General features: G+C 45.8%; 86 protein-coding genes and 4 pseudogenes (2 of these 90 cut by a window edge). 38 read left to right on the top strand and 52 right to left on the bottom strand.

Annotation, left to right across the window (positions count from 1 at the left end; translation table 11 throughout):
- The 4 genes in view from AC1EK4_RS00680 to hflX are tightly spaced (at most 27 nt apart) and all read right to left on the bottom strand, a layout consistent with a single transcriptional unit that may run on beyond the window.
- On the bottom strand, positions 1 to 1639 hold the 5' portion of the coding sequence (locus AC1EK4_RS00680; protein ID WP_036899299.1) for a fumarate hydratase. It extends 17 nt beyond the left edge of the window; the window shows 1639 of its 1656 coding nt (coding positions 1-1639); its start codon is at positions 1637 to 1639; its stop codon lies off the left edge, out of view.
- Between the two features lie 27 nt (positions 1640 to 1666).
- On the bottom strand, positions 1667 to 4579 hold the full coding sequence (locus AC1EK4_RS00675; RefSeq protein WP_480356702.1) for a M16 family metallopeptidase: 2913 nt from the start codon (positions 4577 to 4579) through the stop codon (positions 1667 to 1669).
- A gap of 10 nt (positions 4580 to 4589) precedes the next feature.
- Positions 4590 to 6452, bottom strand: coding sequence for a DUF4954 family protein (locus AC1EK4_RS00670; protein WP_480356619.1), 1863 nt, complete (start codon positions 6450 to 6452; stop codon positions 4590 to 4592).
- A gap of 11 nt (positions 6453 to 6463) precedes the next feature.
- Positions 6464 to 7714, bottom strand: a complete 1251-nt coding sequence (gene hflX / locus AC1EK4_RS00665) for a GTPase HflX (RefSeq protein ID WP_480356618.1) — start codon at positions 7712 to 7714, stop codon at positions 6464 to 6466.
- 226 nt (positions 7715 to 7940) lie between these two features.
- On the opposite strand from hflX, the gene nagB reads away from it, so the two are divergent.
- From nagB to AC1EK4_RS00645, 4 genes are all read left to right on the top strand, one after another.
- Positions 7941 to 8726 (top strand): glucosamine-6-phosphate deaminase, encoded by a 786-nt coding sequence (gene nagB, locus AC1EK4_RS00660; RefSeq protein WP_036899292.1) that lies wholly within the window; start codon positions 7941 to 7943, stop codon positions 8724 to 8726.
- Positions 8727 to 8755: 29 nt separating this feature from the next.
- On the top strand, positions 8756 to 10747 hold the full coding sequence (locus AC1EK4_RS00655) for a glucosamine-6-phosphate deaminase (RefSeq protein ID WP_036899290.1): 1992 nt from the start codon (positions 8756 to 8758) through the stop codon (positions 10745 to 10747).
- A 210-nt stretch (positions 10748 to 10957) separates the two neighbouring features.
- Positions 10958 to 11548 (top strand): hypothetical protein, encoded by a 591-nt coding sequence (locus tag AC1EK4_RS00650; protein ID WP_480356617.1) that lies wholly within the window; start codon positions 10958 to 10960, stop codon positions 11546 to 11548.
- Positions 11549 to 11755: 207 nt separating this feature from the next.
- Entirely contained in the window at positions 11756 to 14215 is a 2460-nt protein-coding gene (locus AC1EK4_RS00645; RefSeq protein WP_480356616.1) for a S9 family peptidase, read from the top strand.
- A 91-nt stretch (positions 14216 to 14306) separates the two neighbouring features.
- Here the strand turns inward: AC1EK4_RS00645 and AC1EK4_RS00640 are convergent, their stop codons facing one another.
- From AC1EK4_RS00640 to AC1EK4_RS00625, 4 genes are all read right to left on the bottom strand, one after another.
- Complete coding sequence (locus tag AC1EK4_RS00640; RefSeq protein WP_480356614.1) at positions 14307 to 15635, bottom strand: retropepsin-like aspartic protease; 1329 nt, start codon at positions 15633 to 15635, stop codon at positions 14307 to 14309.
- The gene (locus AC1EK4_RS00635; protein WP_036899282.1) at positions 15632 to 15961 is read right to left on the bottom strand and encodes a hypothetical protein; all 330 of its coding nucleotides are present in this window, start codon (positions 15959 to 15961) and stop codon (positions 15632 to 15634) included. Before AC1EK4_RS00635 ends, AC1EK4_RS00640 begins: the two co-directional genes overlap by 4 nt.
- A 44-nt stretch (positions 15962 to 16005) precedes the next feature.
- Positions 16006 to 16413, bottom strand: coding sequence for a DUF2442 domain-containing protein (locus tag AC1EK4_RS00630; protein ID WP_036899329.1), 408 nt, complete (start codon positions 16411 to 16413; stop codon positions 16006 to 16008).
- A 112-nt stretch (positions 16414 to 16525) separates the two neighbouring features.
- Positions 16526 to 16660: a DUF4160 domain-containing protein gene (locus tag AC1EK4_RS00625; RefSeq protein ID WP_231725656.1), complete on the bottom strand. Its 135-nt coding sequence runs from the start codon at positions 16658 to 16660 to the stop codon at positions 16526 to 16528.
- Positions 16661 to 16780: 120 nt separating this feature from the next.
- Here AC1EK4_RS00625 and AC1EK4_RS00620 point away from each other — a divergent pair, with 120 nt between their 5' ends.
- Positions 16781 to 19591, top strand: coding sequence for a 3'-5' exonuclease (locus tag AC1EK4_RS00620; RefSeq protein ID WP_480356611.1), 2811 nt, complete (start codon positions 16781 to 16783; stop codon positions 19589 to 19591).
- Here the strand turns inward: AC1EK4_RS00620 and AC1EK4_RS00615 are convergent.
- From AC1EK4_RS00615 to AC1EK4_RS00595, 5 genes are all read right to left on the bottom strand, one after another.
- A complete protein-coding gene (locus AC1EK4_RS00615) occupies positions 19578 to 21572 on the bottom strand; it encodes an OPT family oligopeptide transporter (protein WP_036899280.1) in 1995 nt (664 codons plus the stop codon). The two genes, AC1EK4_RS00620 and AC1EK4_RS00615, sit on opposite strands and share 14 nt — an antisense overlap.
- A gap of 333 nt (positions 21573 to 21905) precedes the next feature.
- Positions 21906 to 24494, bottom strand: a complete 2589-nt coding sequence (clpB, locus tag AC1EK4_RS00610; RefSeq protein ID WP_480356609.1) for an ATP-dependent chaperone ClpB — start codon at positions 24492 to 24494, stop codon at positions 21906 to 21908.
- Between the two features lie 131 nt (positions 24495 to 24625).
- A complete protein-coding gene (locus AC1EK4_RS00605; RefSeq protein ID WP_480356607.1) occupies positions 24626 to 25729 on the bottom strand; it encodes a cation diffusion facilitator family transporter in 1104 nt (367 codons plus the stop codon).
- A 23-nt stretch (positions 25730 to 25752) separates the two neighbouring features.
- Positions 25753 to 26958 carry a nicotinate phosphoribosyltransferase gene (gene pncB, locus AC1EK4_RS00600; RefSeq protein WP_036899323.1) on the bottom strand — a complete coding sequence of 402 codons (1206 nt, stop codon included), beginning with the start codon at positions 26956 to 26958 and terminating at the stop codon, positions 25753 to 25755.
- Between the two features lie 34 nt (positions 26959 to 26992).
- Entirely contained in the window at positions 26993 to 27373 is a 381-nt protein-coding gene (locus tag AC1EK4_RS00595; protein WP_036899276.1) for an L-rhamnose mutarotase, read from the bottom strand.
- Positions 27374 to 27952: 579 nt separating this feature from the next.
- On the opposite strand from AC1EK4_RS00595, the pseudogene AC1EK4_RS00590 reads away from it, so the two are divergent.
- Positions 27953 to 29716, top strand: a pseudogene (locus tag AC1EK4_RS00590) (LTA synthase family protein).
- A 2-nt stretch (positions 29717 to 29718) separates the two neighbouring features.
- Positions 29719 to 30414, top strand: a complete 696-nt coding sequence (locus AC1EK4_RS00585; protein ID WP_480356605.1) for a phosphatase PAP2 family protein — start codon at positions 29719 to 29721, stop codon at positions 30412 to 30414.
- A gap of 61 nt (positions 30415 to 30475) precedes the next feature.
- Here AC1EK4_RS00585 and msrA read toward each other — a convergent pair whose 3' ends face one another.
- The 5 genes from msrA to AC1EK4_RS00560 are packed head-to-tail and all read right to left on the bottom strand — an operon-like array spanning position 30476 to position 38890.
- Entirely contained in the window at positions 30476 to 30994 is a 519-nt protein-coding gene (gene msrA, locus AC1EK4_RS00580) for a peptide-methionine (S)-S-oxide reductase MsrA (RefSeq protein ID WP_036897394.1), read from the bottom strand.
- A 16-nt stretch (positions 30995 to 31010) separates the two neighbouring features.
- The gene (locus AC1EK4_RS00575) at positions 31011 to 33191 is read right to left on the bottom strand and encodes a HEAT repeat domain-containing protein (RefSeq protein ID WP_480356603.1); all 2181 of its coding nucleotides are present in this window, start codon (positions 33189 to 33191) and stop codon (positions 31011 to 31013) included.
- A 29-nt stretch (positions 33192 to 33220) separates the two neighbouring features.
- On the bottom strand, positions 33221 to 34861 hold the full coding sequence (locus AC1EK4_RS00570; protein WP_480356601.1) for a DUF6850 family outer membrane beta-barrel protein: 1641 nt from the start codon (positions 34859 to 34861) through the stop codon (positions 33221 to 33223).
- Positions 34861 to 36036, bottom strand: a complete 1176-nt coding sequence (locus AC1EK4_RS00565; RefSeq protein WP_480356600.1) for a DUF4876 domain-containing protein — start codon at positions 36034 to 36036, stop codon at positions 34861 to 34863. Before AC1EK4_RS00565 ends, AC1EK4_RS00570 begins: the two co-directional genes overlap by 1 nt.
- 19 nt (positions 36037 to 36055) lie before the next feature.
- Positions 36056 to 38890, bottom strand: coding sequence for a TonB-dependent receptor (locus AC1EK4_RS00560; protein ID WP_480356598.1), 2835 nt, complete (start codon positions 38888 to 38890; stop codon positions 36056 to 36058).
- 779 nt (positions 38891 to 39669) lie between these two features.
- Between AC1EK4_RS00560 and AC1EK4_RS00555 the strand changes: the two genes are divergently transcribed.
- Positions 39670 to 42111 (top strand): glycoside hydrolase family 94 protein, encoded by a 2442-nt coding sequence (locus AC1EK4_RS00555; protein ID WP_480356596.1) that lies wholly within the window; start codon positions 39670 to 39672, stop codon positions 42109 to 42111.
- Positions 42112 to 42126: 15 nt separating this feature from the next.
- Here AC1EK4_RS00555 and AC1EK4_RS00550 read toward each other — a convergent pair whose 3' ends face one another.
- Positions 42127 to 43026: a diaminopimelate dehydrogenase gene (locus tag AC1EK4_RS00550; protein ID WP_036897408.1), complete on the bottom strand. Its 900-nt coding sequence runs from the start codon at positions 43024 to 43026 to the stop codon at positions 42127 to 42129.
- A gap of 289 nt (positions 43027 to 43315) precedes the next feature.
- Here AC1EK4_RS00550 and ruvA point away from each other — a divergent pair, with 289 nt between their 5' ends.
- Both ruvA and sov read left to right on the top strand, forming a co-directional pair.
- On the top strand, positions 43316 to 43933 hold the full coding sequence (ruvA, locus tag AC1EK4_RS00545) for a Holliday junction branch migration protein RuvA (protein WP_480356595.1): 618 nt from the start codon (positions 43316 to 43318) through the stop codon (positions 43931 to 43933).
- A gap of 34 nt (positions 43934 to 43967) precedes the next feature.
- Entirely contained in the window at positions 43968 to 51500 is a 7533-nt protein-coding gene (gene sov, locus AC1EK4_RS00540; RefSeq protein ID WP_480356701.1) for a T9SS outer membrane translocon Sov/SprA, read from the top strand.
- A 317-nt stretch (positions 51501 to 51817) separates the two neighbouring features.
- On the opposite strand, the gene AC1EK4_RS00535 is transcribed toward sov, so the two are convergent.
- Positions 51818 to 53227 carry a C1 family peptidase gene (locus tag AC1EK4_RS00535; RefSeq protein WP_062435524.1) on the bottom strand — a complete coding sequence of 470 codons (1410 nt, stop codon included), beginning with the start codon at positions 53225 to 53227 and terminating at the stop codon, positions 51818 to 51820.
- Between the two features lie 139 nt (positions 53228 to 53366).
- On the opposite strand from AC1EK4_RS00535, the gene dxs reads away from it, so the two are divergent.
- From dxs to AC1EK4_RS00515, 4 genes are read left to right on the top strand one after another with little or no spacing between them, the layout of a single operon-like run.
- Positions 53367 to 55289, top strand: a complete 1923-nt coding sequence (gene dxs / locus AC1EK4_RS00530; protein WP_480356594.1) for a 1-deoxy-D-xylulose-5-phosphate synthase — start codon at positions 53367 to 53369, stop codon at positions 55287 to 55289.
- A gap of 4 nt (positions 55290 to 55293) precedes the next feature.
- Positions 55294 to 56637 (top strand): Trk system potassium transporter TrkA, encoded by a 1344-nt coding sequence (trkA, locus tag AC1EK4_RS00525; protein WP_480356593.1) that lies wholly within the window; start codon positions 55294 to 55296, stop codon positions 56635 to 56637.
- Positions 56637 to 58094, top strand: a complete 1458-nt coding sequence (locus AC1EK4_RS00520; RefSeq protein WP_036897430.1) for a TrkH family potassium uptake protein — start codon at positions 56637 to 56639, stop codon at positions 58092 to 58094. Before trkA ends, AC1EK4_RS00520 begins: the two co-directional genes overlap by 1 nt.
- 36 nt (positions 58095 to 58130) lie before the next feature.
- A complete protein-coding gene (locus AC1EK4_RS00515; RefSeq protein WP_036897434.1) occupies positions 58131 to 59096 on the top strand; it encodes a type I phosphomannose isomerase catalytic subunit in 966 nt (321 codons plus the stop codon).
- 117 nt (positions 59097 to 59213) lie between these two features.
- Here the strand turns inward: AC1EK4_RS00515 and AC1EK4_RS00510 are convergent, their stop codons facing one another.
- Complete coding sequence (locus AC1EK4_RS00510) at positions 59214 to 60311, bottom strand: phosphotransferase enzyme family protein (RefSeq protein WP_036897437.1); 1098 nt, start codon at positions 60309 to 60311, stop codon at positions 59214 to 59216.
- Positions 60312 to 60473: 162 nt separating this feature from the next.
- Here AC1EK4_RS00510 and AC1EK4_RS00505 point away from each other — a divergent pair, with 162 nt between their 5' ends.
- A complete protein-coding gene (locus AC1EK4_RS00505; protein WP_036897440.1) occupies positions 60474 to 60878 on the top strand; it encodes a hypothetical protein in 405 nt (134 codons plus the stop codon).
- A gap of 20 nt (positions 60879 to 60898) precedes the next feature.
- Here the strand turns inward: AC1EK4_RS00505 and AC1EK4_RS00500 are convergent, their stop codons facing one another.
- The 5 genes from AC1EK4_RS00500 to porQ all read right to left on the bottom strand — a co-directional run bounded on the left by AC1EK4_RS00500 (position 60899) and on the right by porQ (position 65745).
- Positions 60899 to 62068: a mechanosensitive ion channel family protein gene (locus AC1EK4_RS00500; protein WP_036897443.1), complete on the bottom strand. Its 1170-nt coding sequence runs from the start codon at positions 62066 to 62068 to the stop codon at positions 60899 to 60901.
- 15 nt (positions 62069 to 62083) lie between these two features.
- Complete coding sequence (gene dacB / locus AC1EK4_RS00495) at positions 62084 to 63367, bottom strand: D-alanyl-D-alanine carboxypeptidase/D-alanyl-D-alanine endopeptidase (RefSeq protein ID WP_480356590.1); 1284 nt, start codon at positions 63365 to 63367, stop codon at positions 62084 to 62086.
- Positions 63351 to 63758: a PH domain-containing protein gene (locus AC1EK4_RS00490; protein ID WP_036897449.1), complete on the bottom strand. Its 408-nt coding sequence runs from the start codon at positions 63756 to 63758 to the stop codon at positions 63351 to 63353. Before AC1EK4_RS00490 ends, dacB begins: the two co-directional genes overlap by 17 nt.
- A 305-nt stretch (positions 63759 to 64063) precedes the next feature.
- Positions 64064 to 64750 carry a (d)CMP kinase gene (gene cmk / locus AC1EK4_RS00485; protein ID WP_480356589.1) on the bottom strand — a complete coding sequence of 229 codons (687 nt, stop codon included), beginning with the start codon at positions 64748 to 64750 and terminating at the stop codon, positions 64064 to 64066.
- A 47-nt stretch (positions 64751 to 64797) separates the two neighbouring features.
- Positions 64798 to 65745, bottom strand: coding sequence for a type IX secretion system protein PorQ (gene porQ, locus AC1EK4_RS00480; protein ID WP_036897455.1), 948 nt, complete (start codon positions 65743 to 65745; stop codon positions 64798 to 64800).
- A 189-nt stretch (positions 65746 to 65934) separates the two neighbouring features.
- Here porQ and AC1EK4_RS00475 point away from each other — a divergent pair, with 189 nt between their 5' ends.
- From AC1EK4_RS00475 to nhaD, 5 genes are all read left to right on the top strand, one after another.
- Positions 65935 to 66657: an energy transducer TonB gene (locus AC1EK4_RS00475; RefSeq protein ID WP_480356587.1), complete on the top strand. Its 723-nt coding sequence runs from the start codon at positions 65935 to 65937 to the stop codon at positions 66655 to 66657.
- Positions 66658 to 66702: 45 nt separating this feature from the next.
- Positions 66703 to 67677, top strand: coding sequence for a polyprenyl synthetase family protein (locus AC1EK4_RS00470; RefSeq protein ID WP_197421768.1), 975 nt, complete (start codon positions 66703 to 66705; stop codon positions 67675 to 67677).
- A gap of 15 nt (positions 67678 to 67692) precedes the next feature.
- Positions 67693 to 68391: a hypothetical protein gene (locus tag AC1EK4_RS00465; RefSeq protein WP_036897460.1), complete on the top strand. Its 699-nt coding sequence runs from the start codon at positions 67693 to 67695 to the stop codon at positions 68389 to 68391.
- Between the two features lie 3 nt (positions 68392 to 68394).
- A complete protein-coding gene (locus AC1EK4_RS00460) occupies positions 68395 to 69180 on the top strand; it encodes a TatD family hydrolase (protein WP_036897462.1) in 786 nt (261 codons plus the stop codon).
- A gap of 91 nt (positions 69181 to 69271) precedes the next feature.
- Positions 69272 to 70624, top strand: coding sequence for a sodium:proton antiporter NhaD (gene nhaD / locus AC1EK4_RS00455; RefSeq protein ID WP_480356584.1), 1353 nt, complete (start codon positions 69272 to 69274; stop codon positions 70622 to 70624).
- A 16-nt stretch (positions 70625 to 70640) separates the two neighbouring features.
- Here nhaD and AC1EK4_RS00450 read toward each other — a convergent pair whose 3' ends face one another.
- From AC1EK4_RS00450 to AC1EK4_RS00405, 10 genes and pseudogenes are all read right to left on the bottom strand, one after another.
- Positions 70641 to 71225: a GNAT family N-acetyltransferase gene (locus tag AC1EK4_RS00450; RefSeq protein ID WP_062435560.1), complete on the bottom strand. Its 585-nt coding sequence runs from the start codon at positions 71223 to 71225 to the stop codon at positions 70641 to 70643.
- 117 nt (positions 71226 to 71342) lie between these two features.
- Entirely contained in the window at positions 71343 to 72290 is a 948-nt protein-coding gene (cysK, locus tag AC1EK4_RS00445; protein ID WP_036897471.1) for a cysteine synthase A, read from the bottom strand.
- Positions 72291 to 72408: 118 nt separating this feature from the next.
- Complete coding sequence (locus AC1EK4_RS00440) at positions 72409 to 73704, bottom strand: O-acetylhomoserine aminocarboxypropyltransferase/cysteine synthase family protein (protein WP_062435562.1); 1296 nt, start codon at positions 73702 to 73704, stop codon at positions 72409 to 72411.
- A 121-nt stretch (positions 73705 to 73825) separates the two neighbouring features.
- A complete protein-coding gene (locus AC1EK4_RS00435) occupies positions 73826 to 74758 on the bottom strand; it encodes a PorV/PorQ family protein (protein WP_156431122.1) in 933 nt (310 codons plus the stop codon).
- Between the two features lie 4 nt (positions 74759 to 74762).
- Positions 74763 to 77627, bottom strand: a complete 2865-nt coding sequence (locus tag AC1EK4_RS00430; RefSeq protein ID WP_480356581.1) for a S8 family serine peptidase — start codon at positions 77625 to 77627, stop codon at positions 74763 to 74765.
- Between the two features lie 16 nt (positions 77628 to 77643).
- The gene (locus AC1EK4_RS00425) at positions 77644 to 79260 is read right to left on the bottom strand and encodes a DUF6850 family outer membrane beta-barrel protein (RefSeq protein WP_062435569.1); all 1617 of its coding nucleotides are present in this window, start codon (positions 79258 to 79260) and stop codon (positions 77644 to 77646) included.
- Positions 79261 to 79265: 5 nt separating this feature from the next.
- Positions 79266 to 81965 carry a TonB-dependent receptor domain-containing protein gene (locus AC1EK4_RS00420; protein ID WP_480356579.1) on the bottom strand — a complete coding sequence of 900 codons (2700 nt, stop codon included), beginning with the start codon at positions 81963 to 81965 and terminating at the stop codon, positions 79266 to 79268.
- A gap of 133 nt (positions 81966 to 82098) precedes the next feature.
- Positions 82099 to 83286 (bottom strand): DUF4876 domain-containing protein, encoded by a 1188-nt coding sequence (locus AC1EK4_RS00415; RefSeq protein ID WP_062435572.1) that lies wholly within the window; start codon positions 83284 to 83286, stop codon positions 82099 to 82101.
- A gap of 189 nt (positions 83287 to 83475) precedes the next feature.
- Positions 83476 to 83868, bottom strand: a pseudogene (locus AC1EK4_RS00410) (transposase); the annotation flags it as partial.
- 15 nt (positions 83869 to 83883) lie between these two features.
- On the bottom strand, positions 83884 to 84804 hold the full coding sequence (locus AC1EK4_RS00405) for a DMT family transporter (protein WP_036897489.1): 921 nt from the start codon (positions 84802 to 84804) through the stop codon (positions 83884 to 83886).
- A 111-nt stretch (positions 84805 to 84915) separates the two neighbouring features.
- On the opposite strand from AC1EK4_RS00405, the gene AC1EK4_RS00400 reads away from it, so the two are divergent.
- Positions 84916 to 85731 (top strand): AAA family ATPase, encoded by an 816-nt coding sequence (locus AC1EK4_RS00400; protein WP_062435576.1) that lies wholly within the window; start codon positions 84916 to 84918, stop codon positions 85729 to 85731.
- A 4-nt stretch (positions 85732 to 85735) separates the two neighbouring features.
- Positions 85736 to 86743: a DUF4435 domain-containing protein gene (locus AC1EK4_RS00395; RefSeq protein ID WP_480356576.1), complete on the top strand. Its 1008-nt coding sequence runs from the start codon at positions 85736 to 85738 to the stop codon at positions 86741 to 86743.
- Between the two features lie 110 nt (positions 86744 to 86853).
- Here AC1EK4_RS00395 and AC1EK4_RS00390 read toward each other — a convergent pair whose 3' ends face one another.
- Positions 86854 to 88437 carry a sulfatase family protein gene (locus AC1EK4_RS00390; RefSeq protein ID WP_062435578.1) on the bottom strand — a complete coding sequence of 528 codons (1584 nt, stop codon included), beginning with the start codon at positions 88435 to 88437 and terminating at the stop codon, positions 86854 to 86856.
- A gap of 156 nt (positions 88438 to 88593) precedes the next feature.
- On the opposite strand from AC1EK4_RS00390, the gene AC1EK4_RS00385 reads away from it, so the two are divergent.
- On the top strand, positions 88594 to 89343 hold the full coding sequence (locus tag AC1EK4_RS00385) for a sigma-70 family RNA polymerase sigma factor (RefSeq protein WP_036897498.1): 750 nt from the start codon (positions 88594 to 88596) through the stop codon (positions 89341 to 89343).
- Here AC1EK4_RS00385 and AC1EK4_RS00380 read toward each other — a convergent pair.
- The 5 genes and pseudogenes from AC1EK4_RS00380 to AC1EK4_RS00360 all read right to left on the bottom strand — a co-directional run bounded on the left by AC1EK4_RS00380 (position 89331) and on the right by AC1EK4_RS00360 (position 93188).
- Complete coding sequence (locus tag AC1EK4_RS00380; protein ID WP_062435582.1) at positions 89331 to 89831, bottom strand: GNAT family acetyltransferase; 501 nt, start codon at positions 89829 to 89831, stop codon at positions 89331 to 89333. The two genes, AC1EK4_RS00385 and AC1EK4_RS00380, sit on opposite strands and share 13 nt — an antisense overlap.
- Positions 89828 to 90676, bottom strand: coding sequence for a patatin-like phospholipase family protein (locus tag AC1EK4_RS00375; protein WP_062435584.1), 849 nt, complete (start codon positions 90674 to 90676; stop codon positions 89828 to 89830). The genes AC1EK4_RS00380 and AC1EK4_RS00375 overlap by 4 nt, the downstream gene beginning before the upstream one ends.
- A 115-nt stretch (positions 90677 to 90791) precedes the next feature.
- Positions 90792 to 91337, bottom strand: coding sequence for a glutathione peroxidase (locus tag AC1EK4_RS00370; RefSeq protein WP_036897506.1), 546 nt, complete (start codon positions 91335 to 91337; stop codon positions 90792 to 90794).
- Between the two features lie 169 nt (positions 91338 to 91506).
- Positions 91507 to 92109 (bottom strand): annotated as a pseudogene (locus AC1EK4_RS00365) (nitroreductase family protein).
- A gap of 143 nt (positions 92110 to 92252) precedes the next feature.
- Positions 92253 to 93188, bottom strand: coding sequence for a DMT family transporter (locus tag AC1EK4_RS00360; RefSeq protein WP_036897520.1), 936 nt, complete (start codon positions 93186 to 93188; stop codon positions 92253 to 92255).
- 287 nt (positions 93189 to 93475) lie between these two features.
- On the opposite strand from AC1EK4_RS00360, the pseudogene AC1EK4_RS00355 reads away from it, so the two are divergent.
- From AC1EK4_RS00355 to AC1EK4_RS00340, 4 genes and pseudogenes are all read left to right on the top strand, one after another.
- Positions 93476 to 93592, top strand: a pseudogene (locus AC1EK4_RS00355) (DUF5009 domain-containing protein); the annotation flags it as partial.
- A 2-nt stretch (positions 93593 to 93594) separates the two neighbouring features.
- On the top strand, positions 93595 to 93837 hold the full coding sequence (locus AC1EK4_RS00350; RefSeq protein WP_062435588.1) for a hypothetical protein: 243 nt from the start codon (positions 93595 to 93597) through the stop codon (positions 93835 to 93837).
- Positions 93838 to 94233: 396 nt separating this feature from the next.
- Positions 94234 to 94551, top strand: a complete 318-nt coding sequence (locus tag AC1EK4_RS00345; RefSeq protein WP_036896895.1) for a type II toxin-antitoxin system RelE/ParE family toxin — start codon at positions 94234 to 94236, stop codon at positions 94549 to 94551.
- Positions 94552 to 94558: 7 nt separating this feature from the next.
- A complete protein-coding gene (locus AC1EK4_RS00340; RefSeq protein ID WP_036896897.1) occupies positions 94559 to 94903 on the top strand; it encodes a HigA family addiction module antitoxin in 345 nt (114 codons plus the stop codon).
- Between the two features lie 19 nt (positions 94904 to 94922).
- Here the strand turns inward: AC1EK4_RS00340 and aroB are convergent, their stop codons facing one another.
- Positions 94923 to 95987, bottom strand: a complete 1065-nt coding sequence (gene aroB, locus AC1EK4_RS00335; protein WP_062435591.1) for a 3-dehydroquinate synthase — start codon at positions 95985 to 95987, stop codon at positions 94923 to 94925.
- Between the two features lie 162 nt (positions 95988 to 96149).
- On the opposite strand from aroB, the gene AC1EK4_RS00330 reads away from it, so the two are divergent.
- Positions 96150 to 99119: a TonB-dependent receptor gene (locus AC1EK4_RS00330; RefSeq protein WP_062435594.1), complete on the top strand. Its 2970-nt coding sequence runs from the start codon at positions 96150 to 96152 to the stop codon at positions 99117 to 99119.
- Between the two features lie 54 nt (positions 99120 to 99173).
- Here the strand turns inward: AC1EK4_RS00330 and purN are convergent, their stop codons facing one another.
- The 4 genes from purN to AC1EK4_RS00310 are packed head-to-tail and all read right to left on the bottom strand — an operon-like array spanning position 99174 to position 101407.
- Complete coding sequence (purN, locus tag AC1EK4_RS00325) at positions 99174 to 99752, bottom strand: phosphoribosylglycinamide formyltransferase (protein WP_036896904.1); 579 nt, start codon at positions 99750 to 99752, stop codon at positions 99174 to 99176.
- 36 nt (positions 99753 to 99788) lie between these two features.
- Positions 99789 to 100211, bottom strand: coding sequence for an RNA-binding S4 domain-containing protein (locus AC1EK4_RS00320; RefSeq protein WP_036896906.1), 423 nt, complete (start codon positions 100209 to 100211; stop codon positions 99789 to 99791).
- A gap of 2 nt (positions 100212 to 100213) precedes the next feature.
- The gene (gene pth / locus AC1EK4_RS00315) at positions 100214 to 100786 is read right to left on the bottom strand and encodes an aminoacyl-tRNA hydrolase (RefSeq protein ID WP_036896909.1); all 573 of its coding nucleotides are present in this window, start codon (positions 100784 to 100786) and stop codon (positions 100214 to 100216) included.
- A gap of 3 nt (positions 100787 to 100789) precedes the next feature.
- On the bottom strand, positions 100790 to 101407 hold the full coding sequence (locus AC1EK4_RS00310; protein ID WP_036896912.1) for a 50S ribosomal protein L25/general stress protein Ctc: 618 nt from the start codon (positions 101405 to 101407) through the stop codon (positions 100790 to 100792).
- A 229-nt stretch (positions 101408 to 101636) separates the two neighbouring features.
- On the opposite strand from AC1EK4_RS00310, the gene nusB reads away from it, so the two are divergent.
- From nusB to AC1EK4_RS00280, 6 genes are all read left to right on the top strand, one after another.
- Positions 101637 to 102656, top strand: a complete 1020-nt coding sequence (nusB, locus tag AC1EK4_RS00305) for a transcription antitermination factor NusB (protein ID WP_480356571.1) — start codon at positions 101637 to 101639, stop codon at positions 102654 to 102656.
- A gap of 29 nt (positions 102657 to 102685) precedes the next feature.
- Positions 102686 to 103006 carry a preprotein translocase subunit YajC gene (gene yajC / locus AC1EK4_RS00300; RefSeq protein ID WP_036896917.1) on the top strand — a complete coding sequence of 107 codons (321 nt, stop codon included), beginning with the start codon at positions 102686 to 102688 and terminating at the stop codon, positions 103004 to 103006.
- 134 nt (positions 103007 to 103140) lie between these two features.
- Positions 103141 to 103998: a YbbR-like domain-containing protein gene (locus AC1EK4_RS00295; protein ID WP_480356569.1), complete on the top strand. Its 858-nt coding sequence runs from the start codon at positions 103141 to 103143 to the stop codon at positions 103996 to 103998.
- 10 nt (positions 103999 to 104008) lie between these two features.
- Positions 104009 to 104578, top strand: coding sequence for a dephospho-CoA kinase (coaE, locus tag AC1EK4_RS00290; RefSeq protein WP_480356567.1), 570 nt, complete (start codon positions 104009 to 104011; stop codon positions 104576 to 104578).
- Positions 104579 to 104590: 12 nt separating this feature from the next.
- Positions 104591 to 105043 carry a DUF5606 family protein gene (locus AC1EK4_RS00285; RefSeq protein WP_036896926.1) on the top strand — a complete coding sequence of 151 codons (453 nt, stop codon included), beginning with the start codon at positions 104591 to 104593 and terminating at the stop codon, positions 105041 to 105043.
- Positions 105044 to 105164: 121 nt separating this feature from the next.
- Entirely contained in the window at positions 105165 to 106037 is an 873-nt protein-coding gene (locus AC1EK4_RS00280) for a DMT family transporter (RefSeq protein ID WP_480356566.1), read from the top strand.
- 213 nt (positions 106038 to 106250) lie between these two features.
- On the opposite strand, the gene AC1EK4_RS00275 is transcribed toward AC1EK4_RS00280, so the two are convergent.
- Positions 106251 to 107465, bottom strand: a complete 1215-nt coding sequence (locus AC1EK4_RS00275) for a BaiN/RdsA family NAD(P)/FAD-dependent oxidoreductase (RefSeq protein ID WP_480356564.1) — start codon at positions 107463 to 107465, stop codon at positions 106251 to 106253.
- A 122-nt stretch (positions 107466 to 107587) separates the two neighbouring features.
- On the opposite strand from AC1EK4_RS00275, the gene serB reads away from it, so the two are divergent.
- The 4 genes from serB to pdxT all read left to right on the top strand — a co-directional run bounded on the left by serB (position 107588) and on the right by pdxT (position 111485).
- The gene (serB, locus tag AC1EK4_RS00270) at positions 107588 to 108826 is read left to right on the top strand and encodes a phosphoserine phosphatase SerB (RefSeq protein WP_036896935.1); all 1239 of its coding nucleotides are present in this window, start codon (positions 107588 to 107590) and stop codon (positions 108824 to 108826) included.
- A 170-nt stretch (positions 108827 to 108996) separates the two neighbouring features.
- The gene (locus AC1EK4_RS00265) at positions 108997 to 110004 is read left to right on the top strand and encodes a bifunctional hydroxymethylpyrimidine kinase/phosphomethylpyrimidine kinase (protein ID WP_480356562.1); all 1008 of its coding nucleotides are present in this window, start codon (positions 108997 to 108999) and stop codon (positions 110002 to 110004) included.
- Between the two features lie 36 nt (positions 110005 to 110040).
- On the top strand, positions 110041 to 110913 hold the full coding sequence (gene pdxS / locus AC1EK4_RS00260; protein WP_480356560.1) for a pyridoxal 5'-phosphate synthase lyase subunit PdxS: 873 nt from the start codon (positions 110041 to 110043) through the stop codon (positions 110911 to 110913).
- The gene (pdxT, locus tag AC1EK4_RS00255; protein ID WP_036896944.1) at positions 110913 to 111485 is read left to right on the top strand and encodes a pyridoxal 5'-phosphate synthase glutaminase subunit PdxT; all 573 of its coding nucleotides are present in this window, start codon (positions 110913 to 110915) and stop codon (positions 111483 to 111485) included. The genes pdxS and pdxT overlap by 1 nt, the downstream gene beginning before the upstream one ends.
- Here the strand turns inward: pdxT and AC1EK4_RS00250 are convergent.
- The 4 genes from AC1EK4_RS00250 to AC1EK4_RS00235 form a co-directional block, all read right to left on the bottom strand.
- Positions 111469 to 112542: an ankyrin repeat domain-containing protein gene (locus AC1EK4_RS00250; protein WP_480356558.1), complete on the bottom strand. Its 1074-nt coding sequence runs from the start codon at positions 112540 to 112542 to the stop codon at positions 111469 to 111471. The genes pdxT and AC1EK4_RS00250 overlap by 17 nt on opposite strands.
- 103 nt (positions 112543 to 112645) lie before the next feature.
- On the bottom strand, positions 112646 to 113359 hold the full coding sequence (locus AC1EK4_RS00245) for an inorganic diphosphatase (protein WP_036896948.1): 714 nt from the start codon (positions 113357 to 113359) through the stop codon (positions 112646 to 112648).
- Between the two features lie 69 nt (positions 113360 to 113428).
- A complete protein-coding gene (locus AC1EK4_RS00240) occupies positions 113429 to 114784 on the bottom strand; it encodes a glucose-6-phosphate isomerase (protein ID WP_036896949.1) in 1356 nt (451 codons plus the stop codon).
- 28 nt (positions 114785 to 114812) lie between these two features.
- Positions 114813 to 115343, bottom strand: the 3' portion of a protein-coding gene (locus tag AC1EK4_RS00235; RefSeq protein WP_036896951.1) for an NAD(P)H-dependent glycerol-3-phosphate dehydrogenase. It continues 465 nt past the right edge of the window; the window shows 531 of its 996 coding nt (coding positions 466-996); the start codon falls outside the window, past its right edge; its stop codon occupies positions 114813 to 114815.

Raw genomic sequence — 115343 nt, 5'->3', positions numbered from 1 at the left:
TGGGGCTCCAAGGCTTCAGTTGTTTGAAGAAATCATTGCCCTTATCGTCTACCAAGATGAAAGCAGGGAAGTCTTCTACATCAATCTTCCAAATGGCTTCCATGCCGAGTTCGGGATATTCCACACACTCGATGCTCTTGATTGAACTCTGTGAGAGGACTGCGGCTACGCCTCCGATGGTCCCCAAATAGAAGCCACCATGCTTTTGGCATGCATCGGTAACAGCTTGTGTACGATTGCCTTTGGCTATCATCACGAGACTGGCACCATGGTCTTGGAATTCATCTACGTATGGATCCATGCGGTTGGCAGTGGTTGGCCCCATCGAACCACAGGCATATCCCTCCGGAGTCTTGGCCGGTCCAGCATAGAGGATAGGATAGTCTTTGAAGTATTGTGGCATATCTTCGCCAGCATCCAAGCGAGCTTTGAGCTTAGCATGGGCTATGTCGCGAGCCACGATGATGGTACCTTTGAGGTTCACACGAGTAGATACAGGGTATTTAGTGAGTTCTGCACGTACAGCATCGATACCCTTATCAAGGTCGATGGTAATACCCTGTGCGCCCTCTCCGGGTTTACGATACTCTTCAGGAATCAGTTCTGAGGGGTTGTCGTCCATTTTTTCCAACCAGATACCATCGGCGTTGATTTTAGCTTTGATATTTCGGTCGGCTGAACAACTTACACCCATACCGATAGGACAGCTTGCTCCGTGGCGTGGAAGGCGGATAATGCGGATGTCATGAGCCAAAGCCTTACCGCCAAACTGTGCACCCAAGCCAATCTTGTGGGCTTCTTCAAGCAACTTGTTCTCCAAGTCGATGTCGCGGAAAGCACGTCCGGTCTCGTCGCCTGTGGTGGGTAAGTTGTCGTAATACTTGATAGATGCGAGCTTTACGGTAAGCAAGTTCTTCTCGGCCGAGGTACCACCGATGACGAATGCGATGTGGTATGGAGGGCAAGCTGCCGTTCCGAGACTCTTCATCTTTTCAACGAGGAAAGGCAACAATGTGCTTTCGTTTTGGATGGTAGCTTTGGTCATGGGGTAGAAATAGGTCTTGTTAGCCGAACCACCACCTTTGGCTACCATTATAAAGCGATACTCTGCACCCTCAACGGCTTCGATGTCTATCTGAGCGGGAAGGTTACAACGTGTATTAACCTCGTCGTACATGTTGAGCGGAGCATTCTGTGAGTAGCGCAGATTGTCTTGTGTGAAGGTGTTGTATACACCACGAGAGAGTGCTTCCTCGTCTTCGAAGCCTGTCCAAATCTGCTGTCCCTTTTCGCCATGGATAATAGCTGTCCCCGTATCTTGGCAGAATGGGAGCACGCCTTTAACTGCTGTCTCAGCATTGCGTAGGAATTGGAGAGCCACATACTTATCGTTTTCCGATGTTTCGGGGTCGGTAAGGATGGCTGCCACCTGCTTGTTGTGTGCCCGACGGAGCATAAATTCGCAGTCGTGGAAAGCTTGCTGACTCAACAAGGTCAAAGCTTCCTTGCTCACTTTTACAATTTGTTTGCCTTCAAATTCGGCAGTGCTGACTCCCTCTTTGGTCAAAAGACGGTACTCGGTATCGTCTTTTCCCACTTGGAACATGGGAGCATACTTGAAATCTGGTGCTTTTGCCATAATGTTTTTTAATCTATAATAGGTTGTTTAATATCCGAAAATAGTCTCTGTAGATACGCGCTTCACAGGGCCAATCTTTTCCAATTCCTTCATGTTCAGGTTCTTCTCGTCGCCTAAGATGATGTAGCGGTAAGGCTTGCGAGCCATGTGTTGCTGCTCGAAGTCGACGATATCTTTGAGTTGGATGCTTGGCAATGTCTCATAAATCTTCTTGTTCAAGTCGTAATCCAAGCCACGGTTTTTGGCATTGATGTACGCATTGAAGAACCCACCGCGCATCGTACGAACGCTCGCATAGAATTTGGTGAGGCTTTGTTTTGCCAATTGGAAGGCTGATTCGCTTTGTGGAATGGTGTCAAGAATCTCGTTAAAGACGCGTATACAGTCCGACATCTTGTCGTTCTGAGATATGATATAGGTCTGTACCCATTCCGGATGATTCTTCAAACGAGGCGTCATGTATCGGGCAGATGCGCTATATGCCAGTCCGCGAGCTTCGCGTAGTTCTTGGAATACAACACCGTTCATACCGCTACCGAAGTACTCGTTGAAGACAGCTTCGATGGTCGCGCGTTCCGGAGTCCACTGTGTATTCTCGTTATGATACATCATCATATAGATGTTTTTGGCATCATAAGGAGCCAACAGCACCTCGTTCTGTGTTGTGGTTTGCTCTTGATACTCTTTCTTTGTGGGTATGTTGATCAATTTCTTGCCCATACGGTGTTGCTTGTCTACCAATTTAGTGACGGCAGCGAGGCTCGACGGACCACAATAATATAAGGTGTGCTCATAGTTGCTCAGGTTTTTGATGAGGTCGACGAGCGTCTGTGGATTGGTCTGCTTGAGTTGTGAAGCCGACAATTGGTTCAGTTGAGGATTGTATTCGCCATAGATTCCATAGCTGGAAAGGGCACTGAAGTTGGCCGATTGAGACTTTTTGTTGTCGGCACGACCCTTTAGAATCAGACCCACATATTGATTGTAAGCCTCTGTGTCAACCTTCATGTTCTTCAAAACATTTTCGGCCAATGCCACAGCGGCAGGCATGTTTTCGTTCAATCCGGACAGGCTGACGGTGATAGCATTATCAGATACGTTGATACCGAAGTCGCAAGCTAATTTATAGAATTGCTGTTTCACTTGGTCGGCAGATAATTTGTCTGTTCCCAATAAGTCTACATAGCCGGCTGCATAGTCGTATCTTACGTCGCTTTGTTTGCCAAATTCGTAGCGATACATCATAGTGAAGAGCTTGTCGTTGGCCTCTTGTCGATATACTACTGGCAGTTTCTTGCCAGTTTTGGCGAATGTTAAGTCGCGTTTAAAGTCTACAAAATGAGGTTGTATAGGCTCCGGCTTGCTGGCAGCTATCTTACGTAAGAACTCACTACTCTTATCTCTGTTGGTCGGAATAGCCGTGATAGCCGGCTTTTCTATTTTCTTGATGGTCTTATCCTCGCCTGTCTTCTTGTATACACAAACGAAGTTTTGACCGAAATATTTGCGAGCAAACTCTACAATCTGTTGTTTTGTCATCTTCGAGATACGGTCCATACGATTCACAACCTGCTCCCATTCGATACCATTGATGAACGCATCGACGTACTGGCTAGCGCGAGAATTGTTGTTCAATAGCGATGCATAGTAAGCTCGCTTCATGTTGTTGACAATCGAGGGAAGCAAATCGTCGGAGAATTCTCCATTTTTCAGCTTTTGAATCTCGGCCAAGATGAGGGCGCGAACTTGTTCCAATGTTTGGCCTTCTTTAGGATACCCCACAGCTATAAATTCGCTATAATCGGTCAAAGCATTGACTCCTGTGCCTGCTCCTTGTACTTTCATGGCTTGATTCAAGTTCAAATCGAAGAGACCGGCACGGCCGTTTGACAACAGCGAACTGATGACTTCGAGCGTATCATTCTGCAAAGAAGAAGCCTTGTCAAACTTCCATCCCATCATCATGTTTTCTGCTTCGATACCTATAACCGTCGTATCAACAACAGCAGTGAGATTGGGTTGAACAGGGAATTCTGGGCGTGAGAGGTTCTCACTTTTCTTCCATCCACCGAAATATTTGTCGATTAAGGCTACGGTCTCGTCGGGATTCAAATCACCGGCCATACAGATAGCTACATTATTGGGTACATAGTACTTCTTGAAGTAGTTTTTGATATTGACGATAGAAGGATTTTTCAAGTGGTCGCCCACACCGATAGTAGTCTGTGTTCCGTAGGGATGAGTAGGGAAGAGCTTTTTATTGAGAGCATCCCAAACTTTCCGGGCGTCCTTGGCCAAGCCGATGTTGTACTCTTCGTACACAGCTTCAAGTTCGGTATGGAAGCCACGAATCACCATATTTTGGAAACGATCGCTCTGTACTTTGGCCCAGTTTTCAATCTCGTTGGCCGGGATATTTTCCTGATAGCAGGTCACATCGTTGCTCGTATAGGCATTGGTACCCTCTGCTCCGATGCTAGCCATCATCTTATCGTATTCGTTTGGGATATTATACTTGGCTGCCAACTGCGACAAGCTGTCTATGCTGTGATACCAAGCTTTGCGCTTTGTCGGGTCTTTGATGGTGCGATAGACCTCGTAACGATTCTGAATAGAGTCGAGTAGGGGTTGCTCGGCTGCCATATTACTGGTACCGAAGTGATTTGTTCCTTTAAACATCAAGTGCTCCAAGTAGTGAGCCAAGCCTGTCGTTTCAGCTGGGTCGTTGCGCGAACCGGTTCGTACGGCAATGTAGGTTTGGATGCGTGGTGCATCTTTATTGACGCTTAGATAAATCTTCAGACCGTTGTCAAGCGTATAAATACGCGTCTGCATGGGGTCGCCTTTGACTGTCGTGTAGTGATAATCCTTAGCTTGCATACCCATGACGGAGCATGCTAATATCATGACAGTGGCAATGATTCTCTTTGTTTTAATCATTTTCATGAATTTATAATGTTATACTGTTCTCTTCGTTTTGTTCTGTTTCGCGACTTAGCATATTGATGAAATCGCTCAATACACTCTTTTCCACATCGCTTGATGTTAATTCTTGCTCAGCATTTTTGCGAATTTGGTCTGCCCACATGTGTCGAGCTGCGATACCATCTTGCATGATTTGCTCCGTGGCATCATCGGTTAGCTCGGTCAGATGGTAATAATTGAGTATCAATCGGTACGTCCAAGCCCACTCATATTCCCGGTACGACTCGTGGATGTCAACCAATCGGTCGATGATGTCTTGCACCGTCTCGATGTCACCATGCTTGATGTCGTTGATTAGCATACGTTCCTCACTCTTCGGTAAGAGCATACCGGCAAGGTCACTCCATTGTCCACAGCCCGTTTGAGTGTAGGGTTGTTCGGCTTCATTCTGCTCTATACGCTGCTTCAATACCGCTCCCATGTAGATGTGCAAGGCCATATCGTAGTTTTGGATGCCCTGTTTTAAGTCGGCGGCAGATATTGCGTGCTCATGATAATAATAGGTGGGAGCGTGTTCTCCCGATGCTTCGCGCAGACGTTCGAGTATCTCTTTACCCTCGACGATACTTCCTATGGTGACAGGATTCAACCAGTCGAAGTCGACAATGCTTCTCTGATTGGCATGAACGCGCACATCGCGCTTCACCCACTTGTGTATGTCTCGATACAATCCGGCAGTGCAGAGTGTGTAGCCTGGCTTCAGATATACGGTGTCACCTACTGCTTTGAGCTGTGAGAAAGGCATTGACAGGGTATCAGGATGATGCGTTAAAACACCGGAACATGTAGAGAATGCGCCGATATGCACCGGCATGACCAGTTGACAACCGCTCTCTGTAGTGCATCCGCGCTCTAAAATACCATGATGGATAGCCCCCAGTTTACCGCAATCGTTGCTGAAATTAGTGGCGCTACCGGCATTGTAAAACGAGAACATGCCGCTCAATAGCAGGCTGTTTTGATGATGATTGGTACTGAAAGGACCGCAAAAAGCTGAGCAGACTTCCCCCTTACTCATGTTGGAATTGGCAAAGAAGACACTGCTAGTTGCTGTAAAACCATTGTTCAACTGACACGCTTCACCTACAAAACAATCTTGTATCTTTACACCGTTGGTGATGGATGAACCGTCGCAGATAATGGAATTTTCACAGATGACGGCCGTTCCAATAAATACACTGGCATTGGGTGAACTGATAATTGTGCAGTCGCAGAGTCGTTCGGCACCACTAATTTCACAGTCGTCGTGGATGATGGTGTTGGTAATCTCTTTGGTATTGACAATCTTCACGTTGTTACCGATGATGCCACGGTCGGGCATACGGCGCTCAATATCCTCATGAATGAGACGTCGGAGGGCGTCGCGCAACAGTTTGTCTTCGGCATGTAGCACCATGAGGGCGGCCAATTGACTGCTGAGATTGTGGAAGAGTAGCAGATTGCCTTCGCCCGATTCGTTGAGCACGGAGACCGGATTACCCTCTCCATAAGTCGCTCCTTCGGCTGTTTCCATCATTGCCACGTTGCCGATATAGCAGTCGTCGCCTATCGTATAGTTGTTGATATAGGTGCCGATATTCTCTATGAGACAGTTGTCGCCGATAGAAACGTTGCGCAGGGTGGCGTTGTTGATACCACTATGTTTCATGAATCCGCGGCTTACCTCGACATTTTTGGTAAATTCGCCCAACTCTATGTCACCGTAAAACATGACCCGATGCAAATAATTAGGCATGAAATCCTCGGCTACCTGTATCGCAGTCCAGTCTTCGGCCCAACAATTATTCTCTTCAAGTGTGATGATTTCTTTGTCTGTCAACTGTCTCATGTCTATCTGATTTAGTCTTCCATCTGTGGATAGAGGAAGTCGTTGTACGGATATTTTTGCACATGTAGCTCGCGCACCTTCTTATATAGTACGCTACGGAACTCATCGATGTTCTCTCGTTGCTTTGCCGATATGAATAGACAGTTCTCATTTAGTCGTGCCATCCAAGTGCGTTTGAGCTCTTCAAGTGTGATATTCTCTTTACGAATCGGTGTTAAATCGTCTTCTTCCTTTTCTATCCACGTGTAGTTATCAATTTTGTTGAAGACTATCATACATGGTTTCTCGGCACAACCCAGTTCGCTGAGTGTCTTTTCTACCACTTGTATTTGTTCTTCGAAATCGGGATGTGAGATGTCGACCACGTGTAGTAGCAGGTCGGCTTCGCGCACTTCGTCGAGTGTAGATTTAAAAGAATCGACCAAATCAGTAGGTAGTTTACGAATAAAACCGACAGTGTCGGCCAATAGGAAAGGCAGGTTGTCGACCACAACTTTGCGCACAGTGGTGTCGAGTGTGGCGAAAAGTTTGTTCTCGGCAAATACTTCGCTCTTGGCCATGAGGTTCATCAGTGTCGATTTACCTACGTTGGTGTAGCCTACAAGCGCCACACGAATCATGCGGCCACGGTTCTTGCGTTGTGTGGTTTTCTGTTTGTCGATTTCCAATAATCGCTGTTTCAGCAGCGTGATGCGCTGTAAGATGATACGACGGTCCATCTCTAACTGCGTTTCACCGGGGCCACGGAGTCCTACGGAACCCTTTCCGCCACCCGAACCCGAACCACCTCCTTGGCGTTCCAAGTGAGTCCAAAGGCGTTGGAGTCGCGGCAACATGTAGCGATATTGCGCTAATTCCACTTGAGTCTTGGCGTTAGCTGTCTGCGCTCGCATGGCAAATATGTCGAGAATCAGCGATGTTCGGTCTAGAATCTTCACGCCAAGTTCGCCTTCTATGTTGCGTATCTGCTTAGCCGACAGTTCATCGTCGAAGATGACCATACCCACCGGACGTTCGTTTTCTTCCTCGTCTTTGATGTATTGTTTTATCTCTTCCAGCTTACCTTTGCCCACATAGGTTACCTGACTAGGCCCGGCTACCTTTTGGGTGAATCGCTTGACGGTGACGGCTCCGGCCGTGTCGGCAAGGAATTCCAGTTCGTCGAGGTATTCCTTGGTCTTTGCTTCGTCTTGGTTTTGCGTGATAAGTCCCACGAGTACGGCTGTTTCGGCCTTTACTTCTGAGATGACAAATTCCTTCATGTATATTGTATTATAATCCATGCAAAGTTAAGAAATAAAGTCATAAATATGGCATTTCATCCTAAGTTTTATATACTCTAAGATTAGTATTTGCCAAGCGGGCTTGTCAATGGTGCGTTATAAAATATTAACTTTAAGAAAAATTGCTGTTTTGTTCGACTTTCTGATGTTTTTATGTTATCTTTGCTAATTCAAAAAAATAAGTAAACTAACTTAATTAGCAACCATGAGAGTAATCATTGAAAAAGATTATGAGAAGCTGTCTCAGTGGGCAGCGGAGCATGTTATCAATCGTATCAATCAGTTTAATCCTACACCAGACCATAAGTTTGTACTTGGTTTGCCTACAGGTTCTTCGCCTATTGGCATGTACAAGGCACTGGCAGAAGCTTGCAAGGCAGGTAGAGTGTCGTTTAAGAATGTGTTGACTTTTAACATGGATGAGTATGTGGGTCTTCCCGAATCACATCCTGAGAGCTACCATTCGTTTATGGCTCGCAATCTCTTCGACCATATCGACTGCCCAAAAGAGAATATCCATATTCTGAATGGTAATGCAGAAGACTTGGAAGCAGAGTGCGCTCACTATGAGGAAATGATTCAAGAGGCCGGTGGCATCGACTTGTTTATCGGTGGCGTGGGTGTTGATGGCCACGTAGCTTTCAACGAACCGGGTTCGTCATTGACTTCTCGTACTCGCCAGAAGACATTGACCACGGATACACGTATCGTCAATTCACGTTTCTTCGACAACGATATGAACAAAGTTCCTGCTTACGCATTGACCGTAGGTGTGGGCACAGTGATGGACGCTCGTGAGGTAATGGTACTTATCAACGGCCACTCTAAGGCTCGCGCTTTGCAGGCAGTGGTAGAAGGACCGGTAACTCAGATGTTCACAATCAGCGCTCTTCAGTTGCACAAGCATGGTATTATTGTATGCGACGAGGCTGCTACCGATGAACTCAAAGTGGGTACATACCGTTACTTCAAGGATATTGAACATAAGTAAAACGAACTTAATTATACAGGAGGTAAATAATGAGATTACATCTAAGTTCACAAATTGTACTGAATAAAGTACCTGAAGAGTTCTACCGTCCACGCACGGCTGTGGAGCGTTCTGAAATCACTCGTTGTGAGAAAGTACCTACAGAGATTTTCGCAAAGGTAGAAGAAGGTGCCGTAAATATAGCAGATGAAATCTGCAAACTCATCAATGAGCGCAGCAACGAAGGCCGCAATTGCGTGTTGGGTTTGGGTACCGGTAAGTCGTTGGTGCCTGTTTACGACGAGTTGATAGCTCGTTATGAGAAGAAAGAGTTGAGTTTTAAGAATGTAGTTGTATTCAACGCATACGAATATTTCCCCTTGAATGCCGACAGTCAGCATAGTGCTATGGCTCAATTGCATGCTATGTTCTTAGACAAAGTAGACATTAATCCACAGAATGTATATGGTCCTGACGGTACCGTAAAGCAGGATGATGTACAGCAACAATGTCGCGCTTACGAGCAGAAAATAGCTGAATGTGGCGGTTTGGACATTATTCTTTTGGGTATAGGACGTAGCGGTAATATCGCAACCAACGAACCCGGATCAGGGCTTACCACTACTTCTCGTTTGATGTTGCTTGATGCTACATCACGCGAAGAGATGACAATGAGCTTCAGTTCACAAGAACCTGTGCCTCCATGTTCCATCACTATGGGCATCGCTACAATCCTTGCGGCTCGTAAGGTGTTCATCACTGCATGGGGAGATGAAAAGGCTGAGGTGATTCAGAAGATGGTCGAGGGACAGATTACAGACGCTCTTCCTGCTTCATTCTTGCAGACTCACAACGACGCTCACGTGGTTATAGATCTCGCTGCAGCCAGCCAATTGACACGTATCGTTCATCCTTGGTTGGTAACTTCTTGCAAGTGGACCGATAAGTTGGTTCGTTCTGCACTCGTATGGCTTTGCTTGAAGACTGGCAAACCTATCTTAAAACTTACCAATAAAGATTATAACGAGAACGGATTATCAGAACTTTTGGCGCTGTATGGTTCTGCTTACAATGCCAATATCAAGATTTTCAACGACCTACAGCATACGATTACCGGTTGGCCGGGAGGTAAACCTGACGCTGACGATACCAATCGTCCGGAGCGTGCAAAGCCATTCCCCAAGCGCGTTATTGTATTCTCGCCACACCCCGACGATGATGTTATCTCCATGGGTGGTACTTTACGTCGCCTCGTTCAGCAGGGACACGAGATGCATGTAGCCTATGAGACCAGTGGAAACATTGCTGTTGGCGATGAAGAAGTAACTCGTTTCATGCACTTCATCAATGGTTTCAATCAGATTTTCGGCGACGAAAAAGATGAAGTTATCAAGAGCAAGTACAAAGAAATCAAAAAGTTCTTGGCCGAAAAGAAAGAAGGCGACATGGATACACGCGACATTTTGACCATCAAGGGATTGATTCGTCGTGGTGAAGCTCGCACAGCTTGTACTTACAATGGTGTACCATTGGAGCGCGTTCACTTCCTCGATTTACCATTCTATGAGTCTGGTAAGATCGAGAAATTGCCTATGGGTGAAGCTGATGTGGAAGTGGTTTTGGAGCTTTTGCGCAAAGTTAAACCTCATCAAATCTATGTTGCAGGTGACTTAGCCGACCCTCATGGAACTCATCGCAAGTGTACCGACGCTGTTATGGCGGCTATTGACGTAGAGAAGGAAGCCGGTGCTGAGTGGTTGAAAGACTGCCGTATTTGGATGTATCGTGGTGCTTGGGCTGAATGGGAAATCGAAAACATCGAGATGTGTGTACCGATGAGTCCCGAAGAGTTGCGTGCTAAGCGTAACAGTATCTTGAAGCATTCAAGCCAAATGGAGAGTGCTCCGTTCTTAGGAAACGACGAACGTCTGTTCTGGCAGCGTTCTGAAGACCGTAACCGTGGCACAGCTAAGTTGTACGATGATTTAGGATTGGCATGCTATGAGGCTATGGAGGCATTCGTAGAGTACAAACCTCTATAATTTACGGAATTAATATAAACCTTTATAAGGGCGGAGATGTGTAAACATCTTCGCCTTTTTTAGTGTGCAAAAAATAGGGGATAGATACTGTAAACATCTCTTTGACCTACCTAATTGTAGGTAATTTACTTGTTGGATGCTCCTTTTCTTTCTATTACCTCACAGGTTTTCAGTAGCTTTGTTAATAATTAATCATTCAAAAACTATAATATGAAACATTTATTGCTATTGGTATGCCTGTTGTCCTGTGTGTGGTCTTCTGTCCGAGCTGGTGATCATGACACCTTTCCATCACAACATTTGGAGATGGAACATGGACCTCGCACATTTGTAGGTGGCTCTCTTACCTATTGGAATAATCAGAAAGAGCATAGTCATACGTTCAATTTCTATCCAGAAATCGGACGTTTGTTCAATCAAACATGGGGAGTGGGCGTCATGTTAGGTTTCGGACATGAGAAAGAAAGCAACGGAATGAAGACCACAAGTTATAAAGTGGCTCCCTTTGCCCGTTATTATTATGTACATAAAGGGCCTTTCAACCTATTTATGGATGGCGGTGTGGGTTATAGTTATCGCAAGACTTCGGAGGCAACGGGTAAGAAAAACGGTTATGAAATAGGCGTGCGTCCGGGCGCATGTGTCGACCTTACCGAGGGGCTTTGCCTTTGTCTGCGCATGGGTTTTGTTGGTTATCGCAATCATTATACTGGTGGCGAAGAGGCCGAAATTGGCAATTCGGGATGGGGTATACGTTTTGCCCCGGAAGAATTAATGATAGGTTTGGAGCTAGAGTTTTAATATCTGCCATTTTAGGACAAAAGAACATCAACCTGATTCGTATCTTTCTACGTGGGTTGATGTTCTTTTGTCCTTTTTAGTATCCCTTCTCTTCTTTTTCAGTATTGCTGCTTTCGGTGTGACAAATGTTGTATGATATTCTATGGTCTTTTGCATTAAAAAGCCTATTTTTGCAGTAATATACTTCTAATTTTAAATGAAATTACGATGAAAAAGTCATACTTATTTCTTCTTGCATGCTTGTTTTTGGGGCTCGATACAAACGTCTATGCCATTGATGTCAACACCTTTCGCTACCAAGGGCCGTATGCTGTGTATCGTCCTTTGATGCTCGACAGCATTGATATCAATGCCGAGAAATTCTCGGATGAATCGCTTTTGAAGACGAGTCTTATGGTTCAAGCCAATGATGAAAGCAAGATATACACTGGTAAACAAGTACCTACGAGCACGGATGCATACGCTTTGCACCTGTTAAAGTTCAATTTTAGATCGCGAGGATATGTGAAAGGACAGATCTCTGTCACTGGTTTGAAATCGTATGAAGTGACTATTGACGGACAGTCTGCCCAAGGCGAGCAGACGTTTTTGCCCGGAACGCACCTCGTAACCATTAAATATATGTCGCGTAAAGGGCGTCGCGAAGTGTTGAAGGTGAGTGTCAAGGCCGATAAAGAGTCGCTCCTGTCGGTTGATGCCGATGCCGAGCGCAGTTATTCTTTGGGCGATGTGCTTGATGGTAAACGGTTTTCTGGTGTCTCACTGTCGCATGATGGACGTTATCAGATTACCTCTTACCGCATTACAGAGCCTGAAGAAGAGAGCTATTTCGTATGGCGCCTCACAGAGGTTGCTACTGGTAAGTTGATTATTGAGTCGCTCTCTACCCTCAAATGGGTGCCGGAACGCAATGCCTATTATGTGGAAGAGAGCTTAAAAGATGGAGTTCGCCTAACCATGACGGATATAGAGACGGGTCAACAACGTGTGCTTGCCACCCGATTACCCATCGGAGCTTCGTTCATGATTTCTCCTACGCTGAAAGATATTATCGTGTCGAACGTGCAACAGGGGCCTGCCGGGCATAAAGATATTTACCAAATCGTGGAACCCGACGATCGTCAACCGGGGTGGCGCGACCGTAAAAGCCTCGGTACATATAAGGTGGAGACCGGTATCTTACAGCCTTTGACCTTTGGTTTTCACAATGTTGTGGTACAAGATATATCGACTGACGGTCGTTATCTGCTCATCATGACCAGTCGAAGTAGGCTGACGAAGCGTCCGACAACGCTCTATTCGCTCATACGTATAGACCTTCAGGAGATGAAATCCGAGACATTGGTGGCCGATGATGGCTTTATAGCCGATGCAAAATTCTCGCCCGATGGCCGTAGTCTCGTCGTGAAGGGCTCGCCCGAAAGCTTTGGTGGAGTGGGGAAGAACGTACCCGAAGGACGTATTCCCAGTATGTACGACTATCAACTCTATACGCTTGACATAGCCACACGCCACGTAATGCCACTCACACGTTCCTTTAATCCGTCTATTGCACAGTATGAGTGGAGCCGCGCCGATGGTCAAATCTATTTCTCGGCATTGGATAAAGACTATTGCCGGTTGTTCCGTTTGTCGCCTGCTGATGGTAAGATCGTGCGTATAGATGTACCAGAAGACATGGTGACCGAGTTTTCTTTGGCTAATCAAAGCGATCGGATGGCATGGTGTGGAATGAGTGCTTCTAATTCTGACAGACTCTATCTGCTCAATACGAAAAGCGGACAATCGGAGTTGGTGGAAGATTTGAGCCGCGATATACTCAAAGGGGTGAAGCTAGGAAAGTGCGAGGCTTGGGACTTCGTTAACAGTCGTGGCGACACCATCAGCGGTCGTTTCTATCTGCCGGCTGACTTCAATCCGGCCAAGAAATATCCGCTTATTGTGAACTACTATGGCGGTTGTTCGCCTACTAGCCGCAATTTTGAGTCGCGTTATCCGCAACACTTGTATGCAGCTATGGGCTATGTGGTTTACGTGATCAATCCGAGTGGTGCCGCAGGGTTTGGACAGGAGTTCGCCTCTAGACACGTAGCCACAGCCGGACAGGGCGTGGCCGAAGACATCATTGAGGGTACACGAAAGTTTTGTGAGGTTCATCCTTACATCAATACGCAGAAGATTGGCTGCATCGGAGCGTCGTATGGCGGTTTCATGACACAGTATCTCCAGACCCGTACAGACTTATTTGCCGCTGCCATCTCGCATGCAGGTATCAGCGACCACACCAGTTATTGGGGCGAAGGCTATTGGGGATACAGCTATAGCGAGGTGTCTATGGGCGACCGTTATCCATGGTCCGACCGTAAACTCTATGTCAATCAGTCGCCATTATTCAATGCCGATAAGATTCATACGCCCTTGCTCTTCTTGCATGGCAGCGCAGACCATAACGTGCCTTTGGGAGAAAGTATTCAGATGTTCAACGCCCTGAAGTTATTGGGACGTCCCACGGCTTTTGTCGTAGTGGATGGACAAGACCATCATATACTTGATTATAAGAAACGAGTGAAATGGCAGAACACCATCTTCGCATGGTTTGCGAAGTATTTACAAGACGATTCCGCATGGTGGGACAGCCTATATCCGAAGGTGGCGATAGACGAATGAGTTTATTGCAAAGGCTCGGCAACATCGTTGCCGAGCCTTTGCTGTTTTACTGCCGGGACTTTTCAGCAATGCTGGCGAGCCCTTGCAGCGATTAAGGAGTGACACTTATGAACATCGAGCGTAGATTGATGGTGGTCTTACGGAAGCGATGTACGAGATCCATTCCCATTCTTCCGTCTACAGTAGAGACCCATCCGTTGGGCTTCGGGTCTACGTATACCTGTTCGATATTGACCGGTGTACGGCCCAAATGAAAGTTGAACCGGGGCAACATATAGACTTCGCGAATATAGACACGGCCATATTCTACCTGCGCAATGGAGTCTTTTTCGGCCGATTGAAGTATTTCTGAGCGGTGTTTGTCGAAGTATGGATAGTAGAGTGAGCCTGTGGTGTCGCCCGTATCAAATACCATTGTGAGATGTTCGTTGCCTTGGTTGACGCGCATGTAAGGCACGTTTTGGAGGTAAAGATTGCGCCCAGAGGCTGGTAGGGGTGTCTGTTTGCGCGGAAAGAGTAACCGTTGTTGGTCGAAAAGTATCTGGGTTTCGCCCACAGCCGAGATGAAGTCGAGCCCCAATACGGCGTCGATGGTGGTGCCGATAAGCTCGTTGAGCGACGAGATACCTACATAGACGATGAGGTTATGGTAGGTGATTTCGCCCACACGCAGACTATCTACGAAGGCTCGCCGGGCTTGTTGATAGCCATTGAGGGTGATGGTGTCGGGCAGGAAGTGCAGTCCCAGTCGCTTGGCAGTGGCCTCGGAGAGGAATGTTTTCGATGCTCCTGTGTCGAAAACCATTTGTAGTGGATGGCCGTTCATGTGCGCCCCAACGGTCAATAGATAGCCTTTGAAGTCTTTCTTTGCTTTCTGTACCCATGCATCTTGATTTTTTGCCTGCATGCTTCGCAATGTAAACGGTATAGAAACATCTTTGTTTGGAAGTTGAAGAGCCGGTCCGGGAAGATGGTCCAACGATTTGTTTTGTGCTTGGAAAGCCTCCAATGGTTTCCAATCTTGTTCATGGGCGCCCTCGGCCTTGCGTAGTCGAGTCATTTCTCCCAGTAAGATGGTGGCTTCACAATAACGGCCTATGGTGTTGAGCATGCGGCATTTGAGCATGGAAAGACGGTAGTAGGGCTCGCGATTCTTACGATAAAACTGTCGAGTGAGCAATGTGTCGAGATACGCAATGGACTTGCGTGGATTGTTTTGTAGATAGGATAGCATTGCATCGGCGGTGAGACGGACGCCCGTATCTTTGATATGTGGGCGTAATGAGACATATTCTGTATCCAACGTAAACCAGTCTTCTTGTTCAATGAGGTTGCTTACGCGCTGGTCAGTAGGTTCTGTAGCCGCGTTACACGACAGCATACAGATGGCCGATAAAGCTATGAAGAATTGTCTAATCATCGATGTTCCTTTCTTAAATATTTCCACCAAGCGTAGTGGCGACGGTGTAATAGATAGTTAGGGTCGTGCATGTGGGCGTAGGCTTCGCGCTCCATAGAAATGTGGGTGTATGCTCTGCCGTGCATGAAGAGGCGAATGAGCCACTCAACCATGTACCACAGATAGAACCCAACGCCCCCCATCTCTACCATTTGAGCCGTATGTATGCGCTCGTGCTGAATGAGTTCGAGCGTGATACCGGTTCCCTTACGGCAGAAAAGCAGTCCGAAGAGGTTGATGGCATCGTACTGTTTGAAAGGTATAAACCTGTTGTGGATAATTCGCATGATACAATTGGAAGGTTTTAGTGGGTAAACCTTACCATTCCATATTAAAAGGTTGCGGCAGTATATTCCTTGCCAATACTGTGTACGGCTTCTAGAATCTCACGCTCACGTTCTTTCGATGGACGTTTGAATCCGTTGATATAGTTTCTCAAAAGGGTTGCATTGAACCCCGTGCGACGTGCAAACTCAGCGATATTAATCTCTTTATGCGTAAGGAAAAAGCGTTGAAGTAAGGTCGGTTCTGCATCTTCGTATTCGAAACTTTCATAACTGATGTCGGTGTCAAGATGTCTCCAATGGATTCCATCGGAGCCTAGTGTGTAATTTATTCGTTGCTCTTCGGTAGCCTCTTTTAGTGCAGGATACCATAACAACGATTGACGATAAGTTTGCCCATTGGCTCCCATTGCATATATATATTCCTTATCAAACCATATTCTTTTTATCTCCATATTACTCTCCTCCATTGAAATATCTGTTCCAAGCCTTAATGATAATATTTTTATTTTCTTCTATTACCATCTCTATCTTTTTGAAGTCGTTTGCCTTGATGCCGTGTTTCTCTTATAAAGAGAAATGGTCTCCGTCCCAATTAAATTTAGCATGACCTCTATTTCCTTCTACATGTACGTGCAGAGGTTCATGCTCTTGACTATAAAAGAAGAATGAATAACCGAAGAATCTAAATATCTCTGGCATATCGTTGAATCTTATATGGCAAATATAGGTGTTATTTTTGATAACTCAAAATATAGATAGTGAAACATTGCTATTGTAATCAAGATATTTTTTTAGTATATTTGTGGAAACGTAAATAGCATGAATGCAAAGATAAGTAAGGATGAAAGAGTGGGAGATGGTACGCCTTTGGAAAGTTCAAAGGGGCGCGGTTTCACCCTCGATTCAAGCCAACAAGAGGTTGTAGAAGCCCAAGAAGGCTATCATTTGGTGCTGGCTCCGCCCGGATGTGGTAAGACACAGATACTCACCGAGCGCATTCGCGTGGCGCATTCTTTGGGAGTTGACTATGCCGGTATGCTTTGTTTGACCTTCACCAATCGTGCTGCCCGCGGCATGATGGAGCGTATTCATGGGCAAATAGCAGATGAGGGAGTAGACGAAGTCTTTGTGGGAAACGTGCATCGGTTTTGTTCCAAATATCTCTTTGAGCATGCTTTGATACCGGCCGAGGCTTCGATTATCGACGAAGAAGATACCATCAGTATTTTGGCTAACATCTTAAACGAGGACGAATATGAGGTAGCTGCTGCACCACGGCGCCATCGTGCTTACATGGAAGTGATGCAGTTGTCGCATTTCATGTACCAGTTGACACATGAACATCCGCGTACTTTGCGTCTTCATCCTGAATGTTTATCGCCCGATGATGTCGAGGCAATGCGGATAATATGCCGACATCAGCATTTGGAACTGAGTGCTCGGACAGTTGAAGACTTTTATATGAATGCCGATTTCTATTTGGATGAGGCTCGAAGTGAGGCTTACGACATGGGCGAGCAGCAAATAGTGAACCACTTATTGATAAAGATGCGTACGGCAAGACTGTTCGATGTGTACCGTACGGAGAATAAGTTGGTGGACTTTGAAGACTTGTTGTTGCTCACATACGAGCATCTGCGACATGCCAAGGAAGATGAAAGAAGGGTGTATCGGTGGATTCAAGTGGACGAAGTACAGGACTTGAATGCACTCCAATTAGCCATTATTGATGCTTTGACAGCGCCTTGTAATCCCACGGTAGTGTACCTCGGAGACGAACAACAGGCCATTTTCTCGTTCATGGGAGCTAAGATGTCGACCCTTGAAGTGCTGAAAAAGCGGTGTAAAGACCATCTACATCGCTTGCAGATGAACCATCGTTCGCCCCGTTACTTGCTTGATGTATTCAATATTTACGCCGAAGAAGTGTTGAAGATTGACCCTGCTTTACTGCCGACAACAGATTATGAACCGGCCAGACTGGGCAATGAACTGCAGTTATTTCAATCGGAAAACATCGAATCAGAGTGTTTGGATGCTGCTCAGATAGCCGAGCAACTCATGCTGGATTATCCCGATGAGAATGCAGCCATCATCGTTAGTTCAAATCGGGATGCCGATGCTATCAGCCAAGCATTGCGGTCTCGTATGGTCAACCACTTTAAAGTATCGGGCGAAGACCTCTTTTCTTCACCCGTAGTAAAACTCCTTTTCGCTCATTTCAATCTGATTTCGTGTGAGCATAACTTTATTTCTTGGGCGCGAATATTGAAAGGTTTGCACGTGTTTGAGACCAATACGGCTGCTCGAAACTTCGTTCGTACGTTGCTAAACCATGCTATGTTGCCCTCCGATTTCCTGCTTTTCCCCGGCTCTTCGTATGTTCAGAAGTTTGTGGAGACGTACGATGAATGTGAAATCGTGGTATTTGATACCGAAACAACTGGCCTTGATGTGTTTGAAGACGACATTGTTCAGATTGCAGCTGTGAAGCTGAGAGGTGGCAAGGTGGTAGAGGGAAGTCGGTTATCGCTGTTCATTCAGACTGCCAGACCAATTCCCGAAATGCTTGGGGATATTAAAAATCCCATCTTGGAAGAGCTTCGTCATCATGAACTTTTGTCTCCTCCAGAGGCTTTAAGACAGTTTCTTGATTATGTAGGTGATGCCGTTTTGCTTGCTCATAATGCCGAATACGATTATCATATCCTCACTTATAACTTGCAACGATACCTACCCGATGTTGATTTAGGCAGTCTTCATCCGCTTTATTTCGACTCGTTGAAGTTGGCACGATTACTTGTTCCCGGGTTGAAGGAGTATAAGTTGAAGTATCTGTTGGCTGTTCTACACTTGGAAGGGGAGAACTCTCACTTGGCCGATGCGGATGTTGAAGCTACTGTTAGCGTCGTAAATTATTGTTATCAGCAAGCAAAAGAGATGGTAGAAGGGCAGCAAAAGCTGATGCAGCAAAAGCGAGTTGCGTCGCGAGTAGAGGTGTTGCGTCGCGTCTATGGGCCTATTTATGCGCATACGCAAGCCCGTTTGTATAGACGAGAGATGCAGGGTGATCGCCCCGCATTGGTCGATGAATTGCTTTATATATATGGTGTGTTGAAACAAGATAAGGTAATCGAGCCGGTTCGTTCGCTCGATTACATCGTTCGTTACCTCTCTCATGACTTGATAAACAAAGAGAGTGGAGGGGCATTGGTAGAACAATTGGCTAATCATCTCACCACGATGAACACGTTGAAAGAAGCCGATTTATGCAGCAGTCAGGCTATAGAAGACCGTATTTTTGTGACAACAGTGCACAAAGCAAAAGGTTTGGAGTTTGATAACGTGATTATCTTTGATGCAGTGGAAGACCGTTATCCGAGTTATTTCAGTCGTAACAATCCTCAACAAATGGCTGAGGACGCTCGTAAATTTTATGTTGCCATGACGCGAGCTAAGAAGCGTGTCATCGTGATGCAGAGTGTTTCGCGCCTTGATTATCACGGTGTAGCGCAGCCACGTAGACTCACTCGTTTCATGACACCGCTATTGAGGTGGTTTGATGTAAGCCCAACCCCAACCCTCCCCCTTGATGGGGAGGGCTTGAGAGGGACTTCTATTTCTTTGTAGCCTTGATGAAATAGAGTATCAAAAGTACGTAAGCGGCAAGCGAACAAAGCTCTGAGAGCGGATTAGCAAGCCATGCTTCGTTTACAAGATTGATTCCACCGAAGCGCAGAAGTGCACTTACCACACCCATTAAGGCTCCTCCGGCAATGAAACCACTGGCAATCAGCGTTCCTTTCTCACCACGTTCTTTATTCACCTGAGCGTCTTTGCTGCGCGAAGTGACAAACCAATTGATGGCTCCACCGACTAGTAGAGGTGTGTTTAACTGCAAAGGAATGAACATACCGAGGGCGAATGCCAAGGCCGGAACTTTACAACGGTCGAGTATAATAGCGATAGCTGCACCGATAGCATAAAGTACCCAAGGTGCACCGACGCCGTTCATGAGCGGATCGATGACCGCTGCCATAGCGTTAGCTTGCGGTGCTGCCAACTGTCCGGAGGTGAATCCATAGGTCTCGTTGAGCAACATCATGACGCCACCTACGGTAGCTGCGCTCACCAAAGTACCAAGGAATTTCCAACTCTCTTGCTTTTTAGGTGTCGTACCGAGCCAATATCCAATCTTCAAGTCGGTGATAAACGAACCTGCCATAGATAAAGCTGTGCACACAACTCCACCCATGATGAGGGCAGCCAACATGCCTCCGGGGCCATTTAAGCCCACAGCCACCATCACCACAGAAGCTAATATCAGCGTCATCAAGGTCATTCCCGATACTGGGTTGCTACCTACGATGGCGATAGCATTGGCTGCCACGGTGGTAAAGAGGAATGCAATGAGCGTTATCAGTAGGATTCCGACAACGGCATAGGGTAGATTTCCGCTCATCACACCGGTCCAGAAGAAGATGAATGTAGCCAAAATGGTGACGATACTACCCACAGCTATAATCTTAAAAGAAATGTCGCGTTGTGTGCGTTTCTGTGCTGTTGCGGCCTCATCACCACCTTTTAGTTCCTTGGCAGCAAGCGAAGTAGCACCTTTAATGATGCCCCAACTCTTGATAATACCGATAATTCCGGCCATGGCAATGCCTCCGATGCCGATGCTCTTGCCGTAGGCTGAGAAGATTTCTTCGGCAGACATGCTACCCACTGTTGCCTGAATGGAGGGATCCCACATGTTTAATACTTGGTCGTGGAATAGGATTGACATGCCCGGAACGATGAGCCACCATACCGATAGCGACCCTAAACAGATAATCAAAGCATATTTTAAGCCCACGATGTAGCCCAGTCCGACTACAGCAGCACCCGTATTGATTTTGAAAACAAGTTTGGCTTTATCGGCCAATAGTTCTCCGAGACCGACGACACGCGACGTAAAATTCTCGTTCCACCAGCCCATTGTGGCCACGATGAAGTCGTAGAGACCACCTACAAGTCCCGATATAAGCAACGGTTTTGCTTGATTTCCGCCCTTCGCACCGCTCACTAACACTTGTGTGGTGGCCGTAGCTTCGGGGAAAGGATACTTGCCGTGCATATCGCTCACAAAGTATTTGCGGAACGGAATGAGGAACAATATACCGATGATACCGCCCAATGCCGAGCTCATAAATATCTTAAAGAACGATGCTGTCATCGCATCGCCATACTTAGCTTGCAGAATATAGATGGCCGGTAAGGTGAAGATGGCACCTGCCACCACTGCTCCTGAACAAGCACCGATACTCTGTATGATAACGTTCTCGCCTAGTGCGTTTTTACGTTTGGCTGCTGTCGAAGCACCAACGGCAATGATGGCGATAGGGATAGCGGCTTCGAAGACTTGCCCGACCTTTAATCCCAGATAGGCAGCAGCGGCAGAAAACAGCATCGCCATGACGATTCCCCACGTCACCGACCATCCGTTTACTTCCGGATAGTTGCGTTCCGGACTCATAATAGGCTTGTATTCCTCACCTTCTTTCAATTCTCTGAATGCGTTCTCAGGTAGTTCCATGGGCTCTACCTCTTTGATTTGTTCTTCTTGCATGAATGTTAACGAAATAGGGTTAATATGCTACAAAAGTAACATATTTATATAAGAAGACCATTGGATTGTATGAGAAATAACGTATTTTTGCAACAGACATTCATCTATGGCAACGCTATGAAAGCTTTCTATAGGCTTTGCAGTGAAGTGGCGGTAATGCTTTGACTGGGCAAAACCTTATATCTGATATTCTATTCAATACATAATAATGCCTTATTTCAGGCTATTATATGGGACGAGATGAAAGTAGTATGCCTTCGGAAATATACATTAAAAATGGGAAAAAGTTCATCAAACCATGATGAACCTTTCCCCATGAAAGTCTAATCTTTATTAGTTTCTGAACACAAGCCCATTGTTGTCGGCATCGATGATGATGGGCTTGTCGCGTAATACGTTCTCTGATAGGAGCTGTTTGCTTAAATCGTTAAGCACAAAACGCTGTATGGCACGCTTTACCGGACGTGCTCCGAACTCCGGTTCGTAGCCTTCCGTGGCCAAGAAATTGATGGCTTTAGGTGTCCACTCGATGCTGAAGCCCTGTTGTTCGAGCATTTTGCGCACGTGTTTCATTTGTAGTGTGACCACCTTTCCAATCTCTTCTTGTGTCAAAGGCAGGAACATGATGGTTTCATCGATACGGTTTAAGAACTCCGGACGAATGCTCTGTTTCAGCATTTCCAACACTTGGTGGCGCATTTCATTCATCTTTTCATCCCTATTGTAGACGTTCATATCCTGCATTTGTTGCTGGATGTACTGACTGCCGAGGTTGGATGTCATGATGATGATAGTGTTTTTGAAGTTCACTGTGCGCCCTTTGTTGTCGGTCAATCGGCCGTCGTCCAACACTTGCAACAAGATATTGAAGACGTCGGGATGTGCTTTCTCAATCTCATCGAACAGTACCACGCTGTACGGTTTGCGTCTTACAGCCTCCGTTAGTTGCCCTCCTTCGTCGTAACCCACGTATCCCGGAGGTGCGCCGATGAGTCTGGAGACGCTGAATTTCTCCTGATATTCACTCATATCTATACGAGTCATCATGTTCTCATCATTGAAGAGATACTCAGCGAGCGCCTTGGCCAATTCGGTTTTTCCTACACCTGTGGTGCCCATAAAGATGAAAGAGGCTATCGGACGCTTTGGATCTTGCAGTCCGGCGCGACTTCTTCGCACCGCATCGCTTACCGCTTGGATGGCTTCTTCTTGCCCGATGACACGCTTATGCAGTTCCTCTTCCAAATGAAGAAGCTTCTCGCGCTCGCTTTGAAGCATTCGTGTGACGGGGATACCTGTCCATCTGCTCACCACTTCCGCGATGTCGTCGGCCGTCACTTCTTCCCTTATCATGCCCTCGCCGCCTTGAGTTGCCCTCAATTGTTGCTGTATATTGTCGATGTCATCCTGCAATGCTTGGAGCTTGCCGTAACGTATTTCGGCCACTCTCTCGTAGTTTCCTTCTCGTTCGGCACGCTCTGCTTCAAACTTGAGGCTTTCCATTTCCTGCTTATCTTGCTGTATCTTGTTGACCAATCCTTTCTCCGATTCCCATTTAGCTCGGTATTGATGTTCCTCTTCTTGGAGTTCGGCAATCTCTTTATCGAGTTGTGCTATCTTGTCGGTATCGTTCTCTCGCTTGATAGCTTCGCGTTCTATTTCAAGCTGTTTCAACCTACGAGTAATCTCATCGAGCTCTTCCGGCACCGAGTCGCGCTCCATTCTAAGCTTGGCGGCAGCCTCGTCCATGAGGTCGATAGCCTTATCCGGCAAGAAACGGTCGGATATATAGCGCTCCGAAAGTTGCACCGCTGCGATGCAAGCATCGTCTTGTATGCGCACTTTATGGTGGTTTTCGTACCGTTCCTTTAGGCCACGTAAGATGCTGATAGCGTCTAGTTCGTCGGGTTCATCCACCATTACTGTCTGGAAACGGCGCTCTAATGCCTTGTCTTTTTCAAAGTATTTTTGGTACTCATTGAGTGTAGTTGCACCGATAGCACGGAGTTCGCCACGAGCCAATGCAGGCTTTAATATGTTGGCAGCATCCATAGCACCCTCGCCACCACCGGCTCCAACGAGCGTGTGTATCTCGTCGATGAAGAGGATAATCTCACCGTCTGCGTTGGTCACTTCCTTGATAACACCTTTCAATCGTTCCTCAAACTCGCCCTTATATTTGGCTCCTGCTACTAGAGCTCCCATGTCGAGAGAGTATAATTGCTTGTTTTTGAGGTTCTCAGGAACATCACCTCGTACGATACGTTCGGCCAAACCTTCCACGATGGCGGTCTTACCGGTACCCGGTTCTCCTATTAATATCGGGTTGTTTTTGGTTCTTCGAGACAGGATTTGCAGCACTCGACGAATCTCGTCATCGCGTCCTATGACCGGATCGAGCTTGCCTTGACGTGCATCTTCGACCAAGTTTTTAGCGTATTTCTGCAATGCTTGATAGTTCTCATCGCCGCTTTGGTTGTCTACTTTTTTGCCTTGGCGCAGTTCGTTGATGGCTTGTAGCACGCCGTTCTCGGTGCAACCGGCATCTTTTAGAATTCTGCTAGCAGTGGAATTGACGCTCAATAATGCCAACAGCATAGGTTCGATAGATACGAATTCGTCTCCTAATTTCGTGCTATAATCTTGCGTTTTTTGTAATACGGCATTTGTTTCGTTGCTCACGTAAGGCTGTCCGCCCTGTACTTTAGGTAAGTGTTGAATCTCTTGTTGTACCGCCTGCTCTATCAACTGTGTGTTGATGGCTAGCTTTTGGAATATAAAATTGGTCACATCTTTGCTTTTGTTCATGATGCCTTGAAGCAAATGAACCGGCTCTATAGCCTGTTGGCCGCTGCTTTGAGCTATGTTTGCAGCTTCTTGCACGGCCTCTTGGGCTTTGATAGTAAACTTGTTGAAATCCATATCGTGTCTCCTTTCCTTGATTAATTCAATGTTTTATTCATTCAGTAAAGGAGAAGTCAAACCCCATGCCTTATTAAAGTTCGTGCCTTTTTGGCATAATTGTGTGTCAAAAAGGCATGAATCGGGGCTGCTTAATCGCTATAGTTATTGTCTATAATGATGCTGAAATGGTAGTCGGGAAAGGTTTCTTGCAGGTTTTTCAAGTATCGTTTGAGAAGTCCCTCTTTTTCTTTTACCCCGTCTTCGGGTATGATATCGAGTGAGATGGTGCGTGTTTCTGTGTCCAAGAAGAATCCATGTGCCTGACAAATATCGGGACATTCGGCAGTCATCTCCATCACTTGTTGTTGCAATTGAGTTGTTAAGTTATCGCCGGAGTTGATGGCATAGATGCCTATAGTGGCGATGATGCCGAATTTCTCCATCAGTCTGTGGCTGATACGATGGGTGAGTTTGTGTATCTCTATGGCCGAAGTGGTGTCTAATACGCTGATATGGAGCGACCCAATGATGGTATCCGGCCCGTAGGTATGCATGATAACGTCGAACACTCCGCACACTCCATCGAATGTTTTTACTTCGTCTTTGATGTTAGTAATAAGCTCTTGAGAGATGCGTGTACCCAAAATCTGATTCACGGGAGAGGCCAACATCTCAATACCGGCCTTGATAATGAGCAGTGAGATGAGCACACCGAGGATACCATCAATGGAAAAATGCCATACAAGCATGATGACAGCCGATACCAAAGTACCCAAGGTGACGACGGCATCAAAGGTTGCATCGGCTCCACTAGCGATGAGAGCGTCTGATTGGAGTCGCTCTCCCGTGCTTTTAACATATCGTCCGAGGATGAGCTTTACGACGATAGCTGTGATGATAACCGTCAATGTGACGGTGGTATATTCGGGAGTTGTGGGGTGTAAAACCTTCTTTCCGGACTCTATGAGCGATGTAATACCGGCAGCAATCACGAATACCGCAATCACAATGGCGCTGAGATATTCTATTCGTCCATGCCCAAAGGGATGCTTACGGTCGGCCGGTCGGGCTGAATATCGGGTGCTGATGATGGTCACGACCGACGAGAATACGTCGCTCAGGTTGTTGACTGCGTCCATCACGATAGCAATGGAGCCTGCCAAGAATCCTACCACGGCCTTGAAAGAGGCCAACAGTACGTTGGACAAAATGCCGATAAGACTTGTCCGAATAATCTGTTGATTCCTATTCATTGCATCGTTTAGAGAACTCATTGTTAGTCTTGCATGTGCAGAACGTCTAAGAATCGCTTGATGACTTCGGGCTTTCCTGTGTGTTTGCCATTGTCTTCGCTCAGCTTACAAGTGTCGTTATAGAAGTCCCACGACTCTGTAATCTTGGCTGCTACCAACTTGATGACGATATTCATCGGTTCTATTTCCTCGAAGTCATTGGTGAAGTGAGTACCTATACCGAATGAAGGTTGGCAATAGTCTTTGGCATATTGTTGTACTTCGATGGCTTGGTCGGTGTTCAACGCATTGCTGAATACCACCTGTTTGGTACGCGGATCAATGCCCAGCGAGCGGTATTTACCGATAATCTTAGCTAATTCTTGTCGGTTGTCTCCGCTATCTATGCGCAGACCTTTGAACAAATTGGCGAAGTCTTCAGAGAAGTTGAGGCTGAAAATGTTCCACCCGAAGCTGTCGTAGAGGTAGGTTCCCAATGCCCCACGGAATGTGTTGCGCCACGAGTTCATGGCAATATGGTTAGCCATTTGGGGACCATACATACCTCCGATGGCGCAAACAAACTCATGAGCCATCGTTCCCACGGGTGTCAGACCGTGCTTCATGGCCAAATAGACATTACTGGTTCCGACGAATCTACCCGGCCATTGGCGCGAAGTATAGCAATCTTTCATGGCTCTTACTACCGTATCTTCAGCCTCGAACGATGCTCGACGGCGCGTACCGAAGTCGCTATAGACACAGCCGGCAGTCAAAAGTCGCTCGGCTTTGGCGTACGATTTCTTGTAATATTCCTCGTAGTTGAGTTTGGCTTCCTGTCCTGTCACCATATAATATAGTTCGGACACGATGGCCAATACTTTTACTTCGAGCAGAATAGTATCCGACCAACTGCCCTCAAACTCTATATGTAAGTGCCGGTTTTCGTCTTGCCAGACGCGTGTCCATTGGTGTTTGAAGCGGAAACCACGTAGGTAGCGATAGAACCAATGGGGTATATAGTAGCATTCACGCTGCATGAAATGAATCTCTTCATCGGTGATAACGAGGTTTTCGAGCATCTTGATTTGCTCGGCTACAAGGTCGGCAAAGCCCTCCGGATAGACGGTATTGTTGCGGTCTACGAACTGATATTTCACCTGTGCACGTGGGAAATTGTCAATAACGGCACAGCACATGGTAAACTTATAGAGGTCGTCGTCGGTGAAGTGTTGTATGATTTGTCTCATCATGTCAATAGGGTAGAGTTGTTGTTAAGAGTGATTAATATAGGTAGAACATACGTTCCATCATCTTCCATTTTTCGTCTGAGGTGCTACCGGTGGCACACTGTTGAAATTGCGACACATAGTCTTCCCAGTCTTGTTGGCCGGGTAGGGTAGCAAGACGAGCCATGGCATCGTCCCAATCGAAGTCTACCGGTGTCTCAACTATCATGAATACGCGTGTACCAACGATGTATAACTCCATCTCTAGAATGCCAACTTGTTTGATTCCGTCTTCTATTTGTTGGCGGAAATGCTCACGGTCGTGGGCTTCGCGATAGCATTTGATGAGTTCAGGATTGTCGCGTAGATCCATTGTTTGGCAATATCGCTTTACCGGACCATCGTATTGTTTCACCTTGTAACCTTCTGTTTTCATATCGTTTTTTCTTATTTGTGATTGTCGAATGCAGCCTATTTTATGCAAAGATAAACATAAAAGTGGGATGACACTATCTTTTAGGCTGTAATTATGTGCGATGGCCGCTTTGCAATATTAATACTTTCCATGTTTTATATCATAACTTGTAGATTCATAAACTTACTAACTCAAATTGCTGCAGTGGCTTGGCAGTCTTGCTGCTTCGGCTCGGCAGTAATGCTGAATGGGCTGTGCAGCGATGCTGAAGAGACGTTACAGCAAATGAAGAGTGAGGAGTTAGGAGTGACAAGTGAGGAGTTATAGCAAATTGTAGAGGTGTATTGTATTCGCCCAAAAGAACGTTAGATGTCTGAAAATAAGAATGTTAGTTAATTTTAAACTCTTATCTGCCTGATTGTTAGACTTATTTTATATTTTTGCAGCCTAATATAATAGTAGGTAATTAGACTCAAATTTAAACATTAAAGACACGAAATGAGGGAGCATAGATTGAAGTGTGCTATGGGTATGGCTACGTTCATACTTGGAAATTTCATAGGTTTTGCTGTGTTGGCAATGCTGATGAAGCCTTTTTTCATGCTTTATAACCACGCCATCTATGTTGAAGCAACATTGAAAGACTATGTGGCTGTAATGTGGCATGGACTCCCGATGGACTTCTCTGTGAGTGGTTAACTATCAATAGTACCTGCACTTCTTGCACTCGTTGCGCCTTTTGGCGGTGGCGATGTGCTTCGTCGTATTGCCAAGACGTACTATGCTGTGGTGGCATTGCTGCTCGCTATGATATTCATAGTGGATGCGGTGCTCTATAGCTATTGGGGATTCAGACTCGACACGACACCTTTGTTTTATTTCTACTCGTCGCCTTCGGACGCCATGGCAAGTGTCGGTGCAGGCTTCATCGTGCTGGGTGTGGTAGTTTGGTTGTTATTGTCGTTGGGTATTTATAGTATTGCTGTGCGTTGCCTGTTGCCACTTCCTACGACTACAACAAAAGTTCGTGAGCGTATACAGACCGTAGTGATGACCTTAGTATTGATGGGATTGCTCATTATCCCGATACGTGGAGGCGTCACAACATCGACCATGAATTTGGGAAATGTGTATTATAGTCAGAATCAGCGACTGAATCATGCTGCCGTAAATCCTTGTTTCAGTCTGTTACGTTCATGGATTGATGGGGCGACGAAGCTTTCCGACCAATACCGATTGATGGATGCCACCGAGGCTGACAGCCTGTTTAGTCAGCTTGTAAAGACCGGTGACCGCAGTAATAAAGGAGAAGAGACGCAGTTGCTACGCGTGCATCGTCCCAATATTGTGATTGTTGTGCTAGAGAGTTTCTCTGCTCAAATCATGCAAGAGTTGGGTGGTTTGCCGCGAGTGGCGGTCAATATGGATCGCTTGGCACGCGAAGGTGTGCTCTTTACTCGATTCTATGCCAATAGTTTCCGTACCGATCGCGGACTCGTTTCTATCTTGGCCGGCTATCCGGCTCAGCCCACGATGAGTATCATGAAGTACACTGAGAAAGTGGAAACATTACCTTCGTTGCCGCGAGAATTGAGCAATGAGGGGTACGACTTGCAATATTATTATGGTGGTGATGCAGATTTTACCAACATGCGGTCGTTTTTGACTACGGCCGGATTTGAGAAAATAGTGGCCGATGTTGACTTTCCTGTGAATCTAAGGTTGAGCAAATGGGGTGTTCCAGATGGTTATGTGTTCGACCGTGCGGCTAAAGATATAGAACAATATCGCGGTAAACCTTTCTTGAAGGTGATTCAGACAAGCAGCAGTCATGAGCCTTATGATGTGCCTTATCATCGTTTAAGCAACAAGGTATTGAATGCTTTTGCTTATGCGGACGATTGTTTGGGCAAGTTTGTAGAGCGCTTGCGCCGTTCTAAACAGTGGGATAATACGCTCATCGTGCTTGTTCCCGACCATCTGGGATGCTATCCGGAAGATATTAGCAACTATGATTTCGCGCGTTATCATATTCCGCTCATCATGGTAGGTGGGGCAGTGAAGGAGTCGCACCGTATTGATATTATCGGCTCGCAGATAGATATTGCGGCTACACTCCTGTCGCAATTGGGTATGCCGCACCATCAGTTTACTTTCAGTAAAGACATGATGGACAGCAGAGCACCACATTTTGGGTATTTCACGGTGCCTAATGCATTGGGTATGATTACGTCTACCGACTCTGTGATGTACGATCTTGATACAAAAACAACCGTGCAGAAGCGCGGCAAACATACCGATTATACGTTGAAGTTGGGCAAGGCCTACCTTCAAAAACTTTACGATGACCTCTCAAAACGTTGACCATGACAACCATATTACAGCAAATTAATAGCTTGGACCAGACTGTGTTCCTGTTTTTCAATGGTTTCCACAACAGCTTCTTCGACACGCTGATGTGGCAAATATCCAACCGTTGGGTGTGGGTACCGATGTATATAGCCATTGTTGTGGCCAATGCGCTTCACTTCAAAAGCGATTGGCGCAAGCTCATCGGGGTGATAAGTGTGTTTTTGATAGCCTTTGCGCTGACTGATTATCTCTGTGTACAGTTGGTTAGACCGTGGATAGCGCGTCCTCGTCCGGCTCAAGACGACAGTGTTATTTGCCACTTGGTGCATATTATCAATGATTATCGAGGTGGGCATTATGGTACTCCGTCGAGTCATGCCACCAATACTTATATGTTGGCTATGCTTACGATGTTGTTCTTCAGACGACGTAAGCTCACGTTGTTTATGTTTGCTTGGGCCACACTTCTGTCTTATAGCCGTATCTATCTAGGTGTGCATTACCCCGGAGATATACTTTTGGGTGGTGTACTGGGTATCTCTGTAGCCCTCGTATGCTATAAGCTTTATCGCTGGATGATGCGAGAAGACGGTTGTAGGAGTTGTCCTTATCTGCAGTTGATAGAGTATACCGGTCTCTTGATACTGCTTGCTTTGGTGGTATCGGCGTTTATGACACCCTATTTGGGGTGCTTGTTTGCGGCATTGTAGGTATCAAAAAAAGACATGTTATGAATGGACTCATAACATGTCTTTTTGCTTTTATCTATCTTTATCGTTTCATCTTGGCCTGTCGGGCAAACTCGAATAGTTCGATAGGCAGGTGACAATAGCCTTGCGGATTTTTGTCTAGGTAATCTTGATGGTATTCCTCTGCCTTATAAAACATCTGTAGTGGCTCCACTTCTACGGCAAGCGGTTCGTCGTATTTGGCTTGGATGTCGTCGTAGACCTTACGTATCACCGGTAGTTCTTCGGCCTTGGTGTAGTAGATTCCGGTACGATAACGTGTGCCGACGTCGTGTCCTTGTTGGTTTACGCTGACCGGATCGATGGCCGCAAAGAACATCAGCGTGAGGAATTCGAGACTTACTACTTCAGGATTATAGACGATGTGCACGGCTTCGGCGTAGCCTGTTGAGTCGGTATATACCTCTTTGTACGATGGGTTGACGATGGTCTTGTCGCCATTGGCAAATCCAACTTCGGTGTCGATGACACCTTCTATCTGTTTAAAGAAGTGTTCGGCTCCCCAAAAACAACCGCCTGCTACATATAAATCTTGTGTCATATACGGAATATAATCATTATTTATTGATGTTTTTCAAGCGGTTGACAGTCTTCAAAGCCTCATTTCTTACTTCGGGTTTGAGACTGTTGTCGCGGCTCATCTCGTCGGCACACTTGGCTATGGCAGGCACTTGATAAGACAGCGTGTGCCATCCCAGCATTTCGAGCAAAGCCACTTGAGCATCGGGTTGAGCCTGTGTGCGGAGGTAGTTGAGTATCTCCGGGATACGATGGTGAGGACAGTAGTTACGCAATCCGCGTATGGCGCTGAGACGTTTTTTGGCGGTTGTGCTAGGTGAAACAGCCATGTCTACATACTCGCTCCACTTCTCTGTGGCTGCTACAATGAGTTTCTTATATCGCTTACCAGTCTTCTCTTTGTCGATTAAGCGAAGAGATGGGGCGTTGAACTGGCGTTGGAATTCGGCCAACAGTTTGTCTTTGGGGAAGAGGGTGAGAGCATTCATCGCGTTGAAACGGCAACGCTCGGATAGGCTGTTGGTCATATTTGCCGCGATAATAGTGGGGATTAAAGCATCGTTTCCGCTCTCTCCAATCAGGTGAAGTGCTGTGCGTTGTACTAATTCATAGCTGTCGTTGGCAGCCAATTTCAATGCTTCGATGAAGTTGGCATCATCGTGTTCGGTTAGAGAATAGAGTGCTTGGAGGCGTACGAGAGCCTCGTCCGAGTTATGGAAGATGGCTAATAGCTCGGCAGAAGTCATCTTATTATCTCTGTTTAAGCGGTCTATGGCTATACATTTCACATCGGCATGGGCATCGGTCTTGAGCAGTTTGCGCCACGCAGCATCGTTATTACCAGCTAATAGAGCTGAGATGTCGGCCGATTTTTGCGATGGTATGAACGTAAAAGTCGGATCGCCGATGACGTGCGACTCCATATAATAAGAGAAACGAGCCAATTCGCCTACGCTAGCACCAAGCCCTAATAAGCCCATATAGCGGTCGCTCCATTTGTTTTGCAGCACGTTGACGGTGTTGGCAATGACAGCTACGGTACGTCCGGGGCTGAAAATATACTCGTCGGCAATGCAATCTTCGCGATGGAACGAGCCGTTGAAGCAGGCATCAATCATGATAACGCGACAATTCGGAGTGTAGTTGTATTTGGCAAAGTCGGTAGTATGCAGGTCGAGCAAGTCGTTGTCGAGTGAATCTTTGGCCACAATCTTCGGGTCGAAAGTATTCTCTAACCACGTATGAGGAATATCCAGACGCTTCTCGAAAGCTGCCATCACGCTGTCGGCATTCTGTCCTCTGTCCTTGGCATCGCGTGTCTTGCTGCGGAAGAATTGCTGAATGAAGGTCTTAGCCTCGTTCACATTGTTCGGTGAAGGGATTCCGTTGAGGTACTCAGTGTTCCATGCGCCGTGGTGATGGAGTATCGCGAAGTCGAGATCTTGGCGCATAAGTTCGTTCATCAGTTTGAATTTGACGTTGCGGTATTGCAAATGACTGAGGTAACTGATGCCATTTTGTTGGCGTTTCAACCATGGGAAGTGTTCGTAAAGTCCTTCTTTCTCGTCGACACGGGCAACAAATGACTGCGAGATATAGCCATGTCCTTCAAAATAGAACATCTTGTTGAGGCTGCCGGCAGCACGCTTTTCGCGCACAACCTTGGTCAGATAGTTGCGCAACTTGACGTATCTAGACGTCCCACCAACGTCTGTTGGGCGGATACGGCCACTATATAGCGTCGGATTTAGTATTTGTGGCGACTCCGCAGTGAGCGAATAATAGTAGTATGGAGCATCGTTGTCGTGTCCAAGTGGCTTGAATTTCAGGTTGAAATCATCGTAATAGCGGTCTGAAGGGATAGACGATTGCTTGCGATTGGCCTTTTGGTTCATCTTAAAAGCACTCGTGAAATGCTGTGCATCGCGTATCATTGCTATCGGAATATCGCCTATAAAGACAGCTCCTTCGATAGGATTTTGGCGCAAAGCATGTAGACGTTGCAGTTCTGTACGAATGGAATCGGGCACTCCCCAACGATCGATGACGGTGTAGACGTGCAGGTGTTGCATGTCTTCGATGGCCTTGGCATAGGCTTGAATTTCGTTTTTCGCCTCGTTATAGCTCTTTTTATCTACGACGATAGCGAAGCCGCGACCTGCCAATGCCTGCATGGTTGACAGCAGGCAGAGGCTTATCATTACTAAAATTTTCTTCATAACTCTTGTATAATATGATTGTTTAATAACTAGAATTTGAGACTTACGCCGGCGTTGATGGCTGTTCTAGACTTCGACTCGAACATCTTTGAGTAGACGGATTCTTCGTTGTAGAATTTGCAAGCAACGTTGGCAAAGAGCCCAAACCATGTATTTGTCCCATAAAGTTTTACCGGGAAATCGGCTGATAAGTGTGCTTTGAAACCTGAACTCTTGGCTGATAAGTATTCGAAATAGGGGGCAGCGTATGATTCACGAGTCGATGCTTGAATGAAATCGGCCTGCTTATCACCAATGCCGAAGCTGGTATAGCCATCTAATATGCCCTGCATGCGACAGCTGCCTAGCATCCAATACTTGCCAATTTCAAGGTCGATGGTGCCTGTAGTGTACTTCTGTTCGGCCATCTTGGCTTGATATTGTTTGATACGCATGCCGTTGATGCCGGTCGAAACTTTCACGGTAAAGTCGGGAAGTCCATTCTTGAGCATGTCGAATCGGTAGCTCGCACCGCTTTGATAGTACGAAGCGTCGTGCACTTTCGACTCGTTTAATATCTCGTAATAGCTGATGTTACCATGTTCGGTATCGGTCTTTTTGCGTTGGTCGTACCAATATCCCTTGCCTTTATAGTAGCTGAAGTTAGCCGTAATATTATGTACGAAGCGGTCGGATGATGCCAAACGCAATCTATCGGCAATGCTTATACCGCGCTTATCGTAGTCTCCAGCCTTGAAAGTGTAGGCTGCTCCGCCGTCTTCCGCATTTTCATTAATGGACGATAGTTCCACTTCAAAGATATTGGAGAGGCTCGATGATGCCGGTGCATACACCCATTGAAGAGCTCCTTTCAACGTATTACCGCTGTAGTTGCGCGGATATCCGGCCAAATCGCTGTTGGTTCGCGTGATATAATCGCCTGAACCTTTCATCAAGAAGTACATGTAATTGGTGTAACTATTGATGACTGTGTGGGTCAGTTCGGAACTAAAGAGAGCCAATGTGGCCGAGAAGCCAAGTCGATGTGCGCTTCCCAATCTAAGCTCTACGCCCGGATTGATAACAAATCGAGACGAGTTGACCTTCGGACGAGGGTCGGTTTGGTCGGCACTGCTGCCTACTTTGTAGGCCAACTTAATGGCTCCAACGAAGAGAGGATTCCATTCATAGGCTGCTCCTACAGACATATTGAACAGTTCGGTGGTTACATCACTGGCGATAGAGTCGCCAATTACGAATGGATTGGAGCGAGTCAAGAAGAGCGTAGAGTTCCATTTACGGTTGTAGTCTTTGCAGTTTACATAGCCAATTTGGCCTTCCAGACTGAGTTTCTTGAATCGTTGTAGACCGTAGAGCGATGCATTCAAGCTGTTATTTTTGCTTCCGGCATCGACTTGGTGGAATGCTCCGCGCTCGAAATGTCTGAATACCGAAGCATCAGTTACGGTGCCTACGCGGTTGTAAGCCAACCCTACAGGTGTAGATGTGCCTTGATATAGGTTGTTGATATAATTGTATTCCTTGTAGAAGAAATGCTCGTTGGTTTTGTCCATCTTGCTCTGTGCAAGGACGGTACCGGTGCTGATGGCAGCCAAAATCAGCAGCGCCACTCGCTTACCTATTATATAATGGTGTGTCATTCTTAACATCTTAGCGTTCTGTTTATTCATTATTGATCTACTGAAGTGGGAGTCTGACCCGGCGTAAGTTCCTGATTGTTCAAGAAATCATTGGCCGAATTGTTGGTATCTTGGTAGTAAGCACGCCCATCGACAATCTTCGTTACCTTGCGACGGATACACTTTCCGGCATTCGCAGTGCTTGCCAAGATACCTTGTGCATCGTCTTTTGGCAAGAAAGTACCATAATTATTGGTTCTCTTATTATTCCATATGTCTACGGCATCCAGCACATATTTGCTTGGAATCATGAGATATTGAGTCTTTGAAACAGTTCCCGGCATAGTCATGATGTTCTTGGGATCGGCTGCAAACTGCTCCGGAGTCATACCGTTGGGACACTTAGCCATGAGGTAGGAACGCCCATTGACTCCTATACCAAAGGCTCTAATTCTAGTGTTGTTTGTAAATATTACCTTCACATTAGGAGTTGGATAATCTATCTCTCCTTTGGCTTTGTCAATATAAATTTCCCAATCTGCTTTCGAAAGATCAGGGCAGTGGTTGCCTTCCTTGGCTCCCGTAGAATGATTGATAGGGTCGTTGGCCAGCACAATGCTTTGTCCCGGTTGCAATGGATGTTCTTTTCCAGAGCCGGGAAAGGCTATTACCAGTCCTTGTCCGCATGCGTAGAGGTCGGGATAACCATTGGCTTGCCATGCATTCTCTTTTGTTTGTCCACCGGCAGGAGCAGATAATATCAGGCCATCTAGATATTGTACCTCGTCAGAGTTGTTTACTATCTCAAAGTATTGGTCTAAGATATAACCCTGCTGTCCGCCTGTTGTGTAGATAGACTTGAAGATAATGGGTGACTTTATAATCTTTGATAGGTTGATAGTTGATGTAGTATTGGCGAAGAGGATAGTCTCTGTATTACCTGAAACATAGGCAGCGGCCTCATCTGTCACTTTTCCCGACAGTACTAAAGTGTACTGTCCTTGCAACAAATTGATAGTAGTATCGCCCGAAAGAGTAAACTCTTGTGATGTTCCATTGTCGTTGGTGGCCACCAACTTCAACTTTGATAGTTTGCTGCCGACTAAGGCTTCCTCCGGATTCAAGGCTATCTTCAGGTTGTAATATTGCGGTATGCTTGCTTCGTCTCCGCATGATACCATGAATATTGCGGCTGTGAAGAGCAGTAGATTGATTATCTTTTTCATCTTATATCTTTTGTTTCGTTTAGAATTTGAATTTCACTTCGGCTCCGAAATAGTTGTCGGGATAGATTTGCGACTTCGCCAACGTATTTCGATTCACGTGCCATCTTGATGTATTCAAGAAGTTATTAGCGGTGAACGATAGCTCGCATATCTTTCCAAGTTCCTTGGTGAAGCGGAAGTTGAGCATGACCCAAGGGTTCACATGGTCGCTGTTGAAAGCGTAAAGTTTGTATTGGTCAACCATCAGACTGTACTTATTGTCCTTAGCATAGTCCGGTTTCCACTCCGTATAGCTACCGTTGTTGCTATAGAAGCCTAACGGTTGCACTTCGTAAGTCTTACCGTCGGCCGACAATGTGTACTTGCTACTGCCGTCGGGGTTCTCGTATACGGCACGTGTATTCTCATACCAAACCACCTGTACCGTCGTGGTAAATATCATCTTTACGGCAGGTATGTGGGTGATGAAGCGGAAATTAGTGTTCACACGGTCGCTGATGGTACCGTATCCGGCTGGCATCATGGGCACATAATCGTATGTAGAACTGATGTAGTTCAGGTAGTTTTTCTCGTTGATACGCTTGATGTGGAACCATGCACCATCGATATTGAGTGATGTACGCAATGGTTTGAACACGCCAAGATCCAAAGAATACTCGATACCGTGCTTGTTACTGCGCGATGTATTGTCGGGCATCGACCACAGTGCATTCTGTGTGGCGATGGTAGAGGTAGCAGTCTGCTTCTTGCCATTGAGCGTATAAGACAGTTGTGAACCGTCGAAAGCCAAATCGGCTGCACCATGTGGTACGTTGAAACGAGGATACTGCATACCAAGGAATACTGATGAGAAACCATATTCGTGGCGGTTGCTCTCGTTGAAATAATTTACATAGCCTTTCACACGACCTATCTTGAAGTTCACGCCTACCTCCCATTTGCGGTTGTTGGTGGGCTTGATGTTTGGGTTTTGTGTGTTGGTGATGGCTTGAGTCTGGATGAGTGCCAGTGAAGATTGTTCTCCGATGTAACTCAAACTCACGTTGTCGAAGTAGGCATTATCGGGATAGAGGTAGAGCAGGGTAGGCATCTTGTTGGAGATACCGAAGCCACCGCTGATGCTCAATTGGTCGAAGAGACTGTTGTTGTGCTTGTCTAATAGGTTGTATTCTGCATTGATACGTGGCTCGGCAACGAATATATTGCTACGTCCACTCTTGCTTTTGTTCAAGAACATATTGCTCACACGGACACCCGCAACGAGGTTTAACCATGTCTTACCGATGCTTACTCGTGTGTTGTCTTCGATGAAAGCGGAGAGATTGTTGAGTGCCGGGATAGAGCTAAATGAGCGTGGACGCAAGGTTTGAGAGCTACTCGATTTCGGCGGATTGTTCATGTTGAACGTTAAACCTTTGCCTGCATTGTCGTCGAAACGATAGTCTACACCAGCTTTGATATTGGTGTAGTCTAGATCGTTCAGCTGGATATACTTGTTGGCCTTGACTTGAGCGAAGATGTTAATGGGCACCCCTTCTATCTTATAATCGCTGAAATAAGCCTTGGTGAGGAATTGAGCCTGAGCTATTCCGGTCTTCATGTTGTCGGTAACGACGCCGTCTGGGGTTGCAATCCAGTTGTGATGCGTATCCACAGTGCGTGAAATCTGAGCCGAGAAGTCGTAGTTGATGGCCGTAAGCCAATTGTTCATGCGTATGTTTCCGTTTATCGAGAGGCGTCCACCGGTGTTCTTGTTCTTGTAGTTCAGCTCCAATTCCGACATCTGTGGGTCGGTCTTGCGATTGTTCACGTTCGAGTAAAGCGAGCTGCGGAGATTGAATGTGATCGGATGGGCTCCTTTTGCGTTGAATACATTCGAATATCCCAGCGATAGGGTGAGTCGGTCGTAGCCCATATAGTGGCGACGTGTGTCGGAATAAGATTGTGACCAATCGAGTCCAAGGTTCAATGCGCCACCATGACTGAAGTTGAATCCCTTGCCCACGTAAGCCAACTTAGAATAGGGATCGGCTTTGATTTTTACTTCGAGCGGAGTGTGTCCGGCTTTGGTCTTGACAATAACGACACCCGAAGTCAAGTTGCCATATTCCACAGAGGGGATGCCTCGAATCACTTCTACCGATGCGATATTGTCTACACCGATGGTTCTTAGGTCGCTACCTTTGCCGGCTGTGGTCTGATTGCGCATGTCGTCGGCGTTCGACGACGAACTATTTCCGTTTCTTGTGGGCGACAATGCCTGCAGGTTACCGTCGTTGCTGAGGGGGGAGCCATCGAGAATGACGCTTGTACCCAGCGCATTGTTGTGGTCACTACCAATCTCTCTAAGATTGGCTTGTGCCAAACTGTTGAGGGTAGGATTGGTTGTTATGTTGCCCGGTAAGAGTTGTAAGATATCTGAAACGCTCTTGGGTTGGATGTGACGGATGGCGTCTTGCCCGATTTCCGACTTTGAACCAATGGCCGATTGGCGTGCCGTTACGGTGACTTCTTTCAATGTCAACGCTTGTTCGTGGAGCTTAATGACCAGTCGTTCGCTGCCCGTGGATACCTTGAAGCGACCTTTAGCAGTCTCAAACCCGATGCAAGAAGCCGTATATTCGAACTCACCTGCCTTGACATTGCGCAGTTGGAACTCTCCTTTCTCGTTGCTCATGGCCGTAATGGCATTGTTGAACGAGATGTAGGCTACGTCGATGGGCTTACCATTGTCATCGGTGACAGTACCTTTAATGGTGAAAGAACCGTCCGAAGTCTGGGCTATAGCCGGAGAAAATACGGTCAACGCCACTACGAGCGTGACCCAAATGAAATTTATTCTTTTTGGTTTCATAATCTAATGATGCCTATTTTTTAATACCTTATTATATATATGGTGGTGGAAGCAGTATAGTCTCTGTTTGCTGCAATGGTTTCGCAAGTTTGCTGTCTAGTCTAGGCAGCGTTGCTGACCGGACTTAGCAGCATCGTTGCAAGGGCTTTGCAGTGCCCTGTCGGAAAAACACTTGATTTTCTACTTAAATATATGAACACTGCAAAATTAATGATTTTTAAGTACATGATCAATACCCTAATGTTGGTATTTTTAGGTTATTTTAGATATTTTCTTTACTTATAATTTGTCTATAAAATCGGAATTAGATATTCGGATAGTAATTGTTGTAGCTTCTAAAGTTGTAAATTAGTATCTTTTGTTGCATAAAACAGGAATAAAACACAAATCTTTGCAAAAAATAGAAAATTCATTGGAGAAAATTATGAAGTTTGAAATTGATTTCGTAACTTTGCCTGTGTAAAACTTTAAGAGTTGGTTGAGTCCACTCTTTTTTACAATGGAATAGAATTATAGTTATGTCCAGATAGATTATAAATTTTGAGTTAATTACTGTTTTGTAGGGGGAATGGTTTCGTGAGAAAGTGTTCTCTCTTTTTTTATACTTTTTTCTGAACATATTTTTATTGCCCGATAGGTTTAGTATTCTATTTATTCCGTATCTTTGCACATATAAGAATCGAAAGAGTAGACAATGATAATGGCAGATGAGTGAATCGGCCTGAAACTCTTACCGACAGCAAACAAATCTACATTATTACAAATCAAACATTTCAGACATGGAGAATAAGAAGTATGGGCACTTTGATGATGCCAACCGAGAGTATGTCATTACCGACCCAAAGACACCGTGGCCGTGGATCAACTATCTTGGCAATGAAGATTTCTTTTCGCTTATTTCCAATACAGCCGGGGGCTACAGCTTCTACAAAGATGCTAAGTTCCGTCGCTTAACGCGTTATCGTTACAATGGTGTACCGATGGATGCGGGCGGTCGCTATTTCTATTTGAAAGATGGAGATACGGTGTGGAATCCCGGATGGAAGCCTTGTAAGACATCTCTCGACTTCTATGAATGCCGCCACGGTATGAGCTATACGCGTATTATGGGGCGTAAAAACGATATTGAGGCCAGCGTGCTTTTCTTTGTTCCGCTGCATACTTGGGGTGAGGTGCAGAAACTTTCGCTGACCAACCATTCTACAGAGACGCGTCGACTGAAGCTCTTCTCGCTGGCAGAGTGGTGTTTGTGGAATGCTGCTACCGACATGGAAAACTTCCAGCGTAACTTCTCTACAGGCGAAGTAGAGGTGGAAGGAAGCACACTTTATCATAAGACGGAGTACCGCGAGCGTCGCAACCACTATGCTTTCTACCATGTGAATGCGCCTATAGATGGGTATGATACCGACCGGGAGACGTTTGTAGGGCTCTATAATGGGTTTGACGAGCCTGAAGCCGTGACTGAGGGAAAGGCACGCAACAGCTTCGCTCATGGATGGAGTCCGATAGCTTCGCATTATATAGAGGTGGAGTTGCAGCCCGGAGAGAGTCGCGACTTTGTCTTCCTTTTGGGGTATGTGGAGAACGAACAAGCTGATAAGTTCTTGGCTCCACAAGTAATCAATAAGCAGAAAGCACACGACTTGATAGCCCGCTTCGACACTGTGGACAAGGTGGATGCCGCTTTTACAGAACTCAAGAACTATTGGGAGCGTCTGTTATCGGTGTTTGTATCGCATACCGGAAACGATAAACTCGACCGTATGGTCAACATTTGGAATCAATACCAGTGTATGGTGACATTTAACATGTCGCGTTCGGCGAGCTTCTTTGAGAGTGGTATCGGGCGTGGTATGGGATTTCGCGATTCCAACCAAGACTTGATAGGTTTCGTACATCTGATACCTGAGCGTGCCCGTGAGCGTATTATCGACATCGCTTCCACGCAGTTTGCCGATGGTGGATGCTATCATCAATACCAACCGCTGTCTAAACGCGGCAATAATGATATTGGTGGAGGATTCAACGATGACCCCTGTTGGCTGATATTCGGTACGGTGGCTTATATCAAAGAAACGGGCGACTTTTCTATTCTTGATGAGATGGTGCCATTTGATAACCAAGTGGGTACGGAGGTTACGCTACTGGAACACCTGCGTGTGAGTTTCAACCACGTGGTAGAAAATCTCGGTCCGCACGGATTACCGCTTATCGGGCGTGCCGACTGGAACGACTGTCTGAATCTGAACTGCTTCAGTTGGGATCCCAACGAGAGTTTCCAAACCACCGAGAACAAGACAGAAGGCTCGAAGGCAGAGTCGCTGATGATAGCCGGACTGTTCGTTGTGACCGGTCGAGACTATGCTGAACTGTGCCGACGTATCGGTAAGGACGATGAGGCCGAGCGTGCTTTGAAGCATGTGGCCGATATGGTGGAGGCTGTAAAGCATCATGGTTGGGATGGCGAATGGTTCTTACGAGCTTACGACTTCTATGGAAATAAGATAGGTAGTGATGAAAATGAGGAAGGCAAGATATTCATTGAGTCGCAAGGATGGTGCACGATGGCGGGTATCGGACAGGAAGACGGACTCGTGGACAAGGCACTGGACAGTGTGAAAGAACGTATGGATACCGAGTTTGGTATCGTGTTGAACAATCCGGCCTTTACTACTTATCATGTGGAATATGGCGAGATAAGTTCTTATCCGGAGGGTTATAAGGAGAATGCAGGCATCTTCTGTCACAATAATCCGTGGGTGGTTATAGGCGAAACGGTAGCCGGTCGCGGTGACGATGCGTGGAACCACTATACCAAGATACTGCCTTCTTATGTGGAAGAGCGTTACAGCCTGTTGCACAAAGTAGAGCCCTACGTGAATTGTCAGATGGTTGCGGGTAAGGATGCAGCGCGTCCCGGTGAGGGAAAAAACTCTTGGCTCACGGGTACGGCGGCTTGGATGTGGTATACGGTATCGGAGTTTATTCTTGGTATCAAGCCCGATTACGATGGTCTGCTCATTGACCCATGTTTGCCATCTACAGCTAGAGAGTATACGGTAAGTCGTAAATTCCGCAATGGTATGTATCAGATAACGGTGAAAAACCCTGATGGACGTGCTAAAGGTGTGCGCCAAATCACGGTTGACGGTAAAAAAATAAGTGGCACTGTAGTACCACTTATGGAAGGAAATCACATGGTGGAAGTCACCATGTGATATGACTTGAATCTCTTATACCAATGTTGCGACAATCTCCTCACGTGTGCCCGGAAGCATATCGATGACGGGGATTTCGGGCATGGTGTAGCATCCGGGTTGCAAGCGGAACGATGCACGAGCCACATTGACCAATACCTGTGCCGTAAGAGCAGGGTTGTTGATGCTCATATTGAACTCAAGACGCTGGTTGGGAGTCTGTCCGCTTACGCCCTTACGAACGAGATTAACACCATGACCCATGTCGCGAACATCGTCTACCGATGCTACTGCGAACACGTGGGTCTCATCATGAGCGAAGTAGGGGTCTGCTTTGATTTCAGCAGTTACATCTTCTAACTTTGCATCCTCTTCCAGTTCGATGTAGACCATGCGGCGATGAATGCCTTCGCCCAATGGAATGGTGACAGAAAGTGCATTTTTTACACCCTTCTTACCGCGTGCACAAACAGAGTGTCCCATTGACATACCGGGGCCAAAGTTGGTATAGGTGAGTCCCTTGGGAGCAAGGCTCTGCATGAGGACACGTACGATAGAATCGGATCCCGGATCCCATCCGGCTGCGATGACACTCACTTTGCCTGCCTTGACACAATTCTCGGTTTGCTGTTTGCGGTATTCCAAGATGGAGGTATGGATGTCGAAGCTGTCTACTGTATTGATGCCAAGAGCTACAATGCGGGCAGCATATTCCGGACAAGAGCGTGTAGGAGTGGCCAAGATAGCTACATCTACATCTTTGAGTTTGGTTATATCGTCTACTACTTCGTAGTTGGTAAGTTCTAGTGGTTTGTCTTGTGCTCCGTTACGACGCACGATTCCTGCGATTTCAAAGTCGGGTGCAGCTTCTAAAGCCTGCACTGTGTAATGACCAATGTTGCCAAAACCGACAACGGCTGCTCTAATTTTCTTCATAATCCTGATATTTACTATTTGTTCAAACTTTTATTGTTGTACGTTGCAAAAATACACTTTTCCAACCAAATCAAACTTTTTTGACTATATTTTTTGCATTAAATAATGAAAAAATGAATTTAGGTCAAGAGGGGGTAGAGCGAATTTAAGGAGAGTGGTGTCGTGGTTGGAATATGTAATTCAGACGATAGAGATACGTGTCTATATAAAAAGGTGGAGTTTATAAACAATAAACAGCCGTTTGAAACCGTTTATATGGTATGTTAAAACCATATAATTTAGGAAAGTAATGATAGAATATATTAAGGGTGAATTGACCGATTTAACCCCCGTACAGGCTGTTGTGGAAGCCGGAGGAGTAGGATATGCAATGAATATTTCGCTCACTACATACAGTGCAATACAAGGGAAGAAAGAGGTAAAACTATATATCCACGAGTCGTTGGTGACAGGCGGACGAGATGATAGCTACACTTTCTTCGGCTTTGCAACGAAGCAGGAGCGCGAACTTTACCGTATGTTGATTACCGTTTCGGGCGTGGGAGCCAATACAGCTCGCATGATGTTGTCATCAATGTCACCATCCGAGTTGTGTAATGCCATTGCCAATGGCGATGATAAGATGATTAAGAACGTCAAAGGAATTGGGTTGAAAACGGCTCAACGTGTCATCGTCGACTTGAAAGATAAGATTGTTGCCAGTGGAATAGCAAATGAATTCCACGTTTCAGCCAGTGCTAAGGAGACGCTGGTCAACTCTCCTGTGAAAGACGAAGCACTGGGTGCCCTTACCATGTTGGGCTTTTCGCCTGCACCAACAGCCAAGATTGTCGTAGCCATATTGACCGAAGAACCATCGCTCAGCGTCGAAGCTGTGGTGAAAGAAGCATTGCGAAGGATTAAATAAGTAGCGTGTGAGAATAACGAATCGTCTGCAAACGATGTTCATAGGGATGCTGACTGCTACGGCGGTCAGCTATGCTATGTCGTTGCCTATGATGCAAGATGATTCTAAACGCAGCAAGAAGCAATCGCCAAAAGCGCAAAAGATAGACGTGATAGGGCAGCCGATATTGGACGAAGATACCGTTCCGGACAGCTTACTTCATCCGCGTTGGCGCATTCAGCGTACTATGCCCATTACCATTTCCGACCTTGATAGCAGTGCACTCGACCTGAAAACACCCGATAATGTGCGGCAAACTGTGGAGTACAATGACTCTTTGAACTTATATATAATAGGTAAAAAGATGGGCGGAACATATATCTCTGCTCCTATTATGATGACTCCGGAGGAATATCGGGCATGGAGTGAGAAGCAAATGCGCTATAAATATTATCGTGTTAAGAACGATGCTATCTATCAAGCGAGAGGAAAAGAGAAGTTTGACTTCTCTGATATGCACTTCGATTTAGGACCGGCTGAGAAGATATTCGGGCCGGGGGGCGTACGCATTCGTACACAGGGAACGGCTGAACTTAAGTTTGGTGGGACGCTGAAGAATGTGGATAACCCCTCACTTCCTATCCGAAACCGGAAGACAACGACCATGGATTTCGATGAAAAGGTGAACTTGAACGTCAATGGAAAGGTGGGCGACAAGGTCAATTTCGACTTGAACTATAATACAGATGCCACGTTTGACTTCGATGCACAGAACATGAAGCTGAAGTACGACGGCAAAGAAGACGAGATAATCAAACTCGTTGAGGGTGGTAATGTGTCGTTTCCATCTAACTCTTCGTTGATACGTGGAGCCAGTTCGCTATTTGGTTTGCGCACAGATATGCAATTTGGGAAACTGAAATTGCAGTTGGTGGCATCGCAAAAGAAGACAGCAAGTACCAGCGTTTCGAGTAAGGGAGGGGTGCAATTGAAGCCCTTTGAGATAGGAGCAGCGGACTATGAAGAGAATCGTCATTTTTTCCTTTCTCAGTATTTCCGGGACCATTACAATGCCGGTATGCGAACATTGCCCAATATGATGACCGGTGTACAGGTAAATCGCGTGGAGATTTGGGTAACGAACAAGACCGGAACGACAACCAATACGCGTAATATCGTGGCATTGACCGATCTTGGTGAATGTACGAAAATATCCAATTCGAGGTGGACAGCAAGTGGCATTGTACCGGCGAATGGGGCTAATAGTGAGTATGGAGAAATGGTTGGTGCCTACAGTAGTGCCCGCGATATAAACCAAACATCAACGGTGCTTGATGGTGCAGGACTTATTGGAGGTACCGACTATGAGAAGTTGGAGAGTGCCCGATTGCTCTCTTCAAGTGAATACACGCTGAATACGGCACTCGGTTACGTCTCATTGAGAAGTTCGGTACAGACCGATCAAGTGGTGGCCGTGGCTTTTGAGTACACTTATGGAGGTGTAACTTATCAGGTAGGTGAGTTCGCCGGTGATCAAACAGATACCGGGAAAGCTCTGTTTGTGAAGTCTTTGAAGAATACAAGTAACCATCCCAAGCAAGGCAACTGGGATTTGATGATGAAGAATGTGTACTATTTGGCTTCGAATGTAGAGAAGGCTAAGTTCCGTTTAGACGTCAAATACCAAAGCGATACCACCGGTGTTTACCTGAATTATATACCGGAAAGTCAGGTTAAAGGCACTCCTATTATCAAGTTGTTGGGGGCAGATAGGCTTGATAACAACAACAAACCCAACAGCAACGGATACTTCGATTACGTGGATGGATATACGGTAAGCGGTGGTAGAGTGTTTTTCCCGGTGACCGAACCCTTCGGTTCTTACCTGTATGATTATCTTGTTGGCAAGGGTGTACCAGCTACTGAAGCGGCTAAATATGCTTTTACGGAACTGTATAATTCTACCAAAACCGTAGCCAAACAGACTGCGGAGAAAGATAAGTACCAATTGGTTGGACAGTTCAAAGGAACTTCTGCCAATGTCATATCACTTGGAGCATTCAACGTTCCACAAGGTTCGGTGGTGGTTACAGCGGGTGGAATGGTACTTAAAGAAGGCTCCGATTACAGCGTGGATTATAGTGCTGGTGAGGTAACCATCCTCAATCAAAGCATCTTGGATGCCGGTACGAATATCAAAGTCTCACTTGAAAGTAACACCGACTACGCACAGATGCGGAAGACAATGTTCGGTATGAATTGGGAATATGACTTCTCTAAGAACTTTCAATTGAGCGGAACAATACAGCATTTATCCGAACAAGCGCTCACCACGAAGGTGAATATGGGAGCTGAACCGCTCAATAATACCTTGTGGGGTGTCAACTTGAACTGGAAGAAAGAGAGTCAATGGCTCACCAATATGCTCAATAAGATACCGCTGTTGCACCTCACTCAACCTTCCAATATATCCTTAACGGCCGAGTTTGCACAGCTGATTGCTGGGCAAGCCGGGGGCACACAAGACCATGCTTCTTATTTAGATGACTTCGAAAATACCAAGAGTACCATTGATGTATCGACTCCTACATCGTGGATTATATCCAGTGTTCCGAGCTTATTTCCCGAACATAGCGACAAGACTGGGTTGACCAGTGGATTCAATCGCAGTTTGTTGGCATGGTATAATATAGATCCTTTGTTCACTCGAAGAAGCAGTTCGTATACGCCGGGACATATCAGGAGCGACCTCGATCAATTGAGTAATCAATATGTTCGAGAAGTTCCTACGACCGAACTTTTCCCTAATCGCAACGTAACCAGCTACACCGGAACCACCTCAATACTCAATATCCTCAATCTAGCATACTATCCTAATGAGCGCGGACCTTATAATTTCAATCCCGGCCTAGATGTGAATGGTAAGCTACCTAACCCTGCTCAACACTGGGGAGGAATGATGCGAAAGCTTGATACTAATGATTTTGATGCCGCAAATATCGAATATATTGAGTTTTGGTTGATGGATCCGTTTATCTATACCAACAAGCAAGCCGATGCATCTGACTATGGTGGTGACTTCTACATCAATCTTGGAGAGGTGAGCGAAGACATTCTGCACGACGGCCGGAAGTTTTATGAGAGCGGAATGCCGGTCGATGGATCGGCCAACTATACCACTACACAGTGGGGAAAAATACCCACATCCTCGAATATAACCTATGCTTTTGCCACATCAAAGGGTGCTCGTGCCTTGCAAGATGTGGGCTATAATGGCCTTAACGATACCGAAGAACAGCAATTTCCTACTTATCAAAGTTTCTTGACTGCCCTTCAGGGACACGTGAATCCTGCCGTGTGGGATTCTATTTGGAACGACCCTGCCAACGACGATTATCATTATTTTCGTGGAACAGACTACGATGAGATGCAGGCAAGCATCTTACGACGCTATAAATACATCAACAATCCGCAGGGGAACTCGCCCGATTCGGAGAATCAAAGAGAGAGTTATAATACATCATACAAGACCACTCCCGATGTAGAAGACATCAATCAAGACTATACTCTCAACGAGTATGAGAAGTATTTCCAGTATCGTGTGTCAATGCGTCCGGCGGATTTGGTAGTCGGCCACAACTATATCGTAGACAAACGTGAGGTAGAGCCGAAACTCAGAAACGGCAGTTCGGAACGCGTAACATGGTATCAATTTCGTATACCTGTCGACGAATACGAGCGTAGAGTGGGTAGTATATCCGACTTTTCCAGCATTCGATTCATGCGAATGTTCCTCACCGGCTTCAAACATCCGATAGTATTACGCTTTGGAACGCTCGACTTGGTGCGTGGGGAGTGGCGTGTCTATACACAATCATTGGGAAATTCGTCGGGTACGGGAACCATGTCGGTTGGCGCAGTGAGCATCGAAGAGAACAATGATAAGACTCCGGTGAACTACGTTTTGCCTCCTCGTATACAGCGCGGACAAGACCCTACGCAGCCACAGTTGGTAGAGGATAACGAGCAGGCATTGGCAATGACGTTAGACAAATTGTCTACCGGTCAGTCGAAGGCTGTGTATAAGAACACATCGGTAGACTTGCGACAATATAAGACGATGCAGTTGTTTGCCCATGCCAACGCTTTCGAGCAAAACACCACGGCTCTCGTCGACAATCAGTTGGCTTTGTTTGTGCGCTTAGGCTCAGACTATCGTAATAATTACTACGAATATGAGATACCCTTAAAACTTACTGCTCCGGGGAGATACGACAATAATTCCACAGCAAGTCGTACCATGGTGTGGCCTGAAGAGAATATGCTTAACATCCCGTTAAGTCTCTTTACCAAGTTGAAAAAGATGCGCAATAAGTCGCGTGGGCTTGGTGCTGCCTCCTATACATCGGCCTTTAGCGACTACGATGAGGCCAATCCGTCGAATAAAGTTACCATCATGGGTAATCCGACATTGGGCAATGTGAAGGTTATGATGATTGGTGTGCGTAACAAATCAGACAATCCCAAGAGTGGAGAGGTATGGGTTAACGAACTTCGGCTCAAAGGTTATAACAACTCAGGTGGTTGGGCTGCCAATGGAGTCCTCAATATGCAACTGTCTGATTTGGGAACGGTTAATATGCAAGGCAAGTATATTAGCGATGGCTTCGGTGGTTTGGAAGATGGTGTTCAAGCCCGCTCGCAAGAGACGTATAAAACCTATTCCGTCACGACAACTTTGGAACTAGGTAAGTTTTTCCCAGAGAAAGCCAAAGTTTCTGCACCACTTTATTATTCGGTATCGAAAGAAATATCCAGCCCTAGATACAATCCACTTGATACGGACATGAAGTTGGACGACGCATTATCATCGGTTGCCAATAAGCAAGAGCGCGACTCGATAGAACGTATTGCCGTGACTAAACGACTCAACACCAACTTCTCGTTGTCCAATGTACGTATAGGAATCCAGACTAAACGCCACCCTATGCCTTACGATCCGGCCAATTTCTCTTTCTCTTATAGTCATTCGCACAGCCATTCGGCCGGTGAGACTACTGTATATGAGAATGAAGACAATTGGCGAGGGGCTTTTAATTACAATTGGATACCTGTTTATCGGGCGTGGGAACCTTTTAGTAAGTGGAAGAATAAATCAAAATGGCTTGACATTCTCAAACGTTTCGGGCTTAATTGGCTGCCACAGAATGTAGCATTCAATACCGAATTAACTCGCAATTACTATGAATTGCAAGAGCGAGATATGGATGCTGTGGGGGGGGCAAAGCTTCCTGTGACTTTTAGTTCGGCTTTCTTGTGGAATCGCGAGTTCACTCTTAGGTGGGATTTTACGCGAAATCTGCACATGAATTTCCAAAGTGCCACCCATGCAGAGATTGAACAGCCTTACGCTCCAATCAATAAAGACCTTTATCCCGACCAATATAGTGCGTGGAAAGATTCTGTATGGACCAGTATCAAGCACTTAGGTTCGCCACTTAATTACAACCAATCGTTCAGCCTATCGTATCAGTTGCCGCTCTATCTCATTCCGGTTCTCGATTGGATTACAGGTAATAGCACCTATAATGCTACCTATAACTGGGTTCGTGGTACCAATCTTGAGAATGGAGCATCGCTGGGTAATACCGTTGTCAACAATCGGGAGTTGAGTATCAACACCACGTTCAACATGGAGAAGTTATACAATCATATCCCATTTTTGAAAGCGACGAACGAACGTTTCAACCGTGAAGCGATGGCCAATACATCTTCTCGCCGGCGTCCAAAGGTCATTAAGCATCAGAATACAAACAAGGAAGTGGACAAGCAGAGGCAGGCTTTACCACTCAACAAGAAAAGTTTTGAGCAAGAAATCACCCTTTTGCCCGATACCATATTGGATATTACACATAGCAAAAAGTCTAAACGGCTCGTAGTCAATGCCCGCACTGCCGATGGTAAACAGTATAAATTGCATTTCAAACGGCTCGACGACAACCGTATCCGTATTATGAATAAGGTGGATTCGGCATTAAAACTCAAGATAACCGTGACACCAAAAGCTCCATTGGAGAATCAGAAATGGTATCGAACAGCGCAGAGTGTGGCGCGTGTCATGATGATGGTACGAAACGTAATGGTTAACTATCGCAACCAATACTCCATGTCTCTGCCCGGTTTCATGCCTAATGTGGGTGATGCTTTCGGACAAAGTCGTGGCACCAATGCACTGGCTCCGGGACTCGGATTTGCTTTCGGATTCACCGATGACTCGTTTATTGACAAAGCACTCGACCGCGACTGGCTGCTCATCAACGACTCTATAGCCACACCGGCAGCCACCAATCAGACCGAGGATTTGCGGATACATATGTCGCTGATGCCTTTCCGCAATATGAATATTGAGCTTACGGCCAGTCGTAATCAGACCACCGCGCGTAGCATACAATATATGTATGAAGGGCGACCCACTACGCAGAGTGGTACGTTCACGATGTCTACTATCTCCATCGGCACGGCTTTTGAGAGTATGGGTAATGCCAACAATGGCTTTTATAGCAAGAGTTTTGAGAAATTCTGCCGTTCGCTCGATGGTTTTCGTGACCGTGTGGAAGCCCAATATGCCCATGCTGTGTATCCCAGTGGTAGTAGACTGGCGGGTGGGACATTTGATGCTGCTAATGGAGCGGTGGACAAATATAGTGCCGATGTGATGATTCCTGCTTTCCTCTCCACTTATACGAGCATGGGAGGAAACTCGCTCAGCATCTTCCCATCTATCACCCGACTGCTTCCTAATTGGACTATGCGCTACACGGGGCTTAGTAAACTGCCTTGGTTCCGTGATATTTTCAAGAGCGTTAACCTTAACCATGCCTATCGGAGCATCTATGCCGTGGGTGCCTATAGTAGTTTTAGCACTTTTATGGAATACATGAACGGGCTTGGTTTTATTACCAATACACAGACCGGAAATCCTGTTCCAAGTAGCATGTACAATGTTTCGACGGTCAGTATCAACGAGAGCTTCTCGCCGTTGCTGGGTATTGATATGACTTTCAACAACGACCTCACGGCTAAACTGGAGTATCGTACCACGCGAGTGCTATCGTTGAGTATGCCAAGCGTACAACTCAATGAGGCCATCAGTCGTGATTGGGTACTGGGATTGGCTTATAAATTGAATAATATCGACCTGTTTGGAGGACGTAACTATCGTAAAATAAAGGCCAAAGCTAAAGGTAATCTGTCGAATACCAACAAGCAAAATGCAACTCAAACAAATGGGAATAGTAGTGTAGGTCGCTCGAAGAGCGGTGTCAACCACGACTTGAATGTTCGTCTTGACGTCAGTTTTCGTCGGCAAGCATCCATTAGTCGCGACATTGCCAACATGACTTCTATGGCCAGCAGTGGCAACAATGCGTTCAAACTCTCCCTTGCTGCCGATTACACCCTATCTAGAATGTTGTCCATGACATTCTATTACGATCGCCAAAGCAATACTCCTTTGCTCTCGGCCAATAGTTATCCCACGACCACACAAGATTTTGGAGTGAGCATCAAGTTCTCGTTGACGAGGTAGAGTAGGGCTGTTTGTGTGGTGTTTTTGATGATGAAACTATTAAGATTATCCTCTTTTTACATGTCAACTCGTTTACTTGTCTACTTGTTTACTTGCCCACTAAAATACTGCTACAGCCTTGCAACATTACTGTATCGCCTGTTCAGGAATACAGAAAAGCCCTCGCAGCAATACTGCGAAGGCTTAGCAGTAATCTCATTCCGGTTCTCTTCCAAGGAGAGGGAGAATATATAGAGTTGCCAGATAGCCGAGATGTTCGTTTAAAAGTATTCGTCTTGCGAGGGCAACTCTATGCTATGTCGTCAAAATAGGGCTGTTTAGTCGTTGTCGTCGGCAAACAATGGGTCTTCAGGAACAACCATGATTGGTTTTTGCTGTTCCAATTTCAAGATGTTTTCAGGGACATATTTCTTGTCGACGACAAGGCGAAACATGTACTCATTAAACCACCGGTTGGTCATGATGTAATACCCTTGTTGACCACTATCGGTTCCCCAACTGTTTTCAACCTTCCATTTCAATGGGTTACCCTGTGCATCGAGGTCTACGGCTGTGAGCGTCATGGCATGGGTACTACCGCTATCGAAGGTGCTTATACGGTCGGCCTTGTTCATTCCAAACGTCGTACCAAGCAAGCTAGCATAGTCAAAATTCTCGGTATCGAGGAATCCGCGCTTACGGTCGAGTTGCTTTCCTACATCGTAAGAAGAGTACATCTTGCGGCCATCTTTGAGTGAGGCGATAGCCATTTTGGCTATATCTTCTACCGGAAGATTGATATATTTCCAGTTATGTCCGTCGTAAGTGTGGCGGTCTAGTTCCACTTCGTAAGTCTTATAATAGGGACGTCGCGGGTCGTTCATGGCCATGATGAACGTTCCGTTGATGGGGCTGCCTATCGTTTCTTTGTAGAATGAAAGCGGTGTATAGGTCTTGTTTTCGCCTACGGCCTTTCCATCCTTGTCGCGGAATGTGTATGTGAACTCCTTCACGGGTTCGCCCAAGGTGAGTGTCAGGATATGATATACGGTACCAAGCATCTCGGTCTTGCGAGCCTTGATGGCCGATGCCGACTTCTTCTGAGACACCATGGTGCGTAGTTCAAGGCCGAATTCGCGCAGTTTGCTGGACAGTAGCTTGCCCATACTACGTGTATTTTCGCTGGAGAATGTTTCGGGTTGTGCGCTCATCGGTACGAGTCCGTACTTCTCTACTAAGTCGGCCACACCGCAGAATGTACCACCATCGCCGATGGGTTGCTTGAAGAAGAATTGTACGCGTGGGTCGTCGATGGGCTTGTTGGCGCAGTCTATGACCCCTTGCAACATGAGATTGGATTTCTCTAATTGGTCCCAGAAGAAGAGATAGTCGTGTGAAAATTCCACGATACGCTTTTGCTCATCGCGCAAAGCGAACATGCTACGCAACGTGTTTAGTCCGGAAAACATCCAACAACGGCCCGAACTCTTTTGATTGTGAATGCTCTGTTTAGGCGTCTCAACGCTAAAATGCGTATCAAACTCGCCTAAATTGGCATGGTTCTTGGCGATGTCTTCGATGTTATTAGAGGCTATCGCATTGAAGATAGCTTTGTTGATTGCAGCCGCCGGCTGCGATTTTTGAATTTGTTGCAGCATCTGTGATGAGATACCTCCATCTTTGGTTTGTGCCCCAACGGCTAGAGATGCTGCTATACACATACTCATGAGTACAGTTCTTTTGTTCATAATAGATAATGATTAATACTACAAAGTTAAATATTAAAAATGAAAATAAGGAGCAAAACAGCTAAAATGGTAGAAATAAGGCGTTGAGCTTACGAAAGTTTTTAGTATCTTTGCATAGTTAATCATACTATAAGTATTGATGGATAAAAGCAAATTCGGCCTGTTAGGCAACATTAAATATCCGCAAGATTTACGCAAGTTGACCGTAGACCAACTATCGGAGGTGTGCAAAGAACTTCGTGAAGACATAATCGAAGAGGTGAGTGTAAACCCCGGCCACTTCGCATCGAGTCTCGGTGTGGTAGAGTTGACGGTGGCTTTACACTATGTTTTTAATACGCCGGAAGACCGTATTGTGTGGGACGTAGGCCATCAAGCCTATGGACATAAGATACTGACGGGACGTAGAGATGTGTTTTGTACCAATCGAAAGTTGCATGGTGTTCGTCCGTTCCCGTCGCCACTGGAGAGCGAGTATGATACTTTCACGTGTGGACACGCCAGTAATAGCATCTCTGCAGCATTAGGTATGGCTGTGGCTGCGAAGAAAATGGGGATAGATAATCGCCATGTGGTGGCCGTGATAGGCGATGGTGCTATGAGTGGTGGACTGGCTTTCGAAGGCTTGAACAACGTCTCATCTACACCTAACGATCTCTTGATCATCCTTAATGATAACGACATGTCGATTGATCGTGCCGTGGGTGGTATGGAGAAGTATCTTTTGAACCTCGATACCAATGCAACTTATAACAAGTTACGCTTTAAGGCTAGCCAGTGGTTGAACCGCAAAGGGTATCTGAACGAGGAACGCCGAAAGGGTATTATTCGTTTGAATAATGCGCTGAAGAGTGTCCTTAGTCATCAGCAGAATATATTTGAAGGACTCAATATTCGTTATTTCGGCCCGTTCGATGGGAATGATATTCAAGAAGTAGTGCGACTATTGAGACAGTTGAAAGACATGCGAGGCCCGAAACTATTGCACTTGCATACGGTCAAAGGCAAAGGATATGAGCCAGCGGAGAAGTCGGCTACGGTGTGGCATGCCCCCGGTAAGTTCGATCCGGAGACGGGCGAACGCCTTATTAGCGACTGTGCCGACGAGCCAATGAAATATCAGGATGTCTTCGGTGAGACGCTGTTGGAGCTTGCTCGCAAGAATAATAAGGTATATGGAGTAACTCCTGCTATGCCTTCGGGATGTTCTATGAATATCCTTTCAAAAGAGATGCCCGACCGAATGTTTGACGTAGGTATAGCCGAAGGGCATGCCGTGACGTTCTCAGGAGGTATGGCGAAAGACGGATTGATACCGTTCTGCAACATTTATAGTTCGTTTGCGCAGCGTGCTTATGATAACATCATCCACGATTTGGCAATCTTGAATCTGCCGGTGGTGCTATGTTTAGACCGCGCCGGACTCGTGGGAGAAGACGGACCGACGCATCATGGTGTATTTGATATGGCAGCTTTGCGCCCCATACCGAATTTGACCATTGCCTCACCGATGAATGAACATGAATTACGTAAGCTCATGTTTACGGCTCAGTTGCCCGATAAGGGACTGTTTGTGATACGTTATCCTAGAGGGAAAGGTGTGTTGAAAGACTGGAAATGCGAATTGGAGGAGATGCCGGTGGGTAAAGGCCGTAAACTACGCAATGGTCATCAAGTAGCCGTATTGACCATCGGTCCGATGGGAAATGATGCTGTGGAGGCTATCAATCGAGTGATGGCAGCGTATCCTAATGCCAGTATTGCCCACTACGATATGCGTTTCTTGAAACCTCTAGACGAGGATTTATTGCAAGAAGTGGCCGAACTGAAGTGCCCGATTGTGACTGTTGAAGACGGAATACGAACCGGAGGAATGGGCAGTGCAGTGATGGAATGGATGGCAGACCATGGATATACGCCTCGTATTGTGCGTCTAGGAGTTCCCGATAGCTTTGTGGAACACGGAGAAGTGGATGAATTAAAGGCATTATGCGGACTTGATATAGGCAGCATCGTAGCCGAACTTAGTGGTTTGTTGCAGCAAGAAGAAACAATAAACTAAGCGTATGAAGATAATCATTGCCGGTGCTTGTACCATTGGAACTTATTTGGCTAAGTTTCTTTCGCGTAACAATCAAGATATTATCTTGATAGATGAGGATCAGGAAAAGCTGGAGAATATCAGCTCGGATTATGATTTGATGACTTTGAACGAGTCGTGTACAAGCATCAAAGCACTCAAAGAAGCCGGTGTAAGTAGTGCTGACCTCTTTATAGCTGTGACCGATGACGAGAGTCGAAATGTGACGAGTTGTACGTTGGCCAAGGCTTTAGGCACGAAGAAAACAGTAGCAAAAGTTGATAACTACGAATATGTAGACCCTGAATTGCAAGGCTTCTTCAATGGACTTGGTATCAGTTCGATTATCTATCCCGAAATGCTGGCAGCGCAAGATATTAACAATGGGTTGAAAATGTCGTGGGTCAGACAGCGTTGGGATGTACATGGAGGTGCGCTCGTGATGCTCGGTATCAAGCTACGTGAGACATGTGAGGTGCTCAATCAGCCTTTAAAGGATATTTGTGGACCCGATGATCCATATCATGTGGTGGCTATTAAACGCGATGACGAGACGATTATTCCTAGCGGTAACGACGTGTTGAAGCTCTACGATATGGCATATTTCATGACAACCAAGCAATATATACCCTATGTGCGCAAGGTTGTGGGCAAGGAACATTACGTAGATGTGCGAGATGTAATGATTATGGGAGGCGGTCGTACGGCTGTACGTGCGGTGAAAACCATGCCCGAATACATGAACGCCAAGATTATTGAGATAGACGAAGCACGCTGTGAACAATTGAACAACCTGCTTGATAACGACAGTACACTGGTGATTAATGGCGATGGAAGAGACATTCCGCTGCTACAAGATGAAGGTCTCAGGAGCACACAAGCGTTTGTTGCGTTGACTGGTAATGCTGAAACTAATATATTAGCTTGTCTTACTGCCAAACGAATGGGAGTACGTAAGACGGTGGCCATGGTCGAAAACATCGACTATGTACGTATGGCTGAGAGCTTGGATATAGGTACTATCATCAATAAACAGGCCATTGCGGCCAGCCACATCTACCAAATGATGCTCGATGCCAATGTGCATAATGTGCGGTTTTTGATGACTGCGAATGCCGATGTGGCCGAGTTTATCCCACAAGAGGGGGCGAAGGTGACTCGCAAACCTGTGAAAGACCTTGGCTTACCCAATGGTGTTACCATCGGAGGACTGGTTAGAAAAGGTGTAGGAATCCTTGTTTCGGGTAATACAATGATTGAGGCTGGCGACTCAGTGATGGTGTTCTGCCATAATGTAAACATGAAAAAGATAGAGAATCTATTCAATTAATGATTGATTGGAAGACTATATATAAGGTATTAGGATCGCTACTTTTCATTGAAGTAGCACTTATGCTGTGTTGCATGGGAGTGGCTTTTGGCTATCATGAAGACGACTCCATGGCCTTTTTGGTAAGCATTATTATCACCTCGTTAGCTGGTTTGATACTGAAATTCTTTGGTCGTAAATCAGACAATTCATTGTCTCGGCGAGATGCTTACCTTGTGGTGACACTGTCGTGGGTAGTCTTTAGCTTTTTCGGTACGACTCCGTTTCTGATTAGTGGATACCTTACAAGCTTTACTGATGCTTATTTTGAGTGTATGTCGGGGTTCACAACGACCGGTGCTACCATCATAGACGATGTAGAAGCACTGCCACATGGACTCCTCTTTTGGCGTTCGTTGACTCAGTGGATAGGCGGTTTGGGCATTGTTTTCTTTACAATAGCCCTCTTACCGTCGCTTGTTGGCGGGTCGGTTAAGGTTTTTGCGGCCGAAGCTACGGGGCCTATCAAGTCTAAACTTCATCCTCGTCTCTCCACCAGTGCAAAGTGGATATGGGTTATTTACCTGATTATTACAGCCGGATGTATAGCTTCTTATTATGCTTGTGGTATGGGATGGTTCGACAGTATTAACTATTCGATGACTACGACGGCTACAGGCGGCTTCGCTACACACAATGAGAGTATTGGTTTTTTCCACTCTCCGAGTTTGGAATATAGTTGTACGCTCTTTACATTCTTGTCTGGAGTGAACTTTACATTGCTCTATGCTGCCATCATGAAGTTTAAGGTTAAGCAGTTGTTTAAGAGCAGTGAGTTCCGCTTTTACCTCTTTATTGTATTGGCATTTGCAGGTTTTATCATGTTTGAATTGATGCTACACAATCATTATGATGTAGAACATGCGTTCCGGAGTGGTATCTTTCAAGTGGTGTCTTTCATTACTACGACCGGTCTTTTCAATGATGATGCAAGCAAATGGCCGCATGTTACGTGGGTGATATTGGCTGTTTGCATGTCTTTGGGAGCCTGTTCGGGGTCGACAAGTGGTGGTTTGAAGTGTATCAGAGGAACGATGTTGCTCAAGATTGTGCGCAATGAATTCCGCCAAATATTGCATCCCAATGCCGTGTTACCGATGAAAGTGGACGGTGTGAATGTACCTTTACAACCGCGAGTGACGTTACTTTCGTTTCTCACCGTGTACCTTTTGCTGTGCATCTTCATTTCGTTTTCGATGATAGTGATGGGCATTGACAATACCAATGCTATCACTATAACCCTGAGTAGTATCGGTAATGTGGGACCAACATTGGGTACCGAGATTGGTCCGACGATGTCTTGGAGCATGTTACCCGACTTGGCAAAGTGGGAGTGTTCGCTCATGATGCTTATCGGTCGATTGGAAATATTCACTGTCCTCGTCATTTTTACACCCGAATTTTGGCGTAGGAACTAATGTTTAAAGTAACTATTATATATAAGGAGTAAACATATGAAACCATTAAAGTTTAACGCATTACTGAAAACAACACTATGGGGTGGTGATAAAATCATCCCATTCAAACATCTCAACGAACATCTCGACAACGTAGGTGAGAGTTGGGAGATATCCGGAGTCAAGGATAATGAGACCATTGTAAGCGACGGTGAGTTTGCAGGAAAAAGCTTGAATGCCGTCGTTGAGACGCTGAAAGGCGAGTTGGTGGGCGAGGATAACTATCGCCGTTTTGGCAATGAGTTCCCACTCTTGATTAAATTCATAGATGCACGCGACCAATTGTCTATCCAAGTGCATCCCACTGATGAGATAGCACAGCGCCAAGGACGTGGCAATCGTGGCAAAACCGAGATGTGGTACATTATGGATAGTGCGCCCGATGCAAAGCTTCGCAGTGGTCTTAGCAAGGAGATTACCCCTGAAGAATACAAAGAAATGGTGGCTAACGATACCATCACAGATGCCCTGTGTGAGTATAATGTGAAGGAAGGGGATTGCTTCTTCTTGCCAGCTGGTCGTATCCATAGTATCGGTACAGGTTGTTTCTTAGCCGAAATTCAGCAAACTAGCGATGTAACCTATCGTATCTACGACTTCAAACGTAAGGATAAGAATGGCAATGAGCGCCAGTTACACACCAAGGAAGCGGCTGAAAGCATCGACTATCATGTAGAGCCTGATTATCGTACAGCCTATACTCCGATGAAGAATCAAGGGGTAAGTCTTGTTCATTGTCCCTATTTCAATACGGCAGTGTACGACTTGAACGAGCCCATGACATTGGATTATAGCGAGTTGGACAGCTTTGTTATTCTGATAGGAATCAAAGGTGAGGGTACTATTAAAGATGATGAAGGCAACGAACTCAGCTTTACAGAGGGCGAAAGCATCCTCGTTCCGGCTACAACGAAGACTGTCAAAGTGAGCGGAACTATCAAGTTCTTGGAGACATACGTATAATCTCGTATTTTTCCGACATACATTAAAAGGAACAATCCTGCTTCTGTCTATACCGACTAGAGGCAGGATTGTTTATTTAGAGGGCATTGCGGATACCCTCATGATAGCTGAATCAACTTATTTAGTTGTCAAACCGGCAATGAAATTCTTCATCATCGGAGTCTTTTCAACTACACAATGATAGAGTTTCAATTGGTTTCGAGTGCGGTCAAGATTATGTGTCGGATACTTAATCTTGTAATAAGTATCGCCGTTGATGTAGTCGGCTAAGAAGCGAACGCACTGCATATAGGGGAAGAGAGCCACAGCATAAGGCAATAACTCGATTTCCAACGGTGTCAAGAATACGCTGGCCGATTCCAAATAACCACGTGTGAAAGCCTTGAACACTTCCTCGTCGAACGCCACGTTTTCCAAGTTTGGATCGTCCTCGGCGGTCTTGTTGGCACTTGTACGTAGGAAGTCACCGTAGTCGGAGAATACAAAACTAGGCATTACAGTGTCGAGGTCGATGACACAGAGTACGCGTCCTTCTTCGTCGAACATCATGTTGTTGACCTTTGTATCGCAGTGACAAATGCGTTTAGGCAACTTCCCTTCGCGATAAAGACGCTCTGCCTGACACATGGTATCGGCGTTAGCTTCAAGCTCGTCTACTATCTCTTGTACCTCTGCCAGTCTTCCTGCCGGGTTGGCAGCGACTGCTTCGCGCAACTGACGAATACGTAATTCCATGTTATGGAAGTCGGGTATGGTCTCACCGAGTTGTTCGGGGAGGTCGGTCAGCATACTCTCGAACTCTCCGAAAGCCTTACCAGCAAAGTAAGCATAGTCGGGTGTCACGGCTTCGAAAGTCTTTGCGCGAGGTATAAACACCATCACGCGCCAATAACGACCCTCTTCATCCTGTGTATAAGTATTGCCGTTGTCGGCTTTTACGAATGTCAATACCTTACGATCAATATCGTCTGCACCTGTTTTTTCGAGTTTTGCACGGATATGACCGGTCACCGTTTCTATGTTGTGTTGCAACAGTTCCACGTCTTGGAACACGGCATTATTGATATGCTGTAACACATAATCGGGACAATCTGCCTCCTCTGTCGTCACCTTATAGGTGTCGTTGATGAGTCCGTTGCCTAACGGAGCAATCTTTTCGACCGTTCCTTTGAGTTCAAAATGAGAAATAATCTGGTTAAGAGTTTCTTCTTTCATGATATAATATAGTTGTTTGGTTCTGTCTGTAAAGGTAGTAAGAAACTACCAAACGAGCGTCGCCATTCGCTTTCTTTTTAGTTATTTTCAGATTTTATGGACAATGTCTGAAGAGTAATTTTCTTTTTTCGTACTTTTGTAGATACGAAACCAAATACAGATATGAGAAAATACACTTTCGCACTATTAAGCTTTTTCATGGCAGCCACGGTTCTTACGACTTCTTGTAGACAGTTGCATCGAGAGGAAAATATGGGTGATACGGTAGCGGCCAGTCTGTTTGAGCCGGCCGATACGAGCATCGCTCAAGCTAAGACGGCCAAGAAGAAGGTGGTTGTCAGGGATAGTGTAGGCCTCTATTATATCGGTTTCGGTTCTACTCATGAGCTACTCCAGCTCGTCAGTTATCCTTCTCGTCGTGATACATTGGTTTTCAGTAAGGCTCGCCATTTGCGAGTTAACGGTAATGCAGACTACGACCACATTGTTCATCCCACGTTCTTTGTCCTGAAGACCGGCGATAGTATCGTCTCTCGATTGGACGAATGGAAGCCCATCCAACCCTAACCTATATATAATAGGTGTAACTATTGCATGGGATATTGCTGATAAACCTTGAGCCCAAATTCCGGTACGAGGGCATAAATGCGTTCCATAAGGTCGGCTTGGGCATGCTCGAAATCGGTCCAAACCGTCGTAGCGATAAAGAAATAAAACTCTATGGGCAAGCCCGATACTGTTGGTTCCAGTTGCCTAACCATCAATGTCATGTCCGCGTTTACCTCTTTTGATTCGCTTAACATCTTTTCCATGTATGCTCGGAAAAGTGTCAAGTTCACCACATTTTCGTCTTTCAACTGTTCTTCGGTAACTAAATGGTGCTGTCGAAGATGCTCTTTCAGCGTTTCATCTGCTATCTTGATACTGCGAAAATCGAAGAAGAGCTTGCGCTTCACACGTCTCCCGGCTCCTTCTTGCATGGTTTTCCAGTTCTGAAACGACCCATTGACAAGTGTCAATGGCGACACGGTGGTGATGCTATTGTCGAAGTTTCTCACTTTGACAGTGGTCAATGTCATTTCGTCCACCGTTCCGTCGGCACCTGCCGAAGCCACTGTAATCCATTCACCTTTATGCAACATCTCGTTGCTTGTGAGCCGAATACCGGCTACAAGTCCCTCTATCGTATCTTTAAACACCAGCATCAGGATGGCCGAAGTGGCTCCCAAACCGGCAAACAAAGTGCTCGGATTCTTGTCGAGGATAATTGCTGCCACGATAATCACGGCAATGAAGATGACAATAATCTTCAGTACGCCACAGAATGATTGCAAGTATTGGCGGGCACTACTACTATGTGCTGTGTTCAACTGTTGTACACTGGTGAGTAAAGCCGTTACCATGCGCACCGACATAATCGTGATATAGATGTCGGTGAGACGTTCCAAGATGTCTCGTACGATGGGGAATTGGTAGAAAACCATGGGCAACAGCCATCTGATGACCAATGCCGGGATGATACGACAGGCCGAACGAAGTACTCGATCATTGAATATTTGGTCGTCCCATTGTGCTGCTGTATGAGCTGTTATCTTATGAATTAGGGGGATAAGGAGGTGTCGCCCCAAATGACCGCAGCTCCATGCAAGCAAGACAGCTACGATAACGAGGGCTATGTGGCGCACGATGGGTACGGCACTGCCCGTTATTCCAGTTAGTTGGATGAGTGACTCTACGAAGATACGGATTGTTTCCATAAGGTGGCAGGTTTTTTAATTGGGGTTACAAAGTATCGAACAAATGCGGTCTTGGAACGCTCTAGCCTTGCGATGACTTAATATTCCTTGATTCAAGATAGCGAAACAAAGCCGATGCCCATTGTAAGCTGTGCAGTAACCGGCTAAACTACTGACGCCTTTCACGGTGCCGGTCTTGGCTATGACGTTCTCTTTGGTGTACGTACCTTTCATGCGTGAGCGCAGCGTACCGTCGAGCCCGGCTATAGGTAGTGCCTTGTTCAGGTGGATAAAGATATTGTTGTTGTGGAAAGCATAGCTCAACAACATCGTCTCCAGTTCGGCCGATACATAGTTATAGAGTGATAGTCCCGAACCGTCGGCAAAGTAATAGTCGGCTGGGTTGAGCCCAATCTTCGACACCAATCGCCTGATGACGTTGCGCGAACCTTTGGCTGTGGCCGGTTGTTCGCCCATGAATGCCGACAATTGGTAGAACATTGATTCGGCATAGAGGTTGTCACTCTCTTTGAGCATGCGCATCAATATCTGGTCGATAGTGTGGAATCGCGTGCAGATACAGTAGGCTCCTGCTGGTCGTTTGGCTGTTGCCACGAATGCATCTACCACAATACTGTCGGCACGTAGTTCTCTTACAAACCTGTCCATGAACTGGTCTTTGCGCGAAAGGAGCAGGGGAGTGAGGTTGGGGTTATCATCGTCCCAGCACCAACCCTCTCCGTAGATGTCTCGTGTCTTCATAGACTGGTCGGCATAGAGGTGCCCTCGGATAGTGTCTACACCCATCTTGTGCAGGCTTTCCACAAATGCTTTCAGGTCATCGGTACCGAATCGCGGGTCCAAACCGCCCACACAGTAAACGTCTCCGGTCAATGTGCGGTTCTCTATGTTGCCTGTATAGCACAGTTCGGTGCGAAAACGGTAGTCTCCACCGAGCTTGTCGATGGCCGTAATGGCCGTGATGACCTTCATTGTGCTGGCTGGCCGCATGGTTTGGCGCTCGTTATAGCGGTAGAGTACGGAGTCGGCTGTAAGGTCATATACCATCAATCCTAGTTGCGAAGTCTTCAGCATGTCGCTTTGTAGCAGTATGTCTAGATGGTGTTGTACGTATTGTGGCCACGGCAATGCTATAGAGTCTTTGTCCAAACTCGCAAAAGCAGTGGAGTCGGTGGCGCTGGATAGTTCGTCGTTTTCGGTGTTGTGGTCATCTGTCTGTGCCTGTAGGGGCAGGCAAGCAGCAAATGTTATGAAAAGCAGAAATAACTTTCCGACAGCTTTTCTATTGAATTTCGTCATGTTGTTTTAGTCTCTTGTTCAGTTCGTTTCGGAAAGTTTCCTCGTTGTCGGGTTGTAAACTGGTCAGGTGACCGTTCCCATATTCTAGCAATAAGTAGTGTGATAAGCCAAAAGCTGAAGTCATTTGTGTGACACGCACGACTTCACTCACCCTTATGGTGATGGTTTTTGAAAAACGCCCATGATTTATTTGCAACACGTCATCGACTCCCTGCATGTCGAAAATGTAGACAGTGTGGAGCAAACGTTCGGTCATCAGCACGATGGCAATGGCTGTAAGAAATCCCGGAATGGGCATTTTGAGCCAGAAAAAATAAAAAGCCAACAATGCAAAGATGATGATGGAACAGACTGAGATAGGCGTGAGACGCTGATGGAACACTCTCCTCATAATCCTCTTTGATAATGATTGTCTGCAAATTTACGAAAAAGACGGAACATATCAAAGACTTACAGACAATTTAGCACAATGCTCCTTGTACGGTATTTAGACGTAAATGCAGAAGTAATCTTGTCTACTTGTCAACTCGTAAACTTGTAAACCAGCTGTCTGCAAGGCCGCAGCAATCTTGCTGTCTCGGCTAGACAGCGATGCTGAAAAGGCTAGGCAGTAATGCTGTCTCGACCTTGCAGCAGCCTCATCCCGATTTCCTTTAAAGGGGGAAGTCGGAATTTTAGAGTGAAGAATGATATTTTTTACACCTTCGATTGGTATGCTTTGAGCAGCCATGCCTGCTGTTCGGCTATGGTCATGTGGCTGTTGTCCAGTTCGATAGCGTCGTCGGCCTTGCGCAGCGGACTTACTTCGCGGTGCGAATCAATGTAGTCGCGCTCCTGAACATTACGGAGTATCTCATCGAAATCGACAGGCATACCTTTTTGTTTCAACTCGTCGAAGCGACGTTGGGCACGTACTTCGGCCGAAGCTGTGACGAAAATCTTGAGTTCTGCATCCGGAAATACGGTGGTACCGATGTCGCGTCCGTCCATTACGATGCCTTTCTCCTGTCCCATTTTCTGCTGTTGAGCCACGAGAGCTTGGCGCACGAAGGGAATAGCTGCGATGGGACTGACGTGGCTACTCACCTCAATGGTGCGGATGTCGCGCTCTACCAGTTCACCGTTGAGATATGTATCGGGTGCACCGGTGGCTTGATTGAATTTAAAAGAGATGTTGATTTGAGGCATCAGTTGCTCCAAATGTGCCGTATCGATGCTTCCGTCGGTTGCAAAAAGGCCATTGCGAAGGGCAAAAAGCGTGACGGCTCGGTACATAGCACCCGTATCTACATAGATATAACCTATCTCTTTGGCCAGATTCTTGGCCATGGTACTTTTGCCGCAAGATGAAAAACCGTCAATGGCGATGGTGATTTTATTCATTGTTTTTTATTTTATTCGATAGTTCGAGTAATTGATTGCTTGATGATTTATAAGCTGTAAGCCACGTTTATCGTGATAGAATTGCTGCTCACATGATATTTGCCATAGGCCAAATTGAGCTTGAAGCGTTCCAAATTAAGACCTGCGCCTAGACTCCAACCGGCTCCATGACTGCTTTCCTCGCGTTTGGTGTTGATGATTTTCATCTCGTTGGCACGTCTGAAATTGTAGCCGGCACCCACCCAAATATTGTCACTGAGAAGCAATTCGGCACCCATCACGGCATGATAAAGGAGTTTGTAGTCCCAATGGTTCAGGTCTACGAGTGTGGCAGAGAGACGCAGTGGTGCGTTGAGGAATCGCTTGCTTACGCCCAATTGCACGTCGATGGGCATGTGTTCGTAGATGTTATCGTAGGCTTTCAGCTGTCCGCCAAGGTTTTTAACCACGAATGATGCCGACCAGTCTCGGTCGCTATCGTAGTAATTGAGGCCCAAGTCTACACCCATGGCTATCGAGTTGTAGTCGCCGATGTACGATGTAATGAACTTGGCAGCGATGCCACCGGCTATCCGATCGGTCAACATATAAGAGAAATATCCGGTCATGGCGATGTCTCGTGCGCCGAATTCACCAGTCTGGATGTTGTTCTCGTCTACCTGTTTCATCTTCCCGTAGTCGATATATTGCCCTGAAACGGCCCATGAGGCACGCTCGCCAATATTGCGATTGAAGGCAGCCGAGGACGTATTGACGCCCGACATGTAACTCATAAAATTGAAGTTGATGGTCTTATCGGTGACCGATGAAAGTAAAGCGGGATTGCTGAAAATGAACGATTCGTCGTCTTCGATGATGGAGATGTTGTCTCCACCGAGGGCAGCAGCATGTGCGCCGACGGGCAGTCGGAGGAAGTTGTACCCCGTCAAGCTCTCTTGTGCAAAGGCTTGAAAGGCTGCGATGCTGAGTAAAAAAGCGAAAGCGACTCTTTTCATTGATTTTTTTCCTAATTATTTGGCAAAGATACTGCTTTTCCAAATATAAGAAGTAACTTTGCGTTGTTTAATCAGTATTGTAACGTTGAAAGGTGGATATTATTGCCATACTGCTTAGCAAGACTACCAATAGGAAACCTAACAGCATGCGAAGTACCTCGCCCCACAGCGTTATGACGACTAGTCGCTTTGGAAGAAAAGAAATCATATAAGGCCAATTTGGAGGACAAACGTCTTACAATGTTCCTCATCGGACTCGTATTGGTGCTGTCTGTGTGCTTCGTAGCATTGGAATATACCGCCACGACAAACACGGATAGTGCCAAGAGTTTGATAGATGATGATGCCCAAGACGACTTGGAGTTGATGTCGGGCATAGACCGTCAAGATATGATTTCGGCAGTTCCGACACAGGTCTCACGTAGTGTGACCAATCGGGTGAAGCCTGTTGAACATGTGACGGAGGTTCCCGATAGGCTCAATCCTAATACGGGTGAGGCCGAACAAGATGCCAATGCAGCCGGAGCACAGGTAAAAAGCGACGAGACAGAGACTCAAACACCGCCCACGGTAGTGGCTTTGAGCCAGAACGATGAGCCGGTGAGCTTTCGAATCGTACAGCAATTGCCTGAATATCCGGGTGGCATGGTGGAGTTTATGAAGTGGTTGACGCGGAATTTGAAATATCCTGTGTCGGCTCAACAGGCTAGAATACAAGGTAAGGTGGTCGTTTCGTTCATCATCAACAAGGATGGTTCGATTGCTGATGCGCATATAGACAAATCTGTACATCCCTTGCTTGACCGCGAAGCACTGCGTGTGGTGGGAATGATGCCGAAGTGGAAGCCCGGTATTATGTATAATAAACCTTGTCGAACCATGTTTGCCATACCCATCAACTTTAACCTATAGAAATAAAAGAATACTATTCACATGAACCAAACAACTCAAGATATGATATTAACAGCAGACGAGATATTGGCAAAAGTCAATACCTATTTAGACCAATTGCCGTATGATAGAAAGCCCACAGTGCTCTACGACCCCGTGAAATATGTTCTTTCCATTGGTGGAAAGCGTATCCGTCCCACGCTCATGCTGTTGGCTTACAATCTTTATAAAGACCATCCGGAAGACATACTTTCCTCGGCTTGTGCACTGGAAACATACCATAACTATACGTTATTGCATGATGATTTGATGGATGAGGCCGAAGTTCGTCGTGGCAAAGAGACTGTTCATAAGCGTTGGAGTGCGAATGCTGCCATCCTTTCGGGCGACTCTATGCTTGTCTTGGCTTATGAACACATGCTTCAATGTGGCGAGAAGCATTTGAAAGAGGTACTTGACCTGTTCACTGAAACGGCTTTGGAGATAGGCGAGGGACAGCAGTACGATATGGATTTTGAGACTCGTAACGACGTCACGGAAGCCGAATATATTGAAATGATACGCTTGAAGACGAGCGTGTTGTTGGCTTGTGCGATGAAGATAGGAGCTATTTTGGCAGATGCTTCGGCCGAAGATGCCGACAATCTGTATCGCTTCGGTGAGCAAATAGGGTTGGCATTCCAGTTGCAAGACGACTTCTTGGATGTGTACGGAGACCCTGAAGTGTTCGGTAAAGCGATTGGTGGAGACATTATAAGCAATAAGAAAACTTATATGTTGATTAATGCTTTCAACAAAGCGGATGCTCGCCAGCATGCCGAACTCACTAAATGGGTGAAAGCAAAAGAGTTTGATAAGAAGGAGAAAGTGGCTGCCGTGACCCAACTATACAATGAAATGGGCATCGATAAGTTGGCACTTGAGAAGATAGAATACTATTTTTCACAGAGCGAGAAATACTTGGAAGCCGTGAAAGTACCGGCTGAACGCAAGGCAGAATTGGCGGCTTACGCTCGTAGAATGATGAAGCGTCAAAGTTAAAACAGAGTTTGTGATATGCCCTACAGACGTTTGCCGAAAACCGATACAGCCCGCCTAAAAGCATTGAAGACCTTGTTGGACTGCAATGATATATACACTGTGCGCAATCGCTTCGTTGATTGGAAGACCATCAATGATTCACAGACGATGTACGAACAGTTGTTGACGGCCAACTCGCAGTATCAGCTGTGCTTCCAAGCGCAAACTCGTCAGACGGCAAAAGTGGATAAGGTGCAACGCAAGGCTTTCATGTATCTGAGTCATTTTGTACAGGTATTGCTTATGTCAGTGGAACGTGGAGAAATAAAACGGCAACGATTGCTACTCTATGGACTGTCTGTAGATACGTCATCTCTGCCCGATATGAAGACTGGTGATAATCTTATCACATGGGGAAGTAAGGTGATTGAAGGCGAAAAAGCGCGTATCAAGGCTGGTGGACGGCCTATCTATAATCCAACGATAGGCATGGTGGCCACGCATTATGATATTTATCGTGATGTCTATGAGCGTCAACAGCAAGCTCAAGCTCGCACGCAAGAGGCACGAGAACGCTTGAAAGAGCTTCGTCCGAAGGTGGATGAAGTGCTTCTAGACTTATGGAATCAGATAGAGAAGCATTATGAGAACGAGCCACCAGAAGTGAGATATGTCGCGTGTAGGAAGTTAGGAGTAGTGTATTATTATCGTCGTCACGAGGAACATCTTTATTAATTTATGGCTTATACATTTATAGATACCCATACACATTTGGATGGTGAGGAGTTCAAAGAAGATCTTTCGGCTGTGATGCAACGTGCTCAAGCGACTGGAGTATCCAAAGTTTTCATTCCCGCAATAGACTTAAAGTCGGTCGATACGGTGTTGGCGGTGTGCCAATCGTATCCCGGTTTCGCTTATCCTATGATAGGATTGCATCCCGAAGAAGTGAAGACCGACTGGCGAGAGGTGCTCAGCGAGATGAAGAAACGCCTTTCCCAACCCCATCCTTTCATTGCTGTTGGCGAGGTGGGATTGGATTATTATTGGACTCGCGATTATGAAATGGAGCAGTTGGAATGCTTCGAAGAGCAGGTGAAATGGTCGATAGAATATCGCTTACCATTGATGATTCATTGTCGAAAGGCACAAAACGAGATGGTGAATCTGTTGAAGAAATACGACAAAGAACTGCCTGGTGGCGTGTTCCATTGCTTCACCGGCAACGCCAAAGAGGCTGAACAACTGTTACAGTTCGATAAATTCGTGCTTGGAATTGGTGGTGTGCTGACCTTTAAAAGTAGTCATCTGCGCGAAGATTTGCCTGCAATGGTGCCTTTGGATAGAATCGTTTTAGAAACCGACAGCCCTTATATGGCACCCGTTCCGCATCGTGGAGAGCGCAATGAAAGTGCTTTTGTGAAGCTTGTATTGCAACAATTGGCTATTAGTTATGGTGTTTCCGAGGAGCAGGTTGCCATCCAAACCAATGCCAATGTGAAGCGCATATTCGGCATCGAATAATCTTTTATCTATTTTTGAAGTAAAAATAAGGTTTTATTTTCTTATTTCCATGTTATTTATTAAGTTTGCAATCGAATTTTAAACAGATATCATGACAACATTAACCATTGCAATTGTCATTACGTTCGTTATAGGTTATTTCTTCATAGCCATTGAAAGCGTAGCAAAAGTAAATAAGGCTGCCATCGCATTATTGATGTTTGTAGCTTGTTGGACACTCTTTATGCTCGATCCGGGAAGTTACATTACCGGTCTTAGTGGGCAAGCATTGATAGACGCTGTAGGCACTGCTATCGAGCATCATCTAGGTAGTACGTCCACAACTCTCTTCTTTTTGATGGGTGCCATGACCATTGTAGAGATTGTAGATCAAAACGGTGGTTTTAATTTTGTGCGCGATAAACTACGCTCAAAGACCAAACGTGGGTTGCTATGGAAGATCGTTGTGATGACATTTTTCCTTTCCGCAATCCTCGATAACCTCACGACGAGCATCGTTATGATTATGATTTTGCGCAAGTTAGTGCATAACAAGAAAGACAGAATGATATATGCTTCGTTGGTTATCATCGCTGCTAACTCTGGTGGAGCGTTCTCTCCAATAGGCGATGTCACTACGATTATGCTGTGGAACAAGGGAGTTATCACTGCATTAGGGGTTATCTCGGAAGTTTTCATACCGTCCGTTGTATCGGTGATAGTTCCTGCTTTGTTGTTACAAATTATGTTGAAAGGGCAGTTGGAAGACACTGATGCCAAGGTGAAGTCTGATTATGAGGTGCTCGACTTCAATAGCTCGCAGCGCAAGATGATTTTCATCATCGGTGTAGGTGGCTTGGTATTTGTTCCCATCTTCCGTTATCTGACAGATCTCCCTCCCTTTGTGGGCATCCTGTTGGTACTCGGTGTGCTGTGGACAACAACCGAAGTATTTTATCGTAAGCTGGGTTCCGGACATGAAGGAATGCAAAAACGTGTCACCAATTTGTTGAGTCGTATTGATATGTCGACCATTTTGTTCTTCTTAGGTATCCTCATGGCCGTTGCATGTTTGGAAGAAATAGGCGTTCTAACGGCTTTGGGAAAAGGTTTGAATGTGGCATTCGATGGCAACCATTACGCTGTAACGGGTATTATAGGTGTGCTTTCAAGTATCGTAGACAATGTGCCTTTAGTGGCAGGATGTATGGGTATGTACCCTGTAACACCTACAGGTGATATGGCTATTGATGGTATCTTCTGGCAGTTGTTGGCTTACTGTGCTGGTGTTGGAGGCTCAATGCTCATCATTGGAAGTGCAGCCGGGGTCGTTGTCATGGGGTTAGAGAAAATTACTTTTGGCTGGTATATGAAGCATATCTCATGGATTGCATTCGCAGGATATATTGCTGGAATCTTCTCTTATTGGTTGCTTCGCACCTTTATTCTTGTAACTCCTATCTAAAGAATATCGCTCCGAGTTATCCTTTCGGGGATACTCGGAAAGTCAGATGTCTCATCTGATGACCTCCCCATGCTGAATCGTTAGCGTATTGGAATCCCACTCGCTTGTAAAGATGTTCTGCATGGGGATTTCCTTTGTCTACCAATAGTCCCACCAAAGGTATCTCCAAACTCTTGGCTCGGTCGATAGCGGCCTTTAATAGTAGGGTGGCTATACCTTGACCGCGATATTCTTGTCGCACACAGAGGCTGTCAATATAGAGCTCGCCAGATTCTGTCTCATCGTCCATATTACTGAAATCGCGACCAAAAGCATCTTTCGCCGCTTGTATAAAAGCCTTTCTTAACGAGTGGAGTTGTCCACCATCGTATGTAATACAAACTCCAATGATTTCCTCTTGAGCTGTAACAGCCACCAGCGCGTTGCGATAACTGTATTGACTATCGTCTCGTCGGATGAGCGAAATCATCATTTCTCTGAAATCATCGAGTGTATGTTCCGGTCCCGCAAAGTATTGACAACATTCAGTATTCATTGCTTCCATGATGAGTGGAGCTATCTGTGGTGCCATATCGGGGCTTGCTTGGTGTATCTGTATCATATTATAATAGGTGTATCAAAGTTATATCCATTTTTAGGATAAGCAAAGATACGAAAAAAAAGCGAGCCCTGTCAATAGGTACTCGCTTTTATTATAAAAGTCTCTGAATGTTTTTTCTTATAGAGGATATTCCTCGAAAGCGTAGAGAACGGTCGATAAATAGCGCTCTCCCGTGTCTGGTAACAGGGCTACGATGGTCTTACCTGCATTCTCTGGACGCTTGGCTATTTGTGCGGCAGCATAGGCAGCGGCTCCCGAAGAGATTCCTACGAGCAGACCGTCTTGCTGTGCTAGCTGTCTTCCGGTGCGGATAGCGTTGTCGTTTTCCACTTGGAACACCTCGTCAATGACTGCGGCGTTGTAGGTATCTGGGATGAAACCGGCACCTATACCTTGAATCTTATGAGGGCCGGGAGCACCTCCGCTCAGTACCGGAGAGTCTGTTGGTTCTACGGCTATCACCTTGACGTTGGGATTATGTTCCTTCAATCGCTTGCCAATACCCGATATAGTACCGCCTGTTCCCACGCCGGCTACGAATATATCCACCTTTCCGTCGGTCTGATTCCAAATCTCTTCACCCGTCGTCTCATAATGTTTCTGTGGGTTGGCAGGATTGATGAACTGGCCAAGAATTACAGCTCCCTCTATTGAATCGCGCAGTTCCTCGGCTCTCTTGATAGCTCCTTTCATACCATCCTTGCCACTGGTGAGTTCTACTTTGGCGCCGTAAGCCTTCACGAGGTTGCGACGTTCCACACTCATCGTTTCGGGCATGGTGAGGATAAGTTTGTATCCTTTCACGGCAGATACCAATGCCAAGCCCACACCGGTGTTTCCACTGGTTGGTTCGATGATGGTTGCACCGGGTTTCAAGATACCTTTCTTCTCGGCATCTTCAATCATGGCGAAGGCTATACGGTCTTTTACACTGCCGCCGGGATTGAAAGATTCTACCTTGGCAATGATGGGATTGCCGAGTCCGTTGGCTGTTGAAAACTTGTTAAGTTGTACAAGTGGAGTCTGACCGATAAGGTCAGTTATTTGTTTTACGATGTTTGACATAATGCTGTATTTTAATTGTTGTGATATTCTTATAACGTTATTTTGTCGTATTATTGTATTTTGCAGAGAGTCATTTGGAGTTTCTTTATTCGACTCTCTAGCGATTTCTTGTCTTATTTTATGCTACGTAGTCGAACGCTTCGTCCAGTGCATCAATGAGATCTTCCACATGTTCGGTACCGATACTGAGTCGGATGGTCGATGGATAGATGTGCTGTTCGTTCAATTCCTGTTCCGATAGTTGTGAATGGGTGGTTGTTGCTGGGTGGATTACGAGCGATTTCACGTCAGCCACATTGGCCAGTAGCGAGAAAATACGCAGATGGTCAATAAAAGCCCAAGCCGCTTCTTGTCCGCCCTTTATCTCGAATGTGAAGATAGAACCGCCTCCATAGGGGAATAACTTTGTATAAAGTGCGTGGTCGGGATGGCTTTCCAGCGCTGGATGGTTGACGCGTTCTACCTTCGGATGAGTTGCCAAATACTCCACAATCTTCTTTGTATTGTAGGTGTGGCGCTCCACACGAAGACTCAATGTCTCCAATCCTTGCAATAGAAGCCATGCGTTGAATGGCGAGATGGCTGCTCCGGTGTCGCGTAAGAGCACTGCCCGGATGCGAGTAACAAAAGCTGCTGCACCGGCTACGTCGGCAAATACGGCTCCATGATAGCTGGGATCAGGCTTGCCCAGTGATGGGTATTTGTCGGCATTGCTTTTCCAGTCGAATCTTCCACCGTCTACAATGACACCTCCAAGCGAACTTCCATGTCCACCGATAAATTTCGTTGCTGAGTGCACCACGATGTCGGCACCGTGCTCAAGCGGACGAATTAAGTAGGGCGTTCCGAACGTATTGTCTACGATAACCACTGTGTTATGCTTGTGAGCTATTTCGCTGATGCGGTCGATGTCGGTGACGCTGGCATTTGGATTGCCGAAAGTTTCGAGGATTATGGCTTTGGTATTCTCCCTGAAAGCGGCATCTATCTCTTCTAAGTTCGATGGGTCGACCACTGTAGCCGATACACCTTGAGTGCTCAGCGTGTGCTGAATCAAGTTGAATGTTCCGCCGTAGAGGTTGTTGGCTGCTATGATATGGTCGCCATTACGAGCTATATTTTGCAGTGAGTAAGCGATGGCTGCTGCTCCCGATGCTACTGCCAATCCTGCCACACCACCTTCGAGTGCTGCCACACGAGCCTCGAAAACTCCTTGGGTAGAATTGGTGAGACGACCATAGATGTTTCCGGCATCGCGCAAACCGAAACGGTCGGCTGCATGCTGTGCATCGTGGAACACGTAAGAAGTTGTCTGGTAGATTGGCACAGCGCGTGAGTCGGTCACGGGGTCGGCCTGTTCTTGGCCTACATGCAGTTGCAATGTCTCAAAGTGTAGTCTCTTCTCGTTGCTCATAATAGCTTCCTTTCTTTTGTTAGTTACTTTTGTATTTATCCAACACCAGGAGCTCGACTTCGGCACAAACTCCTCAAGACATGAAATACGGTGGTATAGAGAGTTTAAGAAGCGGATATTGTCAAATATTCACTCCAATCCCAACCATGTACATCTTGCCAACATTGGCCGTGATCGGTGTCTTTATGGCAGTCTCGATCGTTATCTTTCCCAATCTCGTACCTAATCCGTATGCCATATAGTTATCTTCGTCTCCCCAATGGGTACCCATTCTTAAGCTAAGATAACGGCATACGCTGTAGGCTGCGCCCATCGAGAAGGTGTAGCTGCTTTTGACGCGTCCATTGCCCACATAGGCTCCAGATTCTACAGCGACAGTAAGTTTTTGGTTGCCCCATGTTGGTAAAGAGATGTTTCCGCCTATATATACGAGTGGGGTAAGCATTTTGGTGGTGTTCTGATAGCTGTAAAAGCCAACGTCTCGGATTCCCAAGGCGGCGGTATATGCCATGTTGTGCCAATGTGAGGAGTAGGCTGCACCTGTGCTCAGCGCACAGCCATTCGTAGTCAACAATGTCCTCTCGCTCATCAGTGCCGCCGTGGCATATACGGACAGGCTGCTGTTTAGTTGCAAGGCGTATCCCATGTCGAATGAGAAGCTACGCATGCATTTCCCGTTTCCAGGCACCTGGTTCATGTCTTTATCCACGTTTTGTTCCAGCTTGCCCATGTCAAGGTATCGCATTCCTACGCATATAGCCTGTTTTTCACGTCGCCAAGTCATGGTGAGCGTGTGCCATGTGTAGTTGTTGACGTGCTCGGCATTGTCAATGTAACCAAATTGATAGTCAGCTCTCATAGACGTATCTTCCGTCATGAAAATATTGGATGGCTGTGTGTAGACGTAGCAACCGCCATCTCGCAAAGTTGTAGTCTCGCCCATACTAAGGGAGTGGGGTGATGAGGGTAGGTCTGTGATGGGAAAAGGTCGGCCTTGCGCCATCGCGTGGCATGAGACGAGGCATCCGACTACGATGAGGAGATATTTATTCATGGAGTTAGTTTTTAACGAACATTTCTTGGTAGGTCTTGCCTTGGCAGGTTATGTAGAGCGTGTATTGCCCCACCGTGAGGCTTGACACATCCATTGAATAAGTGCGCTTGTCGGCATCTAATGAAGAAGTGTCAAAAGCGTTAGCTTTAACCAGTTTACCCGCCACATTCCTTATTTCCCACTTTACATGGCCATCAATGGTATCTCCCACCTTGAGATATAACGTTCCAGTGGTCATCGTGGGAAACAAACTGTATATACCTTCATTCCGATATACAAACACGTCGAAGGTCATCGTGCAGCTCTGTCCGTGCTTGTCAGTGGCTTTTATGTGTATTTGTCGCTGTCCCCACGTGGAGCCCATCACGTTCATACGACCATCTTTGACGGAGATATCTGTTCCCTGGTCTTCACTGTTCATTAGTTCGTATCGAACTGAGTTCACGTCTTCGTCGTCCGTTATTTCGCGTAAATCAATTTGTGTGCACTCACCCAACCGCAGTCGTATTTTCTGCGCCTGACTCTTCATCGAGGGGACTTTATCTGCCACCACCTCTATGATGAATTGATAGGAACTCTTGGCGCCAAGCTCGTCTCTTGCGCTAACAATGACTGGATAAACGCCCGGCATGTAATGTTTGGCCTCTATGCGTATATTTACCCCGGATTTAGTATGGACGATGCGCAATCTATCAACAGTACTGAAGGCCACAGTCCATTTATGGTTCTCAGGGTCTTCGATGCGCAGCGTGATGTCTTTGGTGTCATTGCCGGCTAACGTTATGCGCTCGCTTTCAATGTCTGGCGTGATTTGTGGTGGTGTATTGTTGAGCGTTGCAATGCTGTTTGGCAACACAGTCAAAGTCGATTGGTGTCCATTCCTCGCCTCTGCCAATATGCCAAAATAATATTTTGTGTTGTTATCCAAATGCGTGATGGCATATTGAAACACTTGGTTGTCTGTGGCAAATTGGGCAGGAATGTTGTACGCTTGGACATCCTTGTTGGTGTAATTGACTGTTGTAATGGGATTTTTGGAACAGTAGAGCACATATTTTTGTAATGAGCCATCAGCCCCATTGTTTTTTGATGTCCACGCCAGCCTTATTTTACCATAATCGGGTGTAGCCTGATTGACAAGGAAAAAGGGTGTTGCGGGAGTTGTGTCGTGGTCGTAATCGGCCAGTGCCACGAGTGCGTCGGCATAGCCACTGCCCATGGAGTTGCGATATGTCTCGGTTAAATACTTGTTGTAATCTATTGGGCGAACACCTGTCAATAGTCTTTCCCTAAGTTGTTTGGCGGTGAAATGCCCGTTGCCGTATTTAGAAACGATAAGTGCCGCAATGGCCGACACGTGTGGTGTGGCCATTGACGTGCCTTGCATATAGGCATAGCCTCCATTGGGATGAGCTGTGGTGGCAGGCACGGTGCTCAATATGGCAGACGTGGGCTGGCCGTCCTGCAACGGATAAAGCCCATTTACTGGTTTTGAACCACCTGGTGCCGAGATGTCGGTCCACGAACCATAGTTGGTGTACCAAGATGCACTAAAATCGGGGTTGAAAGATGATACCGACACCACGGACGATTCCGCCGAAGGCATGCTGGGGGCGGATGTGGCATCGTTACCGGCAGCAAATACCACCAATCCACCTTGCATCAATGGTTTGTCGGTCTTGTCGCCACCTGCGTAGGTGTTAAAATAATGGATGGCATCTTTAATAACTTGTGGCGTTTGTTTCATAATGCGATCGTATCCCCATGAGTTTTGGCTGATTATCGCTCCGTTATTGGCACCATATACTATTGCCGCCGCTTCGCGGTTGCGGTCTCCCGTGCCGATGGTTTCCGAGGAGTGTTTGTCAGATGGGTCGTAATTGGGATTGTTTCTGAATATCTGACAGCATATCAGTCTGACCCCCGTGTCGGGATTACCATTGCCTCCTGCTATGCCGCTGATGCCCTTTGCGTTGTTGTTGCGAGCGGCGATAATCCCCGCGACATGCGTAGCGTGTCGCGTGGGAGTAATGAGCGCAGTGTCTTCCGTAAAGTTATAACCGTACACATCGTCTATATATCCATTATTATCGTCGTCAATGCCATTGCCTGGTATTTCATTTTTGTTAATCCAAATGCTTCCTTGCAAATCTTCATGATGAATGTCTATGCCACCATCCACAACGGCAACGACCACTGACGGGTCGCCGGTTGTTTGCCGCCAAGCCGCTTCGGCATTGATGTCGGCATGTGCAATACTACTTGTGATGCGCTTTCCCGTACCGTCGGTATAATTCCCTATATTGCCATTGTTATGTAGATTCCACTGTTTGTCGTACAAGGGGTCGTTAAAATATGTGCTCTCGTTTGCTTGTGTCTGAGAGTTGTCATCGCTTGGTATGTATTCAGAGTTTTCCAAAACAGCATGGTAAGCAGGCTCGGTATAGTCTGCGATAGATTCTAATTGATTTTGGGTAGCAGCCCTTGTTCCACACGTTTTGGTGCTGTCCATGGCGACGGAGTACCATGTGTTGAGCGCGGCGGCTCGTTGCCTAGGCTCATCCTTTCCGACAAAGGGAAAGATACGATCTATCTTATTGGCTCCGACATCATGCAAATATTTATCCAGCAAGTCACTTCCTGTTGGTGTGGACAGCGTGTTTTTTGAGTTATCTATTTGCTGTATGATACATGCTTTTAGCTTGATATTAAGCCTATTAGGTATTATAGAGACATTACGCGATTCCGTTTGACTTGTCAGATCGGTGTTAGTTATCGTGTCGGTGCATGCCGTAAAGGCGACAATGGCTGTTGCTGCCAATAACTGTTGGGCAATATGAAAGCTGTATGTTATGCTGTTTGAGAACATGATACAAGTATAAGAATTAGAAGAAGTAGAACAAACTACAGTGCATTGCTGTTATTTTTCGATAGTCAGAGCGCATGTAGGACAAGGTTGTTTTGATGCCGAACCATTGCCTTCCTTTTAGGTTTCGGGCATAGCCCATACGCATCGAAAAACGTTGTGCGTTCTCTCCACGCAGCAAATAGGGTGTGTAGGCATGGGCATCGACAAACTTGTCGAAAGGAATGGGCACCGAATAATAATTTTTTATTCCCTGCCGCATGTCGAGAAGAAAGTCTGCCACAAGACTGTTTCTAGTGTTGCTCATAGCATAGCCGGTGCCAAGCGATGGAGAAAATGAGTGATTGGTTATCTTCATTCGTGGCGAAACATAACTCTCTTGGTAACCATAATAGTTAGCTGCCGCCATCATGTATACCTGATGCTTTATGGACAAAGGCAGAATGTACTTGGCACGTAGGTCTACAGACTGGCTCCGAGCTTTATATAGCTGTCCGCTTCCCACTTTTTTCGCATCATAAATGTATTGCTCTTTATTTTGTATTTGGTTTTCGTAGATATTTTCCACACCTTTTTTGATATTTTCGTTGCCCATCAATTGTATGTGCAAGGATGAGCTTTCGAACCGTCTGTCCAGTACTACTTGTTGGCTGAACCTGTGGGTGTGAAGTTCGAATAGGTTTTTGAACGAAGTCTCCTCAGTGCAGGCGTGGCGGTAATTGTATGACAGATGGGTGGCAACGGCCCATTCGTCTTCAGTTTTCCCGTCTCTTTGCCAGAGCATTTCGGTCGTAACCCCTTCTGTTTTTTGTGTCCTTCCGTATGCCAACGTGCCTTTGCTCTCCTGACGATGCCATTGCCCAAATCCATAAAACTGGAAAAAACGTATGCCATCTGACACTGTGTTGGCCGATATGGACTGCCTGTTTAGCTCGGGCGTTACTTTGATGGCGTAAAGATTTTGGCGGTGAACGTATGCCATGTTTAGTCCCAATGTTAACCAATAAGAGTAATTTGACTGCTTGGGGTTGTCCGGACGTGACTGCGCAATGCCTTCATATAGGGCATCGATGCCATAGTAGAGCCTGCCCAATCGGAAGCCGTAGCCACCTTTAAGATAATAAACTTCTTGGCGCAGCCATCCCTTGGACAGAGTGTCACCTACAAAATAGGGTTTGTAAAGTTCTGGTTGGGTGGCATAATTATATGTCACACCGTCTTTGCCACGGTATATGTAAGTCGCGTTTCCGAATATGGTACCATAATTGGTGCGGTATGTTCCTGATGCAGCAATGTCTCCATCAAAGAGTTTGCATCCATTGTACGACAGGTATTTACCCGATGTATTGACATGGTTAATGCTTGATTTGAGTATATTGACATTATTGCGACGGCAGCTTTTAAAGTAAGTGCTGCTATCGTTGAGCGATTGCATAAATTGAAAGAGCGCGGCATTCTCACGCATAAGATATACAGCGCTGTTCTCAATATCAGTATTATGAAATGGCATTGGCTCAACATAGGGGGAACTGGCCAACCTGTCTCCACTCAACAGATAGGTTAAGTTGTTCTGCGCGAAAATATTTTGAACGCTAATAGATAGCAACAAGCCGATAATGTAAATAGGTATTCTCATATTGCTTAAAAAAAGTTGACCGTGAGTTCTGCGCCAAAGAATGGTTTGTGCCAGCTTCTCGTCGTTTGATAATATGCATTTACATATTTAGGATTAATCTGTATAATATTGTTGGCGAAGAACGAAAGTTTGAACGAGCGCCCCATCTCCTTTGTCAATTTTATATTCCATAGAAGCGAGACGGGAGCCTTGTTTACGTTGTACCGAGCACCTGTAAATTCGCGTTTGAGCGATTGGAGTATTGGATTTCGTTCCAATTCTTCATAGCGAAAACGATGAATGACACCATCACAATCGAGGTAATTTGCCGGATATATATCGACATCCTTACCTAATCTGCTTTTAGTGAACCATACGGTCTGTATAAAATTGGTAAAGATGAGTTTCCATTGGGGTAGCCTTGTGTTAATCCACATGTTGGTATTGAGGCTTGATGCATATTTTTTCTCAAATCCATCGTACAGTCCCACGTAGGGATAAGGCTTGTCGTCCTGGATAGTGCCTGGCCAATACATGACAGGAACACCATCGGTATAGATGGTATGATAGTAAGCGCCATTGACCTCTATGTCTGACTTTATTGCAGTTAGGGTGGGAATGTGTATTCGGTATTCCAATCCTTTTTTGATTACTTTCGCGCTGTTTTTGGGCATTCGATTAGATAAAAAAGAGTGCATGGTCCGAGAGAGGAAGTCTTGGCGCGAGGGTTTTGTGCTAACAGGATGTTTCAATTGATAATAATAGGTATATGTCACTGGCTCGTATTGCGTGAAGTATTCGATGCCATCGCTTATCTCTTCATGAAACGCCGACAGGTTTATTTTCCATCCATGACAAGAAAAGTCGTAGCCTATTTCCCACTTTTTGTTTTTGTTTTCATGCAGATGCGGATTGGAGGGGTCGGCCATATGCGTGTCAAGTATGAGACGTCGCTTGCTCTCGTCATTGAAGTAGGCGTTCATAACCATCAAATCATGGTATACCTTATCAGGGTACAGATAGTCGGCAGAGGGCAGCTTGTTTTCAACTCCATATCCTATGCGAAACGTGTTTTGCGTATGATGAGACCCTGCTATGGTATAAGCCAATTGTATGCGAGGCTCTAACAACGGTTTGCCGTGCAGGTCATAATATTGTGGAAGATTGAGCATCATGGCCTCTCTAACGCCTATGCGCATGTTAACCTCGTTGCGTCGTGCCTGAAAACGCAATGTCATCTCTGCAAACGCAGCCTGATTGACCAATGCGGGGATGTCGCTGTTCTTGCGCGGACGTATGAAACTGCTTGTTGGAAATAGAGGACGTTGAGGGTTCATAATCGTTCCGTCTCCTAAGTTTTTGGTATAATTCAGAGAGGACCCGAGTAACAGGTTGTAGTTTAGGTGTTTGCTCCACTTACCAAATTTTTGTCCACAAAGTTGTGCGAATGTATTGATAGGACGATTGATAATTTCATAATATGTGTCGTAGGTAGATGGCAGGAAGATTCCGTCGTGCTCACCTTCGCCATAAGACTGTGGCATGGGAGTGACAGAGTGGTTGACAACATGCTTGTGATGTTCCAATTTGTTGTTGGTATAGTCTGTCGACGTCACCAATTCTATATAGTCAATCCATGGTAGTTCGAGAGCCATCTTCAGTTTGGCAGAGAAGTCAAGGCGTTGGTATAAAGTGTTATATTTCTCCTGATAAGCCTTAATCAATGCATCTGTCTTGTCGTTGTTGAATGATGTCACACAGCTTCCGCGCATGTTTAAGTCTATGGTTTTGCCCCACCACTGACGTTTGTTGTTATAATTGAGTTGTGTTGTGACGCGGTTGTACGCTCCGCGCGTGTCGGCAATATCTGCGGCAGACTGCACAATATCTGCGCCAATATATAGCGTTCCCAACTGTTCCGACAACAAAAAGCCCTTGCCAACATATGCCAATTTGTTTAAAGGGTCAAACTTAGCTCTTATCCTTAATGGGCTTTTGCCTTGCTTCAAATCTATTTTGATAGCTCCAGAGCTAAGGTTGCCTTCTTTGGCCGACGATATTCCTCGTGTTACCGTGATGCGTTCGATATGGTCTGTGGATATGGTTCGCAGGTCTATCCCGGTGTTGGCAGTCACATTGCCGTTAGGGTCAGCCATGGAAGATCCTGTCAGTCCGCTCAGCTGTATACGCATGCCATCATTTTGTATGGGCACTCCATTGATAGAAACGCCCATTCCAAAGGCCGTGGCAAGGTCTGTTCCTACCTGCCGAGAGCTGATAAGTGTGTTGTTTTGAATGTTATTGCTGCCCATCTTTCCACCTGGCAACAATACAAAAATATCATTCAAAGACGTGGGTTGTATGTATTCTAAGGCTTCTTGGTTGATTGTGGCCTCACTTCCAATTTTGCTATTATATTTGGCGGTGACAGTAAAGTCGCGTAGCGTGACACTCTGTTCGACCATCGCAACATTCAGAGACGCGGTGCCTGCCTTGACGCTTATCTCTTGTGTGGCGTAGCCCATGCATGAAATTCTGAGTCGGTAATCACCACTAAAGGCATGGTGAAAGACATACTTCCCCTGTACATCAGCCATAACGCCCTTGTCAATTTCTATAGCGTAGACGCTGGCAAAACTCACGGGTTGCATGGTCTTGGTATCGTATATTTTGCCTTGTAGGATGTTTTGTGCTAGTGAAACAGACGCGATACTTAACTGAAGCACAAGGGAAAGAAGCAATTTGTAACGCATAAAGATTAGAAACAATATATGTAAACGACACTAAGACGCATGCGTAATGCACCTTAGTGTCGTCGTTTAGTGCAGCTGATAAAGGGTTGCACGCTCTATCAGATGTCTATTTTTTGATATAGTTTTTCTGCCCATTGGCTATAACAACAAAGTCGTCAGAGCTGTTGTTGGTATCTTGCAGATAACCTTTTTCGGCCGTTTTACGTTGTACGAACAGACCTTTGAAACCGCCCATCATGCCCGGTGTGTCGTCAATCAATACGGCACCGCGATCAATGTTATTTGGCAGAGCCTTGTGAACGAGCGACTCCTTGGCACCAATCTCAACACCATCGATGATAGTATTGGTAGGAAGAATAACATAATCTTGCTTTTTGTTCGTATAAGCATTGGGGTTGTTCATTGCCACCTTGTTCTCATTGCAATATTGAGTAGCGTCTTCTTTTGTTTTTACAAGCATAATAGAGATACCTCCTCCATATCCCCATTGAAAGGCTTGAAACGTAGAAAAGTTTACAATCATATTGTCTACTTCTGGATTATCAACTGTCATGGCATATTGATGGGGAACAAAAAGCTCGAAGTTGGCTCCTGTTAAATTACGCGCTTTTGCTTTCTTTCCACCTTCGCTATGGTCTACGGCCGAGTGCGCAATGACTATACTTTGGCCGGGCTGCACGAGGTGTTCACGCCCTTTGCCGGGAATAGTGTAAAGCTGGCTGATGACAATTTTGTCCTTTTTAAGGTATTCGGCCATTTCTCCTGCTTCTGAATCATTAGGATCCGCGGCAATCGCAACACTTAGACCGTCTGCGTATAATGGTTGGTTGCTGATATTTTTAATGGTGAGATATTCTTCATAATAGTTTCGGTCGTATGCTCCATCGTTTGAGGAACAGTTGAAAAACAGTTCGTCCAAGACAAAGGTCTTAGCCAAAGTCTCAAAAATTGGTTTAACGGCAAGTTTCAGCTCTGCGTTCTTTTGGCTAAGCGTATAGTTGTCTACTGCACCATACATGGTACAGGCACCATTCTCCGCATCTTCGACTACCACTTTGTATGTACCCTGTGGCAGTGTTGTCGTGGCAATCCCTTTGTCGTTGACGGTAGCCGTAGTCATTGCTCCCGATTTTTGTTCGGTTAGTTTAACCTGAAACTTAGCGTACATGGAAGCGTCATTTACGCCTTCAATTTGTATGGATAGCGCACACAACTGATCTTGCTCATCTTCCGAACATGAATATAGCGTAATAAAGGAAAGTATGGCAATGAACATCCATAATAGCTTTTTCATTCTTAAATAATTTTAAAGGTTTGAATATGTATGACAAAATATTGCTTACAAAGATATAAGTAATAACTCTCTGCTACAATACCTAATAATAGGTATTTACTAATATTACTGTCCGCTAAACATAAAAATCCTCATCCCAACTCATTGATACATAGGAGTTAGGATGCTTTCAAGTTATTGACAAGCCCCCTATTCGTTTTCTGTTACCCCTGGCGGTGATTCAGCCGCTGCTTCAAGCATTAGTTTCATGTCCGCATCCGGCATATTGAAGAAATTATTCAAGTTGAGGTATTCCATAAGTACAATGCGCACCATAGTTGCCAGCCCGGAGAAACTCCACCGCCTCTGTAATGAGCTTTGCAGAAGTGACAGTAATAGATTGGCAATGAGTGTGACCCATACTTGAATCTTTATGGCGTTGGCACTCTCCCCATAGAAGTTTCTAAGCGGGAAATCTTGCTTTATCTGTTTGAAGAGAGACTCTATCTGCCACCTCCTGCGGTATATGGCTACGATAGTCTCCATGGGCATGTCGAAGTCGTTGGTTAGCAAAGACACCAGTTTCGGTATCTTTCCCTTCTTGATGTCTGTTAATTCTTATTTTTCCTCTGTCACCGTGGCGTCTCGCTTGGATTTCGATTTCGTAACGAGCCAGACGCCAGTGAAGACGAGGATAACGGCTAAGCCTTGTGACCATTTAAATACGGCGATACCGGCCAAAACACTCACCGAAACCGATACTAACGGTTGCACATAGTTGTAGATACTCACCACCGTAGGGCGCAAAATGCGTTGTCCAATCATCGTTAGTATATAGCTAAAATACGTTCCGAAGAATACCACGAAGCCCACTTCCAACCATGTTTTTGTTGCTATGGCGTTCCAATCGGTTTGCATCACGTGATGACCGGAAAAAGGTAGAATCATGATAGCGGCCCATAAAAACATCCATTTGTTGATGGTGAATACTGAATATCGCTTGATAAGTGGGTTGAACAGGCTCAGATAGAGGGCAAAAGACAACTGTGCCCCCATACAAAGCAGGTCACCTCGGATGTCACCAACCTTGGAACTGGCTGCCGTCATGCTCGTTAAGATTAATATCAGAGCACCAATACACCCCAGTAACACACCTCCCACCTTTTTAGGAGTGATAGGCTCGTGCAGGATAACGAATGAGAGTATCATGGCAAAGATGGGCATTGAGGTGGTCATGATGCTGGCATTGCTGGGCGAAGTGATGCTTAATCCGATGGTGTAGCAGCATTGATTGCACACCAAACCGAACAATCCGGCACCTGCAAACCGCAGGATGTCGCGCAAGGGCACGTGTTCGTATGTCGTAAACAAGGATGTTATCCAAAACAAGATGGCTCCGCCCAATACACGGAAAGATACCAAATCTATTCCATCTATCCCATGTAGCATGGCATCTTTGCCTATCGGGGCCATCAATCCCCAAAATGTGCATGCGCCAAGCATGCTCAGATGGGCAATAAGTGGTTTGTTGTTTGTCATCGCTATAACTATATATTAAAAAGCGTTGCAAAAGTACGAATTTATTAGGAGCCTCTGTCGCGTGATGGAATATTTTTGCTAAATTTGTAGTAAACCAATTATGAGACTGTTATGTCTAAATACGCAGACTACATAGAGCAAATAGAAATCGAGTCATTGTGGAGTGGTGTGAAGCACGTTGTGTGGAATTTGGATCGTCGGGTGAACATCCTTAGTGGTGTGAACGGAGTGGGTAAGAGCACCATCTTGAACAAAGTGCTGAAAGGATTGAGCAGTGGAGGCGAGTTTCCCAGCCATATGCTCAAGGGCGTCAGGCTGAAAGTATCGCCCGTAGATGCCCGTTGGATACGTTATGATGCCATCCGTTCGTTCGATAGACCGCTGTTGAATCTAGACAGTGTGGCCAAGATGGAGGTGTCGCTTGCTACCGAACTCGACTGGCAACTGTTCCAATTGCAGCGTAAGTATCTCGATTATCAAGTGAACATAGGCAATCGTATCATCCAAACCTTGCAGAGCTGTGAACCCAATAGCGCTGAACAGGCGCAAGCATTCTCGGCTCCCAAAAAGCTGTTTCAAGACATGATAGACAGTCTGTATGCCGAAACGGGCAAGACCATCGTGCGTACCGAGAACGAGATACGGTTCTCACAATTGGGTGAAACACTCGTGCCTTACCAACTATCCAGTGGTGAGAAGCAGATATTGTGTATCTTGTTGACTGTCTTAGTGGAAGATAATCAGCCCTATGTACTCTTCATGGACGAGCCGGAAGTGAGTCTCCATTTCGAGTGGCAGAAGCAGTTGATAGACCTAATCCTAAAATTAAACCCCAATATACAGATTATCATGACCACTCATAGTCCTGCCGTCATCATGAACGGATGGATGGAACATGTGACCGAAGTGACCGATATAACCTTGTAAGCCTATGCCTAACCGTCTCAGTGCGAACATTAATTCGCAGTATTTTCGTGCGGCCAACCAGCTTACAGCCAAGCATGCACGCCGCAAGATAGCCGTTTATGTGGAGAGCTACGACGACATTTACTTTTGGCGCACGGTGCTTGGTGACTTCGAAGACGACACACGCTACTTTGAAATCATGCTTCCCTCGCGCGGTAGGCATTTGGAACGCGGCAAGAAGGCGGCCATCTCGAAGTTGCTAGAGGGAGTAGGGAGCGACATGATAGCGTGTGTGGACGCCGATTACGACTATCTGATGCAAGGGGCATCTCCGGCTTCTCAGCAAATGATGGAGAATCCTTACATCTTCCATACCTATGCTTATGCCATCGAAAACCTACAGTGCTATGCGCCATCGCTTCATAATGTGTGTGTGGCGGCAGTACTTAACGACCGGATGCTCTTCGATTTTGAGGCCTATTTAGCTACATATTCAGAGATTATATTCCCTCTCTTTGTTTGGAATATATGGTTTTATCGTAGTACACATTACCACGATTTCACCCTAACTGACCTCAATGCAATTATTGATATTGGTGATTTTCGCCTGCGGAATGTAGAGAGAGGATTGGACAACTTGCGGAAAAAGGTGGGGCGTAAGGCCGAAACTTTCCGCCATGCTTTCCCTGATGCCAAGGAAAGTTACCTACAGGTGAAGAACGACTTGAAGGCTTTGGGTGTCACACCACAGACCACCTATCTTTATATACAGGGGCATCACCTCTTCGATAGAGTTGTGGTTCCAATGCTCAACTCCGTTTGTCATCAGCTTTACAGGGAACGTGAAGACGAGATACGTAGGGAGGCTATCCACAACACACAGTATCGTACGGAGATAGCAGCATACGATGGGAGCACCGGAAACATAGCTGATTTATTGAAGAAGAATACGGGTTACAGGCAGTCGGAGCCTTTCAAGCGTATTCAAAGAGATATAGATGCCTATTTGGAAGGGCTTGTTTCTCACCCATAGCGTTTTACTTGGATTTACTGAAAAGCCCTCGCAGCATTGCTGCGAGGGCTTTTCAGTATTGTTGCCGAGGCTCAACAACGATGTTGCCAAGCCTCGGCAGCAATTTCATATTACTGTACTTGCTTCGGAAGAGCTACTCCTTGGTAAGCTTTGTTGCGCTCTTTACGAAGAATAGTCTGCATATCGAAGAGTGTTTCTGGGTTCTTGTTTGCCAGATTTTGTTGTTCTGATACATCGCTATGTATATTGTATAGCTGTGGCGTAGCAAGGTAACCGCTCTCAGCATCGCCTGCCCATTTGATGATAGGTTGGCCATCGCTCGCTTCGATATACTTCCAATTGTGAGTTCTGATAGACAGTGCGTGGTTGGAAGCTTGCTCTACTACCCAAGGACGACCGACGGTGTCGTCGCCTAAGAAAGTAGACATATAGTTGTGACTATCGGGAGCACTGCCTTGCGGAAGAGTTGCATTGACGAGCGATGCAAGCGAACCCATCAAGTCGATGTGCGATAATAGTGCTGTAGAAGTCTGATTTCCTTTGATTTTTCCTTGCCAGCTGACGATGAACGGAACGGCTGTTCCACCTTCGAATGTGCTGTACTTGTTACCACGCCAAGGACCTGCTGGACGGTGACCGTTGAGCAATTCCTTCGCTTGGTCTACATATCCGTCGTCAAGAATAGGACCGTTGTCGCTTGTAAGGATGACAATGGTGTTGTCGGTAAGCCCAAGTTTGTCGAGTGTTTGCATGATTTGACCCACCGACCAGTCGAATTCTACGATGGCATCACCGCGTAATCCCATGCCACTCTTGCCGCGGAAACGGGCATTCGGAAACCGAGGAACATGCACGTCGTTGGTTGCAAAGTACATGAAGAAGGGTTCTTTCTGGTGGTTTTGAATGAAATTGATAGCGTGAGAGGTAATAGAGTCGGCAATATTTTCGTCTTTCCAAAGTGCCTTACCACCACCTTTCATATAGCCGATACGGCCGATACCATTCACGATAGACATGTCGTGCCCCATGCTGGACTTCAAGTTGTAGAGCAATTCGGGATTGTCTTTGCCTGTGGGTTCGCCCGGAAAGTTTTCCTTATAACTTACGAAAATAGGTGCCGAAGGGTCGTGGTTGACCACCTTTCCGTCCTCGATGAATACGCAGGGAACGCGGTCGGCCGTGGCAGCCATGATGTAGTGATAGTCGAATCCAAGGTCGCCCAGACTTTGGGGAAGCGGCGCATTCCAGTCTTGTGTGCCTGCTTGGTCGCCCAAACCTAGGTGCCATTTGCCGATGGCAGCAGTGCTATAGCCACGGCTTTTGAACATATCGGCAAGTGTAAATTGGCTAGGATGGATTATCATTCCGGCATTGCCGGCAGCAATATCGGTGTCGGGACGACGCCAAGCGTATTCGCCTGTCAGCAACGAATAGCGTGAGGGAGTGCTGGTAGAAGCGATAGCATGACCGTCGGTGAATCTGATTCCGCAGCCGGCGAGGCGATTGACATTAGGTGTCTTTACGTTTTTGGCACCGTAACATTCCAAGTCTCCGTAGCCCAAATCGTCGGCTACAATGAGTATAACGTTTGGACGTTGAGGGTCTACAGTTTTCTTTCCCCGGTTGTTGGCTGCATTAGCGACTTGCGCTGAAGACGCCAACAACAAGGCACATGATAAATAAGTCCTATTCATTTTTGCTGTTTAGATTATTTGGATTATTGGGTATCTGGGTACAAAGTTAATTAATAAAGTTGATAATGGAATTCTATTGGCGTGAAAAAGATTTTTGATTATATGTTTTTATTTGTGTTTGGATTCTGCTATCTTTGTAGAAAAGAACGATAGGATATGAGAAAGATAAAAACAGGCAAGCCCTTATCGGAACGTGAGGGAGAATCTTTGAACCTATATCTAGACGAGATAGGGAAAGAAAATCTACTGACTGTAGAAGAAGAACAAGAACTTTCTGAGGCTGTAAAAAGCGGTAATCGTCGGGCGCTGGATAAGTTGACGACAGCCAATCTGCGCTTTGTGGTGTCGGTGGCTAAGTATTATCAAGACCAAGGAGTGGGTATAACCGATCTTATCAGCGAAGGAAATCTGGGGCTTATTAAGGCTGCTCAGAACTTCGATGCGTCGCATGGGGTACGCTTTGTGAAGTTTGCTGAACCCTATGTGAGGCGTTCTATTGAGCGGGCTGTAAAGGAACAGTCGGGTATCTATCGTTTACCGGCAGGCGAAAATAGTCCGCAAGATGAGGCCAACAGTCATCCGTTTTCGGTTGATGCACCGTTGGTTGAAGGCAAGCAGATGAGTCTTTTGAGCGTATTGAAGGATGAATCGGCTCCTGAAGCAGACGAACATGTACTCACAGAGTCGCTACGCGAAGCGTTGGTAGAGGCTATGTCGGTGCTCGATGAGCGTGAACGTGTGGTGGTGGAAGCTTGTTTCGGTATTAATAGTACGCATCTGACGATGGCCGAAATTGGTCGTGAGATGGGGTTGAAGCGCGAACGTGTGCGCCAAATTCGCGATAAAGCAGTGCGTAAGATGCTCCGAAATTCTAGTAATAGTCAGTTGAAAAGCTATCTCAAATAACGTTTCAACTGGTAGGCCAAGCGTGGTTCTCCGTTCTCAAGATAGATGATTCCGCAATAGCTGAAACCGTATTTGAGAATGCAACGTTGCATGATGACATTATCGCGGTGGGTATCTATGCGAACGCTATCGGTCTGCGTGAAGCAGTAATCCATGATGGTGCGGAAGACACCATGTACCTGTGGCAGGCTCGCCACGCGGTGTACGACGTGATAATCGGCCGTGTTGTCGAGCCACTTTCCATCTTCTATATAAGTATAGGTGGGGTCGGGGCCGGGAATAAAAGCGAATGTTGCCACGCCAAGTTCCTTTTCGTCTTCCATGATATAGCTGTGATGATGGGTTATATCATGGATGATTTGTTCACGCGAAGGGTGGTTATCGTCCCATTGATGAAGATTTCCGCTGCTTCGCATGATCTTTCTTCCTTCATCAATCAGCGACATTATCGTTTCGAGGTCTTCTTGTTGGGCTTGTCGAATTTTCATTGTCTCCAGAAATTTTTGATTTCGTTGAGATGGGAGAGTGCTATCTCGCGTCCGTGTTCATACACCTGTTGCATCTCGTCGGGATTGTGCGAGATGTGCTCAATGGATAGTTTGGCCGTCGGACGAATCACCAATGCGTGTCCGGATTGCTCTTCACTGGCTACGTATTCCAGCTCCTGATTATACATGAGATGGCGATTGGCACATGCTTCTACGAACTTTGGATAGCGTCGATATTTCCATTTAATGAGCAGCATGAGTTTGTTGGGAGTCTTGATATAGCCTTTGGGTTGCGTTAAAACAACGATATTGCGGTCGTACCCCTTGCTTTGAAAGAATTGCAAAGGGATGGAGTCGGCTAGTCCGCCATCCAGCATTTTGCGGCCATTGAGGCTTACTATGCGTGATACCAAGGGCATGGAAGCCGACGCGCGTATCCATTCGTAGCACTCATAGCCATGTTCTTGCAGCTTACGATACTCTGCTTGGCCGGTCTCAACATCTGTACAAACAGCGTAAAAATCCATCGGGTTGGTATCGAAAGTGTGGGTATCAAAGAGGTCAAGTTGCGTTGGTAATGTGTGATAACAGAATTCTCCGCCGAAAAGATCGCCTGTTTTGAGAAATGAAGTCAAACTGCAATAGCGCTTGTCGTGGGCAAATTGCTTGTTATAACGTATACACCGACCGGGTTGTCTAGACTTGTAATTACAGCCAAAAGCTGCTCCTGCCGACACACCTACAAGTCCGTCGGGCTCTAATCCTTGTTCCATCATCACATCGATGACACCTGCCGAGAACAGTCCTCTCAAAGCACCGCCCTCTAATACCAGTCCCTTTTTCATAGAAGCAAAAGTAGTGAAAATCGCAGAATCATAAAAAATGTAAGCTGAAAAATAAAAAAGTCCCCATTCAAATGACTTTTATCACTGAATGGGGACTTGTATATGATATGCTGATTTACAGCAATTCTTCGATAGCTTTCTCTACATCTGCCATGCTATGTGTCGGTTCAAAGCGTGCAACAACTTCACCCTCTTTGTTCACGAGGAACTTGGTGAAGTTCCATTTGATGTCGCTCTTCTTGTCCCAATCAGCATCAGCTTTAGACAAAATATCCTCCAGAATGGTCTTCAACTCATGTTCATCGAAGCCTGCAAAGCCTTTCTGACTCTTCAACCATGTGTAGAGAGGAGCCTCATTGGCACCATTTACCTCAATCTTTTTGAACTGTGGGAACTTTGTACCAAAGTTTAATTGGCAGAATTGATGGATGTCTTCGTCGCTTCCGGGGGCCTGTTCGCCGAACTGATTGCATGGGAAATTCAAGATTTCCAAGCCTTTACTCTGAAGTTTAGCGTATGTTTTTTCGAGGTCTTCAAGTTGAGGTGTGAAGCCACAAGCGGTTGCTGTGTTCACTACCAACAATACTTTGCCTTTATAATCAGCCAAACTTACTTCGTTACCTTTTCTATCCAATACTTTGAAGTCGTAGATTGTAGCCATCTTTAAAATCTCCTTTATTTTATATGTTTGTGTATAATATGTAATCGTTTATTATCTTTTACGATGCAAATATACGCCGAATAAATCGTTATCGCAAACTTTTTGAGAAGATACTTCTATTGATTAACTCTAATTAACAGTTATCGTTGACGATATAAAAAGCTATTGTTTACTTCAAGACTCTTACTCTTTGCTCAATAGGAAGGAATGTTTTCTCGCCCGGTTCGCCTACTGCTGTGCCGAAAGGTATCTGTGCTCGGAGCGTCCAATTGGCTGGAATGTCGAACTCTTTGGCCACGGCTTCGTCAATCAGCGGATTATAATGCTGCACCGAAGCACCTAGACCGGCATCCTCTAAAGCTGTCCAGATGGTTAATTGGTGCATGGCATTGGTGTGTTCAGACCATATGGGGAAGTTTGGAGCGTATGCTGGGAACTGCTCTTGCAATGCTTTGACTGGCTCTTGGTCTTCATAGAACAAGACCGTGCCGTATCCGCTTTCAAATGAACCATTGATTTTTGCTTCGGTTCCTGCAAATGCTTCGGCCGGTACAATGGCACGTAGGGCGTCTTTGGTAATCTCTCAAAGGCGACGATGCTTATTGCCTAAGAGTGCGACAACGCGTGTTGTCTGGCTGTTGAAAGACGAAGGAACGTGTAAAACCGCGCGTTCGATAAGCTTCTGTATTTCTTCGTCGGAGATGGGAGACTCGTTTTTGAGGGCGTAATAGCTGCGACGACGCTCGATGGCATCCATGAAATTTCTATTCATATTCTTGTTGTTTGTGTTGAATTATATTTGATGCGATAAATATAGGGAATGTATTTTGAAGCATCACAACGATTCTATAGTATTTTTAGATTTTCGGTCTAAAAATACCATAAACATGGCATGAAGGAACAAGAAAAATGAGTTTAGATGAAGAAGAGAGACACACCGACGACTGAGATAACTGCTCCAATGACTCCACGTAGTGTGATGGGCTGATGGAACATATAATAGGTGGGCAGTAATATCATGATAGGTGTGATAGCCATGAGAGTACTAGCGATGCCGGCTGCGGTGTATTGTACCGCCAAGAGAGAAAATCCTACACCGATGAATGGTCCGGATAGTACGGCAATGAGCATCGCAACCATGCCTTTACCATTGTGCATGCTCTGTTTGAACCGTCCACCTTCGCCACGAATCAACAGCCAAATAGAGAATAGGGTGAGTCCGGCGATGCAGCGAATCATATTGGCGCTGAAAGGCAAAAAGACTTCTATGTGTGGCAAAACGTTTATCGGGACGTTGGCTGTGTAATGGTCTAGCCCAATCTTACTGAGTACTAATCCCACGCCTTGTCCTAATCCTGCGCCGATACCATATAGGATTCCTTTGGTAGGAAGAGCGATGGAGAGTCCACGTTTGTTCTGACTTCGACCAAGAATGGAGATAGCTATGCCTGCAAGGGTGACCGTCATAGCGAGCAAAGTACCCCAACTCAGCACCTGCCCTAGTGCCACCCATGCGGCAAGGGCTGTAAACATGGGGGCTAAGGTCATGAATAATTGGCCATAACGTGAGCCTATCGTGAGATAACTATTGTATAAGCACCAGTCTCCAAAGAAATATCCCACGGCTCCGGAGAGCAGCAACCATCCCCAAGTTTGGGCATTGGCGTAAATCGGGAATGGCGTTCCAAGCAGTAGCCAACATAAAAATATGGAGAAGAGGAGTGCCAATGACATACGCCAAACGTTCATGACAAAAATGCCTAATCGCTTGCTTCCTACTTCACTGGATAGGGCTGCGATGGTCCAAGAGAACGCTACTCCAATGGAAATGATTTCACCTAAATATTTCATCATGCGTCTGCAAAATTACATCTTTTATAGCTTATGATGAGAGAAAGAAAGATATTTCTTTTTATCAGTGTCTATATTTTATGGTGATATATGAGCTTTTGGCAATTGACGGAATATGTTTTTTATATGGTAAGCGTAAAAAACAGAGAATGATGACCTTAAGAATTACATCACATTTATTAACTTTGCGCCCGAAAACATCTACTAATAATCATGAAAAACCTTGTATATCCAGCTTTTTTGCAAGGCGTCATAGTGGGTTTGACAAATCATGTATTCGATAAAATATGACAAGCAAAAGACTTCTTTCTCTTGATATCTTGCGTGGCATAACGGTGGCATGCATGATATTTGTGAACAATGGAGCGGGTGGCGACCTCTTTGCTCCGTTGCGACATAGCGTTGTATGGCATGCGAAGGACAGTTTTTCGATTTTGCCCACCTGCGTATCTTTGCCGTGATGCAACGCATTGCGCTCAGTTATGCTGCCGTTAGTTCGTTTGGTCTCACCTCTTTTATATATGGAGGTATTCATTCCGTGGTGTCTAGCGGGTATTGGTCGTCGTTCATTCATTCATCGTTGTTCGTCGCGATGCATGTTGGTTTCGGTTATCCTTTGTATCGTAAGCACATCTTTATCAAGTTGTAGACAGTGCAATATAGAAGTAGTGCCCTGCGATAGCACATCATTTAGAAACTTCAAATAACTTTACTCGTTTTACTGAACAGGCTCGGCAGCATTACTGTCGAGCCTGTTCAGTATCCCTGTTCGGCCGTTGCAGCATTGTTGCCTAGGCTATGCAGGAAAGAGAGAGTGATGAGTTAGGAGTGAGAAGTGATGAGTTTGTGAATGTAAAGAGTGATGAGTTAAGAGCGAGTAGTGAGGAGTTTATGAATATAAGGTTAGAAATTAGGAGTGAGAACTGAGGGGTATTATATACTAGAGAGTTTATACATTGAGTCGAAAAAGGAAAAAGAGTTCATTTATTTGTGAATGTATTCGGAAATAATTATCTTTGTACCAAGATGCTGATAAGCAGAAAAAGTGGAAGTTTATTTTGAAAAAGACTATCTAAAAGAGTTGTACCAGCAGGGAAAAGCTACGGATAAAAAGCATTGTTTTCAGCCAGACATTATCCGTAGATATATTCGTGTGGTAGATACACTGATAGCGCAACCTAACACGATTGCCCTTATGCAATATCGTTCCTTACATTATGAGAAATTGAAAGGAGATAAGGTTGGATTGTCATCTGTAAGAGTAAACGACCAATATCGAATAGAGTTTGAGGAACATATAGTGGATGGGCAGACACTAGCCACGATATGTAATATTGTAGAATTGTCAAATCACTATAAATAGGAAGCCTATGACAGCGAAGAACGAACAGGCGATTCAGAATGTAGCTAACCGTATGGAGCCTTTCGCACCAACTCATCCCGGAGTCGTTTTGAAAGAAGAAATAGAATATCGAGGTATTTCTCAACGCAGAATTGCGAAAGAAATGGGAGTGCTCCCTACACAATTGAATGAGGTGTTGAATGGTAAACGACAACTCACAACAGAGTATGCATTGCTTTTTGAGGCTGTACTCAATATCGCAGCAGAGCCCTTGTTGGAGATGCAAGTGCGCTATAATATGATAATGGCAAAGCGTAATAAGACTTTGACAGATCGCCTTGCCAATATCAGAAAAATTGCAGCTGTGTTATAAATTTAGTATTTTATCCTCTTTATCCCTCTCTTAGGAAGTCGAGACATTCCTTGATTTCCTCGTCGGTAGCAGTTTGATTGATTTTGATATTGCCGATGTCGGAGAGGAGAGTGAAGTTGATGATGCCGGCAGAATTTTTCTTATCGTGGTGCATCAACTCTATTAATTCTGCGTAATCGTCGCACGTGATGGGAAGTATGCCGTAGTTTTCGCGAACGAAAGCTACTGTTTGGCGCATCTTATCTGTAGGGAATGATGCCTTTAGGCAGCTAAGGTAAAGTTCGCAGATGAGTCCGAAAGCTACGGCATAGCCATGTAGTATAGCCGTATGGTCGCCTTGTGTAGAACGGCGTAGCGACCAACTTTCAAAGGCATGTCCGAACGTATGTCCAAGATTGAGGGCTTTACGAATGCCATGTTCGTGCGGGTCTTGTTCGACCACACACTGTTTTACCTTTACCGAGTCGCCCACCATCTGTTTCAATTCCTGCCAATCGGGCTGATCTAAGTTGAAATGGAGCAGTTGTGCCCACATCTTATCGTTGCTGATAAGACTATGTTTAAGCATCTCGGCATAGCCCGAACGGATGTTCATGTCGTCGAGGCTCTTCAGAAAGACGGTATCTAAAATGACGAATCTACTATCGCTGAATACGCCAATCTCGTTTTTCAGTCCATTGAAATTGATACCCGTCTTGCCCCCGACCGACGCGTCGACCATGGCAAGCAGGGTAGTGGGGATGTTGATAAAGTTGATACCGCGCTTAAAGGTAGACGCGGCAAATCCGCCTAAATCGGTCACCATGCCTCCACCCACATTGATGAGGCATGAGTGGCGAGTCGCTCCGTTGCGGCCGAGTTGTTCCCATACATACGCCAACGAGTCGATGTTTTTGTGTGTATCGGTAGCCGGGATGACGATGGGACATGCATCTTTTAGACCCACGAAGTGTTGCAGTATGGGCCAGCAGGTGCGATGGGTAGTCTCATCGAATAAGATAAAGAGCTTGTCGTGCTCGCACTCAGAGATGGCAACAGCCAACTCTTGCTTCAAATGTTGCGAAATGATGATTCTCTGTTCCATAATTGTACTTACGTAGGTGATGTTTATATTCACAAATATAAATCATTCTGCGAATACAAACAAAAAAATATAGTACTTTTTATCGTTTGGGTATTAAACTTATGACAATGTTGCGCGTCTAAGAAATCAGAGAATAAATAGAAGAATAAAGAACGAACAAGTATGAAAAGAACGCTTTGGACCATGTTGTTGTTGCTGGCAACGACTGCATTGTTTGCCCAAAATAGAAATATAACGGGTACACTTACTGATAAAGATACGAAAGAACCACTCGTACAAACCACCATCCAACTGTTGCGACAGAAAGATAGTACGTTTGTGACAGGGGCTATATCCGACGATAATGGTCGGTTTTCGGTGGTAGCACCTGAGGATGGTAACTATCTCGTCAAGATTTCGAGTGTGGGCTATGTATCGGTGTTGAAACCTATCAAGATTGTTAATGGTGCCGACGTAGCATTGGGGTCGATCATCATGAAGGCCGATGCCATTATGTTAAAAGGAACAACTGTCATGGGGCATGCCACTAAAGTGGTGTCTCACGAAGACACCTTTATGTATAATGCCGCGGCCTATCGCACACCCGAAGGGTCGACAATAGAAGAACTTGTGAAGCGTTTGCCGGGTGCAGAGGTAAAGAGCGACGGTACAATAACGGTCAATGGCAAGGAAGTAAAGAAGATATTGATAGACGGAAAGGAGTTTATGACGGGCGATACGAAAACGGCCTTGAAGAATTTGCCTACCTCGATTGTAGACCGAATCAAGGCATACGATCAGAAGAGCGACCTTTCACGCGTTACAGGTATCGACGATGGCGAGGAACAGACGGTACTCGACTTTGGTCTCAAACCGGGTATGCATAAAGGCATGTTTAGTAATATTGACCTCAGTGTAGGTACGAATAGTCGTTATTCTGACAGATTGATGGGTGCCTATTTCAACGATAAATACCGCTTTATGCTCTTTGCCAATGCCAACAATACCAATGATATGGGCTTTCCCGGTGGCGGTGGAAGAGGAAACTTTGGTATGAATAGACAGGGACTGATGGCTACCAAGATGATTGGAGCCAACTTTAATTATGAGAATAAGGGTAAGTTGAAGCTCGATGCCAGCCTGCGTTGGAATCATTCGGATGGCGATGCCAATACACAAACATCCGTCCAAAACTTCATGGCAAAGTCGGGTGCTTATTCAAATACCAACAGTCAAAACTATACGCGCAGCAATAGTTGGGACGGAAGAATGCGGCTGGAATGGACGCCCGACAGCATGACCAATATCATGTTCCGTCCGTCTTTCACCTATTCTACAAACGATGGACGGTCGGTTCAAGCCTCGGCATCATACAATGTCGATCCCTATACGCTCGTTACCAATCCTCTGTCGGCCGAGTCGATAGCTCTGTTGGCTGTTGATAGCCTGATGGTTAACACGCGCAATACAAGTAGTCTGAGTTATGGTAATAATAAAAATATAAATGGGGTGTTGCAATACAATCGACGCTTGGGACATAACGGGCGTAACTTTACACTGCATGTAGCAGGTAATTACGGTTCGAGCGACTCCAAGAATCTGTCGCTTAGCGATGTCCGTCTCTATCAAGTGATGAATGCATTGGGCAATGACTCGACCTATCAAACGTATCGTTGGAATCTCGTACCGACTCGCAATTGGGGGTATAGCGCTGAATTTACCTATAGCGAACCTCTTTGGCGTGCGGTGTTCTTGCAATTCTCTTATCAATTCCAATACAAATATACGAAGAGCGATCGCTCTACTTACGACTTTAGTAGTCTTGGTGGCGGCTTCTTCGGTAATACTCCGCTGTTGTTCAGGGGATGGGATAACTACTTGAGTTTGTTGCCAAACCAGCTCGATAGTTACGAGAATAAGGATTTGAGTCGCTTCTCTGTCTATAAAAACTACATCCATGAGTTCAACTTGATGCTTCGTGTGATTCGTGCAAAGTATAAGTTGAATGTGGGTGTCATGGTACAACCGCAGAATACCAGTTACCAACAAGACTATTTAGGCATACATGTTGACACCACACGCTCAGTGGTTAACGTGACGCCAACATTTGATTTCCGCTATAAATTCAGTAATGTCAGCAATCTTAGAATCAATTATCGAGGTACTACATCGCAGCCATCTATGAGCCAGTTGTTGGATGTTACGGACGACAGCGACCCCTTGAATATCTCGAAAGGTAATCCGGGATTGAAGCCAGCATTTACCAATAACTTCCGCTTCTTTTACAATAATTTCAACGAGAAAAGCCAGCGTGCATTCATGACATTCCTGAATTACAGCAACACACGCAACAGTATTAGTAATATGGTAACGTATGATGAGAAGACCGGTGGGCGTATCGTGCAACCCCAAAATATCAATGGTAACTGGAATATGATGGGTGCTGTGATGTATAATACCCCGATAGATTCGGCCGGATTCTTCAATATGAATACGTTTACCAATGTTGGTTATAATAATTATGTGGGCTATTTGGCTGTGGACAGAACGTCGAACTCGGTCAAGAATACGACACGCTCGCTCTCTTTGGGCGAACGCTTGGAGACCACATATCGCAACGGTTGGTTGGAATTGGGGCTTGATGGTTCGCTCAATTTTACACGCAGTAAGAATCAATTGCAAAGTCTCAACAATCTCAATACGTGGCAATTTGCCTATGGAGGTTCGGTGAATGTGACGCTACCGTGGGGCATGAGTGTGTCTACAGGATTGCACGAGAACAGTCGTCGTGGTTTTAGCGATGCGTCGATGAATACCAATGAACTGGTTTGGAATGCGCAAATATCTCAAGGATTCCTCAAAGGAAAGCCGTTATCTGTTTCATTGCAGTTCTATGATATACTCAATAACCAGAGCAATCTGAGCCGTGCCATCAATGCAACGCAGCGTACCGATACATGGTATAACAGTGTGAACAGCTATGCTATGCTCCATGTAATCTATCGTTTGAATCTCTTTGGTGGTAAGGATGCACGTGTCCGTGGTCGTCGTGGAGGCCCCGATGGTCCGCGCGATGGTGGTCCCAGCCGTCGTCCCGGAGGATTTGGAGGCTTCGGGCACGATAGATTTGGTGGTGGTCCCGGCCGCTTCTAATGTCTATCAATAAGAAAAGCGATACAGCTAAGTGTCTGTATCGCTTTTCTTATATCATTCTTCCGTATGTTCGATAATAATCTTTTCGATAGCTTGTGGGAAGTGTTTTTGCTCTAATAATTGCTCTTTGGCGGCAATATCTTCGGGGGTATCGGTGGGAAGAAGAGGAATCTTGTATTGTGCCAAAATCTCTCCGCCGTCGCAGACATTGCTTACCCAGTGTATCGTCATACCTGTCTCTGTATCTCCGGCAGCCTTCACAGCCTCGTGGACGTGGTGTCCGTACATGCCTTTTCCACCGTATTTAGGCAGTAGGGCAGGGTGGAGATTGACCATTCGATGGTCGTAGGCAGAGATTAAAAACGATGGAATCATGACGAGGAATCCGGCTAATACGATGAAATCTATATGATACTTGCTTAGTAACGGCATCATGATGGCTTCATCATTGAACTTCTCTTTTGGCACTATCTCGGTGGGAATATGATACTTATGGGCACGAATAAGCGCGTAGGCATCGGCCTTGTTGCTGAGTACAAGTGCTACTCGGATGGAGGAATGTCCGCTGAAATAGCGAATGATATTCTCACAGTTGGAACCGTTTCCCGAAGCAAATATTGCTATTTGAACCATCGTCGATATATTTAATTCAATGTGTGTGGAAGCCGATTATTCTTCATCATCCCAGCCTTCATCATCATCGAAGCCGAAGATAGAGGGCTCGACGAATGAGTCGAGAGCCCGACGTTCTTTCTTAGTTGGGCGTCCTGTACCGCGTGCTCTGTCAACAAAGCCACTGATACGACTCATTTCGAGTAGCTCGTATTGCTTGGCTTCGGTTACATTCTCATATACTTGAGGTACGAGTTTGGCACCCACACGATTTTCAATGCATTGGAGTATCTTGAAGGAATAGACGATGGGAGCTTTCTTTACATTAATCGTTTCGCCTACTTTCACCATCCTGCTGGGCTTAACCGTTGTTCCGTTGACTGAAACTCGGCCGTTTTTGCAGGCATCGGCAGCGATGGAGCGTGTCTTAAAGATACGTGCTGCCCATAGCCATTTGTCTATTCTTGCAGTCTCTGCCATGATTATTTCTTTCCTAATTTATTGAATTGGTTCATTGTAATGTCTATGCCGGCGAGTGCAAAGCTTTTGATAATCTCGCAAGCTGTATCAATAGCTGGTTGTAAAGCCTTCATATCTTCATCATCATAATGTCCCAATACCCAGTCTACCTGACCGCCACGAGGGTATTCGTTGCCTATCCCCATACGTAGACGAGCATAGTTTTGTCCTATCAGTTGTTGTATATGGCCCAGTCCGTTGTGGCCTCCATTGCTTCCATTTCCTTTTAGTCGGAAAGCTCCAAGAGGCAGTGCCACGTCGTCACTGATGACAAGTAAGCGGCTTTGGTCGATATTCTCTTTGGTAAGCCAATATCTAACGGCGTTGCCACTAAGATTCATAAACGTAGTAGGCTTGAGCAGAATAATCTTTCGTCCTTTGATAGAAGTCTCGGCTACAAAGCCATATCGCTTATCTTCAAAAACAATATTGGACGCTTTAGCGAAAGCGTCCAATACCATAAATCCTGTGTTGTGTCGGGTATTCTGGTATTCGTCACCGGGATTACCCAACCCACATATCAAATATTTGTCCATTGATTATGCATCAGCATCACTAGCTGCGTTATCAGCAGAAGCTGCAGCCATGCTTGCCTGACGTGTCATCTTGATTGAACAAACGATCACTTCCTTGCTTGTAGCAATGTCGATACCCTCGAAAGAAAGATCACCTACCTTGATGCTCTTACCGATTTTCAAAGCTGTAACATCTACGTCGAGATGCTCAGGAATCTGCATATAAGGAGCTGTTACATTGATCTTACGGATAGAAAGGTTCATACGTCCACCGTCGCGAACACCTTGTGCCAAACCAACCAACTTAACAGGAATACCGATAGTGATGGGTTTCTGCTCATTAATCTCGTAGAAGTCTACGTGTAGAGGAGCATCTGTTACGGGGTGGAATTGAATCTCTTTCAATACAGCGGTGTGAATATCGCCCTCAATGTCCAACTTGATTACATAGATGTGAGGTGTGTAGATAATCTTACGGAGTTCGCTGAAAGATACTTGGAAAGCAAAAGCCTCGGGAGCACCGTTGCCATCTTTCTTCTCACCATACAAGTTACAAGGAATGAATCCTTCCTTACGGAGTTGCTTAGAAGCTTTCTTTCCAAGGTCTGTACGCTTCTTACCTGATACGTTAATCTCTTTCATAATTGTGTTACTCTAAATTAAGTTTGAATTAAATAAGATTGCCTTAATTCGCCATTACACGAGATGCGCTTTGCGAAAAAGCTTGGCAAAGTTAATACATTTCTTTCGATTGGACAAAAAAACAATTAAAAAACTCAGTTTTACAAGCCCATGTTTGCGTGTTCAAAGGATTTTAATTACATTTGCATCAATAACAACTCGAACATAAGACAACCAAAATTATTAGAGAATGATTAATCGGGAACTTATAAGAATTAAGATAGTTCAGTTAACCTACGCATACTATCAAAACGGGAACAAGAATATTGATACTGCTGAAAAAGAACTTTTTTTCAGTTTGTCCAAAGCTTATGACTTGTATAACTTCCTGCTCGAGCTCATTGTGGCTATTACGCGTGAGGAGCGACATCGTGTAGATATTGCCACACAAAGGGCTCAACGAGAGGGTACGGAAGCTCCTTCTGCTAAGTTCGCTTATAATCAATTCGCCGTGCAACTGGAAGAAAACAAGATGTTGGAAGAGTTCGTTGAAACTCAAAAGCAGACTTGGGAGGAGGATATAGAGTTTGTTCGTAAGTTCTGTAACCTCATCGAGCAGAGCGCTATCTATCAAGAATACATGGAGAGTGGGGATGATTCGTATGAGAACGACCGCGAAGTTTGGCGAAAACTATACAAAACTCTCTTTCTTGACAATGCCGAGTTGGATGCTCTCTTAGAAGAAAAGAGTTTGTATTGGAATGATGATAAAGAGGTAGTAGATACCTTCGTGTTGAAGACTATCAAGCGTTTTGACCCCAAAAACAAGAGCAAACAAGAACTCTTACCGGAATATAAAGATGAGGAAGATAAGGACTTTGCTCGCAAATTGTTCCGTGCCACAATTCTCAATGCAGCCCAATATCAGCGTTACATGAGTGATGCCAGTCGCAATTGGGACTTCTCTCGTTTGGCGTATATGGACGTTGTGATTATGCAGATAGCCATTGCCGAGATGCTCACATTCCCCAATATACCGGTGAGTGTGACCATTAACGAGTATGTAGACCTTGCAAAACTCTACAGCACTTATCGTAGCGGCGGTTATATCAATGGTATGTTGGATACCATAGCCCGCTATCTCATCAATTCAGGTCACATGTTGAAAACCATTGAAGAGCCTCGCGACAAGCGTCAGGCAGAGCATATCTCTCGCATGGAGCGTCAAAGTGAGCAGCAAGGAGAGATAGAGGAAGAAACAAAGGAGTAGAATAACAATAACTAAAAATACTAACGAAAATGAATTCAATCGTTCTAGCTGCACAAGCAGCTCAAGGAGGTGGCGGCATGGGTATGCTCGTCATGATGGTAGCAATCTTTGCTATTATGTGGTTTTTCATGATTCGTCCACAGCAGAAGAAGCAGAAGGAGACTCGCAATTTTCAAAATTCTCTGCAAGAAGGGACAGCCGTTGTCATCGGTGGTGGCATCTATGGAACCGTTAAGCGTGTAGATATTGAGAAGCATACTGTTGACGTTGAGGTTGCTCGTGGAGTGGTTCTCACTGTCGATAAGACCGGTGTTTTCGCCGATGTAACAGCTGTTACTCCCAACGCATAAACCAATTTATGTTAAAAGCCATAGGGCATATATACAAAAAGATCAGAAACTTCCTGTTCAGTTTGGTGAATAGGGAGTTTCTGGTTTTTTTGTTTTTCTTCGCATTAAGCGGTAGCTTTTGGCTTTTAACATCGTTGAACGAAACTTACGAGGCTGAGATAGCAGTGCCGGTGAAGCTTGTTGGTGTACCGCGTAATGTGATTATCACTAGCGAAATGACCGATACTATCCGTCTGACGGTTCGTGATAAAGGCTTTACCATAGCCACTTATCAACATTCAGACCGTATTCGTCCGCTTGTATTCAACTTCTCTACCTATGCCAATACAGCTACTGGTAAAGGGACGATTACTTCGACTGATTTGCAAAAGCAGCTGTATCCAATGTTGTATGGTTCCACACGAATGACCTCATTGAAGCCCGATAGGCTCTCTTACTTCTTCAATTATGGAGAGTCAAAGAAGGTTCCTGTGAGGCTGTACGGCAATGTTAAGGCCGGAAAGAGTTATTATTTGGCTCAGACACGTTTCTGGCCTGAATACGTAACAGTCTATGCCGGTCGCCATATATTGGATAGTATCCAATCGGTTTACACCGTACCTATTACGCATACCAATCTTCAAGACACCCTGATAGAGCGTGTAGCTTTGCGCCATATACAAGGGGCTAAGTGCATTCCGGCGGTTGTGAAGGTAGGCTTCTATCCCGATATTCTGACCGAAGAGACGGTATCTGTGCCGATAGAAGCAATCAATATGCCGGCCGGAAAGATATTGCGTACGTTCCCGTCTCGTGTGAATGTCGTCTTTACTGTGGGGGCAAGCATGTTCCGTAGAATTGAACCGGAACAGTTCAGGGTTGTTGCCGACTACAATGATATAGCCGGTCAGCATACCGACAGATGCCCGCTTCAACTACGCGTCTATCCACATGATGTGCGTGGAGCGAAGTTGGAGATTTCCCAGATTGATTATCTCATCGAACAGCAGTAATTCTTTCATCATGAAACAGCGTCTCAAAGTTGCCATTACGGGCGGCATGGGTAGCGGTAAAAGCTATGTGTGCAAGTTGCTGGGTGAGCTGGATATCCGGGTCTACGATTGCGATGAAGCGGCTAAACGACTCATGCGCACATCGCCGGAATTACAACATGAGTTACAAAAACTGGTGGGAGAGGATGTCTATAAAAACGGAGTTTTGCAGAAGTCGGTATTGACTGCATACCTCATGCAGACCGATACCAACCGCGAAGCCATCAACAATGTGGTGCATCCTGCTGTGGCTCGCGACTTTGAAGCGTCGGATTTTGATTGGTTGGAGAGTGCTATTCTCTTTGATAGTGGTTTCTATCGTCGTGTACATTTCGACCGTGTGGTCTGTGTCTCGGCACCGCTCGAAGTGCGTATAAGTCGCATCATGCAACGCGATAGACTTACTAGGGAGCAGGCTCTCGACTGGATTCACCGACAACTGCCGCAAGAAGAGGTGGTCGAACGCTCCGATTTCGAGATTATCAACGATGGTGTGGCAGATTTAAAACAACAAATTAATCGAATTATCAAACAATTATAATACATTATTCAAATGGAAACAATTCTTTCTATAGCAGGTAAACCGGGACTTTATCGTCTGGTATCACGTGGTAATATGAATCTTATCGTAGAGGCGCTTGATGCCACTCGCAAGCGTATGCCGGCTTTTGCCACCGACCGTGTGACAAGTCTTGGCGATATAGCCATGTACACCGATGCCGACGACGTGCCATTGTGGCAAGTACTTGAGAACTTAGGTAAGAAGGAAAACGGCAAACCTGCTTCTCTTAACTACAAGAAAGCGAAGAGCGAAGAACTGCGTAGTTTCTTCGCAGAGGTGTTGCCTAACTTCGACCAAGACCGCGTACACGACAGCGATATTAAAAAGTTGATTCAGTGGTACGATATTCTTGTGAACAATGGTATCACCAATTTTAAAGAAACTCTTGCTCCTACTGAGGGCGACAATGTAGATGAACGCAAAGACCAACAGCCTGCCGAATAAGTCGGTTGATAGCTAAACAGCATATAGAAGAGACGTCTTTGAAAGATGTCTCTTCTATTTCAATCTATATACAACAATCAATGGACAAGCGATATGTCCATTGATTCTTTGTTTTCTCCTTATGTTTAAAAATCAATTCTGGTTTCATCTTCTCGGTATCCTTATTGTTCTTATCTGGGGAACCACGTTTGTTAATTCCAAAGTATTGTTGCTTTATGGGCTTCAGGCACACGAAATATTTGTCATTCGCTTTGTGCTGGCCTATATCTGTATATGGTTTATCTCGCCTAGAAAGTTGTTGGCCGATTCTTGGCGCGACGAACTTTACTTCTTGGTGTTGGGTATGACGGGTGGTTCGTTGTATTTTATTACCGAGAATACAGCCGTCAGAATTGATTATGTCAACAATGTTTCGTTCATTGTTTGTACTGCACCGCTGCTTACTACCATCCTTGCTATTCTCTTTATCAAGGATGTGAAAGCCACGCGCCCGCTCATTACAGGCTCTATCTTGGCACTTGTAGGAGTGGCATTGGTGGTCTTCAACGGACAGTTTGTGCTGAAACTCAATCCGCTAGGCGACCTTTTAGCGTCGAGTGCTGCTCTCTGTTGGGCAATATATAGCATTCAAATGCGTAGCATCACACGTCGTTACGGTTCGGTATTCATCACTCGTAAGGTGTTTTTCTATGGTGTTCTGACGTCCATACCTATCTTTATAGTCAAGCCGTGGCATTTTCCTATGAGCGGATTTTGGGCTTATCCAGTGTGGACAAACCTTGTTTTTCTCGGTATCATAGCTTCCTTTGCCTGCTTCGCTTTGTGGACAGTGGTGAATAAGCGTATTGGAGCATTGTCGGCATCCAACTATATTTATTTGAATCCTATATCTACTGTGGTGGCCAGTGCGTTGTTTCTTGACGAACCCATGACATTGATTGCCTATGCTGGGTCGGCTCTTATATTATTAGGTGTATACGTTTCTAATAAATAAACTCTTCACTTCTCACTCCTAACTCCTCACTTCTCTATGCACTGCAGTGCCTTTACAGTATTGCTGTTCGGGCTTTTCAGCATTGCTGCAAGGCCGAGACAGTCTTATTGCCGGGCTGTTGCAGCAAAGTGAGTATGTAAGTTGATGAGGCTAAAAGTTTGTGAGTTTGAAATGAAGATTGGACGCTTTATGGTCTCATACTGTTAGATATGCCTATTCACCGATACTTCGTCCCACGGTATAACCGGTGGTCCAAGCTGCTTGAAGATTGAATCCGCCCGTCACGGCATCAATATCCAGCACCTCGCCAGCAAAGAAAAGGTGGGGACAAATCTTACTTTCTAGTGTATTCAAGTTGACGTTGCTCAGCGCGATACCGCCACATGTGACGAACTCTTCTTTGAAAGCACCCTTGCCATTGATGTCGTAATGATCGTTGACAAGCGTCTCTACGAGTTTGTTTAATCCCTTTTTACCCATCTCGCCCCATTTCTTTTCTACGCTCAGTCCGGCTCTCTCAATGATGAATTGCCACAACCTTGAAGGCAATTGGAAGGGTGTAATGGTACTCAATTGCTTCTGTGCATGCTGGCAAGCAAGCTCGGTAAGCAGTGTTTGCACGTCGCTGTTGTTGGTGCATCCGGTCCAGTTCACTGCGATAGGTACTTGGTATTGATGTTCGGCCAAGTGTCGAGCGGCATGCGATGAGAGCTTAAGAATGGCCGGACCGCTCATTCCCCAGTGTGTAATCAGTAGTGGACCGCTCGACCGGAACTTTGTTCCCGGCATTTGGACGATGGTGTTGGTCACCACCGTTCCCATGAGTTGGCGGAGCGATTTGTCGTTTATGTTAAAGGTGAAGAGCGATGGTACGGGAGATTCTATTTGATGTCCCAAGGCCGATAGATATTCTAATCCTTTGCCACGGGGTGCTCCGCCGGTGGTAATGGCTATCCGGTCGAATGCCATTTGCTTGTCGGTAAGTGTCAAAAGCCATTGGTCATGGGGCTGTTGTATGATGTCTTTTACCTCATGACGGGGCAAAATGCGGACGCCCAGTCTATGTGCTTCGTTCACTAGACAATCAATGATGCTTTGCGAATCTTGTGATTGTGGGAACACGCAGTGGTCGTCTTGTATTACCAGTCGCACTCCATGGGCTTCGAACCATTCGTAGCTGTTGCGCTCATTAAAGCTCTTGAACAAGCGTTTCATGACTTTGTGACCGCGCGGATAGACCTGTTTCAAGTCGGTAACACCTTCGAAAGAGTTGGTGAGATTGCAGCGTCCACCGCCCGATACGCCCACTTTGGCCAGCACTTTGTTGGCTTTCTCTAAGATGTATACATCGGTTTCGGGATGTAGACTCTTTACAGTGATGGCGGCAAAGAAACCGGCTGCCCCTCCACCTATGATGGCTATCTTCATTGTCGTTGTTCGTTTAATATAGGTTACAAATATACTATATTTTTTCAATACATCTTGTCCATTTGTTTGGCACTTCCCTTAAAAAGGGCTAACTTCGCGTTGTAATCAACCAACATACACGTATGTCTAAGGCTAATAAGCAAGAACAAATACTCGTGAGCATCACCGGACAAGACCGTCCCGGTCTCACGGCTTCAATCATGGAGATACTTTCCCGTCATGATGCCGACATCCTTGATATCGGACAAGCAGATATTCATAGCACTCTCTCGCTAGGTATTCTCATCCGATTGGGCGAGATGCAGTCGGGACAGGTGATGAAAGAACTTCTCTTTAAGGCCACTGAACTGGGTGTGAACATAGGTTTCTCGCCCATATCCGATGATAAATATGAGGATTGGGTGGGTCGCCAAGGCAAGAATCGCTATATTCTTACTCTCATCGGGCGTAGTCTGTCGGCTACACAGATAGCCGCTTATGCCAAGATAATCGCCTCCCAAGGCCTCAATATTGATTCTATTCTGCGTCTGACAGGGCGTCCGAGCATCAAGCATACGGAGCGAAATGTGCGTGCATGTATTGAGTTCTCGTTACGTGGAACACCCGATGACCGTGCTGTTATGCAAGCCGAATTCATGAAGCTGTCGGCAGATATGGGTATCGATTTTTCTTTCCAAGAAGATACAATGTACCGTCGTATGCGTCGACTCATCTGCTTTGATATGGACTCTACGCTCATCCAAACCGAGTGTATAGATGAGTTGGCTGCCAGAGCAGGTGTGGGTGAGCAGGTACGCAAGATTACCGAGCGTGCCATGCGAGGTGAGATTGATTTCAAGGAGAGTTTTACCGAGCGTGTAGCTCTGTTGAAAGGACTTGATGCGAGTGTGATGCAGGACATTGCAGAACATCTTCCTATCACCGAAGGTACCGACCGTTTGATGTCGGTATTGAAACGTTGCGGCTATAAGATAGCCATCCTTAGCGGTGGATTTACATTCTTCGGCGAGTATCTGCAGCGTCGTTATGGTATCGACTATGTCTATGCCAATGAGTTGGAGATAGGTGATGATGGTAAGTTGACAGGCCGTTATTTGGGCGAGATTGTCGATGGACATCGCAAAGCTGAACTCTTGAAACTCATCGCACAGGTGGAGAAGGTGAATTTGGCGCAAACGATTGCGGTTGGAGATGGTGCTAACGACCTGCCTATGATTTCGGAAGCAGGACTGGGTATCGCCTTCCATGCAAAGCCACGTGTGAAAGCTAATGCCGAACAATCTATTAGTACGATTGGTCTAGATGGTATTCTCTATTTCTTAGGATTTAAGGATAGCTATCTGGGAGAGGATGGGCAGTGATTGTTTTAAGGGAGTTAAGAGGAGTTTTCGCCTTGAGCTTTGGAGCTAATGGGAATTAGAGGAACCATGAAACTGCTTTCCAATATTGTTGTAAAGTTTGCACAAATGAGAACAAAATTTCGCATGTTGACGAAATTTTAGTTCCTTTGTAATCAATAAAGCAACGCGGAATGAACAGCCATATCCAAACGATATTGACCATATCCGGTTCCGATGGTACAGGCGAATCGGGTGTACAAGCCGATATCAAGACCGTTTCGGCCTTGGGAGGGTATGCTGTTTCGGTCATCACCTCGGTCACTGTGCAGAATACGGTGGGCATTCAGAGGTTCTTTGATATACCGGTCGATGTTGTCAGTGGACAGATAGAGGCCATCATCAACGACGTGCAACCTACGGTATTTAAAATAGGTATGGTGCGCAGTGTGGAGATATTGAGGGTGTTGATAGATGCTATTGTGCGCTATCAACCGCGTCATGTCATCTACGACCCGATTGTTTTTTCATCGCGTGGTGAACGTTTGATGGGCGATGATGTGCTTGCTCAGGTGCGACAAATGCTGTTACCGCTCTGTTCACTCGTCATTGTAAAACCGCACGATGCCGCTAGTTTGGTTGGCATTCGGGGGAAACAATCGGTCGAAGAGCAAGAGATGTTGCAACGTTTAAGAGCCTTTGGCTGTCGCGAAGTACTGTTGATGAACGATCGTTCACCCATTCTGCATGGTCAGAGTAACACCCTCTCTTCTGCCATAGCTACTTTCTTGGCACAAGGAAATACAGTGGAGCAGGCCATATCTCAAGCTCGTTCGTATATCTCGCAGCAGATTATGCGAGCTGATAATCTACAAGGTAGGAGCCCGGAGTTGTACAATGATTTCATCGATGCCGTACATTTGCATTGTCATACCAACAGCGATGTGGCTTTCTATGCTGATTGTCTGAATGTGAGTAGCCGATATTTGGCGCAAGTGACGCGTAGAATAGCCGGTAAGTCGCCCAAAGAAATCATCGATGAATGTGTGGTAGAAGTGCTTGTCAGGCAACTTTTGACAACCAATAAGACCGTTCAAGAGATTGCATACGAGTATGGTTTCTCTTCGCAAGCGCATTTCTCACGCTATTTCAAGAAGCAAAAGGGGATGACACCCAGTGCTTTTCGACAGAATAAAGAGTAAGATTAAAACTAAAATAACCACTAAAAAAGCAACAAAATGGAAACTAGACAGATGCTCAATCGCAACTTAGCCCAGATGTTAAAGGGCGGTGTTATCATGGATGTAACTACCCCCGAACAGGCTCGTGTAGCCGAACAAGCTGGTGCTTGTGCCGTTATGGCACTAGAACGTATCCCAGCTGATATTCGTGCAGCGGGTGGTGTGTCTCGCATGAGCGACCCTAAGATGATACGAGGTATCCAAGAAGCCGTATCAATTCCTGTTATGGCAAAGTGCCGTATCGGTCATTTCGCCGAGGCACAGATACTCCAAGCTATTGAAATAGACTACATCGACGAGAGTGAGGTACTCTCTCCGGCTGATGATGTTTACCATATCGACAAGACCAAATTTGATGTTCCATTCGTTTGTGGAGCCAAGAATCTGAACGAAGCATTGCGTCGTATTGCTGAAGGAGCAACCATGATACGTACTAAAGGAGAGCCCGGAACGGGCGATGTTGTACAGGCTGTGCGCCATATGAGGATGATGCAGAGCGAGATGCGTCGCTTGGTTTCGATGCAAGAGGATGAGTTGTTCGAGGCTGCTAAGCAGATGCAGGCACCGCTAGAACTCGTTCGTTACGTGCATGAAAATGGTAAATTGCCCGTTGTAAACTTCGCTGCTGGTGGCGTAGCTACACCTGCCGACGCTGCTCTTATGATGCAGTTGGGTGCTGAGGGAGTGTTCGTGGGTAGCGGAATCTTCAAGAGTGGCAATCCAGAAAAGCGTGCCAAGGCTATTGTTCAAGCTGTTACCAACTTCCAAGATGCTAAAATACTGGCAGCCCTTTCGGAAGATTTGGGCGAAGCAATGGTTGGTATCAACGAGCAAGAAATTAGCCTGTTGATGGCTGAAAGAGGCAAATAATGAAGATTGGAGTATTGGCGTTGCAAGGCGCTTTTCTTGAACATGAACAGATATTGGAACGTCTTGGAGTTGAAACTGTGGAGATACGGCAACTCAAAGACTTCCAACAACCGTTGAATGGGCTTGTGATTCCCGGTGGAGAAAGTACGGTTCAACTGAAGCTTTTGCATGATTTGGGCTTGTTCCAACCTATTCAAGAGGCGATTAATGGTGGTCTTCCGGTGTTCGGAACATGTGCCGGCTTGATTCTGTTAGCCCAACATGTGGTGGGCGAAGAGGCCGATCGACTGGCTACGATGAATATGACTGTGTGCAGGAATGCCTATGGTCGGCAGCTTGGCAGTTTCCATACGGAGCATCAGATGGAAGGTATTGAGGGCGAAGTACCCATGACTTTCATCCGCGCACCATATATAAAAGAGGTGGGAGAGGGCGTAGAAGCGTTGGCAGAAGTTGATGGTCACATCGTAGCAGCGCGTCAAGGACGACAGCTCGTCACCGCTTTTCATCCAGAATTGACTGATGATTTGCGTGTTCACCGGTATTTCTTAGACCTTATTGAGCAACGTTAGAGCGTCTTTTATAGTCATTGATGAGTGCTATTATCTGCTTCAGCTTGGGCGATTTATCACCTCGCTGTAGTCGTTCTATGGCTAGTTCTTCGATGGTTTTGGCTTCTTCGTAGACGCGAACAGTTGGGTTAGCACCATGTTTTAAGAGGATAATACCTAGCTCATCGTATTCGTTGACTACCGCACATGATAAGGCTGTGGCTGCCAATTGATGATGTTCATAATTCACATCGGCCCCCTTGGACAATAGCAATTGTGCAAGGGGGATGTTGCCACTCTCCGTTGCTGCTATCAATGGAGTGTAATAGTCGCAGTCACCATACCTCTCTATGATGTCCTTATCAACCTTTGTAGTGTCTCCTCCATGCTGCCATGCATTGATATGAGCTCCATATTCCAACAATTTTTTCGCACAATCCACTTGCTCTTTCTTATTGTCATAGTAGCAAGAACAGACGATTGTCAGGGGAGTATCTCCGAATAAGTAGTCGTAGACATTCGGATTTGCGCCTGCATTGAGTAGTACTTTAATACCCTTCGGGTCGAAGTTGAGGGCTGCCAAGTGCAGCAATGTTTGCCCATACTGCTTTTCTCGCACGTTCACATTTTTGGAATTTGCCAGTTGTTTCAGCTTATCCCAATTCTTTTCTTCCAAAGCTTGCGCTAACGGTTCGGCCGTTGTGCCCTCAAATAAGGTGTAGTCACTATATTCGGGATAGCTGGGTGGGGCATCTTTTTGAGCTATATAATCGGAAACAACGAAAATTGTCGATAGTAATAATACCACACCTATCTGTGGTAAGAAGTCTAATAGGGCGTTGTGATAGCGCTCATGAAGTCGCAGGCTCAATTTGGCAGCACCTAATAAAAGGAAACTGTACGAGTTGACTGCGATAAAAAGCAACCATCCCAAGAGCTCACTGGGTGGATTGTCGAAGATAAAAATGGAGCCAAAGTAGACGACTGGAGCAGCTATAATAGGCAATAACGTGAGCGAGAGATACGCTTTCAGCCATCCCGGTGCGGCATCAAACCGTTTGCTAATCTTTATTTTCATCGTCTCAAACTCTTAATCTATTATGATAATCTCTGCGTTTTTACCTTCCTCGTATACTCATAGATATACTCTCTTTGGCAAAGATACAAAATCGTACAGCCGTTTACAAGAGGTTTTCCCAATTTTCTTTCAGCTGTGGCATGTTGTCGAATACGATGTTGGCACCCTCTTTAGCCAATGTATCATTGGGCAGTGGACCACTGTTTACAGCCACGGTAAAGATGCCGGCAGCTACTCCTGCCCTGACGCCCATGGGCGCATTCTCTACCACGATACCCTCGTTGGGGCGCAGATTACCTGCCTTTTGTAATCCCATCAGATAAGGGTCGGGAGCCGGTTTACCGTGTTCCACATCGTAAGCTGTCACGATATGCTGCTCGTCTACAAACTCATGGAAGTCATTGAGTACGCGAGCAATAAGCGGACGTTGCCCACTTCCGGTGACGATGCCAATCTGCAATCCGTCTCGTTTCATCTTTCTCATCAGGTCGATGACTCCTTCCATGATGGGGGCGATGGGCAACAGACCAAATTGGCGAGTCTTCTCGTCGTACATCATTTGTGCCTCTGCTTCGTCAATATCCTTGCCTTGCTGCTGTTTCACGAGCATGCGGATGGTATCAATGCCGCGCATTCCCTCGGTGGCATAGGCATCCTCGGCCGTCATGTGGATACCGAATGAAGCCATAGAACGTTGCCATGCTATCGAATGGTTGGGCATAGAATCGTATAATACGCCATCCATATCGAATAGAGCCACGCGTGGTGAGAACCCTTTAGGAGCCGGTCGTAGAAGTTGAAGTTTTGTTTTTGTCATGAATATAACTTAAAAAGGGATTAGTAGCCTGTCTTGGCACTAATCCCTAATCTTTAATCTATAATTTCTTTACTCAGCTGCCAAGCGTTCTTTGATAGCTTTGCTGTCAGCTTCGTAGCCCGGTTTGTCAAGCAGTGCGAACATGTTTTTCTTGTAAGCTTCTACTCCCGGTTGGTTGAATGGGTTCACGCCTAGTACATTACCACTGATACCGCAAGCGATTTCAAAGAAGTAAATGAGCTGTCCGATGTAGTATTCGTTGAGTTCGGGAACGCTGATGCGGATGTTTGGAACGCCACCGTCGACGTGTGCCAGACGTGTTCCAAGTTCGGCCATCTTGTTTACTTCGTCCACACGCTTGCCTGCGAGGAAGTTCAAACCGTCCAAGTTTTCCTCGTCGTTGGGGAACAACAACTTCTTATTAGGTTGCTCTACGCTGATGACAGTCTCGAAGATAGAACGCTCACCTTCCTGAATCCACTGACCCATAGAGTGTAAATCGGTGGTGAAGTCGCACGATGCCGGGAAGATACCCTTGCCCTCTTTGCCTTCGCTCTCGCCGAACAACTGCTTCCACCATTCGCTGATGAAGTGGAGTTTTGGTTGGAAGTTGACCATAATCTCAATCTTCTTGCCTGCCTGACTATATAGACCGTTGCGTACGGCAGCATACTGTGCAGCCAAATTCTCGGCAAAAGGAACATCCTTACCGGTTGCTTTCTCCATGTCGGTAGCACCCTGTACCAGTGTCTTGATGTCGAAACCGGCACATGCAATAGGCAACAAACCTACCGGAGTGAGCACAGAGAAACGACCACCCACGTTATCGGGGATGATGAAACTCTTGTATCCTTCCTTGTCGGCACATGTACGTGCGGCACCACGTTTGGCATCGGTAACAGCTACAATGACATCTTTAGCCTCTTCCTTACCGCGCTGTGCCTCGCATTGTTTCTTGAGTAAGCGGAACGTAAGAGCCGTTTCGGTGGTTGTACCCGATTTAGAGATATTGATGACACCGAACTTCTTGTCGGCCAAGTATTCTGTCAGCTCGGTGAGATAGTCTTCACCTATGTTGTTTCCTGCATAGAGGATAACGGGATTTTTCTTGTCGTTGATAAGCCAAGAGAATGCATTACCCAGTGCTTCTATCACGGCGCGAGCCCCCAAATAGCTACCACCGATACCTGCAACTACCACTACGTCGCACTTAGCACGCAATGTGTCGGCCACAGCCTGTACTTCGTCGAGGAATGCAGGAGTGATGGAAGAGGGGAGATGCAGCCAACCCAAGAAATCATTTCCGGGGCATGTGCCGTTCTCAAGAGCCTCTTGAGCAGCCTTTATCTTTGGTTCAAAAGCCTCTACTGCACCTTTATCAAGGAATTGTGCAGCCTTTGTAATGTCTAAGCTGATACTTTTCATTATCGTATATGTTTTAAACTTGTTGTTACTATCTGAAGCTGTCGGTCAACAGCTTGATTTCTATTTGCGGGTTGATGCGCTCGTAGAGGATGTTGTACACAGCATCGAGGATGGGCATGTTGACGTGCATGTGACGGTTGATTTCCTTCATACACTTCGTGCCATAGTATCCTTCGGCTATCATTTCCATTTCTATCTGCGCAGTCTTTACGCTATATCCCTTGCCAATCATGGTTCCAAACGTGCGGTTACGACTGAAGTTGCTGTAGCCGGTAACGAGTAAGTCGCCGATATATACGGAGTCGTAGATACTTCGCTCGATGGGATGTATGGCCGTTAAGAATCTATTTGTCTCCTGTACTGCATTGGCCATGAGCACGGCTTGGAAGTTGTCTCCATATTTCAAACCGTTACAAATGCCTGCAGCAATGGCATATACATTCTTCAATACCGAAGCATATTCGATGCCGATGACGTCGGTACTGGTCTTGGTCTTGATGAAGTTGCTCGATAGTACTTCGGTAAACAACTGCGCCTTTTGTCTGTTTCCACAAGCCAC

It is taken from the genome of Prevotella sp. C0026C3, from assembly GCF_056590795.1.
This window is presented reverse-complemented; position numbering and strand designations above follow the sequence as displayed.

Excerpts from the sequence above, each read along its gene's own strand:
- AC1EK4_RS00675 (WP_480356702.1), bottom strand. The coding sequence starts at position 4,579 with ATGATTAAAACAAAGAGAATCATTGCCACTGTCATGATATTAGCATGC.
- AC1EK4_RS00670 (WP_480356619.1), bottom strand. The coding sequence starts at position 6,452 with ATGAGACAGTTGACAGACAAAGAAATCATCACACTTGAAGAGAATAAT.
- hflX (WP_480356618.1), bottom strand. The coding sequence starts at position 7,714 with ATGAAGGAATTTGTCATCTCAGAAGTAAAGGCCGAAACAGCCGTACTC.
- nagB (WP_036899292.1), top strand. The coding sequence starts at position 7,941 with ATGAGAGTAATCATTGAAAAAGATTATGAGAAGCTGTCTCAGTGGGCA.
- AC1EK4_RS00655 (WP_036899290.1), top strand. The coding sequence starts at position 8,756 with ATGAGATTACATCTAAGTTCACAAATTGTACTGAATAAAGTACCTGAA.
- AC1EK4_RS00650 (WP_480356617.1), top strand. The coding sequence starts at position 10,958 with ATGAAACATTTATTGCTATTGGTATGCCTGTTGTCCTGTGTGTGGTCT.
- AC1EK4_RS00645 (WP_480356616.1), top strand. The coding sequence starts at position 11,756 with ATGAAAAAGTCATACTTATTTCTTCTTGCATGCTTGTTTTTGGGGCTC.
- AC1EK4_RS00640 (WP_480356614.1), bottom strand. The coding sequence starts at position 15,635 with ATGATTAGACAATTCTTCATAGCTTTATCGGCCATCTGTATGCTGTCG.
- AC1EK4_RS00635 (WP_036899282.1), bottom strand. The coding sequence starts at position 15,961 with ATGCGAATTATCCACAACAGGTTTATACCTTTCAAACAGTACGATGCC.
- AC1EK4_RS00630 (WP_036899329.1), bottom strand. The coding sequence starts at position 16,413 with ATGGAGATAAAAAGAATATGGTTTGATAAGGAATATATATATGCAATG.
- AC1EK4_RS00625 (WP_231725656.1), bottom strand. The coding sequence starts at position 16,660 with ATGCCAGAGATATTTAGATTCTTCGGTTATTCATTCTTCTTTTATAGT.
- AC1EK4_RS00620 (WP_480356611.1), top strand. The coding sequence starts at position 16,781 with ATGAATGCAAAGATAAGTAAGGATGAAAGAGTGGGAGATGGTACGCCT.
- AC1EK4_RS00615 (WP_036899280.1), bottom strand. The coding sequence starts at position 21,572 with ATGCAAGAAGAACAAATCAAAGAGGTAGAGCCCATGGAACTACCTGAG.
- clpB (WP_480356609.1), bottom strand. The coding sequence starts at position 24,494 with ATGGATTTCAACAAGTTTACTATCAAAGCCCAAGAGGCCGTGCAAGAA.
- AC1EK4_RS00605 (WP_480356607.1), bottom strand. The coding sequence starts at position 25,729 with ATGAATAGGAATCAACAGATTATTCGGACAAGTCTTATCGGCATTTTG.
- pncB (WP_036899323.1), bottom strand. The coding sequence starts at position 26,958 with ATGAGACAAATCATACAACACTTCACCGACGACGACCTCTATAAGTTT.
- AC1EK4_RS00595 (WP_036899276.1), bottom strand. The coding sequence starts at position 27,373 with ATGAAAACAGAAGGTTACAAGGTGAAACAATACGATGGTCCGGTAAAG.
- AC1EK4_RS00585 (WP_480356605.1), top strand. The coding sequence starts at position 29,719 with ATGACAACCATATTACAGCAAATTAATAGCTTGGACCAGACTGTGTTC.
- msrA (WP_036897394.1), bottom strand. The coding sequence starts at position 30,994 with ATGACACAAGATTTATATGTAGCAGGCGGTTGTTTTTGGGGAGCCGAA.
- AC1EK4_RS00575 (WP_480356603.1), bottom strand. The coding sequence starts at position 33,191 with ATGAAGAAAATTTTAGTAATGATAAGCCTCTGCCTGCTGTCAACCATG.
- AC1EK4_RS00570 (WP_480356601.1), bottom strand. The coding sequence starts at position 34,861 with ATGAATAAACAGAACGCTAAGATGTTAAGAATGACACACCATTATATA.
- AC1EK4_RS00565 (WP_480356600.1), bottom strand. The coding sequence starts at position 36,036 with ATGAAAAAGATAATCAATCTACTGCTCTTCACAGCCGCAATATTCATG.
- AC1EK4_RS00560 (WP_480356598.1), bottom strand. The coding sequence starts at position 38,890 with ATGAAACCAAAAAGAATAAATTTCATTTGGGTCACGCTCGTAGTGGCG.
- AC1EK4_RS00555 (WP_480356596.1), top strand. The coding sequence starts at position 39,670 with ATGGAGAATAAGAAGTATGGGCACTTTGATGATGCCAACCGAGAGTAT.
- AC1EK4_RS00550 (WP_036897408.1), bottom strand. The coding sequence starts at position 43,026 with ATGAAGAAAATTAGAGCAGCCGTTGTCGGTTTTGGCAACATTGGTCAT.
- ruvA (WP_480356595.1), top strand. The coding sequence starts at position 43,316 with ATGATAGAATATATTAAGGGTGAATTGACCGATTTAACCCCCGTACAG.
- sov (WP_480356701.1), top strand. The coding sequence starts at position 43,968 with ATGTTCATAGGGATGCTGACTGCTACGGCGGTCAGCTATGCTATGTCG.
- AC1EK4_RS00535 (WP_062435524.1), bottom strand. The coding sequence starts at position 53,227 with ATGAACAAAAGAACTGTACTCATGAGTATGTGTATAGCAGCATCTCTA.
- dxs (WP_480356594.1), top strand. The coding sequence starts at position 53,367 with ATGGATAAAAGCAAATTCGGCCTGTTAGGCAACATTAAATATCCGCAA.
- trkA (WP_480356593.1), top strand. The coding sequence starts at position 55,294 with ATGAAGATAATCATTGCCGGTGCTTGTACCATTGGAACTTATTTGGCT.
- AC1EK4_RS00520 (WP_036897430.1), top strand. The coding sequence starts at position 56,637 with ATGATTGATTGGAAGACTATATATAAGGTATTAGGATCGCTACTTTTC.
- AC1EK4_RS00515 (WP_036897434.1), top strand. The coding sequence starts at position 58,131 with ATGAAACCATTAAAGTTTAACGCATTACTGAAAACAACACTATGGGGT.
- AC1EK4_RS00510 (WP_036897437.1), bottom strand. The coding sequence starts at position 60,311 with ATGAAAGAAGAAACTCTTAACCAGATTATTTCTCATTTTGAACTCAAA.
- AC1EK4_RS00505 (WP_036897440.1), top strand. The coding sequence starts at position 60,474 with ATGAGAAAATACACTTTCGCACTATTAAGCTTTTTCATGGCAGCCACG.
- AC1EK4_RS00500 (WP_036897443.1), bottom strand. The coding sequence starts at position 62,068 with ATGGAAACAATCCGTATCTTCGTAGAGTCACTCATCCAACTAACTGGA.
- dacB (WP_480356590.1), bottom strand. The coding sequence starts at position 63,367 with ATGACGAAATTCAATAGAAAAGCTGTCGGAAAGTTATTTCTGCTTTTC.
- AC1EK4_RS00490 (WP_036897449.1), bottom strand. The coding sequence starts at position 63,758 with ATGAGGAGAGTGTTCCATCAGCGTCTCACGCCTATCTCAGTCTGTTCC.
- cmk (WP_480356589.1), bottom strand. The coding sequence starts at position 64,750 with ATGAATAAAATCACCATCGCCATTGACGGTTTTTCATCTTGCGGCAAA.
- porQ (WP_036897455.1), bottom strand. The coding sequence starts at position 65,745 with ATGAAAAGAGTCGCTTTCGCTTTTTTACTCAGCATCGCAGCCTTTCAA.
- AC1EK4_RS00465 (WP_036897460.1), top strand. The coding sequence starts at position 67,693 with ATGCCCTACAGACGTTTGCCGAAAACCGATACAGCCCGCCTAAAAGCA.
- AC1EK4_RS00460 (WP_036897462.1), top strand. The coding sequence starts at position 68,395 with ATGGCTTATACATTTATAGATACCCATACACATTTGGATGGTGAGGAG.
- nhaD (WP_480356584.1), top strand. The coding sequence starts at position 69,272 with ATGACAACATTAACCATTGCAATTGTCATTACGTTCGTTATAGGTTAT.
- AC1EK4_RS00450 (WP_062435560.1), bottom strand. The coding sequence starts at position 71,225 with ATGATACAGATACACCAAGCAAGCCCCGATATGGCACCACAGATAGCT.
- cysK (WP_036897471.1), bottom strand. The coding sequence starts at position 72,290 with ATGTCAAACATCGTAAAACAAATAACTGACCTTATCGGTCAGACTCCA.
- AC1EK4_RS00440 (WP_062435562.1), bottom strand. The coding sequence starts at position 73,704 with ATGAGCAACGAGAAGAGACTACACTTTGAGACATTGCAACTGCATGTA.
- AC1EK4_RS00435 (WP_156431122.1), bottom strand. The coding sequence starts at position 74,758 with ATGAATAAATATCTCCTCATCGTAGTCGGATGCCTCGTCTCATGCCAC.
- AC1EK4_RS00430 (WP_480356581.1), bottom strand. The coding sequence starts at position 77,627 with ATGTTCTCAAACAGCATAACATACAGCTTTCATATTGCCCAACAGTTA.
- AC1EK4_RS00425 (WP_062435569.1), bottom strand. The coding sequence starts at position 79,260 with ATGAGAATACCTATTTACATTATCGGCTTGTTGCTATCTATTAGCGTT.
- AC1EK4_RS00415 (WP_062435572.1), bottom strand. The coding sequence starts at position 83,286 with ATGAAAAAGCTATTATGGATGTTCATTGCCATACTTTCCTTTATTACG.
- AC1EK4_RS00405 (WP_036897489.1), bottom strand. The coding sequence starts at position 84,804 with ATGACAAACAACAAACCACTTATTGCCCATCTGAGCATGCTTGGCGCA.
- AC1EK4_RS00400 (WP_062435576.1), top strand. The coding sequence starts at position 84,916 with ATGTCTAAATACGCAGACTACATAGAGCAAATAGAAATCGAGTCATTG.
- AC1EK4_RS00395 (WP_480356576.1), top strand. The coding sequence starts at position 85,736 with ATGCCTAACCGTCTCAGTGCGAACATTAATTCGCAGTATTTTCGTGCG.
- AC1EK4_RS00390 (WP_062435578.1), bottom strand. The coding sequence starts at position 88,437 with ATGAATAGGACTTATTTATCATGTGCCTTGTTGTTGGCGTCTTCAGCG.
- AC1EK4_RS00385 (WP_036897498.1), top strand. The coding sequence starts at position 88,594 with ATGAGAAAGATAAAAACAGGCAAGCCCTTATCGGAACGTGAGGGAGAA.
- AC1EK4_RS00380 (WP_062435582.1), bottom strand. The coding sequence starts at position 89,831 with ATGAAAATTCGACAAGCCCAACAAGAAGACCTCGAAACGATAATGTCG.
- AC1EK4_RS00375 (WP_062435584.1), bottom strand. The coding sequence starts at position 90,676 with ATGAAAAAGGGACTGGTATTAGAGGGCGGTGCTTTGAGAGGACTGTTC.
- AC1EK4_RS00370 (WP_036897506.1), bottom strand. The coding sequence starts at position 91,337 with ATGGCTACAATCTACGACTTCAAAGTATTGGATAGAAAAGGTAACGAA.
- AC1EK4_RS00360 (WP_036897520.1), bottom strand. The coding sequence starts at position 93,188 with ATGAAATATTTAGGTGAAATCATTTCCATTGGAGTAGCGTTCTCTTGG.
- AC1EK4_RS00350 (WP_062435588.1), top strand. The coding sequence starts at position 93,595 with ATGGCATGCGAAGGACAGTTTTTCGATTTTGCCCACCTGCGTATCTTT.
- AC1EK4_RS00340 (WP_036896897.1), top strand. The coding sequence starts at position 94,559 with ATGACAGCGAAGAACGAACAGGCGATTCAGAATGTAGCTAACCGTATG.
- aroB (WP_062435591.1), bottom strand. The coding sequence starts at position 95,987 with ATGGAACAGAGAATCATCATTTCGCAACATTTGAAGCAAGAGTTGGCT.
- AC1EK4_RS00330 (WP_062435594.1), top strand. The coding sequence starts at position 96,150 with ATGAAAAGAACGCTTTGGACCATGTTGTTGTTGCTGGCAACGACTGCA.
- purN (WP_036896904.1), bottom strand. The coding sequence starts at position 99,752 with ATGGTTCAAATAGCAATATTTGCTTCGGGAAACGGTTCCAACTGTGAG.
- AC1EK4_RS00320 (WP_036896906.1), bottom strand. The coding sequence starts at position 100,211 with ATGGCAGAGACTGCAAGAATAGACAAATGGCTATGGGCAGCACGTATC.
- pth (WP_036896909.1), bottom strand. The coding sequence starts at position 100,786 with ATGGACAAATATTTGATATGTGGGTTGGGTAATCCCGGTGACGAATAC.
- AC1EK4_RS00310 (WP_036896912.1), bottom strand. The coding sequence starts at position 101,407 with ATGAAAGAGATTAACGTATCAGGTAAGAAGCGTACAGACCTTGGAAAG.
- nusB (WP_480356571.1), top strand. The coding sequence starts at position 101,637 with ATGATTAATCGGGAACTTATAAGAATTAAGATAGTTCAGTTAACCTAC.
- yajC (WP_036896917.1), top strand. The coding sequence starts at position 102,686 with ATGAATTCAATCGTTCTAGCTGCACAAGCAGCTCAAGGAGGTGGCGGC.
- coaE (WP_480356567.1), top strand. The coding sequence starts at position 104,009 with ATGAAACAGCGTCTCAAAGTTGCCATTACGGGCGGCATGGGTAGCGGT.
- AC1EK4_RS00285 (WP_036896926.1), top strand. The coding sequence starts at position 104,591 with ATGGAAACAATTCTTTCTATAGCAGGTAAACCGGGACTTTATCGTCTG.
- AC1EK4_RS00280 (WP_480356566.1), top strand. The coding sequence starts at position 105,165 with ATGTTTAAAAATCAATTCTGGTTTCATCTTCTCGGTATCCTTATTGTT.
- AC1EK4_RS00275 (WP_480356564.1), bottom strand. The coding sequence starts at position 107,465 with ATGAAGATAGCCATCATAGGTGGAGGGGCAGCCGGTTTCTTTGCCGCC.
- serB (WP_036896935.1), top strand. The coding sequence starts at position 107,588 with ATGTCTAAGGCTAATAAGCAAGAACAAATACTCGTGAGCATCACCGGA.
- AC1EK4_RS00265 (WP_480356562.1), top strand. The coding sequence starts at position 108,997 with ATGAACAGCCATATCCAAACGATATTGACCATATCCGGTTCCGATGGT.
- pdxS (WP_480356560.1), top strand. The coding sequence starts at position 110,041 with ATGGAAACTAGACAGATGCTCAATCGCAACTTAGCCCAGATGTTAAAG.
- pdxT (WP_036896944.1), top strand. The coding sequence starts at position 110,913 with ATGAAGATTGGAGTATTGGCGTTGCAAGGCGCTTTTCTTGAACATGAA.
- AC1EK4_RS00250 (WP_480356558.1), bottom strand. The coding sequence starts at position 112,542 with ATGAAAATAAAGATTAGCAAACGGTTTGATGCCGCACCGGGATGGCTG.
- AC1EK4_RS00245 (WP_036896948.1), bottom strand. The coding sequence starts at position 113,359 with ATGACAAAAACAAAACTTCAACTTCTACGACCGGCTCCTAAAGGGTTC.
- AC1EK4_RS00240 (WP_036896949.1), bottom strand. The coding sequence starts at position 114,784 with ATGAAAAGTATCAGCTTAGACATTACAAAGGCTGCACAATTCCTTGAT.